Origin of the sequence: Noviherbaspirillum album, assembly GCF_035916955.1 — a bacterium.
Taxonomy (GTDB): domain Bacteria; phylum Pseudomonadota; class Gammaproteobacteria; order Burkholderiales; family Burkholderiaceae_D; genus Noviherbaspirillum; species Noviherbaspirillum album.
In genome coordinates, this window is the sequence record NZ_JAWIIV010000006.1 from 57,672 (window position 1) to 173,014 (window position 115,343).

General features: G+C 60.7%; 100 protein-coding genes (2 of these 100 cut by a window edge). 28 read left to right on the forward strand and 72 right to left on the reverse strand.

Translation table 11 applies throughout. From position 1 onward, the window contains the following. From RY831_RS09220 to RY831_RS09255, 8 genes are all read right to left on the reverse strand, one after another. Positions 1 to 420, reverse strand: the 5' end (the start) of a protein-coding gene (locus tag RY831_RS09220) for a M48 family metallopeptidase (protein WP_326506042.1). It extends 465 nt beyond the left edge of the window; the window shows 420 of its 885 coding nt (coding positions 1-420); the start codon lies at positions 418 to 420; its stop codon lies beyond the left edge, outside the window. Position 421: 1 nt separating this feature from the next. Continuing rightward, positions 422 to 955 (reverse strand): SH3 domain-containing protein, encoded by a 534-nt coding sequence (locus RY831_RS09225; protein ID WP_326506043.1) that lies wholly within the window; start codon positions 953 to 955, stop codon positions 422 to 424. Continuing rightward, a complete protein-coding gene (locus tag RY831_RS09230; protein ID WP_326506044.1) occupies positions 952 to 2,901 on the reverse strand; it encodes a CHASE2 domain-containing protein in 1,950 nt (649 codons plus the stop codon). The genes RY831_RS09225 and RY831_RS09230 overlap by 4 nt, the downstream gene beginning before the upstream one ends. Before the next feature lie 243 nt (positions 2,902 to 3,144). Further along, positions 3,145 to 4,017, reverse strand: a complete 873-nt coding sequence (locus RY831_RS09235; RefSeq protein ID WP_326506045.1) for a 2OG-Fe(II) oxygenase — start codon at positions 4,015 to 4,017, stop codon at positions 3,145 to 3,147. A 300-nt stretch (positions 4,018 to 4,317) separates the two neighbouring features. Continuing rightward, positions 4,318 to 5,301, reverse strand: coding sequence for an ROK family protein (locus RY831_RS09240; protein ID WP_326506046.1), 984 nt, complete (start codon positions 5,299 to 5,301; stop codon positions 4,318 to 4,320). Positions 5,302 to 5,313: 12 nt separating this feature from the next. Continuing rightward, positions 5,314 to 7,143, reverse strand: a complete 1,830-nt coding sequence (locus RY831_RS09245; protein WP_326506047.1) for a glycoside hydrolase family 15 protein — start codon at positions 7,141 to 7,143, stop codon at positions 5,314 to 5,316. Beyond that, positions 7,130 to 7,960 carry a trehalose-phosphatase gene (gene otsB / locus RY831_RS09250; RefSeq protein ID WP_326506048.1) on the reverse strand — a complete coding sequence of 277 codons (831 nt, stop codon included), beginning with the start codon at positions 7,958 to 7,960 and terminating at the stop codon, positions 7,130 to 7,132. Before otsB ends, RY831_RS09245 begins: the two co-directional genes overlap by 14 nt. Positions 7,961 to 7,962: 2 nt before the next feature. Further along, entirely contained in the window at positions 7,963 to 10,224 is a 2,262-nt protein-coding gene (locus RY831_RS09255; RefSeq protein WP_326506049.1) for an alpha,alpha-trehalose-phosphate synthase (UDP-forming), read from the reverse strand. Positions 10,225 to 10,790: 566 nt separating this feature from the next. On the opposite strand from RY831_RS09255, the gene RY831_RS09260 reads away from it, so the two are divergent. Continuing rightward, complete coding sequence (locus RY831_RS09260; RefSeq protein ID WP_326506050.1) at positions 10,791 to 11,609, forward strand: hypothetical protein; 819 nt, start codon at positions 10,791 to 10,793, stop codon at positions 11,607 to 11,609. A gap of 68 nt (positions 11,610 to 11,677) precedes the next feature. Here RY831_RS09260 and RY831_RS09265 read toward each other — a convergent pair whose 3' ends face one another. Then, positions 11,678 to 14,344: a sensor domain-containing phosphodiesterase gene (locus RY831_RS09265; RefSeq protein ID WP_326506051.1), complete on the reverse strand. Its 2,667-nt coding sequence runs from the start codon at positions 14,342 to 14,344 to the stop codon at positions 11,678 to 11,680. Positions 14,345 to 14,773: 429 nt separating this feature from the next. Here RY831_RS09265 and ppnN point away from each other — a divergent pair, with 429 nt between their 5' ends. Next, on the forward strand, positions 14,774 to 16,144 hold the full coding sequence (gene ppnN, locus RY831_RS09270) for a nucleotide 5'-monophosphate nucleosidase PpnN (RefSeq protein WP_326506052.1): 1,371 nt from the start codon (positions 14,774 to 14,776) through the stop codon (positions 16,142 to 16,144). A 107-nt stretch (positions 16,145 to 16,251) separates the two neighbouring features. On the opposite strand, the gene RY831_RS09275 is transcribed toward ppnN, so the two are convergent. Both RY831_RS09275 and RY831_RS09280 read right to left on the reverse strand, forming a co-directional pair. Next, positions 16,252 to 18,681, reverse strand: a complete 2,430-nt coding sequence (locus RY831_RS09275; protein ID WP_326506053.1) for a DUF1631 family protein — start codon at positions 18,679 to 18,681, stop codon at positions 16,252 to 16,254. Between the two features lie 127 nt (positions 18,682 to 18,808). Further along, positions 18,809 to 19,531 carry a pseudouridine synthase gene (locus RY831_RS09280; protein ID WP_326506054.1) on the reverse strand — a complete coding sequence of 241 codons (723 nt, stop codon included), beginning with the start codon at positions 19,529 to 19,531 and terminating at the stop codon, positions 18,809 to 18,811. 145 nt (positions 19,532 to 19,676) lie between these two features. Between RY831_RS09280 and RY831_RS09285 the strand changes: the two genes are divergently transcribed. From RY831_RS09285 to RY831_RS09305, 5 genes are all read left to right on the forward strand, one after another. After that, positions 19,677 to 20,171: a hypothetical protein gene (locus tag RY831_RS09285; protein ID WP_326506055.1), complete on the forward strand. Its 495-nt coding sequence runs from the start codon at positions 19,677 to 19,679 to the stop codon at positions 20,169 to 20,171. Then, the gene (locus tag RY831_RS09290; RefSeq protein WP_326506056.1) at positions 20,168 to 21,508 is read left to right on the forward strand and encodes a GAF domain-containing protein; all 1,341 of its coding nucleotides are present in this window, start codon (positions 20,168 to 20,170) and stop codon (positions 21,506 to 21,508) included. The genes RY831_RS09285 and RY831_RS09290 overlap by 4 nt, the downstream gene beginning before the upstream one ends. Positions 21,509 to 21,652: 144 nt before the next feature. Further along, positions 21,653 to 22,630, forward strand: a complete 978-nt coding sequence (locus tag RY831_RS09295) for a thiamine pyrophosphate-dependent dehydrogenase E1 component subunit alpha (protein ID WP_326506057.1) — start codon at positions 21,653 to 21,655, stop codon at positions 22,628 to 22,630. A 10-nt stretch (positions 22,631 to 22,640) separates the two neighbouring features. Beyond that, a complete protein-coding gene (locus RY831_RS09300) occupies positions 22,641 to 23,648 on the forward strand; it encodes an alpha-ketoacid dehydrogenase subunit beta (RefSeq protein ID WP_326506058.1) in 1,008 nt (335 codons plus the stop codon). 38 nt (positions 23,649 to 23,686) lie between these two features. Continuing rightward, on the forward strand, positions 23,687 to 24,163 hold the full coding sequence (locus RY831_RS09305; protein WP_326506059.1) for a hypothetical protein: 477 nt from the start codon (positions 23,687 to 23,689) through the stop codon (positions 24,161 to 24,163). Positions 24,164 to 24,288: 125 nt separating this feature from the next. Here RY831_RS09305 and RY831_RS09310 read toward each other — a convergent pair whose 3' ends face one another. Beyond that, positions 24,289 to 24,666 carry a hypothetical protein gene (locus tag RY831_RS09310; RefSeq protein WP_326506060.1) on the reverse strand — a complete coding sequence of 126 codons (378 nt, stop codon included), beginning with the start codon at positions 24,664 to 24,666 and terminating at the stop codon, positions 24,289 to 24,291. 460 nt (positions 24,667 to 25,126) lie between these two features. On the opposite strand from RY831_RS09310, the gene fnr reads away from it, so the two are divergent. Beyond that, positions 25,127 to 25,888 (forward strand): fumarate/nitrate reduction transcriptional regulator Fnr, encoded by a 762-nt coding sequence (gene fnr / locus RY831_RS09315; RefSeq protein WP_326506061.1) that lies wholly within the window; start codon positions 25,127 to 25,129, stop codon positions 25,886 to 25,888. A 27-nt stretch (positions 25,889 to 25,915) separates the two neighbouring features. Here fnr and RY831_RS09320 read toward each other — a convergent pair whose 3' ends face one another. From RY831_RS09320 to RY831_RS09375, 12 genes are all read right to left on the reverse strand, one after another. Then, positions 25,916 to 26,161: a hypothetical protein gene (locus RY831_RS09320; protein ID WP_326506062.1), complete on the reverse strand. Its 246-nt coding sequence runs from the start codon at positions 26,159 to 26,161 to the stop codon at positions 25,916 to 25,918. Positions 26,162 to 26,405: 244 nt separating this feature from the next. Continuing rightward, complete coding sequence (locus RY831_RS09325; RefSeq protein ID WP_326506063.1) at positions 26,406 to 26,942, reverse strand: FixH family protein; 537 nt, start codon at positions 26,940 to 26,942, stop codon at positions 26,406 to 26,408. A gap of 46 nt (positions 26,943 to 26,988) precedes the next feature. Beyond that, positions 26,989 to 28,383 carry a cytochrome c oxidase accessory protein CcoG gene (ccoG, locus tag RY831_RS09330; RefSeq protein ID WP_326506064.1) on the reverse strand — a complete coding sequence of 465 codons (1,395 nt, stop codon included), beginning with the start codon at positions 28,381 to 28,383 and terminating at the stop codon, positions 26,989 to 26,991. A 97-nt stretch (positions 28,384 to 28,480) separates the two neighbouring features. After that, complete coding sequence (gene ccoP / locus RY831_RS09335; RefSeq protein ID WP_326506065.1) at positions 28,481 to 29,413, reverse strand: cytochrome-c oxidase, cbb3-type subunit III; 933 nt, start codon at positions 29,411 to 29,413, stop codon at positions 28,481 to 28,483. After that, positions 29,406 to 29,588 (reverse strand): cbb3-type cytochrome oxidase subunit 3, encoded by a 183-nt coding sequence (locus tag RY831_RS09340; RefSeq protein WP_326506066.1) that lies wholly within the window; start codon positions 29,586 to 29,588, stop codon positions 29,406 to 29,408. The genes ccoP and RY831_RS09340 overlap by 8 nt, the downstream gene beginning before the upstream one ends. Positions 29,589 to 29,590: 2 nt before the next feature. Further along, positions 29,591 to 30,208: a cytochrome-c oxidase, cbb3-type subunit II gene (ccoO, locus tag RY831_RS09345; RefSeq protein WP_326506067.1), complete on the reverse strand. Its 618-nt coding sequence runs from the start codon at positions 30,206 to 30,208 to the stop codon at positions 29,591 to 29,593. A 54-nt stretch (positions 30,209 to 30,262) separates the two neighbouring features. Further along, positions 30,263 to 31,690 carry a cytochrome-c oxidase, cbb3-type subunit I gene (gene ccoN, locus RY831_RS09350; RefSeq protein WP_326506068.1) on the reverse strand — a complete coding sequence of 476 codons (1,428 nt, stop codon included), beginning with the start codon at positions 31,688 to 31,690 and terminating at the stop codon, positions 30,263 to 30,265. 212 nt (positions 31,691 to 31,902) lie between these two features. Beyond that, entirely contained in the window at positions 31,903 to 32,124 is a 222-nt protein-coding gene (gene ccoS / locus RY831_RS09355) for a cbb3-type cytochrome oxidase assembly protein CcoS (RefSeq protein ID WP_326506069.1), read from the reverse strand. Positions 32,125 to 32,141: 17 nt separating this feature from the next. Further along, positions 32,142 to 34,697 carry a heavy metal translocating P-type ATPase gene (locus RY831_RS09360; RefSeq protein ID WP_326506070.1) on the reverse strand — a complete coding sequence of 852 codons (2,556 nt, stop codon included), beginning with the start codon at positions 34,695 to 34,697 and terminating at the stop codon, positions 32,142 to 32,144. Beyond that, positions 34,694 to 35,500: a sulfite exporter TauE/SafE family protein gene (locus RY831_RS09365; RefSeq protein ID WP_326506071.1), complete on the reverse strand. Its 807-nt coding sequence runs from the start codon at positions 35,498 to 35,500 to the stop codon at positions 34,694 to 34,696. Before RY831_RS09365 ends, RY831_RS09360 begins: the two co-directional genes overlap by 4 nt. Positions 35,501 to 35,568: 68 nt before the next feature. Further along, complete coding sequence (hemN, locus tag RY831_RS09370; RefSeq protein WP_326506072.1) at positions 35,569 to 36,999, reverse strand: oxygen-independent coproporphyrinogen III oxidase; 1,431 nt, start codon at positions 36,997 to 36,999, stop codon at positions 35,569 to 35,571. Positions 37,000 to 37,303: 304 nt separating this feature from the next. Beyond that, positions 37,304 to 38,467 carry an NAD(P)H-dependent flavin oxidoreductase gene (locus RY831_RS09375; protein WP_437126241.1) on the reverse strand — a complete coding sequence of 388 codons (1,164 nt, stop codon included), beginning with the start codon at positions 38,465 to 38,467 and terminating at the stop codon, positions 37,304 to 37,306. A gap of 367 nt (positions 38,468 to 38,834) precedes the next feature. Here RY831_RS09375 and RY831_RS09380 point away from each other — a divergent pair, with 367 nt between their 5' ends. After that, on the forward strand, positions 38,835 to 40,163 hold the full coding sequence (locus RY831_RS09380; protein WP_326506073.1) for an NAD(P)/FAD-dependent oxidoreductase: 1,329 nt from the start codon (positions 38,835 to 38,837) through the stop codon (positions 40,161 to 40,163). A 121-nt stretch (positions 40,164 to 40,284) separates the two neighbouring features. Here the strand turns inward: RY831_RS09380 and RY831_RS09385 are convergent, their stop codons facing one another. Next, a complete protein-coding gene (locus RY831_RS09385) occupies positions 40,285 to 40,758 on the reverse strand; it encodes a Spy/CpxP family protein refolding chaperone (RefSeq protein WP_326506074.1) in 474 nt (157 codons plus the stop codon). 238 nt (positions 40,759 to 40,996) lie between these two features. On the opposite strand from RY831_RS09385, the gene RY831_RS09390 reads away from it, so the two are divergent. Next, entirely contained in the window at positions 40,997 to 41,716 is a 720-nt protein-coding gene (locus tag RY831_RS09390; protein WP_326506075.1) for a response regulator, read from the forward strand. Beyond that, complete coding sequence (locus tag RY831_RS09395) at positions 41,713 to 43,104, forward strand: ATP-binding protein (protein ID WP_326506076.1); 1,392 nt, start codon at positions 41,713 to 41,715, stop codon at positions 43,102 to 43,104. The genes RY831_RS09390 and RY831_RS09395 overlap by 4 nt, the downstream gene beginning before the upstream one ends. A gap of 7 nt (positions 43,105 to 43,111) precedes the next feature. Here the strand turns inward: RY831_RS09395 and RY831_RS09400 are convergent, their stop codons facing one another. After that, positions 43,112 to 44,041, reverse strand: a complete 930-nt coding sequence (locus tag RY831_RS09400) for a hypothetical protein (protein WP_326506077.1) — start codon at positions 44,039 to 44,041, stop codon at positions 43,112 to 43,114. A gap of 147 nt (positions 44,042 to 44,188) precedes the next feature. Here RY831_RS09400 and RY831_RS09405 point away from each other — a divergent pair, with 147 nt between their 5' ends. The 4 genes from RY831_RS09405 (at position 44,189) to RY831_RS09420 (ending at position 50,948) form a co-directional block, all read left to right on the forward strand. Then, positions 44,189 to 45,022, forward strand: a complete 834-nt coding sequence (locus tag RY831_RS09405) for a M15 family metallopeptidase (RefSeq protein ID WP_326506207.1) — start codon at positions 44,189 to 44,191, stop codon at positions 45,020 to 45,022. 231 nt (positions 45,023 to 45,253) lie between these two features. Beyond that, entirely contained in the window at positions 45,254 to 49,036 is a 3,783-nt protein-coding gene (gene tssM, locus RY831_RS09410) for a type VI secretion system membrane subunit TssM (RefSeq protein ID WP_326506078.1), read from the forward strand. Positions 49,037 to 49,068: 32 nt separating this feature from the next. After that, positions 49,069 to 50,049: a type VI secretion system-associated protein TagF gene (gene tagF / locus RY831_RS09415; protein ID WP_326506079.1), complete on the forward strand. Its 981-nt coding sequence runs from the start codon at positions 49,069 to 49,071 to the stop codon at positions 50,047 to 50,049. Positions 50,050 to 50,102: 53 nt separating this feature from the next. Continuing rightward, on the forward strand, positions 50,103 to 50,948 hold the full coding sequence (locus RY831_RS09420; protein WP_326506080.1) for an OmpA family protein: 846 nt from the start codon (positions 50,103 to 50,105) through the stop codon (positions 50,946 to 50,948). Positions 50,949 to 51,351: 403 nt separating this feature from the next. Here the strand turns inward: RY831_RS09420 and tssA are convergent, their stop codons facing one another. The 9 genes from tssA to RY831_RS09465 all read right to left on the reverse strand — a co-directional run bounded on the left by tssA (position 51,352) and on the right by RY831_RS09465 (position 62,859). Then, positions 51,352 to 52,482, reverse strand: coding sequence for a type VI secretion system protein TssA (tssA, locus tag RY831_RS09425; protein ID WP_326506081.1), 1,131 nt, complete (start codon positions 52,480 to 52,482; stop codon positions 51,352 to 51,354). An 11-nt stretch (positions 52,483 to 52,493) separates the two neighbouring features. Next, positions 52,494 to 55,304 (reverse strand): type VI secretion system ATPase TssH, encoded by a 2,811-nt coding sequence (gene tssH, locus RY831_RS09430; RefSeq protein ID WP_326506082.1) that lies wholly within the window; start codon positions 55,302 to 55,304, stop codon positions 52,494 to 52,496. Between the two features lie 55 nt (positions 55,305 to 55,359). Further along, positions 55,360 to 56,535, reverse strand: coding sequence for a type VI secretion system baseplate subunit TssG (gene tssG / locus RY831_RS09435; RefSeq protein ID WP_326506083.1), 1,176 nt, complete (start codon positions 56,533 to 56,535; stop codon positions 55,360 to 55,362). After that, positions 56,499 to 58,331, reverse strand: a complete 1,833-nt coding sequence (gene tssF / locus RY831_RS09440; protein ID WP_326506084.1) for a type VI secretion system baseplate subunit TssF — start codon at positions 58,329 to 58,331, stop codon at positions 56,499 to 56,501. The genes tssG and tssF overlap by 37 nt, the downstream gene beginning before the upstream one ends. A 3-nt stretch (positions 58,332 to 58,334) precedes the next feature. Beyond that, positions 58,335 to 58,853: a type VI secretion system baseplate subunit TssE gene (gene tssE, locus RY831_RS09445; RefSeq protein WP_326506085.1), complete on the reverse strand. Its 519-nt coding sequence runs from the start codon at positions 58,851 to 58,853 to the stop codon at positions 58,335 to 58,337. 217 nt (positions 58,854 to 59,070) lie between these two features. Continuing rightward, positions 59,071 to 59,577, reverse strand: coding sequence for an Hcp family type VI secretion system effector (locus RY831_RS09450; RefSeq protein ID WP_326506086.1), 507 nt, complete (start codon positions 59,575 to 59,577; stop codon positions 59,071 to 59,073). Positions 59,578 to 60,152: 575 nt separating this feature from the next. After that, positions 60,153 to 61,637, reverse strand: a complete 1,485-nt coding sequence (gene tssC / locus RY831_RS09455; RefSeq protein ID WP_326506087.1) for a type VI secretion system contractile sheath large subunit — start codon at positions 61,635 to 61,637, stop codon at positions 60,153 to 60,155. 1 nt (position 61,638) lies between these two features. Then, positions 61,639 to 62,148 (reverse strand): type VI secretion system contractile sheath small subunit, encoded by a 510-nt coding sequence (gene tssB, locus RY831_RS09460; RefSeq protein WP_326506088.1) that lies wholly within the window; start codon positions 62,146 to 62,148, stop codon positions 61,639 to 61,641. A 42-nt stretch (positions 62,149 to 62,190) separates the two neighbouring features. Continuing rightward, entirely contained in the window at positions 62,191 to 62,859 is a 669-nt protein-coding gene (locus RY831_RS09465) for an outer membrane protein assembly factor BamD (RefSeq protein WP_326506089.1), read from the reverse strand. Between the two features lie 248 nt (positions 62,860 to 63,107). Here RY831_RS09465 and tssJ point away from each other — a divergent pair, with 248 nt between their 5' ends. From tssJ to icmH, 3 genes are read left to right on the forward strand one after another with little or no spacing between them, the layout of a single operon-like run. Beyond that, the gene (tssJ, locus tag RY831_RS09470) at positions 63,108 to 63,845 is read left to right on the forward strand and encodes a type VI secretion system lipoprotein TssJ (RefSeq protein ID WP_326506090.1); all 738 of its coding nucleotides are present in this window, start codon (positions 63,108 to 63,110) and stop codon (positions 63,843 to 63,845) included. A 2-nt stretch (positions 63,846 to 63,847) separates the two neighbouring features. After that, complete coding sequence (tssK, locus tag RY831_RS09475) at positions 63,848 to 65,197, forward strand: type VI secretion system baseplate subunit TssK (protein WP_326506091.1); 1,350 nt, start codon at positions 63,848 to 63,850, stop codon at positions 65,195 to 65,197. Positions 65,198 to 65,214: 17 nt separating this feature from the next. After that, positions 65,215 to 65,988, forward strand: a complete 774-nt coding sequence (icmH, locus tag RY831_RS09480; protein ID WP_326506092.1) for a type IVB secretion system protein IcmH/DotU — start codon at positions 65,215 to 65,217, stop codon at positions 65,986 to 65,988. A gap of 143 nt (positions 65,989 to 66,131) precedes the next feature. Here the strand turns inward: icmH and RY831_RS09485 are convergent, their stop codons facing one another. The 7 genes from RY831_RS09485 to mltG all read right to left on the reverse strand — a co-directional run bounded on the left by RY831_RS09485 (position 66,132) and on the right by mltG (position 71,542). Continuing rightward, positions 66,132 to 66,821, reverse strand: coding sequence for an ankyrin repeat domain-containing protein (locus tag RY831_RS09485; RefSeq protein ID WP_326506093.1), 690 nt, complete (start codon positions 66,819 to 66,821; stop codon positions 66,132 to 66,134). A 34-nt stretch (positions 66,822 to 66,855) separates the two neighbouring features. Further along, a complete protein-coding gene (locus RY831_RS09490; RefSeq protein ID WP_326506094.1) occupies positions 66,856 to 67,635 on the reverse strand; it encodes a TatD family hydrolase in 780 nt (259 codons plus the stop codon). Positions 67,636 to 67,759: 124 nt separating this feature from the next. Next, on the reverse strand, positions 67,760 to 68,302 hold the full coding sequence (locus RY831_RS09495) for a GNAT family N-acetyltransferase (RefSeq protein WP_326506095.1): 543 nt from the start codon (positions 68,300 to 68,302) through the stop codon (positions 67,760 to 67,762). 26 nt (positions 68,303 to 68,328) lie between these two features. After that, a complete protein-coding gene (locus RY831_RS09500) occupies positions 68,329 to 68,706 on the reverse strand; it encodes a PilZ domain-containing protein (RefSeq protein WP_326506096.1) in 378 nt (125 codons plus the stop codon). A 144-nt stretch (positions 68,707 to 68,850) separates the two neighbouring features. After that, complete coding sequence (locus RY831_RS09505) at positions 68,851 to 69,903, reverse strand: DNA polymerase III subunit delta' (protein WP_326506097.1); 1,053 nt, start codon at positions 69,901 to 69,903, stop codon at positions 68,851 to 68,853. 19 nt (positions 69,904 to 69,922) lie between these two features. Beyond that, positions 69,923 to 70,531, reverse strand: a complete 609-nt coding sequence (gene tmk / locus RY831_RS09510; protein ID WP_326506098.1) for a dTMP kinase — start codon at positions 70,529 to 70,531, stop codon at positions 69,923 to 69,925. A 30-nt stretch (positions 70,532 to 70,561) separates the two neighbouring features. Beyond that, positions 70,562 to 71,542, reverse strand: coding sequence for an endolytic transglycosylase MltG (gene mltG / locus RY831_RS09515; RefSeq protein WP_326506208.1), 981 nt, complete (start codon positions 71,540 to 71,542; stop codon positions 70,562 to 70,564). A 182-nt stretch (positions 71,543 to 71,724) separates the two neighbouring features. On the opposite strand from mltG, the gene ygfZ reads away from it, so the two are divergent. The 3 genes from ygfZ to RY831_RS09530 are packed head-to-tail and all read left to right on the forward strand — an operon-like array spanning position 71,725 to position 73,781. After that, positions 71,725 to 72,759 carry a CAF17-like 4Fe-4S cluster assembly/insertion protein YgfZ gene (gene ygfZ / locus RY831_RS09520; RefSeq protein ID WP_326506099.1) on the forward strand — a complete coding sequence of 345 codons (1,035 nt, stop codon included), beginning with the start codon at positions 71,725 to 71,727 and terminating at the stop codon, positions 72,757 to 72,759. A gap of 9 nt (positions 72,760 to 72,768) precedes the next feature. After that, entirely contained in the window at positions 72,769 to 73,065 is a 297-nt protein-coding gene (locus tag RY831_RS09525; RefSeq protein WP_326506100.1) for a DUF4936 family protein, read from the forward strand. Then, on the forward strand, positions 73,056 to 73,781 hold the full coding sequence (locus RY831_RS09530; protein ID WP_326506101.1) for an NRDE family protein: 726 nt from the start codon (positions 73,056 to 73,058) through the stop codon (positions 73,779 to 73,781). Before RY831_RS09525 ends, RY831_RS09530 begins: the two co-directional genes overlap by 10 nt. A gap of 16 nt (positions 73,782 to 73,797) precedes the next feature. On the opposite strand, the gene RY831_RS09535 is transcribed toward RY831_RS09530, so the two are convergent. The 9 genes from RY831_RS09535 to RY831_RS09575 form a co-directional block, all read right to left on the reverse strand. Beyond that, complete coding sequence (locus tag RY831_RS09535) at positions 73,798 to 74,241, reverse strand: acyl-CoA thioesterase (RefSeq protein WP_326506102.1); 444 nt, start codon at positions 74,239 to 74,241, stop codon at positions 73,798 to 73,800. A 33-nt stretch (positions 74,242 to 74,274) separates the two neighbouring features. Continuing rightward, the gene (locus RY831_RS09540) at positions 74,275 to 75,171 is read right to left on the reverse strand and encodes an alpha/beta fold hydrolase (protein ID WP_326506103.1); all 897 of its coding nucleotides are present in this window, start codon (positions 75,169 to 75,171) and stop codon (positions 74,275 to 74,277) included. 81 nt (positions 75,172 to 75,252) lie between these two features. Further along, entirely contained in the window at positions 75,253 to 76,158 is a 906-nt protein-coding gene (locus RY831_RS09545) for an SDR family oxidoreductase (RefSeq protein WP_326506104.1), read from the reverse strand. An 88-nt stretch (positions 76,159 to 76,246) separates the two neighbouring features. Further along, positions 76,247 to 77,176, reverse strand: a complete 930-nt coding sequence (locus RY831_RS09550) for a glutathione S-transferase family protein (protein WP_326506105.1) — start codon at positions 77,174 to 77,176, stop codon at positions 76,247 to 76,249. Positions 77,177 to 77,266: 90 nt separating this feature from the next. Continuing rightward, positions 77,267 to 78,262: an NADP-dependent oxidoreductase gene (locus RY831_RS09555; protein WP_326506106.1), complete on the reverse strand. Its 996-nt coding sequence runs from the start codon at positions 78,260 to 78,262 to the stop codon at positions 77,267 to 77,269. Positions 78,263 to 78,324: 62 nt separating this feature from the next. Further along, positions 78,325 to 78,768 (reverse strand): PaaI family thioesterase, encoded by a 444-nt coding sequence (locus RY831_RS09560; RefSeq protein WP_326506107.1) that lies wholly within the window; start codon positions 78,766 to 78,768, stop codon positions 78,325 to 78,327. Then, positions 78,768 to 79,553 carry an SDR family oxidoreductase gene (locus RY831_RS09565; protein ID WP_326506108.1) on the reverse strand — a complete coding sequence of 262 codons (786 nt, stop codon included), beginning with the start codon at positions 79,551 to 79,553 and terminating at the stop codon, positions 78,768 to 78,770. The genes RY831_RS09560 and RY831_RS09565 overlap by 1 nt, the downstream gene beginning before the upstream one ends. Positions 79,554 to 79,607: 54 nt before the next feature. After that, a complete protein-coding gene (locus tag RY831_RS09570) occupies positions 79,608 to 81,431 on the reverse strand; it encodes an acyl-CoA dehydrogenase (RefSeq protein ID WP_326506109.1) in 1,824 nt (607 codons plus the stop codon). Between the two features lie 144 nt (positions 81,432 to 81,575). After that, positions 81,576 to 82,754, reverse strand: coding sequence for an acetyl-CoA C-acyltransferase (locus tag RY831_RS09575; RefSeq protein ID WP_326506110.1), 1,179 nt, complete (start codon positions 82,752 to 82,754; stop codon positions 81,576 to 81,578). 354 nt (positions 82,755 to 83,108) lie between these two features. Here RY831_RS09575 and RY831_RS09580 point away from each other — a divergent pair, with 354 nt between their 5' ends. Continuing rightward, the gene (locus RY831_RS09580) at positions 83,109 to 84,776 is read left to right on the forward strand and encodes an MFS transporter (RefSeq protein WP_326506111.1); all 1,668 of its coding nucleotides are present in this window, start codon (positions 83,109 to 83,111) and stop codon (positions 84,774 to 84,776) included. A gap of 230 nt (positions 84,777 to 85,006) precedes the next feature. Beyond that, positions 85,007 to 86,218, forward strand: a complete 1,212-nt coding sequence (gene purT, locus RY831_RS09585; RefSeq protein WP_326506112.1) for a formate-dependent phosphoribosylglycinamide formyltransferase — start codon at positions 85,007 to 85,009, stop codon at positions 86,216 to 86,218. 21 nt (positions 86,219 to 86,239) lie between these two features. Here the strand turns inward: purT and RY831_RS09590 are convergent, their stop codons facing one another. Then, entirely contained in the window at positions 86,240 to 88,687 is a 2,448-nt protein-coding gene (locus tag RY831_RS09590; protein ID WP_326506113.1) for a penicillin acylase family protein, read from the reverse strand. 130 nt (positions 88,688 to 88,817) lie between these two features. Between RY831_RS09590 and nadB the strand changes: the two genes are divergently transcribed. Further along, entirely contained in the window at positions 88,818 to 90,545 is a 1,728-nt protein-coding gene (gene nadB, locus RY831_RS09595) for an L-aspartate oxidase (RefSeq protein ID WP_326506209.1), read from the forward strand. A 108-nt stretch (positions 90,546 to 90,653) separates the two neighbouring features. Here nadB and nadC read toward each other — a convergent pair whose 3' ends face one another. Further along, the gene (gene nadC / locus RY831_RS09600; protein WP_326506114.1) at positions 90,654 to 91,520 is read right to left on the reverse strand and encodes a carboxylating nicotinate-nucleotide diphosphorylase; all 867 of its coding nucleotides are present in this window, start codon (positions 91,518 to 91,520) and stop codon (positions 90,654 to 90,656) included. Beyond that, a complete protein-coding gene (gene nadA / locus RY831_RS09605; protein WP_326506115.1) occupies positions 91,517 to 92,656 on the reverse strand; it encodes a quinolinate synthase NadA in 1,140 nt (379 codons plus the stop codon). Before nadA ends, nadC begins: the two co-directional genes overlap by 4 nt. A 407-nt stretch (positions 92,657 to 93,063) precedes the next feature. On the opposite strand from nadA, the gene RY831_RS09610 reads away from it, so the two are divergent. Beyond that, a complete protein-coding gene (locus RY831_RS09610; protein ID WP_326506116.1) occupies positions 93,064 to 93,708 on the forward strand; it encodes a hypothetical protein in 645 nt (214 codons plus the stop codon). An 18-nt stretch (positions 93,709 to 93,726) separates the two neighbouring features. Here the strand turns inward: RY831_RS09610 and RY831_RS09615 are convergent, their stop codons facing one another. The 4 genes from RY831_RS09615 to RY831_RS09630 form a co-directional block, all read right to left on the reverse strand. Beyond that, positions 93,727 to 95,328 carry an ABC-F family ATPase gene (locus RY831_RS09615; RefSeq protein ID WP_326506117.1) on the reverse strand — a complete coding sequence of 534 codons (1,602 nt, stop codon included), beginning with the start codon at positions 95,326 to 95,328 and terminating at the stop codon, positions 93,727 to 93,729. 98 nt (positions 95,329 to 95,426) lie between these two features. Further along, positions 95,427 to 96,059, reverse strand: coding sequence for a 2-dehydro-3-deoxy-6-phosphogalactonate aldolase (locus tag RY831_RS09620; RefSeq protein WP_326506118.1), 633 nt, complete (start codon positions 96,057 to 96,059; stop codon positions 95,427 to 95,429). Between the two features lie 2 nt (positions 96,060 to 96,061). Beyond that, positions 96,062 to 96,982: a 2-dehydro-3-deoxygalactonokinase gene (locus RY831_RS09625; protein WP_326506119.1), complete on the reverse strand. Its 921-nt coding sequence runs from the start codon at positions 96,980 to 96,982 to the stop codon at positions 96,062 to 96,064. A 55-nt stretch (positions 96,983 to 97,037) separates the two neighbouring features. Further along, positions 97,038 to 97,814, reverse strand: a complete 777-nt coding sequence (locus tag RY831_RS09630; protein ID WP_326506120.1) for an SDR family NAD(P)-dependent oxidoreductase — start codon at positions 97,812 to 97,814, stop codon at positions 97,038 to 97,040. A 191-nt stretch (positions 97,815 to 98,005) separates the two neighbouring features. Here RY831_RS09630 and araD point away from each other — a divergent pair, with 191 nt between their 5' ends. The 3 genes from araD to RY831_RS09645 are packed head-to-tail and all read left to right on the forward strand — an operon-like array spanning position 98,006 to position 101,561. Continuing rightward, complete coding sequence (gene araD / locus RY831_RS09635) at positions 98,006 to 99,727, forward strand: L-arabinonate dehydratase (RefSeq protein ID WP_326506121.1); 1,722 nt, start codon at positions 98,006 to 98,008, stop codon at positions 99,725 to 99,727. A gap of 50 nt (positions 99,728 to 99,777) precedes the next feature. Then, positions 99,778 to 100,650 (forward strand): SMP-30/gluconolactonase/LRE family protein, encoded by an 873-nt coding sequence (locus RY831_RS09640; RefSeq protein WP_326506122.1) that lies wholly within the window; start codon positions 99,778 to 99,780, stop codon positions 100,648 to 100,650. Between the two features lie 11 nt (positions 100,651 to 100,661). Further along, entirely contained in the window at positions 100,662 to 101,561 is a 900-nt protein-coding gene (locus tag RY831_RS09645; protein WP_326506123.1) for an aldose 1-epimerase, read from the forward strand. Positions 101,562 to 101,574: 13 nt separating this feature from the next. On the opposite strand, the gene ldcA is transcribed toward RY831_RS09645, so the two are convergent. From ldcA to RY831_RS09715, 14 genes are all read right to left on the reverse strand, one after another. After that, entirely contained in the window at positions 101,575 to 102,540 is a 966-nt protein-coding gene (gene ldcA, locus RY831_RS09650) for a muramoyltetrapeptide carboxypeptidase (protein WP_326506124.1), read from the reverse strand. A 73-nt stretch (positions 102,541 to 102,613) separates the two neighbouring features. Then, positions 102,614 to 103,525 (reverse strand): alpha/beta fold hydrolase, encoded by a 912-nt coding sequence (locus tag RY831_RS09655; RefSeq protein WP_326506125.1) that lies wholly within the window; start codon positions 103,523 to 103,525, stop codon positions 102,614 to 102,616. 385 nt (positions 103,526 to 103,910) lie between these two features. After that, complete coding sequence (tadA, locus tag RY831_RS09660; RefSeq protein WP_326506126.1) at positions 103,911 to 104,429, reverse strand: tRNA adenosine(34) deaminase TadA; 519 nt, start codon at positions 104,427 to 104,429, stop codon at positions 103,911 to 103,913. 7 nt (positions 104,430 to 104,436) lie between these two features. Next, entirely contained in the window at positions 104,437 to 104,883 is a 447-nt protein-coding gene (queD, locus tag RY831_RS09665) for a 6-carboxytetrahydropterin synthase QueD (protein ID WP_326506127.1), read from the reverse strand. Positions 104,884 to 104,891: 8 nt separating this feature from the next. After that, positions 104,892 to 105,524: a 7-carboxy-7-deazaguanine synthase gene (queE, locus tag RY831_RS09670; protein WP_326506128.1), complete on the reverse strand. Its 633-nt coding sequence runs from the start codon at positions 105,522 to 105,524 to the stop codon at positions 104,892 to 104,894. A gap of 419 nt (positions 105,525 to 105,943) precedes the next feature. Further along, positions 105,944 to 106,504, reverse strand: a complete 561-nt coding sequence (locus RY831_RS09675; RefSeq protein ID WP_326506129.1) for a sugar transferase — start codon at positions 106,502 to 106,504, stop codon at positions 105,944 to 105,946. A 75-nt stretch (positions 106,505 to 106,579) separates the two neighbouring features. Beyond that, positions 106,580 to 107,680 (reverse strand): DegT/DnrJ/EryC1/StrS family aminotransferase, encoded by a 1,101-nt coding sequence (locus tag RY831_RS09680; protein ID WP_326506210.1) that lies wholly within the window; start codon positions 107,678 to 107,680, stop codon positions 106,580 to 106,582. A 67-nt stretch (positions 107,681 to 107,747) separates the two neighbouring features. Next, a complete protein-coding gene (locus RY831_RS09685) occupies positions 107,748 to 108,332 on the reverse strand; it encodes an acyltransferase (protein ID WP_326506130.1) in 585 nt (194 codons plus the stop codon). A gap of 1 nt (position 108,333) precedes the next feature. Continuing rightward, positions 108,334 to 109,404 carry a Gfo/Idh/MocA family protein gene (locus tag RY831_RS09690; protein WP_326506131.1) on the reverse strand — a complete coding sequence of 357 codons (1,071 nt, stop codon included), beginning with the start codon at positions 109,402 to 109,404 and terminating at the stop codon, positions 108,334 to 108,336. A 10-nt stretch (positions 109,405 to 109,414) separates the two neighbouring features. After that, complete coding sequence (locus RY831_RS09695; RefSeq protein WP_326506132.1) at positions 109,415 to 110,824, reverse strand: nucleotide sugar dehydrogenase; 1,410 nt, start codon at positions 110,822 to 110,824, stop codon at positions 109,415 to 109,417. Beyond that, positions 110,821 to 112,836 carry a polysaccharide biosynthesis protein gene (locus tag RY831_RS09700; protein WP_326506133.1) on the reverse strand — a complete coding sequence of 672 codons (2,016 nt, stop codon included), beginning with the start codon at positions 112,834 to 112,836 and terminating at the stop codon, positions 110,821 to 110,823. Before RY831_RS09700 ends, RY831_RS09695 begins: the two co-directional genes overlap by 4 nt. 276 nt (positions 112,837 to 113,112) lie before the next feature. Beyond that, on the reverse strand, positions 113,113 to 114,066 hold the full coding sequence (locus RY831_RS09705; RefSeq protein ID WP_326506134.1) for an NAD-dependent epimerase/dehydratase family protein: 954 nt from the start codon (positions 114,064 to 114,066) through the stop codon (positions 113,113 to 113,115). A gap of 17 nt (positions 114,067 to 114,083) precedes the next feature. Beyond that, the gene (locus tag RY831_RS09710; RefSeq protein WP_326506135.1) at positions 114,084 to 115,307 is read right to left on the reverse strand and encodes a glycosyltransferase family 4 protein; all 1,224 of its coding nucleotides are present in this window, start codon (positions 115,305 to 115,307) and stop codon (positions 114,084 to 114,086) included. 10 nt (positions 115,308 to 115,317) lie between these two features. Then, positions 115,318 to 115,343 carry the 3' portion of a hypothetical protein gene (locus tag RY831_RS09715; RefSeq protein ID WP_326506136.1) on the reverse strand. Its footprint extends 1,648 nt past the window's final position, so the window shows 26 of its 1,674 coding nt (coding positions 1,649-1,674); the start codon falls outside the window, past its right edge — the gene reads right to left on this strand; its stop codon occupies positions 115,318 to 115,320.

Here is a 115,343-nt window from a genome sequence, read left to right on the forward strand (position 1 = left end):
CTCGCTGCGCATGCGCGCGACCAAGCCCCTGGTGACGAAGACGAAACCGCCCGGCGCGGCGAACGCATTGAAACCGGAATCGTCCAGCACACCGAAAGTCCATGGCAGGTCGGGCCTGTCGGTCTGCAGCACCAGCCAGCGGCCGAGGACATTGACATAGCGCTGCAGCGCAGGATCGGCCACGAGAGGCTTGGCGCCCAGCAGCGTCGCGGCAAATTCCTGGCCGATCCGGACTTCCTCGGCCTCGTCGGTTTCGCGCGCCGCCTTGGTCAGGTTGCCTACCGCGTTACCGAGGTTGATGTTGCCAAGCTTGTTGCTCAGCTTGTCGAGTCCCGGCAGCGAGAACGGCAACTGCGCCGACGCGCCGCAGCTTGCGCCGGCCAACAGCAGCGCGGCCACGGTCTGGTAGATTGTTTTCAATTCAGCCTCCCACTTGATTTTGTCCGACGGAACGCGCCGGGTCGTTCAGCTCATCGACATTGGTTGGCGTCAATTTGCTGCGCCGCGCAAAATCATGCGCGGCGGCGCGATCGGCGCGCAGGCGCTGCACCTTCTCCAGTTCCGTGAAATCGGCTTGTGCACGCTGCAAATCCTCCTCCGACAGGCCCCGCACTCCGGTGGTGACCGTCGCCGCATTCGTGCTGCGGCCTGCCGACAGCAGATTGTTGATGGCACCGAGCGGACTGCTTCCTTGCTGAGCGGTGCCGGTACCCTCCGGTTTAAGGTTGAGCATCCGCACCCAGCCGTTCTGGCCAGCCGCAGTCCGGACCTGGCTCCAGGCACCCTTGCGGGCGAGCACCTCGACCCGGGTATTTTCCGGCAGGCCGGCGACCACCGCCGAATCGGATTGGGCCTGCGCCTGCAAGTCCGTGGCCTTGTTAGTCAATGCCGGTTGCGCCTGCGCGGCGCCGGCCGCCAGCAGGAACAGAAGCGCAAATTGCGCGGCTCTTGTCATGTGGTTCTCCTTGGTTCGTATAACTCCACGCCTGCGGCCCGGCCCTTGACCTCGAAGGCACCGCGCGCTTCGAATCCGCAAGCCGCGCCCGCAGTCGAAGCGGCACCCGCGGCAGCGGCCTGCATCGTCTCTTTGGTAACAAGTATCCGCGCCACGCCCTTGGTCATTCCTTCCACGCGGCTGGCGAGGTTGACCGTATCGCCAATGGCGGTGTATTCGAGTTTCTTGCGCGCGCCGATGAACCCCACCACCGCAGGGCCGGTGTGGACGCCGATCCCGACATCGAAATCGCCGACGGCGGAGCCCTCATCGAGCAGCATCTGCCGGAACTCCAGCAGCACCTGTTCCATTTCCAGCGCAGCCGCTACGGCGCGCGCCGCATGCCGTCCGTCTTCGACCGGCGCTCCCCAGAAGGCCATGATGCAATCGCCGATGAACTTGTCCAGCGTACCGCCGTGACGGAATACGACATCCACCTGCCGTTCGAAGTAACGGTTCAGAAGCGATACTACTTCCTGCGGGGAGCGATTTTCCGACAAGGTGGTGAAACCGCGGATATCCGAAAACAGGACCGTGATTTCGCGCGTGCGGCCAGACAGGCTTTCAACGGTTTCCCCCTGCTCCACGATTTGCCGGACGACGTCCGGATTAAGGAAGCGGCGGAACAGCGCCACCGTTTGTTGCCGGCCGCGCCTTTCGCGCAGGTAGCCGGCAATTGCGGAGCAGGCAAACCATGCCCATGCAAACAGGAGCGGGGTCGCCAAGGGCAGCAGGACGTTCCGGCCAAGGAAATGATCCGCGGTCCCGAGCGCCGCGCCGGTGGCAGCCAGCAGCGCGAGCCCCGTTCCGAGCGGATGCGCGCCGCGCATGAACGCAGCCGCAAGCGCAACCAGCAGAACTGCGCCAAAAAGGAACGGGGCGACTGGGCCCGCGGTACGCACGCTCCGTCCGGTGAGCAGGTTGTCCAGGGCGACCGCCAGCACGTCGACGCCGGGATGCCCGGAACCGAGCGGCGTAAGATGGTGATCGAAGGAACCCGCCGCCGATGAACCGACGACAATAACCTTGTCGCGGAATAGCCGGTCCAGCGCATGCATTTCGTCCGGGCCCAAGAGCGGGCGCCGCTCCGTGAGAAGCCGGTACAGCTCTCCGTACGGCAGGCGCTGATGACCCTGCCGAGGCCAGCGCAGCAGGAAATCGCCGCCGGCGGGCACGGCCGCCGCAAGCGATGCGGCGACCCGTCCCGGCAGCGACGGCAGCCTGTTGCCGGCCACCTCCGAATAAAGCTGGTAACGGCGCAATACGCCATCGGCATCTTCCGCACTGTTGATCAACCCCAGCCGCCATGCGGCACGGTCGATGGCAAGCGGAAGCTGGATTGCGGCCCTGCTGCTTGCTTGATGTTTCGCTCCCGCCACTGCGCTGGAGTCCGGAATAAAGGACGGCAGAAACTCGGACACCGGCGTTCCTTTTGCGTCCTGCTCCGCGGACAGCCGCACGGCGGACAAATAAACATGCGGATTGCGGGCGACGCTGGAAGACAGGCGGGCATCGCTTTTCGGTCGTTGCAGGTCTTGCTCGGCAAATGCGATATCGAAAATGATGGCGCGCGGCGCGAATTCGGAAAGCGCATCGATCAGGTCCGCATGGATTTCACGCGGCCAGGCCCAGAGACCCGCGTATTCCTGCATGACCTGCATGCTGGCGTCATCGATATCGACGATGAGAATCGACGGGTCGGCGGTAAAAGCGGCCGCGTGGCGGCGCATGTAGGCGTCGCCGAGCCTGGCCTCGACCGTGGCAAGCAGGCGCAGGCTGAACAGTTCGAAGGCCAGGGCCAGCAGGAATACGGCACTCAGTGCAATGGAAACCCGCGCCGCCGACGTTTGCGGCGCTCGCCGTCCTGCAAATGACACCCTCGACAGCCGTGACAGGATACGGTGCATACGGCGGCACCTCCTGTGACGCGCACTTGCTTATGTTGATAATAAGCAATATTAGCTGCAAGCCGACCGGGGTTGCAAGCCTGTTGGTGGACAAGTCTTTGCCGCCACATCCGTACGCCGAGTGCTCCTGCCCTTGAATGCAAACGCCCCGGCGCAATACTGCACCGGGGCGTTTAGAGCGGATTGCCGGATCGTCAACCGATCAGGTCATGAATCGCTCGGGAATGGTATGAGGCCAGAGATTTATTTATATTCACTCTCGCGTAGCCATTTCGTTGCCACATATTTAATACCGCGCTCAACTGGCTCTCCTGCGTGCAGCGTATTGTGATCGACCTCGCCCGCCGCATTGGTATTGGCGAAATAGACGGCGCAACCCTTTTTCGGCTGAACCTGGAGTCCGATCTTCGGAAACGATGTGCCGCCCCCCTCTTCCACATCGCTCAGATACGTGATGATGGTAGCCACCCGCTGGCCCCCGCGCTCCAGGTGCTTGCGCGGCCCGGCGACGTTCGGATCGAACCAGTCGAAATGCGGCCGGTATTCATTGCTCTTCTCATAACTGAGCACCTGCAGGCCTTCGCCGTTTTCCACCGGCCAGTGAACCAGCGCCGCAAGGCGGTTTTCGATGCGGCTCACCAGCTCGGTCTCGCCACGCTGCAGCATCGCTCCGCGGCTGGTGCGGTGGGTATGGATCTGCGTTGCGCCGTCGCCGTCACCTACCACGCCGGAGCGCTCCAGCCGCTGCTGTGTGTAAGCAATCAGGGCGTCGCACTCTTCATCGCTGAGTACATTGCCAAAGAGGATAATTTCCGGTGCCCGCATGCGGAGCAGCACATTGACCGGACGGTCCGCCGCCTGAATCACATTGGAATTCATCTCGATCCGCGGATGAGGCCGCATCGCGGGCATGGCGACGGCTCCTGGCTGCTGTCCCGATGCTTCCGCAACGGCAAGCTGGGCAAGCTGGGAGGAAAAATGGCCATCGCGGACCATGATCGCCACCATCCCCCCCGGCTCACAGCCACGGGCGACATTTTCCTTGACCCAGGTCTGCCAATCAGGAGGGAGGCTTGCAAGTACCGAAAGCGTCGTGTGTGGCGTATTCATCATCATGCTGATTCCCGTACTGGTCTTGATGGTTCTGGTCAAAGAAGTTGTGGGCACAAAATTTCTACGCCACACATGTTTCTTTGTCGCAAGTCATCGAGAAAGGTTCCGTTACGGTACATATTCTCCAGTTAAAGCGGAAAATTGCCTATCAGACTTCAGATGAAAAAAGCATTGGCAAAGGCACTACCTCGCGTCAGACTATTCCTATAGTCAACACACACGATTTACCGTGAAGACCGGAAATGACGGATGGATGTACATTGGGACCGATCATCCAGTCGCGGGTCCGCCGGCAGCGCAGCATCAGTCGGGTATTGTCTCCCATGGCTTGCGGAGCCGCCAGGATGACGCCCAATCCTCCGGCAGCACCAGTGAAAAGGCACCCACGTCAGCGACGTGGCTTCCCAGGCCGGCATTCACGATCGTCACGCCTTCGGTCAGCGCCGGCATGCGGGAAACGATCTCCGCCTCGACGTGGGGTTTCAGCCAATCGCCATGGTGCTGCCATACGCTGCCGCCGATGACGAACGTCTTCATATCGAGGATCGCGGCGAGGTTGTACAGGCCGCGTCCGAAGAAGCTCGCCGCCTCCAGCACGGCAGCCTGCGCCCGGGTTTCGCCGGCCTGAGCGGCGTCGAACAGTTCCGCCGCGGGCACCTGCAGGCGATTGGCGATGTTGCGGCCGGATATCAAGCCTTCCAGGTCGCCCCGGTTGCCGCAGCCGCATACCGCGTCCTCGCGTTCGGCCATCAGCATATGACCCGCATGTCCTGCGTTTCCCTGTTTGCCGCGAAGCAGCCTGCCATCGACGCACAAGCCAAATCCGACGCCTGTGCTCCAGGTGACATAGGCGCAGTTCGCCTCGCCCTGGACCGCGCCGAACATGCGCTCGCCGGCCAGCGCTGCGACACAATCGTTTTCGATGGCGACGGTGGCGAAGCGTTCGCACAGTACCTTTTCAATCGGAATCAGAGTCCAGTCATTGGGCAGGTCCGACGCGCCGCTCCTGCCGCCGCAGATATTGGGCGCGGAGAGACACAGCATGCCTTCGCTATGCACGAAGGGGCCGCAGGATGCAACGCCGACGGTCTGTATCTCTTCCGCTGCAATGCCGGCTTCGGCACAAGCTTGCCCGATCATCGCGATGCCTTGTTCAGGGAGTGCGCGCGGGGTCCCGCTCTTGGGCGTGGGCGCCGTTACGCGGGAGAGGATGCGTTCCCGGTTCGCCACGGTGACGGCCATTTTCGTACCGCCGATGTCGAGCGCGGCAAGGAAGTCGGATTGCATGGCGTTTTCCTTTCAGTAGGCCTTGTCCCAGGAAATGCTGAGCCGCGATGCACACTGTATCAATCCGACCATGCTGTAGGTCTGCGGAAAATTGCCCCATAGCTCTCCGCTGACCGGCTCGACATCTTCCGCCAGCAGGCCAAGATGATTGCATTTGCTCAGCACGTTTTCAAACAATGCGCGCGCCCTGTCCTTCTGTCCCATCCTGGCCAGCGCCAGTATCCACCAGAAAGTACAGACCAGGAATGCGACTTCCGGCATGCCGAAGTCATCTTCCTCGTCGTAGCGAAGCAGGAAGTCGCCGCGGCGCAGGCGTTTTTCGATGGCTTCCACGGTGCCGACGAAGCGAGGGTCATCGGGCTGCAGGAACTGGAATTCCGCCATCAGCAGCAGACTGGCATCCAGGTGCCGGCCGCCGAACGTGGAAACGAAACACCCCAGCTCCTCGTTCCATGCGCGCGCGCAAATTTCCGCATTAATGGTCTGCGCATGGGCCGACCAGTAGCTCGCGCGGTCGGGCAGCCCGAGGTGTTCGGCGATTACCGCGAGCCGATGGCAGGCCGCCCAGCACATGATGCTGGAAAAGGTATGCACCCGCATCGAGCCGCGCAATTCCCACAGCCCGGCATCCGGTTCGTTATAGCAGCGGATCGCCTGCTCGCCGAGGCGTTCAAGATCGCCGAACATGTCCTTTCCCGCGGGCCGCTCCAGGCGGGTATCGAAGAAGGCTTGCGTGCTTGCCAAAATCGCTTCGCCGAACACATCGTTTTGCCGCTGCCGGTAGGCGAGATTGCCCACTCTCACCGGACCCATGCCGCGGAATCCGGCCAGTCCCGGAGCAATGTATTCATCGAGCACCTGCTCGCGTCGGATCCCGTAGACCGGTTGCAGCGGCGCCTCGCGCGTGTCGGCGATGATGTTGAGAATGTATTCCAGGTAATGCTCCATCGTGCCTGTCGCATCGAGGCTGTTGAGCGCATTGACGACGAAATAGGCATCGCGCAGCCAGCAGAACCGGTAATCCCAGTTGCGGCCGCTGTGAGGCGCCTCCGGAATGGAGGTGGTGACGGCGGCGACGATGGCACCGGTATCGTCGAAGGCATTGAGCTTGAGCGTGATGGCGGCGCGTATCACTATCTGCTGCCATTCGAAGGGAATGGAGAGATTGCGCACCCATCGATGCCAGTACGTCACCGTTTTTTCATAAAAGGCGCGCCCGACATCGTGCGGCGCGCCGTCGACGGTTTCATCCGGCCCCATCAGCAGGGTGACACTGTCGTGCAGAAAGAAATGGCGGCCGTCGAGCACGGAAGACAGCGAGGCGTCAGTGGTCAGGCGCATCGCCTGGTCGACGCCGACATAGGAAATATGATGCGCGCCGCAGCGGGTGACCGCAGGCGAGTTGCCGTAATCGATTGCCGGATTCACCTTGAGCGCGATGCGGGGCCGGCCAAGCTTGCGGCGTATGATCCTGACCAGCATGGTGGGAGCGAACATGCGGCCGTGCAAGTAGAAGCGCGGCGCGAAATCGATGATCTCGATCGCATTGCCCCCGGTGTCCTGCATGCGGGTCAGCAGGATGGCGGAGTTGCGCTGGTATTCCTGCTCGATCTGCACTTCTCCGTCGAACGCAATGCCGATCTCGCCGTAGGCGGCTTCGTTCGCTTCCGGTTTCAGCAGGGTGCAGCAGATCGGATCGCTGTCGAAGTTGGGATAGCACCACCAGACGATCGATGCCTGCCGGTCGATCAGGGCGCTGGTGCGCGAATTGCCGATCAATCCGAGATCGAGCGTCCGTTCGCGCGAAGGCATGACGTCGGCGCGCGAACTAGCTCCGCCCATTGTCATTCCCGCCGTCATTGCGATCGCCCTTTTCACGCAGCCAGTTGCTTGCCCTGGCAGCCTGCAAGCGCGCGATCAGTTCTTCCAGCAGGCGCAGGATATCGCGCGGATGCGGCAGGAAATAATCCGCCGCGCTGTCGGCCGACGGCTCGATGCGGATCGACAGAATGTCCGGCCGCCTCATGCGGAACACGTCTTCATCGGTGACGTCGTCGCCGACGTAGAGCGCGCTCTTCGCCCCGGACAGCTCCATCAGCCTGGAGAGCGCGCTTCCCTTGTGACAACGGTCCTGCATCAGCAGGTTGTAGACGTACTTGCCGCCGACCACCCTCGGTTGCGGCTCCAGCTTCGCAAACACGGATTCCAGAGCCCGGGTGCAGCGGGCGACGTCTTCAGCCTGCCGATAGTGCACGGAAAGCGAAAAACGCTTGTCTTCCAGTTGTATGCCCGGATCCCAGTCCGTTCCGCGCGCCGCCTGGTCGAGCTGCCTGCGCCAGCCGGCGCAGGCATGCTCATGCTCGGCGGCCAGGTCTTCCCAGCCCGGCACCCCTTCCAGCCCATGGTTGCCGACAACGTAATCCGGCTGGAATCCGAGCCGGCGGCTGATATCGTCCACCGAGCGTCCGGTGATGATGGCGATCGGCGCATGCTGCGCGATCTGTTCCAGGAGCATGCGGATATTGTCCGGCAGGCGCGCCTCGTCCGGGACGGCCACGATGGGCGCAAGGGTACCGTCGAAATCGAAGGCGCACAGCATGCGGCCGGACACGCTCTGGTCAAGGCGCTCCGCGCCTGCATTGGAGAACAGTAGCTTCATCTTTACACCACGCGCCGCAATGATTTCCGGCTATGCGAACGGATCTTGGTGACGACCCGCTCGCGCTGCCGCACGCGCGCCGCATCCAGCAGCATGCGCCCGGCCCAGCGGTAGATGTTGAAATCCTTCACCAGGGAACGCATGCTGCGCATGCGCTCGCACTGCTCGATTTCCGGCATGGTTACCGCACGGTACAGCGCGTCGGCGCTCTGCTCGATGTGGTATGGATTGACGACAAGCGCTTCGGGCAGTTCGCGTGCCGCGCCGGTGAACTGGCTCAGCACCAGCACGCCGCGATCGTCATAGCGGGATGCGATGAATTCCTTGGCCACCAGGTTCATGCCGTCGTGAAGGCTGGTGACCATGCAGACCTCGGCGGCTCGGTAATAGCGCGTTACCTGGTCGCTGCCGTGATGCTCGGCCTTGAGAATGATGGGCAGGTAATTGCCGTTGCCGAACCGGTTGTTGATGCGCTGGACCAATGCCCTCACGCGCGCCTCGAAATTCTGGTATTCGTCGAGCGACGAGCGCGTCGGTGCGGCAATCTGGATCATGCTGAAGCGGCCTATGAGGTTCGGATGCAGCTCCAGCATCCGCTCCACGGCTTGAAAGCGCTCGATGATCCCCTTGGTGTAATCGAGCCTGTCCACGCCGACGGCGAGCAGATGATCATGTGACATGCCATGCTCGGCGCGCACGCTCGATCGGCATTCCGCGACGGTCGGCATGTTGGCATCCCCGTCCGGCCAGGCGATCGAGATCGGATATTGCTCGACTTGGGTCAGCTTGCCGCCGAAGGATATCGTGCCGGACTCGTGCTCGATGCGGGTTTCCAGGTAGCGGTCAACCGTTTCGAGGAAATTCTTGCAGTGGAACGGGGTATGGAAGCCGAGGATCGTACTGCCCAGCAGGCCGTCGAGCAATTCCTCCCGCCACGGGCAGATGCCGAAGGATTCGGAATTCGGCCAGGGTATGTGCCAGAAGGTGATGATGGTTGCCTTCGGCAGCTGTTCACGAACCATGCGTGGAAGCAAAGCGAAATGGTAGTCCTGAACCAGCACCACCGGGTCGTCGGTGCGTGCTTCCCTGACGACGGCATCGGCAAAGCGCTGGTTGACCGCCTCGTACTGCTCCCAGTCGGTCGAGCGAAACACCGGGCGCACGTGCGCGATATGGCACAACGGCCACAGGCCTTCATTGGCGAAGCCGTAATAGTAGCCCTGCTCCTCTTCCTTGGTCAGCCAGACCCGGCGCAAGGTGTAGCTCGGATTGGACGGCGGAACCGCCACCCGGTCGTTGCGATCGACGCTTTCCTTGTCGGCGGACCCGCTTCCATGCGCGATCCAGGTGCCGGAACAGGCACGCATCACCGGCTCGACCGCCGTGATCAAGCCGCTTGCGGGACGCTGCACCTCGATGCCGTTGCGCGTACGGGTATGCAGATAGGGTTCGCGGTTCGATACCACCAGGACTTCATCGCCGGACAGTTCCTCGTGCAGCAGCGTGCGCAGCTTTTCCGGCGTCCATAAATGCGTGGCATCGTCGCGCGTCTGGCGTTCCACGTTTAGTTCATGCAGCAGCGCCCTCAGGTCGCCTTCCAGCGGGCGGATTTCAGGAGGCGTTGTCGAACGCGGCGCCTTGCCGCCGGCCTCGTCTTTGCTACGCAATACTTTCTTGACCGAAGCGATCCAGTCGCGCCAGCTGAGATGGGCAACAAACACGGTAATCAATGAAATCACCAGTGCCAGCAATGCGAACAGCAGGATGCCGTATTTTCTGGTGTCGGCGCTGCGCCTTTCGATGAAGCTCATGTCGTGCACGAGAATGAGCTTGCCCAGGTTCTGGCCCTCCGACTCGAGACGGCTGTCCGACACGTGGAGCGGTCCTTGCGGAAAGTTGACCATGGCATCCTTGCCCGACGCTCCATCCAGGCCCAGGCGGCACCCAAGCGTTTGCGGATAGGTGGAAGTCTTGTACAGGATGGCGCCGGCCGGATCGCAGAAGGCGATGGCATAAAGGCGCTGGTCGCGCAGCGCCCTTTCGAAGAGCTGATTGATCCGCCTCTCGGCCTTCTCGGGTACATATTCCCGCATTGGCTCCTGCAAGGCATTGGCCAGGGATTGCGACTTGGTATCCAGGTCTCTGACAGACCAGCGCACGGTCAGGTTGTCGACGAGGGGTACTACCGCATAGGCAAACAACCCGAGTACCAGCGCAAGCGGCAATACGAAACGAAGTGAGAGGCGGAATAATCTTGTGGGCATAATCCCTTCCAAAAACGTCCGCATCGATAGCGTGACAACCGCATCCCGAGGCGTACTTGGCGGCGCTCTATTGTTATATTCCGCGCGGTGCCGCCGGATGCCGACAACCCTCCGGGACAAAATCGATGCAGCGGATACGGCGGACCTGCGCGTGCGGGCGCGAGGCCTGACCCCTGCACGATCGCGGATATTTGTCTACCGTCTTCCCGAGAGATCACCCTGCGCTGCAATAGTTCCAGGGTTTGCGCTGGCGCTAAGTCTGCGTCAAAAAGCAGCCTTTGTGGGGGACGCAGGTCGGAAAGCAGAACCTATGGAGGACCGAATGCGGCGTTGCCGCTCCGGTTGCGAATGATGAACACGGGAAAACATTCATCCATTCATTGGCTCTAACGTGCCATTGTTGTGCTGGAACTGTTTCGCCTTGGACTGCGCTCAGGAAGCGTCCGCGTTTCCGCTCCATAAAAAAAATCCGGCCGCACGGAAGCGGCCGGAACATCATGCGCAGGCTGCGAGAGGCAAGGCAGTCACGACCGCCTAGATGCAACCCGGTTCGACTTCAGCGGGAAGTGGAGCTTCCGCTGCCTGATGTGCCGCTGCTGCTCGGGGAAGTGCTGGAGCTGCCGGAGGAGCCGCTGCTGCTCGGGGAAGTGCTGGAGCTGCCGGAGGAACCGCTGCTGCTCGGAGTAGTCATCGAGCTGCCGGAGGAACCGCTGCTGCTCGGAGAAGTGCTGGAACTGCCGGAGGAACCCGAAGTGCCGGTGCCGGAGCTCATGCCGCTAGAACCCGACGATCCGCTGCCGGAACTCATGCCGCTTGAGCCAGACGAGCCGGTGCTGCCCGAACCCATGCTGCTTCCCGATCCCGAGGTGCCGCTGCTGCCGGAGCTCATGCCGCTGGAACCACTGCTTCCGGAACTGCCCGAAGAACCCGAGCCGCTGCTTCCCATGCTGCTGCCCGATCCCGAAGAGCCGCTGGAGCCGGAGCCGCTGGTATCGGAGCTGCTGCCCGAACCGGAGCTCATGCCGCTGGAACCCGAGGAACCGGATGTTCCGCTGGAACCCGAAGTACCCATGCCGCTGGAACCGGACGAACCCGAAGTGCCGCCTGAACTCATGCCGCTTGAACCCGATGCGCCGCTGGTACCGCTTGAGCCGCTGCTCATTCCCGAGCTTGGGCTTGACGATGTCCCGGAAGATGATCCGGTCTGGGCAACGGCGATGCCGGCGGCGCTCAACAGGGAAATGATCAGTGCGATGGACTGCTTCTTCATGCTGCCTCCTTACAATATCAGTGAATGGAATGCTTCGGATGAAATGCTTCAGCAAAGTGCAGAAGGTAAGCAATTAGACTGTCAACTTGTCATCGGTTCTCTGGTTTGCGCATAAAGATCATTGCGATTGCAAGCAGAAGAAACAAAGTCTCGCCTTATGTACGCTTGCGTACGAAATCGGTATTAATGCATCGCAAGAGTAGGATTGCTCCTCAGTAGGGAAATCAGTTCATCAACCGGCAATGGCATGCTGAACAGAAAGCCCTGCATCTCGTCACAGCCGTTTTCCCTCAGAAAAGCGAGCTGCTCATAATTGGATACGCCTTCGGCAATGACGCTCATGCCAAGGCTATGTCCAAGGGAAATGACGGCACGGGCGATGATGGCATCATTTGGATCGGCGCCGATATCCCGCACGAAAGACTGGTCGATCTTAAGCCGGTCGACAGGAAAACGCTGAAGATGACTGAGACTGGAATAGCCGGTGCCGAAGTCGTCGATCGCAAGGCGAAGTCCCATGTCTTTCAACTGCGCCAGGAGCCCGATTGCCTCTTCCGGATTTTGCATCACCAGACTTTCCGTCAATTCCAGTTCGAGCAGGCTCGAATCGAGACCCGTCGAGTCGAGAGCATCTTTCACCATGTGCACGAGCGTTTCGGTATTGAACTGCCGGGCTGAAATGTTGACGGCGACCTGCAGCGACTGCACGCCCGCCTGCAGCATTAGCCTGTTGTGCGCGCAAGCGGTGTACAGCACCCATTCGCCGATGGGCACGATCAGCCCGGTTTCTTCCGCGAGCGGGATGAACGTCGACGGCGGCACCATTTCTCCGTTCGAAGGCCGCCAACGCAGCAAGGCTTCCAGGCCGACGATGCGGCCGCTTTTCAGATCCACCTTTGGCTGGTAATGCAGCACGAATTCGTTTCTCAGCAGAGCCTGCCGCAGGCGCGACTCCAGCGTCAGCCGTTCGGTCACGCGCTGGTTCATTGCCGGCGTATAGAACTGGAAGTTGTTGCGCCCCTTTTCCTTCGCCCGGAACATGGCGGCATCGGCATTCTTGAGCAGTGTGTCGACGTCGCCGCCATCCTTGGGGAAAAAGCTGAGCCCGATGCTGCAGCTGACGAAGAGCTTGTGTCCTTCGACCAGGAATGGCAGTTCGACGGTACGCAGGATGCGGCTCATGAGCGTGACCGCGGTCTTCTCATCCTTTTCGCCGGAAATCACGAAGGCGAACTCGTCTCCCCCGTATCGCGCCACCGTGTCCTGCTCGCGCAGGCATGCCTGCAGACGTTTGGCGACCTGCTTGAGCAGTTCATCGCCAACGGTATGTCCGAGGCTATCGTTGATGAACTTGAAGTTGTCGAGATCCATGAATCCGACCGCGACCCACTCCCGGTGCCGCTCGGCGGTAGCGATGCTTTGCCGTATGCGATCCTTGAGCACGTTGCGGTTGGCCAGGGCCGTGAGCGCATCGACATTGGCATGCCGCTCCAGCTCGTATTCGTAATGCTTGATGGCGCTGATGTCATTGAGCACGCCGACGAAATGAGTCACTTCGTCATGCTGGTCGCGTACCGGGGCAATGTGCACGTCGTTCCAGAACATTTCCCCGTCCTTGCGGTAATTGCGCAGCAATGCCGAGCTTTCCTCCCGGTCGGCAATCGCTTGGCGTATCGCCGCAATGCCTGCCTGGTTGCGGTCGCCCGCTTGAAGGAAGCGGCAGTTCCGGCCGAGGGTCTCCCTGATCGAATAGCCGGTCATGCGTTCGAAGGCGGGATTGGCGTACTCGATGTTGCCTTCCAGATCAGTGATGATGATGGCATTGACGCTGGCCTGTATCGCCCGGTTCCGCAGCCGCAGGCTTTCCTCGGCCGAACGCCGTTCGGTGATATCGACACCCATGCCGGAGATGCACTGCTGTCCATTGAATTCGATCCGTATCCCGGTGAACAGATACGGAATGCGCTTTCCGCCCTTGGTCAGCAGATCGGCTTCGACGCTGGCGCTGCCGTGCGTGAAGGCGCGGCCGATACGCTGGTCGACAAGCTCCTTCTCCTGCTCGGTCGCGAAAAAATCGAGCGGCTGCAGTTGCCGAATTTCTTCCGCCGTGTAGCCGGTGATCATTTCGAAATTCCGGTTCCAGCGCAGGAAACGGCCCATGCGGTCATAAAGATAGAAGATGCCGGGGAGACTGTCGATGATTGCCTGGGAACTGCGGGCTTCGCTGCTATGCCGGTCGATCTCGCTGGCCAGCCTGGCGTTGAGTTCGATGAGTTCCGACGTTCGCTCCGACACCCTAAGCTCAAGCTCGCGGTGCGAAAGCCGCAGCAGTTCCTCGGAATGACTCAGGTCGCGCAGCACGTCGGCCAGACGTTGCACATGGCTGCGCAACTCGATCTGGGCAACCACCTGCCTGCTGAGAACCTCGAGAGCCTGCTGCTGTTCGGCACAGAGGGTGCGGGGTACGGTGTCAAGTACGGCCAGGGAGCCGATTGCCGTTCCGTCGCTCATCACGAGCGGTGCGCCGGCATAGAAGCGGATGTAGGGCGGACCTGTGACAAGGGGATTGCCGGCGAAGCGCGGATGCAGCCCGGCATCGCTGATTATCGTCAATGCCATCCGTTCAACGGTCAGGCCGCAGAAAGCGATGTCGCGCGGCGTGCCTTCGACGGCGACGCCCACGCGCGATTTGAACCACTGGCGCTGTTCGTCGAGCAATGAAATCACCGCCATCGGGGTGGCGCACAGGATGGCGGCAAGGGTCGTAATTTCATCGAACGCCGCCTCGGGCCCGGACTTGAAGAGCCCATTCCTGTCGAATGTTGGATCTGGCGTATGCACGTCCTTCATACCGGTTGATGTATGTTCATGGGCTCGTACGACTCAGTACCAAGCATTGGATAGCGCTCATCGCCACCGGACGGTACACAGTGAGCCCAAGCGCAGCACTCTACTCTACTTAACCATACACCAGTTCGCCCGGCCGACCCGGTTAGTTTTGCCGGGAGTCCGTTCAGATCAAGCGGTAGTGCACGGCGAGGTACTCCCGGTACAACAGGATGCCCGACGGCACGCAGCAGGCGCTACGCAGACTCACCAGCGGCACTGCAGCAGGCATTTGCAACGCCCCATGATTATTGCGTCTCGTCAACCCATCTGCTATCTGTTGACATCATGCGTCACGGCATGACTATCCGCCGGTATACTCAAGTTACGCCGCATGCGTGTAAGCTAGACGGACCGCCCCGCGGTCAATACAAGAGAAGAGAACCTCCATCTATGCAAAACTACGTCGTCGATACCCAGATTTCCCCGGAAGGCCGCCTTGAGATCCTGTCCAAGGCCGAGGTCGCCAGGCTGCTCGATACCAGCCAGGGCGGCCTGTACTCCATGTTCCGCAACTGTTCGCTGGCGGTACTTAACTGCGGCAGCCCGCTGGACGACGGCAAGGAACTGCTCGAACGCTACAAGTCCTTCGAGATCAGCATCATCCAGCGCGAACGCGGGATCAAGCTCGACATCAAGAGCGCGCCGGCCAATGCCTTCGTCGACGGCAAGATGATCAAGGGCATCCATGAACACCTGTTCGCGGTGCTGCGCGATGTGGTCTTCGTCAATGACGAGATCATGGACAACCCGAATGTCGATCTTTCCTCGTCCGAAGCCGTGACCGACGCGGTCTTCCACATACTGCGCAATGCCGGCGTGCTGAAGCCGATGACCAATCCAAACCTGGTCGTCTGCTGGGGCGGCCATTCGATATCGCGCGAGGAATACGACTATACGAAGAAGGTGGGTTACGAGCTCGGCCTGCGCGCGCTGGACATCTGCACCGGCTGCGGTCCCGGCGCGATGAAAGGCCCGATGAAGGGCGCAGCCATTGCCCATTCCAAGCAGCGCATCGCCAATGGCCGTTACCTCGGCCTGACCGAACCCGGCATCATCGCGGCGGAATCGCCGAATCCGATCGTCAATGATCTCGTCATCATGCCGGACATCGAAAAGCGGCTGGAAGCCTTCGTGCGCACCGGCCACGGCATCGTAGTCTTCCCCGGCGGCGCCGGCACCGCAGAAGAGATCCTGTATATCCTGGGCATCCTGCTGCACCCGGACAACGCCACGCTGCCCTTCCCCCTGATCTTTACCGGTCCGGAAAGCGCGCGCGAATACTTCACCCAGATCGACCAGTTCATTGGCCTGACCCTGGGGCCGCAGGCGCAGCAGCGCTACAAGATCATCATCGACGATCCGGCCCAGGTGGCGCAGGAAATGCTGGCCGGCATCAAGGAAGTACGGGAGTTCCGCAAGTCGCGCAGCGATGCCTATTATTTCAACTGGCTGCTGAAGATCGATCAGGAATTCCAGCGCCCGTTCCGGCCCACGCATGAAAACATGCGCAACCTGCGGCTGGACAAGAACCAGGAAACCCACCAGCTGGCGGCCAACCTGAGGCGCGCCTTCTCAGGCGTGGTGGCCGGCAATGTGAAGGACCAGGGCATACGCGCGATCGAGGAGCACGGTGTGTTCGAGATTCGCGGCGACCGCAGCATCATGGAACCGATGGATGCGCTGCTGGCATCCTTCGTTGCGCAGCACCGGATGAAATTGCCTGGCAAGCAATACAATCCCTGCTATCGGATCGTGAAGTAACCGGGCCGAATCAGCCAGGCCGGCGCAGACCGGCCGCAACGTCTGCTGGCTGATTGTCCGGATTGCACCCGGCGTGCGCCCGGATTGGAGGGCGGATCAGAAACCAGTTAGAGGCTGGTGAAAGGCTGGCTAACGGGGTGGACAGCGTTATGGTCCAGCGGCTGCATTGATGCCTGCGTCATCCTGCCCGCTCCAAACAGAAGGGATTCGACTGCCCGTTCAAATGCAGGGGCGGTTTCGACGGGCAGCACGGTTTCTTTCCGCAAGGCTTCCAGCAACGCCGCGAAACCGTAAAGGATCAGCGCCCCCTGGGCACCATCCTGCCTGAACAGATAAAGCGACCGATGCGTACTGACCCAGACCAGCTGCGCCGTGTCGCGCCCGGGTCCGGCAAACTGCACGCGCGTGCCGACCATGTACGCCTGCGCGAGGAAATCACGGTCTTCCTTTCCGCCGCCGGCACTGCGTTCGGTTCTCAGCTCCATCCTGATCCTGCGCTCCGCCAGCATCTCTTCGATGACGGCGTCGCTTACCCGCGGCGGTTCGGGCAGCGTCCATGATGCCTGCTCCCAGCTGACCGCGATTCGGGCAAAGCGCTGGCGCAGCTCGTCCAGCGGCAGCGGCTGCGTCCGCCGAGCTGGCCTTGGCGCCACCGTTCCGCGCAGGTTGCGAGTGTGCAATTCCACCAGTACATCCAGGATTTCCCCTCCCTCGTCTTCGGGCAGCTGAATCAGGGAGAAGGCTTGCCGCAAGCCCTTGACCAGTCCGGGCAGCATGCGCATCAATGCGCTTCTGTCTTCCGGCGTCTGCTTGTCCTGAATGCTCCAGATCAATTCGGGCAGCATGCCCCGATGGCGCTGGACGAGGCTGTCCGCAGCGCCTGCGGCCACACCCGCCTCGCCATCCTGGCGAGCTGCACGAACCAGGACATGCGGCCATTCGCGGAGAATGAAGTCCGAAACGCGCTCGTCCACATTCAGCGGCGGCAGCACCTCGCACAGCAGGTTCCTGGCATTCGACAGCAGGATGCTGCAGCGTTCCGCCGCTTCCACCGCTTCGATCGCCTGCGCGGTGGCGCGATCGTCCTCGCGAACGAACTCCAGCAGGAAGCGCTCGAGTGCGGCAAGGCTGTCTTCGAACACGACGGTGCTGCTGTTGAATTCGTTCAGGATGCGGCTTGCCAGCCGTTCGACTTCCGCCTCCAGACGCTGGGCGTCGATGCCGACGGAGTCGATGGAATCGCCGGAACCGGCGCTGGTCGCCGCCGAGCCGATCCGGTTGAGCAGCCGCCGCGCAGGATGGCCTTCGTCGTGCAGTAGTCCGGGTTCGATGATTGCCGCCTTGAGGACGGGAATCTGCAGTCGTGCGATCTGCTGCCTCACTTTCGGCGGGATTTTCGGATCCTCCACCATGATTTCGAACAGCAAGGCAAGCACGTCAACGATCATGCGTTCGAGCACCGATGCCTTTTGCAGGTCAAGCCGTTCGCGCACCACTGCGAGCTGGCTGCGGCCTTGTGCCGTCTCTCCGTCCGGAAACTTGCCGCTCGCCGCCTGCCGCTGGAGTGCATCGAGCTGGACCAGCAAAGGATTCAAGGCCGGTGCCGCAGTCGCGATGACTTGCGCGCGGTCGTTTCCGGCCGCCAGGAACGACCGGGCCGGCGACAGCATCCTGCGCAGGAATTCCTGGACCGGCAGCGCCTGCATCTCGCCGTTCGGATTGCCGGCTGCACCGGGTACCGGGATCGAATGCCCGAACTCCCTTGCCTGGCTGCCGGCAAACGAATCGAACATGTTTTTCAAGCCAGGCAGCAGGCGGTTCTGGAGTTCCTCGGCAGCACGTCCATCGGCGATTGGTGCGCCGAAATATCGCTGGCCGGGCACGTGCCGGGATCTCTGCGCAATGAACTTGCCGTGCACGCCCGAGGTTTCGAATACGGATCGCAGCGACGCGTAAAAGGCCGGCAGATTTTCCACCATTGCGTCGGACAGGTGTTCGAACAGCAGCCTGACCCTGGTTTCATCACCGGCGCTGGTCTTCACGGCGTCGTGCAGCGCGCGCGCCAGCAGGTAGGGCCGGAACGGGTTTTCACGCTCACGAGCTTCGACCTGGCCATGCAACTGCGCGATGATCACGTTCAGGCGCCCAATGCTTTCCTCGGTTGCTTCGCGCATGCGCTGCGCCAGGCGCCCGACTTCGATCTGGTAATTGACGACTTCATCATCGATCAGCGACAGCTCGGCGGCAGCCATGTTGCGCAAGCCGGGACGCAGGTCGATGAACATGGTTTGCATCGCGCGTTCAAGGCCGGCCTTGTACAAGCCGTCGATGCGGCGCAGGAAGGCGCTGCTGTCCTGGCGGATGAACTGGAGAACCGCCTTCAATGCCGCCTGTTCGGTGCCGGCCCGGGATTGGAGCAGGCGCTCCCCGATGTTCCGCTCGGCACCGTGCAGCGCATGCTGAACCAGCGCCATGAAGCCGTCTTCCGCCCGGCTTTGGGCGGCAAGAATGAGACGCTTGTATTCGGTTTCAGCCATACCGACGCTTCCGGAAACGCAATGGCCTCTAGTTTATGCGGAAATGCCTCGCGGAAGCATCAGAAATACCGCATCCATTCCCGCTTTGTTCTCGCCATATCGCCAGGCGCGTCGTTCCGGCGCCGACTCAGCCGGCGGCGGAGGAAAGCAGGGCAAGCTGTTGAGCGTCGAGGTAACACCATTCCCCCTCTTCCAAATCGAGGCTGTCCAGCTCCAGCTGGCCGATCTTCGTACGCCGCAAGGCCTGGCAATGGTTGCCGGCTGCGGCCAGCATGCGCTTGACCTGGTGGTACTTGCCCTGCTCCAGAACGATTTCCAGCCTGCGTTCGTCCAGCCGTCGGCAGAACTGGGCCGCAAGCGGGGCCGGCTCGTCGTGCAGTTGCACTCCTGACAACAGTTTTTCGACAAGCTCGTCCGTAACCGGCGCATCGGTATCGGCCACATACAGTTTTGGCACGTGGCGCTTCGGCGACGATTGGGCATGAATGAAGGCGCCGTCGTCGGACATCAGCAGCAGGCCGGTGGTGTCGTGATCGAGGCGGCCGACCGGCTGCACCTCGCGCCAGGTGAATTGCTCCGGCAATAAGGTCAGCACGCCGGGATGGTGGCTCGGCTTGCGGGAACATTCATAGCCCGGCGGCTTGTTCAGGGCGAGATAGACGTTCTGCCGGTATTCCCAGGTCTCGTCGAAGATGGTGAACGACAGGCCTTCGGTATCGAAGGAGGCGCGATAATCGGTCACTTTTTCGCCGTTGACGGTCACTTCGCCGTCGGAAATCAGTTCGCGGCACCATTTGCGGGTGCCGAATCCCTGCGATTGCAGGATGCGGTCAAGGCTTTGTTTGCTCATGGCGGCACTGTACCAGAACCCGGCTTGGCCTGAACCCGGGCGCGGGCCGCAAGCTCCAGATGACTTGAAGACAGGCCATGGGTATCATCTCAAGCAAATAATGAGTTCGCTTTTCCATTCTCAGCATTCCAAGCGGAACCGGATCATGCCAGCCAGCGCCCCACTGATCGACCTCCAGCACGCCGACTTCCTGCAGAGCGGCATCTCGCTCTGCGTCGGCGCCTGCGACAATCGGCACATGCCTACCCTGTCCCGGGCCACCGGGTGCCGCATTTCCGCCGACCGCAGGCGGGTCACGATGTTCGTTTCCGCCACCCAAGCCGCGCCGGTGCTGCGCTGCATCCGGGAAAACGGCGCAATCACCGCCGTCTTCAGCCGGCCGTCGACGCACAAGACCGTGCAGCTCAAGGGCAAGGATGCGGTCGTGGGCTGCCTGGAAGCCGGCGACATGGAACGCGTGGAACGCTACCGCGCCAGCTTCGCACGCGAACTCGAACCGATGGGTTTCGACGAAATACTGATACGCACCCTGCTTTCCGCGCCGCCGGCGGACCTGGTCACCGTCACCTTCACACCCGTCGAAGCCTATTCCCAAACGCCGGGACCGAACGCTGGCGAGCCGCTGAGGGCGCAGGCATGAACATTCAGCTCGATGCCATACGGGGCTGCCTGGAAGGCGTCATTCCCGGCACCATGGCCACCGCCTCGGCCGATGGCATGCCCAACGTCGCCTACCTGTCGCAGGTGCAATTCGTCGACAGCCGGCATGTCGCCATGTCCTACCAGTTCTTTAACAAGACGCGCCGCAACATCATGGTCAATCCGCGCGCCACGCTGGTGGTGACCCATCCCGCGACCGCGATGCAATACCGGCTGTCTATCGAATACCTGCGCACCGAGACATCCGGTCCTTTGTTCGAAAGCATGAAGGCCAAGCTGGCCGGCATCGCTTCGCAGACCGGCATGAGCGGCGTGTTCCGCCTGCTCGGCGCGGACGTCTTCCGCGTCGACGACATCCAGCAAGTGCCCGGCGAATCCATGCCCATGCCGCCGCCGCAGCGCAACCTGCTGTCCGCCCTGCGCAATGCCAGCGAACGCCTGTCGGCCTGTGTCGACCTGGACAGGCTTCTGTCCGCGACGCTGGCCTGCCTGCAGGATCAGTTCGGCATCGGCCATACGATGATCCTCATGCTCGACCAGGCCGGCGAGCGGCTTTATACGGTGGCCAGCCACGGTTACGAGATTTCGGGAATCGGCTCGGAAATACCGATGGGGCAAGGCGTGATCGGCGTCGCCGCGCGCGAGGGCGTGCCGATCCGCATCAGCCACATGACTTCCGAATACGCCTACAGCCGCGCGATCCGGGAGTGCGCGGAAGACAGCGGGATGGCGGCGGCGCTGGAAACCGAAATACCGCTGCCCGGCCTGAAATCGCCGCGCAGCCAGCTGGCCGTGCCGATTGTCGCCGGGCAGCGCACGCTTGGCGTGGTCTACGTGGAGAGTCCGCAAGACTTGCGCTTTACCTATGACGACGAGGATGCGCTGGTCAGCCTGGCACGGCAGTTGGGCATGTCCATCCTGCATCTGCAGAGCGCCGCGGAATGCGGCGACGAAACTGCGGCACCCGCCGCCGCCGCACCGCCGGGCCCGCAAGGCACGCCGCTTCCGGTACGGCATTTCGCCGGCAACGATTCGGTGTTCCTGGGCGACGATTATCTGATCAAGGGCGTGGCAGGCTCCATTTTCTGGAACCTGTTGCGCGATTATGCGGAGAAGGGTCGCACCGAATTCAGCAACCGCGAACTGCGGCTTGATTCGCGGATTCGGCTGCCGGATGTCAGCGACAATCTTGAAGCCCGCCTGCTGCTGCTGGGCAAGCGCCTGGTCGAACGCAATGCAGCCATGCGCATCGAAAAGACCGGGCGCGGGCGCTTCCGGCTGCGCGTGGATCGCCCGATTTCATTGCTGCAGGAATAGACTTCCTTACTCTTCCGCCAGCCGATTCTTAAAACTTCATTCAAACAATCTTAAAAAAACCTTAAGCCCATGCGGACGGCGGTTTCCACCCGTCGTGCTGCAGTAGACTTCGTCCCCATTCCGATCAACCCGGGAAGGACGAACATGACTCAGATTTCAGCCAGCAGCAGCACAGGCGGTCGCAGCCCGGCATCCATGCTCGAATGCATGATGCTGATCCGCGCCTATGAAGAAAAGACCGCAGAGATTCAGGCATCGGGCGCCGCCGCCGGCACCTGCACCTCCGTCGGCCAGGAAGCTTCCGCGGTCGGCGTGGTCGCCGCGCTTGACGGCGACGACTGCATCCTGACCAACCACCGCAGCGCCGGCCATCTGCTCGCCCGCGGCGCGGACGCCGGCCGCCTGCTGGCCGAAGTCATGGGCCGCAGCACCGGCTACTGCAAGGGCAAGAGCGGCTCCCTGCATATCTCGGCGAAGGAACTCGGCGTGCTGCTGACATCCACCATCGTCGGCGGCGAACTCTCGCTGGCCACCGGCGTCGCGCTCTCGAAAACCATGCTGGACGAACCCGGCATCGTTGCCTGCTTCTTCGGCGACGGCGCCGCCTGCGAAGGCATCTTCCATGAATCGCTCAACCTGGCATCGGTGTGGAAGCTGCCCATCCTCTACGTCTGCGAAAACAACCAGTGGCAAGCCTATGTGCACCGCAAGGAAACCATGAGCGGCGACCATGTGAGCGACTGGGCGAAAAGCTACGACATGCAAAGCCGCACCGTTGACGGCAACGATGTCGAAGCCGTGCACGCGGCGGCCGTCGAAGCGGTTGCTTGCATCCGCGAAACCGGCCGGCCTTATCTGCTGGAAACCTATACCTATCGCCTGCGCGGCCACTTCGAACCGGACGACCAGGCCTATGTCGACCAGGATGAACTCGCGCGCTGGCGCGCGAAGGACCCGGTCGCGCTGATGCGGCAGCGCCTGGCCGCGCGCGGCGAGCTGAGCACCGCCGATATCGCGGTGATCGAGGAGCGCGTGCGCGAGCGGATCGAGCAGGCCGCGCGCTTCGCCGCGGAGTCGCCCTTCCCCGCCATCTCCGAACTCGCCACCGATGTCTACGCCTGAGGAGTCCAGCATGAACAAGATGACCGTCAATGAAGCGATCGGCCAGGCGCTGGCCGAGGAAATGCGGCGCGATCCGCGCGTGCTGATGTTCGGCGAAGGCGTCGCCACCAAGCGGCCTGAGCTGGTGAATGAATTCGGTGCAAAACGGGTGCGCAATACGCCGCTGGCCGAAGGCATTATTGCCGGCACCGCGGCAGGCGCGGCCGCCACCGGCCTGCGCCCCGTGGTCGACCTGCTGTTCGCGCCCTTCCTCTGCTTTGCGATGGATGAAATCGTCAACAGCGCCGGCAAGCTGCGCTACCTCTCCGGCGGCCAGTTCGAATTCCCGATGGTGGTGATGGCCATGACCGGCGCCGGCTGGACCGTCGGCGCGCAGCATAACCACAACCTCGAAGCCTGGTTCGTTCACAGCCCGGGCCTGAAAGTGGTGATGCCGTCCAATGCCGCCGATTTCAAGGGACTGCTCAAGGCGGCGATCCGTGACGACAATCCGGTATTGTTCTTCATCGACCTCGCGCTCGGCTACGTGCCGGGCGATGTGCCGGAGAACGAGCATGTCATCCCCCTGGGCAAGGCCGCCGTCGCGCGCGTAGGCAGCGATGTCACCATCGTGTCCTATGCCAAGATGGTCGGCAGCTGCCTCCAGGCAGCAGAGGCACTGGCGGCAGAGGGCATCTCGGCGGAAGTGATCGACCTGCGCAGCCTCAAGCCGCTGGACGAGGAAGCCATCCTGCGTTCGGTGCGCAGGACGGGCCGCCTGCTGGTCGTGCATGAAGCCAGCCGCATGTGCGGCGTCGGCGCCGAAATCAGCGCCATCGTCTCGGAACAGGCCTTCGATGCGCTCAAGGCGCCGATCGTGCGCCTGACCGGTCCGGATGCTCCGGCAGCGTCGAGCTATCCGCTGGAACAGGCTTTCCTGCCGCAGCCGGGAGCCATTGCGGATGCCGCGCGCAGGCTGGCCGGGCGCGACCGCCTCGGCCCCCTGCATCTGACCGATTCGGCAGCACTCACAGTCTGAATATCTCCACCATTCCCAATACCCCGGAAGGAAACATCATGAACACCACAGCGTCCCTTACTGTCTCCAATGACCGCATCGATTCCGCCAGGCGCGGCGACGATGGTAACGGCGGCGATCGCGCCAGCGCGCCGCCCTTCTCGGCGGTCGGCATCATCTGGCTCAAGCTGGCTGTCGTATACCTGATCATCGGCGTCGGCATGGGCATCATGATGGGCGCCAGCCGCGACTTCACGATGCGGCCCGTCCATGCGCACGTCAACCTGCTCGGCTGGGCGACCATGGCCCTGGCCGGGCTGATCTACAGCGTGTTCCCGGCCGCAGGCCAGAGCAAGCTGGCGCGACTGCATTTCTGGCTCGCCAATCTCTCGCTGCCTGTCATGGCGGTTGCCCTAGGCATGGTCGTCACCGGGACGGCGGCCCTGGTGCCGGTGCTGGCCGCATCGGAGATCGTGGCTGCGCTCGGCATCCTGGTTTTCGCAGCGAACCTTTTCCTCAATCTGAAGGCTCGCTGATCAGCTGACACGCCTGGCGTTCGGCATTGGCTACTCTTCGCGGAAAGTCATGCGCGCACATGACTGCCAATGGCCTGCAACCAAGACCCGAAAAACGGCCTGTAACGACAGGCCGGCGAGCGGGCCTACGAAACCATGTTGTAAAGGAAATTGCCCGCCGAGAACAGCTCGTTGGCGGGAATACCTGAAAAATTGCCCTGTTTGAATAGTTTGGAAAAGGCGCTGAACGCCTCGTCCTCCATTCCCATGCCGTTTTTCAGAATATTAAGAAGCGCATCCGTCTTACCCTGTCCCAAGTCCTTCATCAGGTCTTTGAAACCATTGACCAAACCCTTATCCCCGTTTTTCCCGGTGAGGTTGTCCTTGTTGTGATCTTTCTTGAAGAAGTTGGCCGTAAGGTCCGCAATTTCTCCGCCATTCTTTTTCACGAAGGCGCTTGCCTGTGGAGCGGCGGCCAATCCCGCGCGTGTAATCCCTGCGAGTCCGAGCACTGGTAAAGCCATTTCTTTTCTCCTTGATTAATTCGGATTGATCAACGTCTGCTGCTAATAGGTGTTATGCCGAACCACCTTGTCAGTTCGGTTCATCCAGGATTTGGAACCCGATCCGGAGCCAGCATCCCGTCTGCGAATAACAAGGTGTTCATGCGCGCCACACTAGTAAGTGTTTTGCCGATCGTTCCAGTTCGGATTTATTTTACGGAGCAGCGAAAGAAGCATCCGGGCTCGCACAGATCATTCCCGCAACCGGGAATACATGAGGAGTTGGCCAGGCGACTGCCGGAAGCGCCAAGGATAGGCAAACGCCGGCAAACGCTGGCAAACCCTCCTGCGGCGCGAGGAATGCTTTAATATTTTTCAGTTGACGCGAGCGTTGGCACACCCCTTGCTACATGACTGCAAAACCGACCGGCAGCCGCGATGAAAATCCGATGCCGCTGCCAGACTCCAAGGAAACGCCGTCATGACACAAGCACAAGCCCTCGTCCGCCAGCCCGCCACATCCCGTTCGCGTGAAATCAGCGCACGCTGCTCCGCTTGCAGCATGCATCAGATCTGCCTGCCGATGGGCCTCGAGGAAAAGGATATGGACCGTCTCGACCAGATCATAGGCCGCCGCCGCAAGATCGCCCGTGACAGCCACCTGTACCGCGTCGGCGATCCGTTCACCAATCTGTATGCGATCCGTCTCGGTCACTTCAAGACGCACCAGGTCAACCCAAGCGGCGACCAGCAGGTGACCGGCTTCCAGATGGCTGGCGAACTGCTCGGCATGGATGCGATCAGCACGGAACGTCATCACTGCGACGCGATCGCGCTGGAAGACAGCGAGGTTTGCGAAATCCCGTTTTCGCGGCTGGAAGGCCTGTTCGGGGAAATGCCGCAGCTGCTGCACCACTTCCACCGGATGATGAGCCAGGAAATCACGCGCGAGCAAAGTGTCATGCTCCTGCTTGGCAACATGCGCGCCGAACAGCGCTTCGCCGCTTTCCTGACCAACCTGTCGTCTCGCTATTCGATCCGGGGCTACTCCTCGACCAGCTTCCAGCTGCGCATGACGCGTGAGGAAATTGGCAACTACCTGGGGCTGACGATTGAAAGCATCAGCCGCCTGCTCTCGAAATTCAAGAAGCGCGGCTGGATCAAGGTCAGCAACCGCGACCTCGAATTGCTCGAACCGGTAACGCTCAAGGCGGTCGCCGCAGGCACCCAGACCTGCGCCTGAAACGCGCCGCCGGCTCCTTCCGGACGGTTACAGCGGAACGCGCCGCCCTTTATCGTCGGGCACGTTGAGCAGATAGCAAGTCAGCATGCTTGCCAGGCTGCAGAATCCCCAGAAACAGAAGAATCCCAGGCTGTAGACGCCGAGCGGATTCAATTCGACATGCGCGCCGCCGATCGCGATGTCGCGGGGGTCGAATAGTGAAAAGAAAAAACCTTCGGCCACAATAGCGACCAGAAACGACGGCCACAGGACTGCCATGATCAGTCTTGCCATTGTCACCTCCTCATCTTGCCTGTCCATGAACGACGGACAGGCATTGTTTTCCATTAAAGCGGATTCGCTCTGGCAGCCTTGCGTGATACGTGAATTCCCGAATACGGGAATTCACGTGAAAACCGCTCGCAAAATCGGGAATGGCCCCATGCCTGCCTTCCAGCACTCCTTGCCCCTCCCGGCACCGCCAGCTATGCCAGCTATGCGAGGTGGCGCCAGATTTCGCCCCGCTACTTCCGAATGATCAATCCGTCCGGTCGGCGCTCAGCTCGACCGAGCGCTGCACCGGCCAGTCCCAGACGTCGTGCAGTCGCCAGTTGCGGCCCGCACCTTCCATCGATACCTGCCAGCGTGCGCGGTCAAGCATCGGCAGCGCAACGGCGAAGCTGCCTTCCGCATCCGGCTGCACCTGCAGCACAACGTCTTTCTGGGGCTGGGTCGAATGCACCAGCTTGATGGTCAGCGAGCTTCCGACGGGCTGGCCGAGGCTGCGCACGTTTCCGAGCAGCCGGCCCGAGGAAGCGTCATAGCGGATCGAGGCCCGCAGCTTCATGCTGGCGGCGACCCGGTCCCGGCTCAAGTCCTGGTTGATGGCCTTGCCTTGCTTGTAATAGTCGTCCACCACCAGCGCATCCTGCCGGGTGAATGCAATCCAGGTGGTATGGATGCCGGCGATCACCACGATGATCGGGCCGAGCATCAGCAGCCACGGCCAGCGATGGGCGTACCAAGGTGCCGAGGACACCTTGGATGCGGCGCGGCGAGAATTTGTCGATTGCATGATGCACTCCTTCATTGATTCGTTGATTGCGTTGGCCGGTTCGTATTTAACGGGGCACGATGAAAACCGCTTGTTCCTCGACCCGCAGCCGTTCATCGTCTTCCGCCTTCAGTTCGAACCAGATCTTGTTCGATCCCTTTTCACCCTTGCCGTGGGCGATGCGCACCCGGACCGGCACGGCGCGGGAAGCGGTAGGCTCGAGCAAGACTTCGTCTTCCGTCGCCAGCGCGATGCTGTCGATGCCCTTGACCGAAATCCGGTAACGGTGCGGCCGTTCGTCGGTATTCATGATCTGCAGGCGGTAGACGTTTTCGATCATGCCGTCCTCCACTTCGCGGCCCATCGAGCCGCGGTCGCGAATCACGTCCAGCTTGACCAGGTCGCGCCCGATCAGCGATGCGAACGACATCCCGACGATCAGCATCAGGATCGCACTGTAGATCAGCACGCGCGGGCGCAGGACTCGCTTGCGGATGTCCGCGCTGCCCAGGCCCTTCTCCATCGCGTTCTCGGTCGCATAGCGGATCAGTCCGCGCGGCGCGCCGGTTTTGTCCATCACCATGTTGCAGGCGTCGACGCAGGCGGCGCAGCCGATGCAATCCGACTGCAGGCCATTGCGGATATCGATGCCGGTCGGACAAACCTGCACGCACATCGAGCAGTCGATGCAGTCGCCGAGCGCCGCCTTGTTCACATGCCGCCCGCGCGCGCCGCGCGGTTCGCCGCGCTTCTGGTCATAGGTGACGATCAGCGTGTCGCGATCGAACATCGAGCTCTGGAAGCGAGCATACGGGCACATGTACTTGCAGACCTGTTCGCGCATCCAGCCGGCGTTGCCATAGGTGGCGAAACCGTAGAACAGGATCCAGAAGCTTTCCCAGGGGCCCAGCGTCATCGTCAGGACTTCGCTGCCCAAGGTGTGCGCCGGGGTGAAATAGCTGACGAAGGTGAAGCCGGTCCACAGCGCAACCAACCCCCAGGCAAGGTGCTTGGCCGATTTGCGCGCGACTTTTTCAGCGCTCCAGGGCTGCTTGTCGAGGCGCATGCGCGCACTGCGGCTGCCTTCGATCTTGCGCTCTATCCACATGAAGATCTCGGTGTAGACCGTCTGCGGGCAGGAGTAGCCGCACCACACCCGTCCGGCGACCGCCGTGAACAGGAATAGCGAGTAGGCGCAGACGATCAGCAGCAGCGCGAGGTAGATGAAGTCCTGCGGCCACAGCACGATGCCGAACAGGTAAAACTTGCGGGCGGCCAGATCGAACAGCACCGCCTGCCTGCCATTCCATGACATCCAGGGCAAGCCGTAGAACACCAGCTGGGTCAGGAAAACGCACAGCCAGCGCAAGTTGGCATACGTGCCCTTGATTTCGCGAGGATAGATCTCCTGGCGGGCTTCGTACATCCTGATTACCGAAACCTTCACTGCAGGTTCGCCCATGGTTTCAACTCTTTGACTTTTCAACGATTCAACGACTCAGCATTTCAACAACTTGAAAACTCCCGGTTAGGCCGGAGCCTGCGCTCCGGTCCCGGCTTCATTTCTTCGCGGTGACGATCGCGGTTTCGTTCGACAGACTCCATACGTAGGCTGCGAGCAGATGGACCTTGCCCTCGCCGAGGAAGTCATTGAACGCCGGCATGCTGTTGGCACGGCCCTTGCGAATGGTTTCCATGACCGTTTCAGCGCTGCCGCCGTACAGCCAGACCTTGTCGGCCAGGTTGGGCGCGCCGAGCGCCGGATTGCCGGTGCCGGCCGAGGTATGGCAGGCTGCGCAGGCGGCGAACTTGTCCTTGCCGAAGGCCACCTTGATCGGATCGGAAGTCGCACCCGACAGGCTGAGGACATAATGCGCGACGTTTTCCACATCCTTGTCCGAGCCGAGCGCGGCGCCCATCGGCGGCATGACGCCGTTGCGGCCTTGCATGATCGTGGCCTTGATCACGTCCGGCTCGCCGCCGTACAGCCAGTCCTTGTCGGCCAGGTTGGGGAAACCCTTGCTGCCGCGGGCATCCGAACCGTGGCACTGCGCGCAGTAGGTCAGGAAGAGGCGTTCGCCGATGGCATGCGCCTGCGGATCGGCGGCGACGGTCTTCAGGTCCTGCTGCTGGTACTTGGCGAAGATGGGGCCGTAGTCGGCATCCGCCTTCTGCAGTTCGGCCTGGTAGGCGCCGGCCGATTCCCAGCCCAGCTTGCCCTTGAAGGAGCCGAGGCCGGGATAGAGAACGAGATACGCCACGCCGAACACGATAGTCAGGTAGAACATCCACATCCACCAGCGCGGCATGGGGTTGTTCAACTCGGTCAGACCGTCGTCCCAGCTGTGGCCGGTGGTCTCGGCTTCCTCGCCCTCGCGGACGACGATCTTCACCTTGGCCTGCGACCACAGCAGAATGGCGCAGCCGGCAATGCCGAGGACGGTGAGCACCGTGATATAGATGCTCCAGAATTCGCTAGTAAAGTCAGCCATGTTGCTTCTCCGATGCGGCCATGTCGTTATCGTCCGCAAACGGCAGGTCTGCCGCCGCGTCAAAGTCGGCGCCGCGATGCGCGCCGTAAGTCCACCAGATGATGCCGATGAAGCTCAGGAAGCTGAGCACCGTAATCAGCGTACGTGCATCGAAAACAAGTTGTTCGAAATTCATGATTACCTCTTTGCCTTGATCTGGATGCCGAGGCCCTGCAGATAGGCAACCAGCGCATCCTGTTCGGTCTTGCCTTCCACTTCCTTGGCCGCATTGGCGATTTCCTCGTCGCTGTACGGATGGCCCAGCTTGCGAAGCGCCGCCATCTTCGGCGCCACCGACTGCGGATCCAGCTTGGTTGTGGCCAGCCACGGGTAGGAAGGCATGTTCGATTCCGGCACCACGTCGCGCGGATTCATCAGGTGCACGCGGTGCCATTCATCGCTGTAGCGGCCGCCTACGCGGGCCAGGTCGGGGCCGGTGCGCTTGGAACCCCACTGGAACGGGTGGTCGTAGACGAATTCGGAGGCGACCGAGTAATGGCCGTAGCGCTCGGTCTCGGCGCGGAAAGGACGGATCATCTGCGAATGGCAGTTGTAGCAGCCTTCGCGCACGTACACGTCGCGGCCGGCCAGGCGCAGCGCCGAATACGGCTTGAGTCCGGCGATCGGTTCGGTGGTGGATTTCTGGAAGAACAGCGGAACGATCTCGACCAGACCGCCGACGCTCACCACCAGAACCACCAGCGCGATCAGCAGCCAGGGGTTCTTTTCAATCCATTCATGAGAAAACTTTTTCATTTGTTGCTGCTCCTGTTGTTACTTCACCTGTTCAAGGCGGTGTTCAGGCCGGGTTCAAGCATGGGCCGCTGCGATGGACGGAATGCGCGCTGTCACTTCCTTGCTCTCGCGTACGGTCATGTAGGTGTTGTAGGCCATCATGATCATTCCGGCGAGATACAGCAGGCCGCCGCCGAAGCGAATCACGTAGTAGGGATAGGTTGCCTTGACCGATTCCGCGAAGGTGTAGGTCAGCGTGCCGTCGTCATTGACCGCGCGCCACATCAGGCCTTGCATCACGCCGGCGATCCACATCGCGGCGATGTACAGCACGATGCCGATGGTGGCGACCCAGAAATGCGCGTCGATCAGCTTGATGCTCCACATCTCGGTCTTGCCCGACAGGCGCGGCAGCAGGTAGTAGATCGAACCCATGGTAATGAAGCCAACCCAGCCGAGGGCGCCGGCGTGCACGTGTCCGACGGTCCAGTCGGTGTAGTGCGACAGCGCGTTGACGGTCTTGATGGACATCATCGGGCCTTCGAAGGTCGACATGCCGTAGAACGACAGCGACACGATCAGGAACTTCAGGATGGGGTCGGAGCGCAGCTTGTCCCATGCGCCGGACAGCGTCATCACGCCGTTGATCATGCCGCCCCAGCTCGGAGCCAGCAGGATCAGCGAGAACACCATGCCCAGCGACTGTGTCCAGTCGGGCAGCGCGGTGTAGTGCAGATGGTGCGGGCCGGCCCACATGTAGGTGAAGATCAGCGCCCAGAAGTGCACGATCGACAGGCGATACGAATACACCGGCTTGTCGGCCTGCTTCGGAATGAAGTAGTACATCATGCCCAGGAAGCCGGCGGTCAGGAAGAAGCCCACCGCATTGTGGCCGTACCACCACTGGATCATCGCATCCTGCACGCCGGCATAGGCGGAGTAGGACTTGGTCATGGTCACCGGCATCGCGGCGCTGTTGACCAGGTGCAGCAGCGCGACGGCCAGGATGAAGGCGCCGAAGAACCAGTTGGCGACGTAGATGTGCGGCACCTTGCGCTTGACCAGCGTACCGAAAAACACCACCGCATATGAAACCCAGACCAGCGTGATCAGGATGTCGATCGGCCATTCGAGTTCGGCGTACTCCTTGCCGGAGGTATAACCCAGCGGCAGCGAGATGGCGGCGGCGACGATGACGGCCTGCCAGCCCCAGAAGGTAAAGGCGGCCAGCGCGTCGGAGAACAGGCGGACTTGCGACGTGCGCTGCACGACGTAGTAGGACGTGGCGAACAGCGCGCAGCCGCCGAAGGCGAAGATGACTGCATTGGTATGCAGCGGACGCAGGCGGCCGTAGCTCAGCCATGCGGTGTCGAAATTGAGAGCGGGCCAGGCGAGCTGCGCGGCGATGAAAACGCCGACCAGCATGCCGACCACTCCCCACACTACGGTCGCGATCGCGAATTGCTTCACGACCTTGTAGTTGTAGTTTTGTGATGTGTCCACGTACGATCTCCAGAGTTGCTTACACGATGGACGCAGAGTACGGGTTCGAACCCCCAAAAACCTTGACCTGAGTCAAATTGGTCCGGATGGCTGAAAATAGTTGGAAGGCGTTGCGCGGATACAGCGTTGAAGTCGTTTTCGCCCTTCAGATAAAGGCGAAAACGATAATTCTGGAGGAATGCGGAGGCTGCTGCGGGGGATGATTCTGCTTATTATTTGGGCAATGCGACACCGACATGTTCAGCCGCGGGCGCTGCCTTCTCCGGCCGGCCGGGGGTGTCGTCGGCGTCGATGCGGTCATCGTCCTGCAGGATGCGCATGCCGGGGCCAACCAGGTCATCGAACTGGCCGCCGTCGGATGCATTGAAGAACAGCCATATGGTGAAGAACACCACCGCGACGCTCATGGGAACGAGCAGGTATAGGGCTTCCATGATGTTTCTCCTTCCATCTATTGCATGGTGCGCAAGGGATCGGCCAGCCATGCGGCGCCTGCCGCGGCCACGGTCTTGGCTTCACGCGCAATGCGCCGGCGCGGAACACGCCGCAGGCGCAATGCATTGATAATCACCGCCGCCGAACTGAGCGACATGCCGATGCCCGACAGCCAAGGGTTGAGCATCCCGACGGCCGCCGCCGGGATGGCCAGCGCGTTGTAGAGGCTGGCCCACGCCAGGTTCTGGCGGACCACCGACATCGTTTGCGAGGCCGCGCGCATGGCATCTCCCACGGCGCCGAGCTGGGCAGACAGCAGCACCGCGTCCGCATGCGTCTGCGCCAGCGCCGCGCCGCCGCCCATGGCGAAGGACACATCCGCCGCGCGCAGGACCGCCGCATCGTTGATGCCATCGCCCACCATCGCAACCACCGCGCCCTGTTTCTGCAAAGCCTGCACAAAGGCCAATTTATGTTCCGGCAACTGTTCGCCGAGCGCCTGATCGATGCCGAGTTTTCCGGCGACCGCCTCGGCGGCGTCCTGCCGGTCCCCGCTGAGCAGGATCACCTGCTTGCCCTGCGCCTGGAACTGCCGCACCACCTGCGCCGCGTCTTCGCGTAATGCGTCGGTGAGATCGAACCGCGCCAGCCATTTGCCGGATGCGCCCAGGTAGACCGGCGTCGCCTGGGGAGCGGGCGCCGCTGCCATGGATGTCTGTGCCTGACCGACCAATTCTTCGACAAAGGCGATTGTGCCGAGGCGATATCGCACCCCGTCCACGCTGGCTTCGATCCCCTTGCCGGCAACATCGCACACTGACGTCGCGGTGTACGCCGGCGTGCCCGCGCCTTCTTTCGCTGCTTCGGCGATCGCCTGGGCCAGCGGATGGGCACTGCCGGATTCGAGTGCGGCCGCCAACTGCAGGCACTGCGCGGCACCCCGCTCGCCCAGCAACCGTGTTCCTGTCAGCACCGGCTTGCCTTTGGTCAGCGTGCCGGTCTTGTCGAATACCACATGCGTGGTTCGATGCAGGGTTTCCAGCACATGCGGCTGCAGAATCAGCACGCCTTGCGCAACGAGTCTATCGGTGGCCGCGGCAAGCGCGCTCGGCGTCGCCAGCGACAATGCGCATGGGCACGAGACCACCAGCACAGCGATGGCAATCGGCCAGGATCGAGCCGGGTCAACGACCTGCCAGGCGATGAAAACGACCACGGCCAGCAGCAGCAGCGCCGCGACGAACCATGCCGCCACCTTGTCTGCCCACAGCGACAGCTGCGGCTTCGCCTGCCCTGCCCTGTCCACCAGCTTGACCAGGCGCGATAGCGTGCTTTCGCGCGCGGCCCGTGCGATCTTCACCACCACCGGCTGGCTGGCATTGACGGCACCGCCGGGCAGTTCGTCTCCGGCCTGCCTGGGAAGCGGCTGGCTTTCGCCGCTGAGCAGCGAGAGGTCGATCGAGGTTGCACCTTCGACAAGAACCGCATCCGCTGGAAAGGCTTCGCCCGGCTTGACCAGCACGAACTCGCCTTCCGCCAGGCGTGCCGCAGGCACCACCTCCACTGTCCGGTCCTGCGGGTAGGACGACATCCGCGCGGCCGACGCCGGCAATGCCGCCTGCAGTCTTTCCAGTCCGGACGCCGCCTTGCGCCGGGCAATGAATTCCAGGTAGCGGCTGCACAGGAGCAGGAAGATGAACATCGTCACCGAATCGAAATACACGTCGCCGCCGCCATCCAGCGTCGCTGCCACGCTGCCGGCGAAAGCCGCGGCGATGCCAAGCGCCACCGGCACATCCATTCCCAGCATGCGGCTCTTCAGATTGCTCCAGGCGCCCTGGAAGAACGGAAGCGCGGAATAGCAGACCGCCGGAATGGTCAGCAGCAGGCTGGCCCAGCGCATCAGCGCTTCCATATCGGCATCGAGGGTGCCGTCGGTGGCGAGATAGACCGGCACCGCATACATCATGACCTGCATCATCGACAGGCCGGCAATGAACAATTGCCGGAACAGGGTCTTGCCGGCGCGCTGCATCTGCTGTTCATGGCGGCTGGCATCGAAGGGATAGGCCAGGTAGCCGACCTCCCGCACCGCGAGCAGGATGTCGCTCGGCTTGCATGTCTCGGGATTCCAGCGCACATGCAGTTTCGCGGTAGCCACGTTCAAACTGAATGCCGTCACGCCCGGCAGGCGCGCAAGCCGGCGTTCGATCAGCCAGACGCAGGCGGCGCAGCGTATGCCCTCGACCGAGAATACGGCTTCGCATGCCGCCGCTCCATCGCTGCCGTCTCCTGCCGCGAATTGTCCAGCCATCTCCGGCGCGTCGTAGAGGCGCAGTTCTTCCGGCACCAGCGAAGCATCGGCCGCGTTCGGCGAGTATCCTTCGCGGTTCAGATAGTAATCCGACAAGCCACTGTCGACGATGGTGCGCGCGACGGCTTCGCAGCCGGGACAGCACATTGCGCGGTCGACGTCTGCAATGCGTACCGACCAGTGCGCGCCGGCTCCGATGTCCTGACCGCAGTGAAAGCAGGCTAAAGCCTCGGTGAATGCATGCCGGGCGGCTGTCATTTCCACGCTCCGGGAAGCACGCCATGAAACGCGCCGGGAGCGGGTTCGATGCAGACGGCGGCCAGCCACTCAGGCATCATGCCGCCGGCGGCGCGGGCCATTCCGAGCAGACCGAAGGCGAGCACCAGCAGGCCGACCGCCGTGCGAACCCTGGACGAGCGGGCCAGGTACTGAAGACGCGCCCCGGCCATTCCCAGGCCGAGCAGCATCGGCAGCGTTCCCGCGCCGAACGCGAGCATGATCGCCGCGCCATTGCCGGCCGATCCGCTCAGCATGGCACTGAGCAGCACGCTGTACACCATGCCGCACGGTACCCAGCCCCATAGTCCACCGAGCGCGAAAGCTTTTCCGGCAGTATCGATGGGCAGCAGCCTTCTGGTGAGCGGCTGTACCCTGCGCCATACCAATTGCCCGGCCGACTCCAAATGCGCGAGGCCGCGCCAGGCTCCCATCAGGTACAGGCCGAGCGCGACCAGCATCAGGTTGGCCAGCCAGTAGAGGATAATCTGTAAAGATGACATGAAGGCAAGCGCGCGCGCGCCCTGCGCAATGCCGCCGGCGATGGCCCCCGCCGCTGCATATGACGCCAGGCGGCCGGCATTGTAAGCCAGTACGCGCAGGCCTTCGTCGAGCATGGCGGGACGGGCAAGCACCGCGCCCTGCGTGATGCCGCTTGCGATCGGAATCACCCTGCGCGCGGAACCTGCGGAAAAGGCGCTGACGACGCCACCGCACATGCCTATGCAGTGGACGCTGCCCAACAGGCCGACGATAAAGAAGGAAAGGATTGAAAGTTCGTTCACTGTTTCACTGATTCATTGATTCGCTGATTCGCTGATTCGCTGATTCGCTGCATTCCACTCTGGATGCATCAGATGGTCTTTGAATAACGCAGGCGCTCCGGCTTCACTTCCTGCTTCTTGTTCAAATGGGCGTCGAACACCATGCAGATATTGCGGATCAGCAGCCGCCCCTTCGGGCTTACCGTAAGCCAGTCGTTATCGATGCTCAGCAGGCCGTCGGCTTCCATCGCGCGCAACTGCTCCAGTTCCTTCACAAAGTAGACGGCGAAGCTGATCGGATACGCAAGCTCGAGCGAGCGGATCGACAACTCGAAATTGCACATCAGCATCTGAATGATGACCCTGCGCAGCAGGTCGTCGACATTAAGCTTGGTGCCGCGTGCAATAGGCAGTTCACCCTGCTCGATGCGCTCGTAATAGGCGTCGAGAGTCTTTTCATTCTGGCTGTAGGTAGAGCCCACCGCGCTGATGGCCGAGACGCCGACGGAGACCATCTCGGCGTCGGCATGCGTGGAATACCCCTGAAAGTTCCGGTGCAGCCGGCCCTGACGCTGGGCGACCGCAAGATCGTCATCCGGCTTGGCGAAATGATCCATGCCGATATAAACATAGCCCGCCGCTGTCAGCCGGCGGATGCACAGCGACAGCATGTCCAGCTTGGTTTCGGCATTCGGCAGCTCGTCTTCGCTGATGCGGCGCTGCGGTTTGAACAGCACGGGCATGTGGGCATAGTTGTACACCGAGATGCGGTCGGGATTGGCTGCAATCACTTTGGCAAGCGTCTGCTCCATGGTCATCACGGTCTGCCTGGGCAAGCCGTAGATCAGGTCGATGCTGATGGAACGGAAGCCCGCTGCGCGCGCCGCGTCCATCACGGCCAGCGTGACTTCCTCCGGCTGGATGCGGTTGACTGCCTTCTGCACGTCGGCGTCGAAATCCTGCACGCCGAAGCTGATGCGGTTGAAACCCTGGTTGCGCAGGGTATGTACGCGCTCGGGAGATACCGTGCGCGGATCGATCTCGATGGAGAACTCGCCGTCGTCGTCATTGGCAAACCGGAAACGGCTGCGCAGGTGCGCCAGCAGGTCGCCCATCTGCTCATCCGACAGGTAGGTCGGCGTGCCGCCGCCGAAATGCAGCTGGGTGACGATGTTCATGTCGCCCATCAGCTTTCCCTGCATGTCGATTTCCCGCTTCAGGTAGGTGAGATAAACCTCGGCCTTGCTGCGGTTCTTGGTGATGACCTTGTTGCAGGCGCAGTAGTAGCAAAGCTTGTCGCAGAACGGGATATGCACATAGAGCGACAAGGGATTGCGGGCGCCGAGCGCGCGCACCTGGTTGACCGCCTGCAGATAATCGCCCATTCCGAAGTTTTCGGCGAAACGGTCGGCCGTCGGATAGGAGGTATAGCGCGGCCCTTGCTTGCTCAGCTTGCGGATCAGCGCCGCGTCGAACTGGACCGTGGGAACGTGGGAACTTGCTGCTGCGGGAACTGCCATGTCGGACTCCTGCTGTCGTGCGCGCCAACGATTGCACGCATTGGAATGGCTCGCAGTGTACGAGGCAAGGGTCAGCCGCAACCTTGATCCAGGTCAAAACGCTCCGGATTGCCGCAATGCGCCCCTTACCGCCAATAGCCGTCCGGCGTTGCGAGTCGGACAAGGGCCGATCGCAAGACGCCATGACGGAAGAACAATAAAGGCGGGAATGAAGAATGACATGCGTCGCGATGCCCTGCGACGTATGCTGATGCGCGGATCACGAATAAAGACTTGCGACCCGCACCATGACCATGTTTCCCAGTTACGCCGCGGCGCGTTCCCAGGCACCGGCTGGCGAGACCTCTCCGGTCAGCAGGAATTCGATTAGTTCGCGCACCGGCCGAATCTCGCTGCCGAACGGCAGGCGTTCGGAACCGCGAAAGAACAGGCCGCGCTTGACGTCTCCCTCCAGCGCGAATGCCAGGCGGGTGTCAATGCAGAACTGCCCGGCCTTGGCGATGCCGTCTCGCAGCCCGCATTGGTGCAGGCAATCGAAGCCGACCGTGCATTCCTTCGGTCCGGCCTTGCGCTGCAGCTTCTCTTCCTTGTCGAGGTAGTTGGCCAGCCAGGGCGTGCGCACGCCCCGTGCCGGCAGCCCGGCCACGCTCATGAAGGTGACGATGTCCTCCGGCTTGGCTTCGGCCAGCACCTTCTTGAAGTTGGAATGCGCATCGCCTTCCTCCGTGATGGCAAACGCGGTGCCGAGCTGCACCGCGCTGGCGCCCAGGTCGAGCAATCCCCGCACCTGTTCATGGCTGTTGACGCCGCCGGCGGCGATCAGGGGAATTTTTTCACGCTCCAGGCCTAGCTCATGCAGCACTTGCAATGTCGATTCGAGGACCACCGGGAAAGCGAAATGCGGCTGGTCGACATCCTCGATGCGGGCAGCGCCGAGATGACCTGCGGCATGCTTGGGATTCTCGATTACGATGGCGTCCGGCAGGCGGTTCTTGCGCATCCATTTCTTCAGCACCAGCGCGACGCCGCGCGCATCCGACAGGATGGGCATGAGCGCCACCCCGGGATGCTCGGCGGTGAGTTCCGGCAGATCGAGCGGCAGCCCGGCGCCGACCACCACAGCCTGGGCTCCGCTTTCGCAGGCCTGCCGCACATAGGCGGCATATTCGGCGACAGCCCGCATGATATTCACGCCGACCATGCCCTGCCCGCCGGCAAGCTGCAGCGCCGCCTTGACTTCCCGGTCCAGCGCCACAAGATTGGCATTGTCAATCAGGGATTTGTCGCGGCTCTTTCCGGTCTGTGCCATCAGGTCGGGATGATGTCTGCGCAGGTCGACGCTGGAAATGGTGCCGACAGCGCCAAGCGCGGCAACGCTGCCCGCAAGCCGATGCGCGGATACGCCGACTCCCATTCCTCCCTGAACGATGGGAAGCAGGCGCCTTCCCTTGATATGAAGCGGTTTCAATTCGGTTTGCAGCACGGCGATTTCCCAGTCAGATCGTTTCAAATGGAAGAGCAAAAAGCCGAGCGAATGTAGCAAACGGGAAATGCAAAGTATTTGATCTCAGTCAACTATTCCCGGGTGGCCAAACAGTACTGCCTGGCACGCCGCGAGAAATACGGGCCCGAATCAAAAGTCCCGACTGGCGATGCGAACTCCACCGCTGTATCAATGTCATTTTAATAAATGACAACATCCTTATCGCGATCATTAAGAGGATGCGTAACGCAACGCGGCGCAAGTCAGCTTGCAGGGACAGTGGAAGAGGCGCGGACGGGACGAGACAATCTTAAGGCGGGGTGCCGCCAATCGCTATTTCATGGAGGACAGCTTGAATCAGACAGCAAACGCAGCGCTTCACCGAATCACCATCGTCGGCGGCGGCGCCGGGGGCCTTGAGCTCGCGGTGCGCCTCGGCAAGAAGCTGGGCAGGAGGAAACGCGCGGAAATCACGCTGGTCGATGCTTCGCGCACGCACCTGTGGAAGCCGCTGCTTCACCAGGTGGCCGCCGGCACGCTCGATACCCATTCCGATGAACTGGAGTACCTTGCCCTGGCCCGCAATTACCATTTCAACTTCCGGCTCGGACGCATGGATGGCCTGGACCGGGCCGCCAAGCTCATACAGCTTGAGCCTATCTATGACGAGAACGGCGAAGAGATCCTTCCCCGCCAGTCCATTCCCTATGACACCCTCGTGCTTGCGCTGGGCAGCCAAACCAATGACTTCAACACGCCCGGCGTGCATGAACACAGCATCATGCTCGACTCTCCGGAAGCCGCGGAGCGCTTTCATACCCGGCTCATCAACTCCTGCATCCGCGCCCAGGCGAAACCGCGGACCGCGGGCCAGGATCGCTTCACCGTTACCATCATCGGCGGCGGCGCGACCGGGGTCGAACTGTCGGCCGAACTGCACATGACGGCAAAGATCATCACCAGCTACGGGCTGACCAATTTCGACCCGGAGAAGGATCTGAAGATCGTGATCGTGGATGCCGGCCCGCGCATACTGCAGGCGCTGCCAGAACGATTGTCATCGGCCGTTCGCGACGAACTGCAGGAACTGGACATCGAGGTGCACACCAACGAGCGCGTCACCGAGGTGACGCATGAAGGGGTGCGGATGGCAAGCGGCAAGTTCATACCGAGCAGCATCGTCGTATGGGCGGCCGGCATCAAGATCGCCGATTTCATGAAGGAACTCGGCGGCCTGGAAACCAACCGGATCAACCAGCTGGTCGTGCATCGGACCATGCAGACGACGCGCGACTCGTCCATCTTCGCCATCGGCGACTGCGCCGCCTGTCCCATGGAGGACGGCAAATCCACCGTGCCGCCGCGCGCGCAGTCGGCGCACCAGATGGCCAATACGCTCAGCAAGTCGCTCGTTCGCATGCTGCAGGGAAAATCGCTGCTCGAATTCCATTACCGCGACCACGGCTCGCTGGTTTCCCTGGGCAACTACAGCACGGTCGGCAGCCTGATGGGCGCGATCGCGAAGGGGTCGGTATTCATCGAAGGCAGCATTGCCAAGTGGATGTACTGGTGGCTCCACAAGAATCACCAGATCACGGTCAACGGCTGGTTCCGGACCTGGCTGCAGACATGGTCGGAAGCCATCAACTGGGTGCGCAATCCGCGCATCAAGCTGCATTGACAAGAAAGGCGGGAGAAGCTTCGCCTCTCCCGCCTTGAACGTAGCTTGATCGTGGTTTGACCGTTATCGTGCATTCACGCCGGATATGAAGGGCTCGGACGTTCCCGCCTTTCCGTGCGCTTCAGCGGGTACCGCCGTGATGGCGATGCCTGCCATGGCCCTTGAATTCGTCATTGAATATCTTTTGCTGCTCCGGCGACAACACCGCGTAGAAATCGCGCGTGGCCGCGAGCCGCTCGGTCATGCGCTGCTCGGCATGCTTCATGAAGGCCAGTCTTTTTTCCATGCGCTCGGGCACGCTCAACGTCTCCATCTCGGCACGACTCGGACGCTGCGGCATGTCCGCGGGACGCATCCGCGCGACATAGGCCTTCCAGGCGGTATCCTGGTTGGCGTTCAGATTGAGTTTTTCGCGGAGTTCGGCCTGGCGTTTTTCCATCCTCTCGCGCATCTTTTCGGGCGAGCGTTCGTGGTTGCCGGCAGCCGGCGCATTGCCAGCCGCAGGCTGTTGGGCATGCGCGGCCAGGGAAACGGAGCCGATGCCGACGCCAACTGCGAGCATGGCGGAAATAAGGGATTTGTGCGTGCGTTTCATCGTGATTCCTTCCTGAAGTGATCGGCGCCCCGGAGCGGAGTGCAGGCTGCATTCCGCTCCTGGTACGGCATCCATCGTGACGGCCGCTTGTATCGACGGCATGTCCGTGCGTTGCCTTGTTGTAGCGGCAAGTACGCAAGAAAAGCCGGTTTGTATCGCTGTGTATCAGGCATCGGAAGGGAAACAGCGCGATACAATTGCGGCACATCGACGCATTCGAACTTGCCATAATCCGCATATGGAAAATCCACAGAAAATCCTGATCGTCGACGACGATCGCGAGATCAGCACGCTGCTGGCGGAGTATCTCGAAAAGAACGGCTACCGCGCCGTGACGGCGGGCGACGGCAAGGCCATGCAGAAAGCCCTGCAGGACCACCGCATCGACCTGATCGTCCTCGATCTCAACCTGCCGGGAGAAGACGGACTGACCTTGTGCCGCAACCTGCGCAGCCATTCCGCGACGCCCGTCATCATGCTCACCGCACGCGGTGAACCGGTGGACCGCATCCTCGGCCTGGAAATGGGTGCGGACGATTATGTGCCCAAGCCCTTCGAGCCGCGCGAACTGTTCGCCCGCATTCGCAGCGTCCTCCGGCGCACCCAAGCCCTGCCGCCGAACATGCAGTCCAGCGAAACCCAGCAGATCAAGTTTGCCGGCTGGACCATGGATGTCACCGCGCGCCACCTGATCAATGCCTCCGGTGTCGTGGTCGCGCTGTCCGGAGCCGAATACCGGCTGCTGAAAATCTTCCTGGACCATGCAAACCGCGTGCTGAGCCGCGATCACCTGCTCAACCTGACGCAGGGACGCGATGCCGACCCATTCGACCGCTCGATCGATCTGCAGATCAGCCGCCTGCGGCAGAAGCTCGGTGATGATGCCCGTTCGCCGCAGATCATCAAGACGGTGCGCAACGAGGGCTATGTGCTGGCCACGCAGGTCGCCAAGGAATGAGAAACCTCCTGCAGTCAATGACGACGCGCGTGTTTCTGATGCTGTTCATCGGCGTCGTCGTCAGCACCCTGCTTTCCTTCGGGCTGGCCGCCAGGGAACGCCAGCGCATGATCGGCCAGTTTCGCGATTTTCATGCGGTGGAAAGAATTGCCCAGTTCGTGCTGTCGCTGGAGACCGTGCCCGCGCACCTGCGCGAACCGTTTTTCAACGCCGCCACCGGCGTCGGCATGCGAGCGGAAATCGCCAGCGGCGGCGAAACCGTCAAGGAACCGCGCTCCGCTCTCGCCGGCATGCTCGACAAGCGGCTGCCGGAAAACTACCGGATCGTTTCCACGCTGGCGGCGCCGAGCGATTGCGCACTGGTGGGCCGCGGCATGCGCCGCAATTCGGACCAGAGACTTAATTGCGAAGCCATCCTGGTCACCTTGAACGACGGTTCGCGGCTGCGGATTTCGGTGCTGCCGCCCAGGCCGCCGCCGATGGCACCCGGCATCGATCTGCAGACCTACGCCGCACTGCTGCTGGCAAGCATAGCGGTGGTTGCGGCCGTGGTCGCCCGTACCGCGATGCGTCCGCTCAAGCAACTGGCGGAAGCCGCGACCGAACTCGGCAACGACATAGAACGAGCGCCCTTGCCGGAACGCGGCGCCACAGAACTGCGGCAGGCAGCGGCGGCATTCAATGCCATGCAGTCGAGGATCCGAGGTCATATCCGGCAGCGCGCTCATATACTGGCCGCCATCACCCATGATCTGCAGACGCCCATGACGCGCCTGCGGCTGCGCCTTGAAAAGGTGGACGATGCCGAACTCCGCGACAAGCTGATCAGTGACCTGTCGGCGATGCAAGGCATGGTGCGCGAAGGGCTCGATCTCGCCCGCAGCATGGACTCCGCGGAGGCGATGCAGCGCCTCGATATCGACTCCCTGGTCGACAGCGTCTGCGCCGATGCGACCGACGCCGGCCAGGTCGTGACCGTGCATGGCACCGTCGGCGCATCGCTGATGGCCAGGCCGATCGCCTTGCGGCGCTGCTTGACCAACCTGCTGGACAACGCGGTGAAATATGGGGTCGAAGCGCAGGTCGACGTGGCGCGGCAGGATGGATACGCCGTCATACGCATCCGCGACAAGGGGCCGGGCATTCCTCCTGACCAGCTTGAAAAGGTGTTCGAGCCCTTCTATCGCCTGGAAAGCTCGCGTTCCCGCCATACCGGGGGAACAGGCATCGGACTCACCATCGCCAGGAATATCGCCGAACAGCATGGCGGCAGCATCACGCTGCGCAATCATGACGGCAACGGGCTTGAAGTGACACTGATGCTCCCGCTGGGCTTGGCCGCTTCGGTCCCAGCCACAAGCACGGCCCCGAGCCCGGCAAGAGCCTGATGCTGTTCTAATGGATGGTCGCCGTATTGCCGGTGCGGCATGCGGCATCCTTTTCCCAAAGTCCTGAGCAGATGCGCGTCCGGCACAGATGGCCTTCGATCAGGCCTAGCGTCCCGCATCGCCTTATCAGGGATTCAGTGGTGTCGGCCGGCGTGCGGATAACGATGTCGGTATTCGAGGCCGGGCCGCGGAGGCTGGCATGCAACTCCGGCAATCCCGCCGCGTTTCCTGCAACCGCTGGAGGCGCCGTGTCGCTTACTTTCGCACGGCTCGATTTTTGAGGCGCTCTCGTGAGAAGCGCGGCGATCAGATCGACATCGGCATCCTTGCGCTTGCTCTTTTCGGTGGCACGCGCTTTGCGGTTTGCATGCGTACGGTTCGACTCGCGGCGCACCCGACGTGAGGTGGCATCACCTTCCCGCGCCCGTGCTCGAGGTACGGTCTCGGTCGTGGCGGCATTGCGTGCGGTCACGCGCAATGCACGCGGCGCTACTTCCTGCGGCGGTTTCCGCGTCTGCACAAGCGGGGCAACCGGGACAACCGGGACACGCGGAACAACCGGGTCGACGTAAGCATTTCCTGCTGCCGAGGCAATTGCCGGAAGCTCGTCGAATTTGTCCGCCGCCGCGAAGGCATCGGGCCATGCGTTGCGCTCCCTGCCGGGCTCGGCCTGTGCGGGACTCCTTTCCATTACATGCCCAGCCAACACCTGCTGGATCGACGGTGCCGATGGCTGCCGTATCAGATCCGTATATCGGCTGACCAGCAAGCCAATCGCAAAGAGAAATAATGCTCCGGCGAGAATCATCATGCCGCCTCGCAGCAGCAGTTGCCGGCCGGGAGGTGGCTCGAGCGCATCAAGCACATTGAAAACCGCGTTCGTATCTCGCCGGCTGGTGTCGATCCCGCGGAAGGTATTGCCCTTCTTCGGATCCACCGATTTCGATCCGGCCGGATATGGTTGTGACGTGTCATTCATCGGAGCAGACATAACGATCAAATATAGTGACGAAAAGGCAATATTACCAATACAATATTGTCTTGTTTGCAATTTTTGACGCATTGTGTGAATACTGCCACGCCTATCTTCCTTCTTGTCCTTACCTACGCCGTCGTTGTTGTCGCTGCGGGATGGCACGTCATTGACCGAACACGCCGCACCTCGATTCAAAAGCGAATCCGCAGCAGCGCATCATTCGGTGCTGAATGGACCGGCATTTGCATCAGAGCCGTCGTCGGCTCGCCACGTGAATTATGGCGTACGGCGATATCAGTATCTGCCCGCTTTGCCGAAAGAGTATGGCGACGGCGTCGGACCGTGGCGGTCGCCATGCTTCTGTTCGCCGCACCGGTTAGCGTGCTGATCGCTTTCGGTAGCCTCTCCGGCTCTCATCAGTCTTTCGACGACTTGGCCATGCAGCAGAACCCTGTGGTAGCTGCGGTTCTTGATGGCGAGCAGCTCGTCCCTCCCGCCGCGCTTCCGCCGGAAGTCTTTGTCACGCGCGAAGCCAGTGTCGATCGCATGGAATTGGCAACAGCCAGCAGGGAGTGGCTGAAACTTGATCCGGAGTTCAAGCGGCGACTGCTGCTGGTCTTCCGCGCGATGGAGAACCATGGCTACCGAATGGCACTGCTCGAAGGCTATCGCAGCCCGGAACGGCAGCGGATGCTGGCGCAACTCGGTCCGCATGTCACGAATGCCGGGGCGTTCCAAAGCTATCACCAGTTCGGGCTTGCCGCAGACAGCGCCTTCTATCGGGACGGGCGGCTTGTCATCAGCGAAAAGGATCCCTGGGCAATGGAGGGTTACCGCCTTTATGGCGCCTACGCGGAGTCTTTTGGACTTACTTGGGGCGGGCACTGGCAGATGCGCGATTTCGGTCACGTAGAACTGCGCCGCAAGCATGCCGTTCCATGAACCTGTTGTTACCAGCATGCAACGCCATGTTGCAATCCTGCCATCATTTGCGTTACCATAATTGCAATTATTTTTTGGCAACGCCTGCGAGCCGCTCACCTGCCATGTGCAGGATGCATTCGTTGAACACCAGCGACACCTTGCCTTCATTGACCCTTATCTATCCTTTTCACCACACGCGTTGCACGTACCGCGCCCGATTGCATTCTTGGCTGTAATGGAATTCCCGTCATGTCTAAGCTGTACACCCTCCTGACCAGCTTTCTTTCCCTGTCCATCATTGGCACTGGTTTGGCCGCTGCGGCCATCGTGATCTTCGCAGCCTACTTTCAACTCCCCCTGCTCTGGACCTCGCTCCTGCTCGCCATCATTCCGATCTCGTGGTGCATCTATGCTCTCGTCCGGAAGATTCGACAGCATGGTGCCGGCAACAAGATCGACGGTCTGTTCGCGCAAGCGGCTGAAATGGCGTCAAGGAATGCTGCGCCCGACCGGCGAGACGATATCGACATGCTGAACAAGCGACTGCTGGAAGCGGTTCGCACCATCAAGGAATCGAAGCTGGGCCATACTTCGGGGAAGGCCGCGCTTTATGAACTGCCTTGGTATATCGTGATCGGCAATCCCGCCGCCGGAAAAAGCACGGCGATTGTCCATTCGGGACTGAACTTCCCATTCTCGGACAAGGCCGGACGCGCGGTACAAGGCATCGGCGGCACCCGCAATTGCGATTGGTTCTTCACCACCGAAGGCATCCTGCTCGATACGGCGGGACGCTATGCAATCGAGGACGAAGACCGCAGCGAGTGGTTCGGCTTCCTGAGGCTGTTGAAGAAATACCGCCCGAAGGCCCCGGTCAACGGTATCGTCATCGTAGCCAGCATCGCGGAACTGGTGTCATCCAAACCGGATGTCACCATTGCCCTTGCAAAGCAGTTGCGCCAGCGCGTACAGGAGTTGACGGAACGGCTCGAACTCTTCGTTCCGGTCTATGTCGTTTTCACGAAAATGGATCTGGTCGCCGGCTTCGTCGATTTTTTCGAGGATGCGAATGACGACGAGCGCAGCCGCGTCTGGGGCGCCACCCTCCCCTATAGCGCCGACGGCAGCGCCAACGCCGTTAGCAGTTTCGACCTGCATTTCGATCATCTGTCCGATGGACTTCGCGAACTGGGAACGACGCGCATGTCGGCCCACCGCGGACAATCGGTCAGTCCCGGCGTCCTCAGCTTTCCGCTGGAGTTTGCAGGATTGCGCCATCACCTGCGAAGCTTCATTGCCACCTTGTTCGAAGACAATCCGTACCAGTTCAAGCCGATTTTTCGGGGCTTCTATTTCACCAGCGCCATACAGGAAGGCAATGCGGCTCATTCCGCCGCAACTCGCATTGCCCGTCAATTCAATCTGTCTGAAGGACGTCCGCTTTCTGCCAGCATCGAATCGCGCACAGGCTTCTTTCTTAAACACCTGTTTTCATCGGTCATATTTACGGACAAGCAGCTAGTGCGACAGTATGCAAGCCGAAAGAAGCTGTGGCTGCGCCAGGCCGTCTTCTTCGGCGGCGCCCTTGGGCTCGGCCTGTTGATCGCATCATGGACATGGTCTTATCACGCTAACCGGCAGCTTCTCAGCAACATCCAGGCCGATCTGGACAAGTCAGTCAAGGTGCAGGCAATGCAGACTGATCTAGCTTCACGACTGGAAGCGCTCGAAATACTGCAGGATCGACTGGAACAGCTTCAGCGTTACCGCCACGACAAGCCGCTTTCCCTTGGATTCGGCCTTTATCAGGGAGAGCGCCTCGAACACAAGCTGCGCACTGAGTACTTCGCCGGATTGAGGCAGATCATGCTTGCACCGGTGACCGAAAACCTCGAGACGTTCCTGGCCGCAGCGGCACGCCATGCCGCCTCGAGTGCCCCGGCCGACCCCGCGGGCCATGCATCGGACAGGCAGCCTGCCGACAAAGACGCCCCGCCGGAAAGTGCAGGCCAAAGAGCAAGCGCGCCATCAACACCGTACGCGGAGCCCTCTACCGGCAACGCCGACGCGGTCTACAATGCGCTCAAGACCTACCTGATGCTTGCCAATCGCGACAGGATCGATACCAGCCATCTCGGAGACCAGTTGACCCGTTTCTGGAGGGACTGGCTGGAAGCGAATCGAGGAAACACGTCGCGCGAGCAGATCATTCGCACCGCGGAAAAATTGATTCGGTTTTACCTTGCGCAGGCCGGCGAACCGGATTTTCCCATCGTCGAGAACAAGCTCGCACTGGTCGAGCAAGTCAGGGAAAACCTGCGTGTGACGATGAAGGGCATGCCTGCGAGGCAGCGCGTTTACAACGAAATCAAGATGCGTGCCTCGACGCGCTATCCGACACGGACGGTCGCCTCCATCGTCGGTGACGAAAATCGGCGATGGGTTGCGGGAAGCCATACCGTGTCGGGCGCCTTCACCCGGGAAGCATGGGAGAAGTTTGTCTCCGGAGCGATCCGGGATGCCAGCAATGCGACTTTGCAGACTGCCGACTGGGTCCTCAAGACCGCGGCAAACAACGATCTCACGCTCGAAGGAAGTCCCGAACAGATCGAGCGCGATCTCACCCGTATGTACAAGTCGGAATATATCGGAGAATGGAAAAAATTCATCCGGGGTGCCACTGTTACCGAATTCGGAAATCTTGACGAGGCGATCGCTGCATTGAACAGGCTTGGCGATACGTCTTCCTCGCCGATCTCGACTCTGCTGCAGACCGTGCATGCCGAGACTTCCTGGGATAATCCGTCGCTTGCACAGCAAGGATTGCAGAACGCGGGCAACGGCGTGATGAACTGGTTTCGCACCATCATTCTCAGAAAGACTCCCTCCGAATTGCACAACGCGGTCCCGGCAAGTCCGGACAAAGCCCCGAAGATTCAGGAGGGGATGATCGGCAAGGAGTTTTCATCGATTGCGAAACTGACTGTCTTGCGCGACAACAATCAGAATGCCACGCTGGTAAGCACCTATCTCGGCCACCTTTCCAAAGTGCGGTCACGTTTCAATCAAATCCGGAATTCCGGCGATATCGGGCCGCCCAGCAGGCAGCTGATGCAAGCCACGCTAGATGGAAGTGGTTCCGAGCTTTCCGACACACTCAGGTATGTCGAGGAAAGCATGCTGATCGGTATGGCGGACAGCGAACGTGCTGCCGTACGCCCATTGTTGGTCAGGCCATTGATGCAAGCGTTTGCCGTCATCGTGGCGCCCACCGAGGTGGAAGTGAACTCGACATGGAAGGCGCAGGTTCTCGATCCATTCCAGCGCGGCCTAGCGGGAAAATACCCGTTTTCCCCTCAAGCGAAGGTCGAAGCCACGCCGGACGAAATTTCACGGATCTTCGGTCCCGACGGCGCGATTGCAAAATACCTGCAGTCGCCGCTGGGCCCCCTTGTCACTCGCCGCGGAGATCTCATAAGCGCACGCACCTGGGCCGACATCGGCATCCGGTTGAATCCCGTCTTTACCGCGAACGTGGGCCGTTATGTCGGCAATCCTGCCGCTTCCGGCATGGGAGCCGAAAACAATGCAACACCGGTTACCCAGTTCCGGATGCGTCCGTCGCCAGCCACGGGCCTGTCCGAATACACCATTGAAATCGATGGCCAGATCCTGCGCTATCGAAATGGACAACAGGACTGGGTCAATTTTGTATGGCCCTCCCCAAGCAACCAGCCGGGTGCGCGAATATCCGGACTGGCAACCGATGGACAGCCCGTAGAAATCAGGGACTTCCCCGGCAAGTTCGGCCTGGAAAAACTCATCGACGCCGCGCGCAGGCAAAAGTTGGACAACGGCGCCTTCGAGCTCACCTGGACCGCAGGCCAGCATAGCGTCTCCGTGACATTCAGTCTCATCAGCGACACGCGCGGCCAGGGTCCGTCCGCGGGGAGCAACCATCAGAACGGGCTGCGGGGATTGCAGCTTCCCGCGACAGTGGCCGCAGCGCAGGCTAATTCGCAAGAACGATAAAGACCGCAACGATGCGAACCTCAGGCAAGTTCATGATGACTAATTCAAGCAGTTTTTACTTCGGAAAAATTCCGTCGCGCAGCGACTTCGTGAAGAGTGCTTCGGGCACAAAGGTGATCGGCCTGATGGATCAATGGATTGCACATGGCATGGAACTGCTGATGGCAATGCCGGACTGGAAAGCATCTTTCGATAGTGCCGGTCCATTCGACTTCCTGTTTCTGGGAATGAAACGCAAGCATGCAATTCATGGAACGATGGCACCAAGCCGGGATGCCTCGTCTAGACGGTTTCCATTGGTTGCCGCGACCTCATTCGAGCTTGCCGATCCGCTGCAGTTTCTTCGCCTTGGTTCGCTGGCGCTGGACGGGATATGCCAGAGCCGACGCCACGTGATGCACCATGCCATCCAAGCGCTGGACATTCCAAATTTAATTGAATTGCTGAACAACCGCATGGCGCATTCGGCGGATTCCGATTTTCAGATACAGAGCGCAGAATCGCGGTGCACGACTTATCTTGCGGCACAATCCGTCGCCAGCATGAGCGCGATGCTGGCCCCGGACATGGATGCCGTCACGTTGCCACGCATGATCTTGACACTGGGCAAGCTGCTTCACCCCTTGCGCACACTGTCAGGCACTCAACCGCAAAAAGCGATTGCCATGCCGCTTCCTTCCGCGGAAGCCGAACGCATGGATGCCATGGCTTTCTGGCTGCAACTGGTGTCGATTTCGCTAACGGGGAGCGCTGTAGAGCTCAGCCTGTTTTCGGGCATGCATCTTGGAAAACCGCGCCTTATTATTGCCTTCAATGGCGTGACACCATTGATGTTCCAATCCCTGTTCGACGAGCAGGCAGCGAACGACTCCTTGATCGACCTCGCGCGATTGCCTTGGAACGAACGCACCGATCCAGCCGATCCATCCTGTGCCGCGCTGGTCAGCCATCTTGAGCATCAGGAGCTTTCGGCTCTGCAGCTTGTCACCAGCTTTCGAAATGCATTTGGATAGCGACCCCAAGATGCATTCCATTTGCACCGGCCTTTCCATCTTCGGCACTGACTTTGTTACCTGACAACCACACCTTAATTGCTTCCATACTTATGCCTCTGCTCCGTCTTTCAATGCGATGCATTGCCTCTGTCGTAGCAACTCTCGCTGCGGCACTGCCAACAGCCGTCGCGGCCGGGACCGACGTGATTCAATCCTCACAAGTACCTGCGCGCATTGTCGTATCCGGCATGGTCCCGGATGAAGCGACCAGGCTGAAGGTCATTGCCGGTGTACGTGGCATCTATGGCGAACAACCGATTATCGACCAGATCCTCGTCGGTGGAGTGCAGGCGCCGCCAAACTGGACGAGCAACGTCGAAGCCTTGATTGGCCCGCAGCTCAAGTCCATCTCCAAGGGCACGCTTGCCATCGAGGGGACGACGGTGTCCATCCGCGGCGAGGTGAGCGACGCGTCGACACGTCAGGCGATCGAAAGACAGATGACAGCCACACTGCAGCATGGCTATGCATTCAAGAACGGACTGCGGGTTTCCGCCACCAGCCAAGCTTTGCTGGATCGTACGCTTGACAGCAGGGTCATAGAATTCGAGCACGGAAGCGCCATGCTTACTCCGGCTGGAATGAGGATCATTGATGAAATGGCCGATGCGATGAGAAGGATGTCTCCCGCCAGAGTGGAAGTGATTGGGCATACCGACAGCGTCGGGAATCCGGCGTCCAACCTCGCGTTGTCACGTGCACGCGCGGACTCGGTGAAGACTTACCTTGTCAAAAAGGGGATCGCGACGGAGTTGATCAGCACGAGCGGCATGGGAGCAGACCACCCTATCGCGAACAATGCGACTGAAGACGGACGGAAACGGAACCGCAGGATAGAATTTCGTGCAGCGCAGTAGCGGAGGCATTTAGAGCGGTGCTTAGCGGCGACATATTTCGACGACATTCACCGCTGACCTGGAGCAAATTCCAGTTCAGACCTGAATGCTTCCATTGGCCGCTCCGGATGCATGCGCCACGCATTCCGGAAAATATCTCAATCATGACCTGATTGGTTGAATGCCGGACGAACGCGATCAGGCCGGCCATTCAAAGTCTTCCTTCACGCGCCGCCGGCATCTTGACTGCCGGATCTTTCGCAAGGGCGGGCGCCTGCTTGTCTGCCCCTTGCTCCAATCCACTTCGTTCTGCTTCGATCCGAGCTGGCAGGCTCCCATTTCGGAAAACATGGTGCCCCGAATGCTAGCAGGGCCTGGCGGACCCTGGCCAGAAAGGAAGGCTGCAACGGTTTTTGACCGCAACTCAATCGCCCGGTGCAGGCTTGCGGTCTTCCGCACCCAGCATTTCTTCCAGGTGAGCTAGCACACCCGGGTCCTTAACTACATTCCGCAGCCACAAATGCAGAGGCATTTCCGACCATTGCAAGGCTTTGTCTGCCAGATAGGCAACCGGAGAATGCGGCTCGGCCCTCCGGAAGTAGGCCGACACCTGCCTGAGTGCCTCCACCGCTTCAGTCCGGCTGCCAATGCCATGTGAGGATTGCATGGCCGGGGGTGATTTCCCCGTCACCATCGGAGCAATATCGACCAAGCCCGCCGGGGGAACTGTACTCGGCGGACCGTCATGCTGCGGCATGTCGTCCGTTGTGTCGTCCGTTGCGTCGTCCGTGGTTTTCAGGCCCAGGCTCTTGCAAATCGCACGTAAGCGTTCCTGGATCGCTTCCAGGCTGTCGGTCAGGGGAGTAATTGACGGCGATCCATCGCCTAGTATATTTTCAAGCTGACTGGCCAGATTCTTCACCAAGTGGATGCACTGCTCGACAATGTCGAGCTGGGCGGGAAAATGCGCATGCTCGGTTGCGGCAACGGCGCGGGAAAACTTTTCCAGTGTCACTTTGGTTTCAATGTCCGGAACCGAATCGGGATGACGCTGCAATTGCAACTGCAGACTCACCGCGCTTTCATAATTCATCAGGCTGAATCTGCCGACTACACTCTCCGTCAAGGGCACGCAACGGATCAGATATGCTGCACGCTGGACAAACCAGGATATCGTCCCGGTACGCCGCTCGTCGTCTCCGTCGTCAATGCGAGGATGAATATCCGCGCTGAACCGCGTGAGCAATCCGACATGCGCTTCAAGCCCCGTGCGCAGCCCGGCAAATCCTGATGTCTTGACAAGGCCTTCCGTCAGCCAGGCAGCGACGCGCAGGTCCTTGGTTTTTTGCATGAGCAAGGCTTCGCACTCTCTGACAACTGCATTCCAGTCGGCCTGCTTTAGCTGCGTAGCCCATTCGCCGTAGTCCAGGCTTGGGTCATCTTCGCGACGAGCCTCATGAATACGGTCAAATTCAGCCGAAAATGAGAAATCTTCGCCGCAAGGATTATCTTCGGAGATCGGCACTACCAGCTGCTCCGTCGTTACGTCACTCATACCTTCTTCCTTCACGCGCGCTTGTAGGTGAAATTTCCGGATTTCGCAACACCTACACGTATCGCTCGCACTGCCGCTCCTTCCGATATTGCCTTCAGCAGCAAGCCGGCAATGTCAGGCAGTATCGATCCATTGAGGATATTGTCGATATTGCGCGCACCGGAATCTATCTCGACACACCGCGCAACAATGGCATCCACCACTTCCTTTCCGAATGAAAGCGTGAGCCTGTGATTCGTTTGCAGGCGCTCGCCGATCCGCTTCAGCTTCAACCTGACGATGTCCGACAATATGTCGTCAGGCAGCGGATAGAACGGAACGATCCGCATCCTTCCGAGGAATGCGGCCTTGAAACTCTTGTACAGAACCGGACGCAATTGTTCTTCAAGCTCATCCTGCGAAGGCAGCTTGTCCGCCGGCTTGTTAATGCATGCCTGCATGATTGCGGGACTGCCGACATTCGAAGTCAGGATGATGATCGTATTCTTGAAATCAATCTTGCGTCCCTCGGCATCTTCCATGATGCCCTTGTCGAATACCTGGAAGAAGAGCTCCAGCACGTCCGGATGCGCTTTTTCGATCTCGTCGAGCAAAACCACGCTATAGGGCTTGCGCCGCACCGCTTCGGTCAGAATGCCGCCTTCGCCATAGCCGACATAACCCGGCGGCGATCCCTTCAGGCCTGCTACCGTATGTGCCTCCTGGTACTCGGACATATTGATGGTGATGAGGTTGCGATCGCCGCCATAGAAGATGTCGGCCAGCGCATGCGCCGTTTCGGTTTTGCCCACACCCGATGGACCGACGAACAGGAAAACGCCCTTCGGTTTGCAAGGGTCTTCGATATTGGCACGCGCAGTCCTGATGCGACGCGCCACCTGTTCCAGTGCATGCGTTTGTCCGATCACCCTGGATTCGAGCATTTCTCGAATGTTCAGTACGGTATTGATTTCATCCTTGAGAATTTTTCCTACGGGGATTCCGGTCCAGGCGGAAACTACGTCGGCGACCATTTGCGCGTCGACGCAAAACGGCACTAGCGGTGATTCGCCCTGCATCGCCTTCAGCTCCGCAAGCACACGGGAGTATTCGGGGAGCACGTCCCCATTCGCTCCGCTTGCATTCCCTTTTAGTCCGGCATCGTCTGCCTGGGCCGTCCTTCCCGGAGCGGTGCCGGCATCGAGCAGAATAACGTTTGACGGCGGCTGCACATCCCCGACACCGGCTTGACTGACTGAGCCGATATCGGAATTTGCGACGCGCTTTTGTCCCGTAACTGCCAGCGGCGCCTCGAGCTTCGCACGAAGTTCGTCTAGCCTGCCGACCAGCGCCTTTTCATCGGCCCAGCGCTGTTCCAGGCGGGCCAGCTGTTCCATCGCGCTTTGCCGTTGTGCGAGCAGTTGTTCAAGGCGTCCCGGTTCGAGGGATTCAGTCACCGCTTCACGCTCCAGCATGACGATTTCAGTCGCCATTGCCTGGATCGCGGACCGCGTTTCCGTCAGCAGTGCCGGCGTAGCATCTCGTCCCAGCGCCACTTTGGCACATGCGGTGTCAAGCACGCTGATGCTCTTGTCCGGCAATTGGCGTCCCGTGAGATATCTTGATGAGAGACATACCGCCTGCGTAATCGCCTCGTCGAGAATGCGGACCTTGAAATGGCTTTCCATTCGCATTGCCAGCCCTCTCAGCATCGTGCAGGCAAGCGCTTCCGTCGGCTCTTCAACCTTGACTACCTGAAAACGTCTAGCCAGGGCGGCGTCCTTCTCGAAATATTTCTTGTACTCGCTCCATGTCGTCGCCGCTATCGTGCGAAGCTCGCCGCGCGCAAGAGCAGGCTTCAACAGATTGGCGGCGTCACTCTGGCCGGCCGGGCCACCCGCGCCAATCATGGTGTGGGCTTCATCTATGAATAGGATGATTGGATGCGGGGCCGACTTGACTTCATCGATGACGCCTCGCAACCGGTTTTCGAACTCTCCCTTCACGCTGGCGCCGGCCTGCAGCAGGCCCAGATCGAGCACGTGCAGCTCCACCCCTTGCAATACCTCGGGAACGGTGCCTTCGACCAGACGCAGCGCCAATCCTTCGACGACCGCGGTCTTGCCGACTCCTGCTTCACCGGTCAGAATCGGGTTATTCTGGCGCCGGCGCATCAGTATGTCGATCACCAGCCCAATTTCACTGTCGCGTCCTATCACCGGATCGATCTTGCCATCGCGCGCCCGCTGGGTCAGGTTGTCGGTAAACTTGTCCAGTGCCGGTGTCGCCGGCCTCGCCGAGCGCACGTCCTCCGATTCGGATTCCACCGAAGCTTCAGGGTGTTCGCTGCGCAGATCGGCAGAGTTGGTTTCCGGAAGCTTGAGAATAATGTCATCCAGCCTGTGCTTGAGTTCGTCGACTGGAAAGTCGGCGAATCGCCGGCTGCAGCGAACTGCATATTGCGCCAGGGAAGGCTCGGTCAGCAGTGCCAGCAGCAGGTGGGCACTGCGAATGGCAGAACCGCTGTCGCCGAGCGATGCAAGAAGCCAGGCGTGCTCAAGCAGCGCCGATATGCGGATGGAAAACACTGGGGTACGCCCATTTCCGGAACGGAAACCTTCGATTTCATGCTCCAGATCCGCTTCGAGCGCGGAAGCTTGGATGCGGTACTGCCTGAGCAGATAGTGGAAATCGCTCTTCTTCTCGCCCAGCAAGGCAAGAAGGAGATGTTCGAGGTCCACTTCGTATTGTCCGCGTGCGACGCACAGGTTTGCGGCTTCGGCGGCGGCGCGCTTGCATACGGGATTCAGTTTTCCGATCAGGACTTTCAGATTGGCTGTCATTGTTTGTCTGGTTCAGGTTGATGTCTGTGTTGCATATTGGTCGTGCATCGCTTGCTCAATCAGAGCGGTCGTCCGGACCAAGGAGATAGGCTGCATCGTCGGCATCCGACGTCGCGGTTGGCGTTTGCAGCCAGCTGACCCATCCGAGCCGGACCCCGTCGTCATGCGTTTGGAGCCGGGCGCCGGAGACGTCGCACCGGTCGAGTATCAAGCGAACCTCGCAGTCATAGGCCAGTCCCTGCATCAGGCGGAAAAGCCGTGCAAGATTGCGATGGCCCGGCGCGCCGGGCAGCATTTCCAACAATCGGGTTTTTCGCATCGGCCCCAAGGTGAGGCGGATTCTCGACTGTCGGTCCCAGACTTGACCGCCGCAGAGTGCGCTTCTTCCGAGCACCGCGTGCTGAAGGCCCAGCCTCGTCCGTTCCTCCGGCGGGACACTCATCCACTGTCCGACAAACTCGGTTGTCCTGGCCGGCACCTTGAAATAGTCCTCGACTACCCTGGCGAACCACTGCGCCGATCTGGGTCGACCTCGTATCGCTGCGACGTAGTAAGCCAGCGATTCATCCGCTATGCCTTTCCCGCCGTCCGCCAGCCTGTCGCGCGTGCTGCCAGAGCCCAAGCCACCGAGGCTAAGGACCAGCGGGACAAACCGATTTCGACGATCCGATTCGTATTGCAAGTGAAGGCGATATTTCGTCCAGCTTTGATAAAACAGCGAAACAGCCCGGCTGGTGAAAATATCGAGAAACGCCCGCATGGTCGTGTCGCGGTGGTAAAGCATCCTGTCGGATACCTGCTGCGTGTAGTGACGCGGCAAGACGCCGGACGGCCCGATCAGCCCCATAAAAGCAGGTGTGAGGATTGCTTTTTGAAACCGGTCCGTCGACTTTGGACGACTTCCCCCTTCCCTCGGGCCGACAGAGGGCTGCCGAACCTCGGGATTCATTGAAGTAGACTCGCCTTCCGGCACCGTCGATAGCTGATCCTTGGGCTTGTCCGCTCTGCTCCATTGCAGTTCGAGCGATTCAATTTCGCTGGGAGGAAACCCAAGGGATACCGAATTGCGGAAGCGGATGGACTGCTCCAGAATTGCGCTGTCGGTCTGCCCTGAATACTGTCGTTGATGTGCAATCAGTAAGCGAAGTGCCTGAAAGAATTCGAACCGATATGGCTCGCATTCCAACTGCTCGATCAAACTGGTGCCAGATTGCCGCATCTTGGAAGGCATTTAATGAGTTCCTGTCCGGTTTGCCGGGAGACGACCGTCAACCTGGTAAAGCTGTTCGTATGCACATACAGTCCAAAAAATCGGTCGAGAATCTGCGCGAACATGAACAAACCTATCCCCGCATAATGTGTTTCATCCACAGTCAGGCGAATGTCAACGCCGCGCACCATGACTGGATAGGGATTTCCAGTGATCCGCGTGACGGTGCTGGTATAGTCTATGGCTAGCAAACCCTCTATCTGGTGGCGATTCGTGCCCGAACCGGTAATGTCATACAGCGCGAGAATTTCCTTGAGCGCATCCAGTCCCTTGCTGTCCAGGGAAAAGTGATTCAGGCTCAATTGCGATATGAATCTCCATTGTGCTCCGCGGCCGTTTGGAAACCGGTAGCTCGGTGTTGGACGACGCAGCAGTCTTACTGCGCTCACCGGGAGATCGCCATCGGCGAACAGATCGCCATCAATCAGTCCAAAGGGCAATTGCGATGGCAGATTCCGATTGGTGCAGGATATATCGATGCTCAGCGTACTGGGGCCGACACGATCGGGTTGCAGCGCCGAATCAACCAGCACAAGCTCCATAAAACCGTCTCGACTTTCGGGATGGCTTGCATGCCAGTACCTTGCCGGACGATCATGTGCGTCCCCGTGGCGAAGTGAGTAAAAAGGCTTGAACTCCTCGATCTTGCTGTCCCCACTCTCGCCGTGTACGCGGAATACCCGGCGCAACATGAATATTTCGTAGGCCTTGGGGTGGCGGTGATCGATGACGACCGGATAGGAACTCGTCGTTTCGGTGACGCGGATAGGCTCGGCGTTGCGCGGAAAAAGATTGACTACCGGCGTGCAGGAAAGCAGAAAGTTTTCCTTACTGATGCGATCGAGAAGATGGGCTTGCGCATTCCGCCCCGACTCTTTTGAGAGACCGATCCTGATGTCGATTTGTCGCTGCCCCGCGAGAAGGCGGCCAGCCAGGCCAGTTAAATCGACATCGATGAAATTGAATTTTTCCGGAAAGGCAAAATATTCGAGCAATAACTGATAGGCGCGATGAAAGCGCACGTCGTCGTCAAGCAATGCATCCTGCTCCCCGAATCCGACCGGCTGGAGAATGTCCTTCGGAAGCTGTGTTTTCACGCTGCTCTCCGGACTGGACATCCATATTCCGGATAGTTGAGTAAACAATGCCTGGCGAATGGCGGCCACAACGCCTGGCTCGCCGTTCAGGAACAGTCTTAACGGCCGGCGGAGCAGACAGTCGAGTCCGGCGCTGTCGGGGTGCGCGGAAACCCTCAACCTGACGGCTGCAAACGTAGATGCAGCGACGTTTGGACTTAGGCCAGCCGAATCGACAACCTGTTCGAATTCAGCGGACATGATCCGGATCGGGAGAAGGTCGACGTCATATGCCGTGCGAAAGCGGCAAGAGACTCCATTCACCGGCCGCGTGTTCAGTTGCGTGTGGCGCGGAACCGTCATCATTCCAGCAGATTGATCGTGCTCCGCGCCGATATCAAAATGAGCAATGGATACCGAAGGAAAGGGGCGCAGGAATTGCGGAAAAACGACTTGCAGCAATGCTTCCGTAAATTCCGGATATTCATCATCGAGCTTGCGATGTATCCGCCCCGCCAACAGGGCAAAGGATTCGATCAATCTTTCAATATGCGGATCGTCGCATGTCTCCCCGGAGAGGAGAAGCCGCCCTGCAACCTTGGGATAACGCTCGGCAAATTCATGAGACAAACGCCGGAGAAAAGTCAACTCGCGTTCGTAATAAGGCAGCAATTCTTCCATGGCTTAAGTGACTGACTGGATTGAAGGGCGCGCTGATCTGCTGACAGCGTAATTCAATGTCGCCGGATGAAGCAAAGCGTCGAAATGCACGGGTTCCATCGCCGGATGCGCGATCAGTAATGCATGGATGGTGAACCTGAGTCGATTCGTCGTCCGACTGTCCGGCTCAAGTGCAATATTCACCTGTTTGAGTCTGGGCTCATGGATTGCGATGGTGCGTTCAAGAGACCTGCAGATATGGTTGCGATCGGAAGGATTCGCCAAACTTCGACCAACGAAGTCGCCCATCCCGTAACTGCATATCGACTTCAGGGACTCCGGATATCTCTTGAACACTTGCTCGCTCATTGCGCACCGGCTGTTAAGCAGTGCCTCGAGATCGCTTGCCACGGAGTCTTTCATCGCATCCGCGGTTATCCGTCGCAAGGCATCGGTCTCGTTCGAACACCGCGGATCATGGTCAGCCAGACGCTCCAGCAAGCTTGGGCGATATTTTGCCTTGGCGAAAATTGATTCGTTCATACAATCTCGTTTAACTCGTCTGAAGCGAAATAGCTTGCGCGTACGAAGGCAACCCGCTTCCTTTGCTTGCCCTGATCCTGTGCCGACGGCCTGCAACAGGAAAAACAGCAGGCCATGATCGTGAGAGCAGTGCTGCCGGCCGACGATGCTTGGCTGCGGATGCCCGACAGTCTGCTTGTTCGGCCGGCGTGCCGACTTTGGAACTAAGTTGCGGCAACTAGACAGCTTCTGTTGCCTTGTTCTTTGCCAGGCTCCACATTTGAGGATTGCTGCCGCCCTTCTTGCCGTCGATTCCCTGGACTGTGTAGATCCATTTGACGGAGGCATATTTCAACGCCAGCGTTTCCGTAGGCAAGCCTTCTTCCTGTACGGTCGGTGTCACCGACGCAACAATCACGTGGTTGAGGACGATCTCCAGGTACTTGACCTTTTCCTTGCCGTTGGCACGCATGAATTCAATCGTAACCTTGCTGAAGGTATCGCCCTGGCTGCAAGCCAGCCACAACGATGGGCTAGTCGAGTCGATGTCCTTTACAAACGTCATGTCACCGTGTTCGCAACGCTCAGCAGTATGGCCGCCGGACGTGCTTGAAGTAGCAGACTTCGGCTGGCGAATCAGATGGCTCCATGAATGCGCTTCCAGCCATTTCGCATGCCCTTCATCACGCGATTCACCCTCGATTTTTGTGTCGCCGCCTTCAAATTTCAGATAAATGTCTTTCATGCCTTGTTACTCCTTGATAAATGCGCACGAATGCGCGTGAAAAATCAATACGATGATTCGCCATGCAGCGTTAATTTGAGCGCGGCACGAGTCTTCATTCTGCTTGCGCTCGGACGAGCGGACACCGCCTTCACGCAGTCGACTGCGGATGGAGTGAAGTACCTATTGCGATATAAAACTTTGTTGAAACTAAGATTTAAGCCGATTCGATCTGCGACGCTCCTGCGGCGGGAAGTGATTCAAGCCAGCCATGCATACGCACATTACGGGTACGGTGTTGCCCGTACTTGTTGCCCGTACTTGTTGCCGGTCTCGGAGGGCAGGCATGTAATGTCTGCCTGCATCGCCCCTGCAAGTGCTACGTATTAGAAACTTGCTGGTCGAATGTGGACTAGCATCGCATCTGATACTGCGTCAATAATGTTCGCAGAATATTTGCAAGCGCGCGGCCTTGCCGAGCTCTTCTTATATCAATACGATTTCACCACATTTTTCTTCAGCAAATTTTTAATCCTTCCACCAGTCACGAACGTCACGAATAAAACTATCCAACTCCTTACCCCACGGTGCTGACGCTAAGACTTGGCTGATTGCGGCAGGTCCGCAACCAACCTCAAGGACACGCTCAATTCATCCAGCTGGAAATGGGGTCGCAGGTACGTCACGGCGCGATAGACTCCCGGTCGTCCCGGCACCTCGTCCACCTTCACCGAGGCTTCTCTCAAGGGATACTGCGCTTTGACTTCCTGCGATGCAGAGTCGTCCATGACGACATATTTCGCAAGCCAATCGTTCAAAAAGTGCTCGACATTGGATGCCGCGGCGAAGCTGCCGATCTTGTCGCGCATCATGGACTTCAGATAGTGCGCGATTCGGCATGACGCGAAAATGTATTGCATCTGTGCGGACAAGATTGCATTGGCGTTGGCCGCATCTGTGTTGTACTTCCTGGCCTTCTGTACTGATTGCGCGCCGAAGAAGGCAGCGTAGTCCGTATTCTTGCAGTGGACCAGAGGAATGAATCCCAGGTCGCTCAGTTCCTTTTCACGACGATCGGTGATCGCGATTTCTGTCGGACACTTGAGAGCGATTTCACCATCGTCAGTCTTGAAAGTGTGAGTGGGCAGATCCTCGACCAGTCCACCGCCCTCGACTCCTCGGATAGCCGCGCACCAGCCGAAGTTTTCGAAGGCATTGGTCAGGCGAGCCGCAAAGGCGTAGGCAGTATTGACCCACAAGTATTTTGAATGGTCGCTTCCGTCGACATCTTCCACGAAATTGAAACCTTCAACGACCGAGCCTTCTTTTGGATGATAAGGCATGCGGCCGAGGAAGCGCGGTACGGTAAGCCCGACATAACGGGAATCCTCGGATTCGCGGAATGATTTCCACTTCGTGTATTCGAGCGTGTCGAAAATCTTTGCCATGTCGCGCGGCTTGCCGAGATCCGCAAATGATTCCAGGCCCAGCAATTCCGGCGATGCCGCCGATATGAATGGCGCATGTGCGGCAGCCGCAACATGGGACATCTGCTCGACGAGATAAACATCCTCAGGCTGACGGGTGATTTCATAGTCACCGATCAATGCACCGAACGGTGCACCGCCGAACGTGCCGAATTCTTCTTCGTAGACTTTCTTGAACAACGCGCTTTGATCGAAATCGATCGCGTTGCTGAAGTCGCGGATCAGATCCCGCTTGGTTGCGTTGAGCATCTTGATCTTCAGCGTCTCGCCGGTCGCCGTATGCTTGCACAGGTAATGCAAGCCGCGCCAGGTACTCTCCATTTTCTGGAATTCCGGGGCATGAAGGATTTCGCTGAGTTGGTCGGAAATAAGCTTGTCAAGCTGGGCGACGCGCGCGTCGATGGTCGCCGACAAATTGCTGGAGATGACAACCGTTCCCTCGAGGACCTGGTTCACAAGTTCACCAATCAGGTCTTTGGCACGGGCGCGCTCGTTGTCGGAGCGTGCGACCTTGCTTTCGTTGACAACCCTGTCGAGCAAACTTTCTTCTGTGGCTATCCCTGACACAGCGGGTAGAGGAGCTTGCAATTCCATGTCATTTGTCCTTGTTCCGGGTTTCCTGTCCAAGACGCTGCAGACTTTCCGTATTCGCCAGCACTTCCCCAAGCACGTCTTCGAGCTTGTCGTTTCCGGCAAGCTTGTTTCTCAGATCGGAAAGCTTGCTGCGCGCTTCGAGCAACTTGCGCAGCGGGTCGACCTGCTGGACAACGGCTTCCGGCCGAAAGTCTTCGATGGAACGGAACTTGAGTTCGACGCCGAACCGCCCTCCCTGCTCGCCTAAGGTGTTCTTGACTTGGAAAACCGCTCTCGGCTCCATTCCTTTCATGACGTCATCGAAATTATCGACATCAATATTGACGAATTTGCGATCCTTTAATTTCGACGTCGGATTCTCGGCGTTTCCTGAAAAGTCGCCCATGACGCCGACGACAAAGGGAATTTCCTTATGTTCGCTCGCATCTCCGATATCCACTTCATACGTGAGATGAACACGTGGCGGACGAACGCGCTGCAGCTTTTTCTGCACGCTCTCTTTCTTGGACATAAGCGCTTCCTTGTAACCAGTTTCGTTTAAGAGCAAACCATCTTATTTAAGTGATTTGAACGGATCGTTCGATGCACCTGCCGCGCCTCGGAAAGTTGTAATGGCATTGACATTGGCGTTGCTTCCGGTGACTTCCTTGGGCTTGACCATTGGACGGACAGGCCTGGACCTTGACCTTTTGGATACCGGAGCAGCCCGCGTTTCGCTGGGCGGCGCGGGAACGAGCGTGCTTTCACCGATAGCGGCTCGAAGGGAGTTGGTCAGGGTTTCGGCTTCGCTGCGAACATTGGTGCCGACTCTAGGCGTCGGCCGCAAGCCGGCGACCGCGCCGGCTGCAACCCGGAGACCGCCCACCACAAGCAGGCTTTTCGCTTCCTGGCTCGCCGCATCGCGTTGCAATGCCTCGTTCGCGGCCAAAATCGCGGAAGGATAGTTAGCGGCGTCAAACCAGATATTGGCAATTTTGAGCCATGGGATGGCACTGGTTGGGTAGCTGTGCGCGCCCTGCGTCAGCAGTGCAACCGCCTGTTCCTTGTTGCCTTTGGCAAGCTCCGCATCTGCATCCCGGGCAAAGACGTCAAGGCTGGGCGTGGCCCGCGGGCTCTCGACGGAATGGGTGGCGCAGCCGCCCAGGAGCGTAGATGCGATCAATAAACTGGCAAGCCGCGATCGGACTCCGCTGCGGGTTGCCACATAGTGCAGTTGGTACATTTCTAACCTCCATAGAGACCGGCTATGCATTCCCTTGCTCCCGATATGGAACTGGAAGATATCGGCAGCCTGGTTCGAAACCGACTAGCTTCGGAAGCATGTTTCAAGACACGCTGCAAGAAGCTGTTGCAATAAAACAATGTTGCAAATTTCGTTAGCACATTGATAACGACAGGGATATACTAACTGAAACATTGATTTAATGACAATGAGATTTTTATCTTATTTGCAACTATCCAACGATATTCATGGCAACAAACGTGGTGGGAATACGAATGGCCGTCTGCGCCCGCCGGAATCCCGGTGGCAGCGATCCGAGCTGCCGCAGACAAATGCGCCGTAGCGCGTTGCGTCGCTTTCAGGCGTGCATGCTCGGTCTTTACCTTTGCATGGCGCTATCGGGATGCGAGACCATTGCCAGTCCTGCGACTGACGCCGCCCTAGAGGCGTTGACGTCAGGCTTCATCGGAAGACCTGACGGGAAACGACATTCCGGACACCCGCCCGCCGTCGCGATTCAACTCGATGCTGCGCCGGACGTGAATTCGGACGAGAACGGCAACGGCCTTGCCATCGTAGTCCGTGTGTACCAACTGCAGGATTCAGCCGCATTCCTGTCTTCGCCACACACCGCATTTTTCGATCCAGAACACGAGCGCCGCATGCTTGGCAATGCATTGCTGGGAGTGAGAGACCTCACCCTGTTGCCGGGACAGACCCTTCATTTCACGGAGGTCATGATGGAGGGCGCACGTTATCTCGGCATCGTCGCCTTTTTTCGAAAACGATCCGGCGAGCGCTGGAGATTGGCCTTTGCGTCCGCCGATGCGGCGCGCAACGCGATCATGGTGGGCGTGCATGCCTGCGCCATGACCGCAACCTGGGCAACGCCATTGGGAACGAGCGCACAAAATGCGCTTCTTCTGAGCGCGGCACCATGCAAACGATTCGCCTTGTCCACAATTCAAACTCAAACACGACCATAACGATGAGCAGTTCAGCCAAGATCCTTTGGGGCGAAGGCCTCTTTCTCCGACCGCAGCATTTCCAATGCCAGGATCTCTATCACGAGGAACGGCTTGCTGAGCTCGGACGTGCCGTTCACCCGTATCTGTGGGGACTTCAGGAAATAGGCATCGATACCGATGCGCTGACACTGGGAATTCTTCGCCTGACCAGACTCAAGGCGCGTCTTCCCGACGGCGAGTTTGTCGATGCACCCGGCATGGAGGAACTGCCGGCAGATATCGATCTCAGACAGTTCGACGAGCCCGGCGGCGGCGTGGTATTTCATCTCGGCTTGCCGCGCCTGCGCGAACAAGGTCCCAACTTCACGTCCGCAGCAGACGCTGAAGGACAAGCGCTCAGGTTTCACCAGCAGGACCGCGTCGCGGCAGACCTTTTTACAAGCGCGATCGAAGCCGATGTCACGATCCTGAAAAAGTCGCTGCGCTTGCTAAGCGACCGCGACAACCGGGAGCGCTATGTCTGCCTGCCGCTGCTCCGCGTACGTGCGCGGGCGCTGGGCGGTTTTGAACTTGATGAGTCATTCCTGCCGCCGTCACTGTCAGTCGGGTCGTCCATGCCACTGTGCCGGATACTGCGCAGGCTTCTCGACATGCTTCACGCAAAAGCGCAGGCGCTGTATGGATATCATCGCGAACCGTCGCACAATGTGGTCGAGTTTCGCTCCGGCGACATTGCCTCATTCTGGCTGCTCCATACCGTCAATTCCGCGGGCGCCTCGCTTCAGCACCTGCTTCATCATGCCGGCCTGCATCCGGAGCGACTGTTTCAGGAATTGCTGGGGCTTGCAGGCCAGCTGATGACATTTTCCAAAGCCTATGGCCTGCCGGACTTGCCAAGCTACCGGCATGATGCACCCGGCCCCGCCTTCCACCGGGTAGACCATATCATTCGCGAACTGCTTGAGACGGTCATTTCCTCCCGCTATTTCCTGGTTCCGCTGGCGGAGGTGAAGCCCTCCTTCCATCTGGGCCGCGTGGATTCGGAAAAGATCACCAGCAATGCAGCCTACTACTTGTCGGTCTCGGCCGACATGCCGCCTGCGGAGCTTGTCGAGTCCGTCCCCCAGCGCGTCAAGCTGGGAGCGCCTGACGATGTTGAGAAAATGGTGTCGTCGGCGATGCCGGGCATCCGGCTGATGGCCGCGCCCCAGGTTCCCGCGCCGATCCCGGTGCGTCCAGGCTGCTACTACTTCTCGATAGATCCCCACGGAGCATTGTATGAACGGATGGTCGCTTCCAACAACATCATGATTTACGTGCCCTCCGGCTTCCGGGCTCTCAAGCTGGAGCTGTTTGCAGTTACCCAATAACGTTCAAGGTCAACACCATGCCAAAGGATGTCGCAATTCCTTCCCTGTACGGGAACACCGTCACCGAATACCGCGAGCCTTCCGCTCATCCGCGAACGCTTGTCGATTTGCTGCATGACGGCTTCTATCTGCTTCTGCTGCTGAAGAACAGGTATTTTCCCGCCGAGGCGGCGACTTTTTCGGCGGACGTGATGCAATTGCTCGATCGCTTCGAGCTGGATGCCCGTCAGCTCAATGTCCCCGCTGATGACGTCTATGCTGCGAAGTATGCATTTTGCGCTGCGATCGATGAAGCCGTGCTAGGTGCCGATATGGCGATACGTGATGAATGGGAGCGTTCGCCCCTGCAACTGAGGCTGTTCGGCGATCAACTGGCCGGCGAGCAGTTTTTCAAGGAACTCGATGAGGTGCGCCGGCGGGGGGCTGTGAGCGTCCAGACGCTCGAGGTGTTTTACATGTGCCTGCTCACCGGGTACCAGGGCAAATACACGCTGGAAAGCAAGGAAAAGCTGGATTACCTGATTGCCACGCTGGATAAGGAGATCGCCCATCTGAAGGGCCGGCGCGCGGCATTCGCGCCGTTCTGGAGAGCGCCTGACAGCGTGGCCCACCTGATCCGGGCGGAAATGCCGATGTGGGTCATCGCCGCCGGATTCGGCTGCATGGGCATGCTTGGATATGCAGGATTGAACTGGGCGCTAGCGGCGCAGGTCAACAGCACCCTGGGCCGCTACTACGACCTTATCAAGCTGGCTCCCAAGCTGGCGCATATCGTGATCAGCCTGCCGTAGCTCGGTCTCGACGCGAGGGCCGTGTCAACGCCGCCGGGCGTATCCGGTGGCACTGCATGGCAGGGTTGGGAACTGCGCGGGGCCTTGCCCGACCCCATGTCCCTGCCTATGCCGTCGCCTCTTCCTCCGTGCCAAGAATCGCCCTACTGCAGCTTGCCGGCCTTTCTTAACCGATGGGTAAGGCCTTCGGCAATATCCTTGAACTCGTACTTGTGGGCGAAATCGATGGCGGTCATGCCGAGGTCGTTCTTGAGCGTGGCATCCGCGCCCTCGTCAAGCAGCAACTTGACGGTGTAGATATGGCCTGCCCGCGCGGCCATCATAATCGGGGTCGTCTTGTTGGGCGACTCGGCATCGATATAGGCGGAGTGGTCGAGCAGCAGCTTGACGATGTCGTTCTTGCCGACGAAGGCGGCGTAATGCAAAGGCGTCCAGCCGGTCTTGTTGATTTCCGCGCCCCGCTCGATCAGTGCCTCGACCGCACGCAGGTTTCCTTTGAACGCGGCAATCATCAAAGCGTTGTCGCCGTTGAATGCCTTGATTTCAAGATCGATCTGTTTCGATTGCAGCAGGACGTCGAAGACCTTCATCGAGTCTTCGCGCAGCGCAATGATCAATCCCGTTTCGCCGCGTTCGGGCTCGATCAGATTGGGATCAAGGCCGCGTGCGAGCAGGGAGGCGACGGTTTTTTCATTGTTCATCTTGACTGCGCGAAAGAAGTCGTCATAGGCACCGCCGTTGGCCTGACCTGCAAGGCCAGCGCCGAGCACTGCCATTCCGATCGCAAGGACGACGCTGCGCCTTGGAGCTGATACACCGTCTTTGTTCTTCATTGTTCTTTCCTGTATTCGCGAGTGTTCTTCAACCTCAGCGTGCGATGTTGAAGAGCTCGAAAAAATTGTCCGTGGTCTGCTTGGCCACACGCTCCAGCGGCTCTTCCTTCAGGCGCGCAAGGAATTCCGCGACATGACGGACCAGGCCCGGCTCGTTTGTTTTTCCGCGATGCGGCACCGGGGCGAGATAGGGCGAATCGGTTTCGATCAGCATCCGCTCAAGAGGAACCGCTAGCGCAACCGCTTGTAGTTCCTTCGCGCTCTTGAAAGTAACGATGCCGGAAAATGAAATATAGAATCCCATCTCCATTGCCGCCTGCGCGACATCGAGGGACTCGGTGAAGCAGTGCATTACGCCGCCGGCGCCGCCGGCATCGGGTCCGGCGCCCTCTTCCCGCATGATGCGTATCGTGTCTTCGGCCGCGGCCCGGGTATGGATGATCAGGGGCTTGCCGGTGGCGCGGGAGGCGCGGATATGGGTGCGAAAGCGCTCGCGCTGCCATTCCAGGTCACCCTGCAGCCGATAGTAATCCAGCCCGGTTTCTCCGATGGCAACGATCCTGGGATGATCGGAAAGGCGTACGAGATCATCGACGCTGGGCTCGGGGGTTTCCTCGTAATCAGGATGCACGCCGACCGAGGCGAACACATTCGGGTGTCGCTCCGCGAGCGCCAGCACCTGGGGGAAGTCCGGAAGATCGACAGACACGCACAGCGCATGCGTGACCTGGTTGTCGGCCATCTTGCCGAAAATATCGGGCAAGCGGGCAGCGAGCTCAGGAAAGTTGATATGGCAATGGGAATCGATATACATGACCCATATTTTACGCTGTCATGCGCCGCTGCACGCAGCGCCGGCCACGGGTGTTGCCCATGGCGGCGCAAGCAACCCGCCATCATGCGCATGCTTGCCTCGCAGCATTCATGCAAGGCAATGCCTAGGCGATGCGCTTGCCCATGATGACCAGGTCGCGCTCGATGCCATCCAGTGTCGCGACTCGCGGCATGTTGGCCCAGCGCTCGAAGCCGAAGACTTCGAACAGTTTCAGGCTCGGCAGGTTATGACCGAATATGAAGCCGAGAAGCGTATGCACGCCGATGGAGGGCGCATGAAGGATGGCCTGGTCGAGGAAATAACGCCCCAGCCCCTGGCCGCGCGCGTTCTCGTGTATGTAAATCGACAATTCTGCCGTCCCGGAATAGGCGGGCCGGCCATAGAAATTCGAATAAGACATCCACCCGAGTATCGCGCCCTCGTGTTCCACAACCCACAGCGGACGGCGCTCAGGCGCATGGTCGGCGAACCATTGATGTCGCGATTCGACGCTGACAGGTTCGGTATCCGCGGTCACTTCACGCGAAGCCACGGTACTGTTGTAGATATCCACGATGGCCGGAAGATCATCGAAGCGGGCAAGCCTGTGCGTATAGGCAGGCCGGGAGGTACTGGAAGACCGGGAAGCTTGGGGCGGTAGAGACATGAAGCGAAAGAATGTTGTTGGAGTTGTTATAAGGTGTGCGTGGCGCGGGACGAACGCAATGCCGCCCCGAGCAATTCTTCAATGCGGGCCCTGACGCGCTGCCCGCTTTCATCCGCGGAGAAATGCACGCCGATGCCCTGGGCCTTGTTGTTGGCGGCACCGGCCGGTGTGATCCAGGCCACCTTGCCGGCGATCGGATACTTGGTCGGGTCATCCATCAAGGTGAGGATCAGATAGATTTCGTCGCCGATGCGATACGGCTTGGAGGTCGGGACGAAGATGCCGCCGTTGTTCAGGAACGGCATGTAGGCGGCATACAGTGCGGCCTTCTCCTTGATCGGCAATGACAGTACCGAGGGACGCGATACGGCGGAAGCTGTGGAAACACCAGACGCGCCAGACACACTTGACGCACTTGACGCACTTGACGCACTTGACGCACTTGATGCATTAGGCGCTGCGGATGCTGTGGCCTGGGGTGCCGCAGAAGTATCAGCCATGGCGAACCTTCATCGGGAATGAACGGAATCTTGAAAATTCAGCGTGAATCATCGGGCAGCTTCAAAAAGAGAGGCATAGTCGAGCAGCATGTCTTCAATGAACAACTTTGCCGAAAGCGGATGGCCGGCGACGGCGCGCCGCTCCTTCACGGTTTTCAACACGCGCAGCAGCTCGTTCATATCTACCCGTTCGGCCAGCCTTACTATTTCCTTCTGGTAACGAGGATAATACCGGATTCTTTCAGCAAGTTTTAGCGAAAACATGTCGTAGAGCCAGCGCTGCAACCATGCAACAAGGTCGTTGAGCGGCACTTTCTGCATCCGGTCGGCGGTTTTCAACGACGTTTCCACGCCGGGATGCGCCAGCGTACGGAGAAACTCGTCCATCACGTCGCGCACCTCGCTTTGCGCAAGCGCATAGGCGGCCAGCGGCGCGCCTCCCTGCTCCGCAAGCCAGACATCGGCATCGTCCACGCCCTGTTGTTTCAGCCAGGCGAGCGCCTGTTCCGGAGACGGCATGGACAGCGCGAATTTCCGGCAACGGGAAAGTATGGTCGGCAGCAGGCGATCGATGCTGTTCGACACCAGCAGGAACATCGTTGCCGGCGGCGGCTCCTCCAGGGTTTTCAGGAGAGCGTTCGCGGCCGCGGTGTTCAAGGCTTCGGCGGGATAAAGCAGGATGACACGCATGCCCTGCCGGTGCGTGGAAATATTCATGAAGTCGGCCAGCGCGCGGACCTGGTCGATCTTGATTTCTTTCGAAGGCGCCTTGGTGCTCTTGGCTTTCTTGGTGTCGGCGGCATCGGCAGCATCACCGTTTTCCCCTTCGCCTGCCTCGCTCTCATCCAGCAACTCTGGCCGGACCCGACGGTAGTCGGGATGGCTGTATTGCGAAAACCAGCCGCATGAATCGCAGCGGCCGCAGGGATGACCACCGTCCGCAGGAGACTGGCAGAGCAGAGACTGCGCGAAGCGTTCGGCAAATAGCGTCTTTCCTATGCCTTCCGCGCCGTGAAATAGAATCGCATGCGGCAAACGCTCGCGCAGCTGCTGCAGTTGCTGCCAGGCACCGTCTTGCCAGGGGAAAAGTGATGAACTCATACGCGACTGCGCCTATGGATCACAGGGTTGCCGCGATATCGCGCAGCTCCTGCCGAATGGTCTCGATGGGCCGGGTAGAATCAATGACCCGGAAGCGATGCGGGAACTGCTCGACCCGGCGCAGGTAGCCTTCCCGCGTAGCGGCAAAAAAATCCGCCTTTTCCTGTTCGAACTTGTCGAGCTCGCGGGTCGCATCGAGCCGGGAGCGCGCCACGTCGAGCGGAACATCAAACAGCAGGGTGAGATGCGGTTGCAGGTGCGGATGCACCCATTGCTCGAGAGCCACCAGCTTTTGCTCGGCGAGCTTTCGGCCGCCGCCCTGATAGGCGAAGCTGGCATCGGTGAACCTGTCGGAAATCACCCAGTCGCCGCGCGCAAGCGCCGGTTCGATCACCTGCGCCAGGTGTTCGCGGCGGGCGGCGAACATCAGCAGCGCTTCGGTCTCGATATGCATTTTTTCGTGCAGCAGCAAATCGCGCAGTTTTTCACCAAGAGGCGTGCCGCCCGGCTCCCGGGTCACGATTACCCGTTGCCCGCGCGCTTTCACCAGGTCGGCGAAGTAGGCAAGATGGGTCGATTTGCCGGCGCCGTCGATGCCTTCGAAAGTAATCAATTTGCCAAGTATCATGGTGCAGCCACTCAAATGTTCTACCCGGCATTATCGCTGGTATTTGTTGACGGCGCGGTTATGGTCGGCAAGATTGTTGGAAAATTCACTGGTGCCATTGCCTCTGGCGACGAAATACAGGACGTCGGCCTTGGCCGGATTCAATGCCGCCTCTATCGACTCGCTGCCAGGCAGCGCAATCGGCGTCGGTGGCAGTCCGGCCCGGGTGTAGGTGTTGTAGGGCGTGTCGGTTTCCAGGTCGCGCTTGCGGATGTTCCCCTGGAACTTGTCGCCCATGCCATAGATGACGGTAGGGTCGGTCTGCAGCAGCATCCCGCGCCGCAGGCGGTTCACGAACACAGCGGCAATCAGGTTGCGTTCCGATCTCTGGCCTGTTTCCTTCTCGATGATGGATGCCATGATCAGCGCTTCGTACGGCGACTTGTAGGGAACGGACGGGTCGCGCCGGGCCCAGGCTTCGTTCAGGCGCTTCTGCAGCAGGCCGTACGCTTGCTTGTAGATCTGCAGGTCGCTGGAACCCTTGGCGAAACGATAGGTATCCGGGAAAAACAGTCCCTCGGGCGCCGTATGATCCGTGGTGATCTTTGCCAGCAACTCCTTGTCCGACAGTGCCGCCGTATCATGCTTGAGCGCGGGATGCGCGGCGATCGCCTGGCGCATCTGCCGGAACGACCAGCCCTCGATGACGGCAAGCGCCTCCTGCGCGAATTCGCCGCGCACCAGCTGATCGATGAGGGCAAGCGGTGTGGTGCCCGGCTTGACTTCATAGTGTCCAGCCTTGAGGCGCGGCGCCTTGCCGGTGGCCCGGGCGAGCACCTCGAACACGAGCGGGTTGAGCGGGAGTCCCGCATCGGCGATCTGGCCGGCGGTGCTGCGAACGCTGCTGCCCGGCTTGATGGTAAATTCAAGCGGCTGCTCTCCGGTGCCGATGATCGGCCGATAGGCAATGAAGGAAACCCCCGCCACGGCAAGCGCGGTCAGCAAGACAATAAAGAGGAGAAATTTTTTTATCAAAGCCGCGCTTCCATTCAAATCCAGTCAAATCGATATCGTCCCGGTTCCATGCTTTCGGCTCACGCGCTCAACGCTGCCGGCAAGGAAGCCGGCGCAGCCTTCGAACAGGATTTTCGGGACATCACTATAATCAACCCGAAATGATAATGGTTATTTAATCAATCTCTAAGACTCGATCCATGAATACTTGGTTGCAATTCCTCGCTGTGAACGGCGCCCGCGTCGATGAACATGATTCATCGGTCCATTTCGACAGCACTCCACCGGCGCCCGAATTGCCGCGCATCTACGTCGCGCCGCTGACCGATCAGGGGTTGATCGCGCTGGAAGGCGACGATGCCGCGAGCTTCCTGCATAACCAGATCACTAACGATGTCGAGCATCTGCCGGCAACCGAAGCCCGCCTTGCCGCCTATTGCTCTCCCAAAGGGCGCATGCTGGCATCGTTCCTGATGTGGAAAACCGAGCGGGAAATCCTGCTGCAGCTGCCGCGTCAGATACAGCCCCCCATCCAGAAGCGCCTGCAGATGTTCGTGCTGCGCGCCAAGGTAAAACTGCAGGATGCCGGCGACCGGCATGCGTTGATGGGCATCGGCGGCACCGGCTGCAGCGAATTGCTTGCCGCCTGGTTTCCGGTGCTGCCGGCGCAGCCGTTCGCGAAGATCGATTCCGACAACGGCAGCCTGATACGGCTACCGGATGCGTTCGGCGCGGCGCGCTATCAGTGGATCCTGCCGGCCGAAGCCGCCCAATCCCTATGGCCGGAAATCACCAGAAGCGCGACACCAATCTCGACAGAGGCATGGCGCCTTACCGAAATCCATTCCGGCATCCCGCAGATCACGCAGCCGACGCAGGAGCAATTCGTGCCGCAGATGGTCAACTTCGAATTGATCGGAGGCGTCAATTTCAAGAAAGGCTGCTATCCGGGTCAGGAAATCGTCGCCCGCAGCCAGTACCTGGGCAAGCTCAAGCGCCGCATGCTGCTGGCGTCGGCGTCGGCTGAGGCCAGCGCCGGCATGGAAGTGTATTCAAGCGCCGACCCCGATCAGCCATGCGGCATGGTGGTGAACGCGGCGCGCAATCTGCAAGGCGGTACTGACATGCTGGTGGAGATCAAGGTCGCCGCGGCGGAATCCGGCACGGTTCATCTCGGCTCGGCCCAGGGGCCCGCGCTGAGCTTCGCCAGCCTGCCCTATGCCCTTCCCGCCTGAGGCCCGGCCATGGCGTCACTCGACCTTTATGTCTATTACCGCGTCCGTGACGACGATGCGTCCGCCCTGCTGGCGCGTGTAACGGCACTGCAGCAATCGCTGGCGCGGGAATGTGGTATCGTCACCGGACTCAAGCGACGCCCCGAGAGTCGTGAGGGCCGGCAGACATGGATGGAAGTCTATTTGTCGGTGCCTCCCGACTTCGAGGCGAAGCTTGAGCAAGCCTTGTCGAGCCAGAGGCTGTCGAGCCTGATCGATGGCGCGCGCCATACCGAACATTTTGTGGATATACCACCATGTGCCTGATTGTTTTTGCCTGGCAGGTAATACCCGGCGTACCGCTGGTCGCAGCAGGTAACCGTGATGAATTCTTGAGCCGGCCCACCGCATCCGCGGCATGGTGGACCGATCGTCCGCAAATCTTTGCGGGCCGGGACCTGCAGGATGGCGGTACGTGGATGGGCGTGACGCGCGAAGGGCGCTTCGCGGCCGTCACCAATTTCCGCGATCCGTCAGTCAAGCGGCCCGAGGCGCCATCGCGCGGCGCGCTGGTGGCCGACTTTCTCGCGGCTTCCTCGACGCCCGAGGAATTTATCGCCGCACTGGAGACGCATGCGTCCGAATACAACGGATTCAATCTTCTGGTCGGCGACAGGAATACCCTCGTCTGGTTTTCGAATGCGGCACCGCAGGATGAACGCAACGGCAAGCCGCTGGCGGCGGGGATCTACGGCTTGTCGAACGGGTCGCTCGATTCTCCATGGCCGAAGGTGGTGCGCACCAAGGCGCAGTTCGCGAGCCTGATATGCCAGGGCGCGCCGGAGGACGCCTATTTCGAAATGCTGACCGACACCACGCGCGCGCCTGACTGCAGGTTGCCGAAGACCGGCGTGAGCCTGGAGTGGGAACGCGTTCTGTCCGCGGTCTGCATCCAGTCGCCAGAATACGGTACCCGCACCTCCACGGTTGTCAGGCTGTTCGGGGACGGCAGCGCGGCGCTCGACGAACGCCCGCTGCCCTGATCGGTCTCTCCGTGACTCAGGCCGGCGCCATCTCCGGCCTCAATTTTTCCAGGCGCTGGATGGTGTCCTTCCACGCCTCGGGCCAGGCGACGCCCTTGCGCAATGTCGTATCCGCGTACACGTAGATCAGTTCGCCCGAAATCAGGTGCTGCTCGCCGAGATGGATTTCAACTACAAAGCGCGCCGATGTGCGTCCGAAGCCCGCGGACCTGACACCGATATCCAGCACGTCGTCAAACCGCGCCGGCGCCTGATACTCGATGGTCGCCTTGCGCGCGAACATCTCGCGGCCCTCTTCTGCCTGCTGCATGACCGTCGGCAGTCCGGTGGCGCGCCAATATTCGGTGAACGCCACATCGAAGTAGGTCAGATAGTGTCCATTGAAGACGATGCCCTGCATGTCGACTTCCGCCCAGCGCACCCTCAGGGAATGGAAAAAGGAAAAATCTTCACGTGCCATGTTGCTCCTTCATTCAGGCTTTCAATCGGTCTTTCACTCACTCAGGAAATCACGGATCAGGCGATTGATGCGCTGCGGCTGTTCATGGATGACCCAATGCGATCCCTCTGGAATCCGTTCCACCTTCAGATCATCGACCATGCCTTCGAGCCCGTCCAGCAGGGACTTCGGCAACGCCGTATCCTGCTCGCCCCAGATGACGCGTGTCGGAACCTTGATGCGGAAGTTTTCAGGATCCAGTTCCAGCTTGAGCGGACCAGGATGGTCGTCCGTCGGCGGATGCAGGGGCGAAGCCCGGTAATAATTGACACCGCCGGTCAATCCGCGTGACCAGCAGGCATGGTATTGCGCGCGCACTTCGTCGGTGAACCATGGCGTCGGCGATTGTCCCAGGCTGGTGAGCAGGCTTTCCACCAGCTTGAATTCATTCTTGGCCAGCGCCGCTTCGGAGCCTTCGGCGCGCAGCCAGTTCATGTAGGCGCTGGACTTGCGCTGCGATGGATCCTGCGCCAGAGCCCGCATGAACAGGTAGGGATGAGGCGCATTCACGATGATCAGCTTTTGCAGCAACTGGGGCAAGGCAATCGCGAAATTCCAGGCGATCGCTCCGCCCCAGTCGTGCGCAACCATGACGAACTTCTCGTATCCCAGGCTGCTTGCCAGCAGCCGCAAATCCTCGACGATGTGCTTGGCCTTGTAAGCTGACAGGTCGGCCGGCATGGATGAAAGATTGAAGCCGCGCAGATCGGGTGCGACGGCGTAGTAGTCACCACCGAACTCCCGAAGCTGTGCTTCCCACTCGTACCAGAACTCGGGAAAGCCGTGAACGAACAGCAAGAGCGGCTTGCCCTTCTCGCCGGCGCTTGCATAGTGCAGTCGCATTCCGTTCGTCAGTTCCGCGTACTGGCCCGCCTTGATTTCTGCTGTCATGTTATCTCCTCGCTGTGGCCGTCCCGCTGGCTACGCGGCCGGAACGGCGTGTTCCTGCATTCTTGCCGCACGAATGCCGAGTTATTGCTGCCTCAGCTTGGCCTGCAGCATTTCGCGGATCTGCGGCGCGGCGGCGAAAGGATCGCTGGGATTGCGCTGGGTAATGATGTCTTCCATCCGCGTCTGGACATTGCCGAGCGCCTGGGGATGGGAGTAAATATAGAACTGGCCGTCGCGGATCGCATTGAAGGTGCGTTCCGCGACTTCGGCGGCGGTCACCTTGCCGGAAGAGACAGCCTTGTCGGAAACGGCTTGGGCGACTGTCTGACTCAGCGTCGGGCCGCCCTCCTCCTTCACGTCATCGGGCCGATTACGCTCCGACTTGCTGATGCCGGTCGGCACGAAGTACGGGCACAGCACGGAGGCGCCGATCGGAGCGCCGATCAGTTGGAGATCCTGGTACAGCGTTTCCGACAGCGACACCACCGCATGCTTGGAGACGTTGTAAATACCCATGTTCGGCGCATTGAGCAAGCCCGCCATTGATGCCGTGTTGACGATATGTCCCTGGTAACCTTCTTCCTTCTTCGCGCATTCCAGCATCAGCGGCGTGAAGGTGCGCACGCCATGCACCACGCCCCAGAGATTGACACCCAGCACCCACTCCCAGTCTGCAATCGAGTTTTCCCACACAAGGCCGCCGGAACCGACACCGGCATTATTGAAGACCAGATGCACGCTGCCGAATCGCTGCATGGTGGCGTCGGCCAGGGCCTGCACCTGCTCGGCCTTGCGCACATCGCATCGCATCGCCAGCACCTCGGCGCCTTGCGCTTCGAGTTCGGCATGGGTGGCGTCGAGCGCATCCTGCTGCACGTCCGCCAATACCAGCTTCATGCCCAGACGCGCGCCGATCTGCGCGAATTCCTTGCCGAAACCACTTGCGCCGCCAGTGATGACGGCGACCTTGCCCTTGAAGTCGTTCATGTGTTCTCCTGCCTCTCGCTACTCTCGTTATTGAGATGGAATTGATTGAATATAAAGGGATCCGCTTCCTTCGGACGCATCCGGTACATCAGACTTTCTTGAGCTGAAAACCGATGCGCGGGAAATGAACCACGACCTCTCCGGCGCGCGGATCCTCGCGGCGGACCGCGAATTCCGACAGGGTGGACAGCACCAGGTCGCCTTCGACCGGGTCGAGCGCATAGTCGGTCGGCGTGATCGTCACGCGCTGGCCGGGCGATACGCCGTGTGTATCGTGGAAAGCCTTATCCTGCCCTGCCGCCGGCGAGGAAGCGCGCGCAATCGCGACCGCCTCCTCCGATGCCAGCGCTTCCGACTGATGATGACCGAAGGCCGCCATGCGTGACATCCATTCACCGACACCGGGTGCGATGTCCAGTATGTCGGCCAGGGGCTCGGCTCTCTGCACGAACCACAGGCAGTGATACACCGAGAAGTCGGCAATCGTCGCCTGCCGGCCCAGCAGGAAGGGTTTTCCGTCGGCCAGCATGCTCCCCAGGCGATGCAGATACTCGGTCAGCGCGCCGGTGGCTTCGGCGACCGACATGCGCGGCGCATTGCCGCGCATTGACGCACGGTCGATGGAAAACGCCTTTGCCTGTTCGGGCGTGACATTACCTAGCAGGTAGGGAATCGCGGACGGCTGGAACACATAGGCGACCGCGGTCCAGAACAGCGTGGCGTCCGCCCACTGGGCCAGCATGCGCGCCAGCCCCGCGTTTTCCTGCGGATACAGGCTGGGCTCCGGCGCAAGTCGTTCCAGCACATCGGCAATCAGCGCGCTATCGCAATAAATGTCCGCTCTGATCTGCATGAACGGCGTCCGGCGGTAGCCGCCGGTCAGCGCAGTCACGTCCGGCTTGGGCATGATGGTCGGAATGATGACCGACTTCCATGCCAGTTTCTTGTAGCCGAGGATGAGGCGGACCTTTTCCGAAAACGGCGAGATCGGGTAGTGATGCAGGATGATGTCGTGCATGCTGTCTCCTCCTTATTATTTGCCGCGGACTTGCCGTGGCAATGCCGGTGCGCGCCTGCGCAGGCACCGGGATGCCGGCTCAGACTAGGTTCAGACCAGCTTGACCAACTGCTTGCCGAAGTTCTTGCCCTTGAGCATGCCGATGAATGCTTCCGGCGCGGACTCCAGCCCCTGCGCGACCGATTCGCGGAACTTGAGCTTGCCGGTCGCGACCAGCGTGCCGAGTTCCTTGAGCCCTTGCGGCCATAGGTCCATATGTTCGGACACGATGAAGCCGCGCATGGTCAGGCGCATGGTCAGGATGTTGCGTACGTTGTTGAGCGCCATCGGTTCGCCGTCGTAACCCGCGATCAGCCCGCAGAGCGCGATACGGCCGAATGGATTCATGCGGGCGACGCATTCGTCGAAGATCGTTCCGCCGACGTTTTCAAAAACGGCATCGATGCCATTGGGCGTGGCGCGTGCCAGGTCGTCGACGAGATTGCCCGCCTTGTAATCGACGCAGGCATCGAAGCCGAGCTCGTTGACCACGTAGTCGCATTTTTCCTTGCCGCCTGCAATGCCTACCGCACGGCATCCGCGCAGCTTCGCAAGCTGTCCGACCACGCTGCCGACCGCGCCGCTGGCCGCGGATACGACGATGGTCTCGCCTTCCTTCGGCTGCATGATCTGCGTCAGCCCGTACCATGCGGTCATGCCGGGCATGCCGACCGACCCGAGATAGGCCGACAGCGGCACATGCGTGGTGTCGAGCTTGCGCAGCATGACGCCGTCGGACACGCCCATCTCCGACCAGCCCAGCATGCCTTGCACCTTGTCGCCGACGGCATACTTAGGATTTTTCGACTCCACCACTTCGCCGACCGTGCCGCCGATCATGGTTTCACCGATGGCCTGCGGCGCCGCGTAGCTCTTCACGTCCTCCATGCGCATGCGCATGTAGGGATCGAGCGACAGGTAATGATTGCGGATCAGCACTTCACCATCCTTCAGTGCCGGCGCCTGTACTTCTTCGAGGCGGAAATTTTGCGGCGAGACGACACCCTTCGGGCGTGAGGCCAGCACCATGCGCTTGTACGTTGTCATTCTTAACCTCGCATTCTGAGAAACACCGGCTGCAGCGCAGCCGGCGCCAATCGTGGTTGATCTTATTGGTTGAGCTTGTCGGCCACGTCCATCCGCTTCAGGTACTTGAAGGTGCCGGACGCCTTGGCCACCAGGGTGTCGCCGCTCCAGAGTTCGCCGTCGCAGAAGCACATGCTCGTCGAGCGATGCACCGCCTTGCCCTTGGCGACGAGCCGGGAGCCCGCCCTGCCGGAAGGCTGGAAGAAACTGGTCTTCATCTCGACGGTCACGCCGCCGCGCGCATTCGCATCGAGCGAGCGCCCGGCCATCGACATGACCACGTCCAGCAGCGTCATGACGACACCGCCGTGCGTGACATGCCAGCTGTTCATGTGGCGATCCTTCAGTTCCAGCGCCACCTGCGCCTCGCCGTTGCCCATGCCGAGAAATTCCACGCCCATGTCATGCAGGAAGGGAATCTCGACCGGGAAATCCTGCGCCTGCGCTTCGGTATTCAGCCGACTCATCAGTGAACCGCCGATACGCCGCCGTCGACCGCGAGGATCTGGCCGGTGATGTGCTTGCCCGCATCCGACGCGAACAGCAGAGCCGCGCCCTTGAGGTCTTCATCGTCGCCGATGCGCTGCAGCGGCGCGCGCCGGGTCAGGTTGTCCACGCCCAGGTTTTCCAGCAGGCCCTTGGTCATCTTGGACGGGAAGAAACCCGGAGCCAGCGCATTGACGGTGATGCCGTGCTTGCCCCACTCGCCGGCGAGCGTGCGGGTGAAGTTGACCACCGCGCCCTTGGAGGTGTTGTAGGAAATGGTCTGCATCGACTCGGGACCGTTGCCCGACAGGCCGGCGATCGAGGCGACGTTGATGATGCGCCCGTACTTGCGAGGGATCATCGACTGCTTGCCGACTGCCTGCGACAGCAGGAAGATGCTGCGGATGTTCAGGTTCATCACCTTGTCCCAGGCCTCGACCGGATGGTCTTCGGCGGGCGCGCCCCAGGTTGCGCCGGCATTGTTGATCAGGATATCGATATGGCCAAGGCGCTTCATTGCTTCCGCGACCAGAGGCGCGACATTGGCTTCCTGCGACAGGTCGGCGGCGATCGCGCTGGCTTCGATGCCGCGCTCCTTCAGGTGGGCGACGGCTTCGTCGAGATCGGATTGCTTGCGCGAGGACAGCACGATCTTCGCACCCTGCTCGCCGAGCGCTTCGGCGATCTGCAAACCTAGGCCGCGCGAGCCGCCGGTGACGAGCGCGGTCTTGCCGTTGAGGTCGAAAAGTTGTTGGATGGTACGCATGGGCATCTCCTTCATTGGTTCTGTTTTTTCATTATCCCGCACTTGCAGCCGCCGTCAGAACCAGGCGTCCTGCATGTCGAGCGTGGTGGTGTCGATACTTTCCAGCAGATCGAGCTGCGGCTGGATCTTTGGCAATTCCCATTTGAAGAAATAGGCGCAGGCCTGCAGCTTGCCCTGGTAGAAATCGGCGTCGTGGCCGGCCTTGCCTGCCGCGGCCGTTGCGACGAGGGCTTGCTGCAGCCACATCCATGCCACCACCGCATGCCCGAAGGCTTCCAGGTAGACCGAGGCATTGGCCAGCGTCTTGTTCATGTCGCCGGCCGCATACAGGGATTGCGTCACCTTTTCGATGCGCTGCAGCGCCGCGCCAAGCGCATTGCCGTAGGCAGCGAGGTCCGGCATCTCGCCCGCCTTCGCGATGGTCTTCTGCACTTCGCCGCCGAAGGCCTTGAACGCGGCTCCGCCCTGCATCGAGACCTTGCGTCCGAGCAGGTCCAGTCCCTGGATGCCGTGCGTGCCTTCATGGATCGGATTGAGGCGGTTGTCGCGGTAGAACTGCTCGACGTTGTACTCGCGAGTGTAGCCGTAACCGCCATGCACCTGGATGGCCAGGCTGTTGGCTTCCAGGCACCATTGCGACGGCCAGGATTTTGCGATCGGCGTCAGGATGTCGAGCAGCAGGCTGGCGTGCCGCTTCGCATCTTCCGACTCCGCCGTCTTTTCCTCGTCCACCAGGCGGGCGCAATAGAGGTTGAGCGCGAGGCCGCCCTCCACGTAGGACTTCTGCGCCAGCAGCATGCGCTTGACATCGGTGTGCTGGACGATCGGGATTTGCGGCTGGGCCGGGTCCTTGGCCATCGGGTGGCGGCCCTGCGGACGTTCGCGAGCGTACTCGAGCGCGTGCAGGTAACCGGTATAGCCGAGCACCACCGCACCTAGGCCGACGCCGATGCGGGCTTCGTTCATCATGTGGAACATATTGGCTAGGCCCTTGTGCTTCTCGCCCACCAGGTAGCCCACCGCGCCGGCCTTGCCGCCCGGCTTGAACTTGCCTTCGCCGAAGTTGAGCAGGCAGTTGGTCGTGCCGCGGTAACCCATCTTGTGATTGAGCCCGGCGAGCACCACATCATTGCGTTCGCCGATCGAGCCGTCCGCATTGACCAGTTTCTTCGGCACGATGAAGAGGGAGATTCCCTTGACGCCGGGAATCAGCTTGCCGTTCTCGTCCGGCACCTTGGCCAGGACCAGGTGCACGATATTCTCCGACAATTCATGCTCGCCGGCGGAGATCCACATCTTGTTGCCCTTGAGCCGGTATGTGCCGTCTTCCTGCGGTTCGGCGCGCGTCACGATGTCCGACAGCGAGGAGCCCGCCTGCGGCTCCGACAGGCACATGGTGCCGAAGAAGCGCCCCTCCAGCATGGGCTTGACGAAGGTTTCGATCTGCTCGGGCGTGCCGCACTTGAGCAGCGTGTTGGCATTGCCGATGGTGAGGAAGGGATAGGACGAAGTGCCGACGTTGGCCGCCTTGAAGTAGGCGAAGCTTGCCTTTTCGATCAGCACCGGAAGCTGCATGCCGCCGTAGTCATAGTCCTGGCCGGCGGCCATCAGGCCGGCGTCGCAGAAGACTTTCAGCGCCGCCTTCACCTCGGGAATGATATGCACTGCCTCGCCGTCGAAGTGCGGTTCCTGCTGGTCGCTCTTCTTGTTGTGCGGCGCGAACAGGTCGGTGGCGATCTTCTCGCAGGTATCCATGGCCGCGGTGAAGGTTTCGCGGGAATGGTCGGCGTAGCGGGCGCGCTTGGTCAGGGATTCGGCATCGAGCCATTCGTAGAGCAGGAAGTCGATGTCGCGCCGGGAAAGGATTTTCGATTGCATGATGTGCCCCGCGCGCTGCCGGATCGAAGAATCGCCGGCGGCGCGTTTCAAAAGTTTCGGATGACTGTTGCCAGGAATTTGGACATCGCCATGTCCGGTCCGGAAATGCATGTGGGCGCCTCGGCGCCCACATGCTTGATTGCATCAGACCACTTCGAACAGGCCGGCGGCACCCTGGCCGCCGCCGATGCACATGGTGACCACCACGTACTTGGCGCCGCGGCGCTTGCCTTCGATCAGCGCATGGCCGGTCAGACGCGCGCCCGATACGCCGTAGGGATGGCCGACGGCGATCGCGCCGCCGTTGACGTTGAGGCGGTCTGCCGGGATGCCGAGCTTGTCGCGGCAGTACAGCACCTGCACCGCGAAGGCTTCATTCAATTCCCACAGGCCAATGTCCTCGACCTTCAGGCCCGCCTTCTTCAGCAGCTTGGGAATCGCGAACACCGGGCCGATACCCATTTCATCCGGCTCGCAGCCGGCGATGGCGAATCCGCGGTAGATGCCCAGCGGCTGCAGGCCTTTCTGCTCGGCCAGCGTGCTGCTCATGACGATCGCGACAGAGGCGCCGTCTGAGAACTGGCTGGCATTGCCCGCAGTGATCACGCCGCCGGGAATCGCGGTGCGGATCTTGGAAACGCCTTCCATCGTAGTGTCGGCGCGAATGCCTTCGTCGGCGGAGATGGTGACTTCGCGGGTCAGCAGCATGCCGCTTTCCTTGTCGGCCACGCCCATGATGGTGGTCATCGGAACGATTTCGTCGTTGAACTTGCCGGCGGCCTGAGCGGCGGCGGCGCGCTGCTGGCTCTGCACGCCGTACTCGTCCTGGCGCTCCTTGCTGATGTTATAGCGCTTGGCAACCGTCTCGGCGGTCTGCAGCATCGGCCAGTAGATTTCCGGCTTGTTCTGCTTGAGCCAGACTTCGGCCAGCATGTGGGAATTGGCTTCGTTCTGCACGCAGGAAATCGATTCCACGCCGCCGGCCGCGTAAATGTCGCCTTCGCCGGCGATGATGCGCTGCGCCGCAGTGGCGATGGTCTGCAGGCCGGACGAGCAGAAACGGTTGATGGTCATGCCCGCGGTCGTCACCGGGCAGCCCGCGCGCAGCGCGATCTGCCGCGCTATGTTGCTGCCGGTCGCACCTTCGGGCGTGGCGCAGCCCATGATCACGTCCTCGACTTCGCCCGCCTCGATCTTCGCACGCTCGATGGCGGCCTTGAGCACATGGCCGCCCAAGGTGGCGCCGTGGGTCATGTTGAAGGCACCTTTCCAGGATTTGGCCAGGCCGGTGCGGGCTGTGGATACGATGACGGCGTCAGTCATTTGAGGCTCCTTGAATTGAATTGTGGATGTTCGAATCAGTGCTCGAGCTTAGTAATCAGGCTTGGTAATCAGGCGAAAAACTGGCAAACATGAGGCGATGAGATTTTTCAAATTCGAGAATAGCATAGTTTTAGCACGATCGTTCGCAAAAGAGTAGATTTTCATGGACCTTCCCGAAAGGCGCGATATACCGCAGTCGGGCAGCCATTGCTTTGCTTTCAGACAAGCGCAGCTGTAAGTTTCTGTAAGTTTGAAGCAAGCGTCCCGTAAGGTTCGGGTCGCACACTCCAAACGTGCAATATGGGCAAGAAGCTTTGCACAGAATATTAATTATTTGAGTTTGAGGAGATAAGCATGGCGACAGTACAGACTACGACTGCACCTCGCGGCATGACGGCGGAGGAGCGGAAAGTCATTTTCGCATCCTCCCTCGGGACGGTATTCGAGTGGTATGACTTTTATTTGTATGGTTCACTGGCAGCGATTATCGCGAAGCAATTCTTTGCCGGTACCGACCCGAATACGGCGTTCATTTTCGCGTTGCTGGCATTTGCCGCGGGCTTCATCGTTCGCCCGTTCGGCGCACTGGTCTTCGGTCGCCTCGGCGACATGATCGGCCGCAAATACACCTTCCTGGTCACTATCCTGATCATGGGCATCTCGACGTTCATCGTCGGCCTGCTGCCCAACTACGCATCGATCGGCATCGCAGCGCCGATCATCCTGATCACGCTGCGTATCCTGCAGGGCCTCGCGCTCGGCGGCGAGTACGGCGGCGCAGCAACCTACGTGGCCGAGCATGCTCCGCACGGCCGCCGCGGCGCCTACACCGCCTGGATCCAGACCACCGCCACACTGGGTCTGTTCCTGTCGCTGATGGTGATTCTGGGCACACGTACCGCAGTGGGCGAAGCCGCATTCGCCGACTGGGGCTGGCGCGTTCCCTTCCTGCTGTCGGTATTCCTGCTGGCCATTTCCGTCTGGATTCGCCTGGCAATGAATGAATCGCCGGCGTTTGCCAAGATGAAAGCCGAAGGCAAGACCTCCAAGGCACCGCTGACCGAATCCTTCGGCCAGTGGAAGAACCTGAAGATCGTTATCCTCGCGCTGATCGGCCTGACCGCCGGCCAGGCAGTTGTCTGGTACACCGGCCAGTTCTATGCGCTGTTCTTCCTGACGCAGACACTGAAAGTCGATGGCGCCACGGCCAACCTGCTGATCGCCGCTTCGCTGGTGATCGGCACGCCGTTCTTCATCATTTTCGGCACGCTCTCCGACAAGATCGGCCGCAAGCCCATCATCCTCGGCGGCTGCCTGATCGCAGCAGTGACCTACTTCCCGATCTTCAACGCGCTGACCCACTACGCCAACCCGGCCCTGGAAAACGCGATCAAGAACGCACCTGTCGTGGTTACCGCCGATCCGGCCAACTGTCAGTTCCAGTTCAACCCGACGGGCACGAAGAAATTCACCTCCTCGTGCGATATCGTGAAGGCGAAACTGGCGGCTGCTTCGGTGAACTACTCCAATGAAGCGGCTCCGGCAGGCACGGTTGCAACGGTCAAGATCGGCGACAAGGTGATCCAGTCGTATGACGCCAACGGCCTGTCGAAAGACGAGGCTGCGGCCAAGGAAAAAGCCTTCTCCAAGGAACTCGCCGACGCCATCAAGGCAGCCGGTTACCCGACCAAGGCTGATCCTGCCCAGATGAACAAGGGCATGGTTCTGCTGCTGCTGGTCATCCTGGTGCTCTACGTGACCATGGTGTATGGCCCGATCGCGGCAATGCTGGTGGAAATGTTCCCGACCCGCATCCGCTACACCTCGATGTCCCTGCCCTACCATATCGGTAACGGCTGGTTCGGCGGCCTGCTGCCGACCACCGCATTCGCGCTGGTGGCCTACAAGGGCGACATCTACTACGGCTTGTGGTATCCGATCATCATTGCTCTCATCACCTTCGTGATCGGCATGCTGTTCGTCAAGGAAACCAAGGACGACGACATCTACGCCGCGGATTGATTTCCGCGATTCGCCCGGCATGCATGGCATGCCGGGATGCATCAAACCCGACCGCCTGCTCGTCAGGCGGTTTTCTTTTTCGGCATTCCAATGCCCCTCATACCGCTTCGCCGCAAGCGTTCGCTGCCAAGCGGGCGCAAGTTTGGTATCGTCGCGGTTTGTAAAGAGGCTGGCGCAGCCGTCCTTTCGTTCAGACACCTAATTCAGACACCTAACTTACCGACTCCATCATGTACAGACCTACCCGCCTCGGCACCCCGCTCTCTCCTTCCGCAGTCAAAGTCATGCTGCTCGGTTCCGGCGAACTCGGCAAGGAAGTCATCATCGCGCTGCAGCGGCTTGGCGTCGAGGTCATAGCGGTCGACCGCTATGCCGGTGCTCCCGGACACCAGGTCGCGCATCGCGCCCATGTGATCGACATGACGGATGCCGCCGCACTGACCGCACTCATCGAGCAGGAAGCGCCTCACCTGGTCGTTCCTGAAATCGAAGCGATCGCCACGCCGGCGCTGATCGAACTCGAAAAGGCGGGAAATGTGACCGTCATTCCGACCGCCCGCGCCGCATGGCTGACCATGAATAGGGAAGGCATCCGCCGGCTGGCCGCCGAAACTCTCGGCTTGCCGACATCGCCCTACCGCTTCGCCGACAGCCTGGACGAACTGAAAGCCGCCTGCGACGCCGTCGGCTTTCCCTGCGTTGTGAAGCCGGTGATGTCGTCGTCGGGCAAGGGGCAGTCCAAGGTCGACAATGCCGGCGAGGTCGAGGAAGCCTGGCGCTATGCGGCGTCCGGCAGCCGTGTCGATGCGGGCCGCGTGATCGTGGAAGGCTTCATCGATTTCGACTACGAGATCACGCAGCTGACCGTGCGTGCACTGGATGCCCGGGGTGAAACGGTGACCCATTTTTGCGAGCCGATCGGCCATGTGCAGGAAAAAGGCGATTACATAGAATCTTGGCAGCCGCATGCGATGCCCGCCCCTGCGATGGAAAAGGCCCGCGATATTGCAAAGAAAGTGACCGACGACCTCGGCGGGCTGGGACTATTCGGAGTGGAATTGTTCGTCAAGGGCGACATGGTGTGGTTCTCCGAAGTCAGTCCGCGCCCGCATGACACCGGCATGGTGACGATGGCAAGCCAGCGGCAAAGCGAATTCGAGCTGCATGCGAAAGCCATCCTCGGCTTGCCGGTGGATGTTTCACTGCAGTCGCCCGCGGCTTCCGCCGTAATCTATGGCCGGCATGAAGCCAAAGCCATTGCTTTCGAGGGGGTCGCGGAAGCGCTTGCCGTTCCCGGGACGGATATCCGCCTGTTCGGCAAGCCGGAGTCCTTCGCCCGCAGGCGCATGGGCGTGGCGCTGGCGACGGCGGCCGACACGGATACCGCGCGGCGGCTAGCGAAGGAAGCGGCCGCCAAGGTGCGTCCGGTCGTGCCGGAATAAGGCGGCAACGCCGCGGTCTATCTAACCCGGCGTCAGCTTCATGACGCCGAGGCTGCCCGCCTCCACTTCCGCGCGCCGGGTCTTCAGGGGAATGTATTTCACGTCCACCCAGCGCTGCGCCATGTTGCTATACAGCGGCGACATCACATTGCCGGATTGGCCGGTGGAGTGAATGAAGCGGGAATTCTCCAGGTCGGACAGGTCATACACCGCTCGCAGGCTGGCCGCATGGCGGTTGGCGAACGGATGCTTTTCATCTCGCAGGCTATACCTTCCGACATTGACGGTATGTGTATCCCCCGGCGACGGCACGCGGATGTCGAAGAACCGCGCGAGCATGTCGACCTTCGTGAACGGACGGTGCTCCGAGCGGGCGACATGGGCGTCTCCCCAGCGCCATTGAGCCATGTCTTCTCCGTACCGCCGCTCCAGCTCGGCGAGGCTCACTTCCAGCGCGGTCGAAAGCAGCTCCGCGCAGGTCTGCGGCTTTTCGCCGGCGGGCTTGCCCACGTCCGCGCACCATCTGCCCTGCCCCTGCCTGTCAAGCAGCACATTGACCGTCGACTGCTGCACGTTGCGGTGTTCGAAGTAATCATTCATCAGCGCTTCGCCAAGTTCGTCGCGGAAAATCTCGCTCGATATTTCCTTCATCCAGGCGTTGTAGATCAAGGCGGCGCTGCTGTCGATCCGCATTTCCCCGTTCCAGCCGGCGAGCAGCTGAAGCGCCGCCCGCGCACGCTCGGATCGCGGCACCGCCTTGCGAAGCAAGGGAAGCGCTTCCCGGGCGGCCAAGGAAACATCGTCTTTCTGGATGCGCGCGAAGCTGTCCATGTCGTGCCTCGGCGCACCGTCGAGCAGCGCTTGTATGCGGTCGGCCCGGTAGGGCATGCTCCACTCGCTGGTGAGGTAGTGCGGGTAGCCGGGTCCGACGATCTTGTGATTGGCGGTGACGATTTTTCCGGACGGCGGATTGAACTCCTGAGGCAGGTCCTTGAAGTCGAGGAAGCCCGCCCAGTCATAACGGGCATCCCATCCGGGCGAAGGCGCCAGTCCCTTCAGATCGTTGTCCGGTTTCCTAACGGGCACCCTGCCTGCCGCGACGAAGCCGATGTTGCCGTCGACATCCGCGTAGACCATGTTCTGGTGCGGCGAATTGAAATCGGCGGCACCGGCCAGGAATTGCTCCCAGTTGCCGGCATGGTTGATCTTCAAGCCGCCCTGCAGGGTCATGTCGTCGGGACGCAAGGCCGTCCAGGCAAACGACACGGCGTACTTCCCGGTATCGAGGGAGGTGCGGTCGACGATAGGCAGCGCGCCGCTGATCACGGGGCCGTGGCGCGTTTCCCGCACCGTGATCAGTTCGTCGGGCGCGCCCTTGACCTTGATGGTTTCGGTGCGGACAGCGAACTCCGCCCAGCCGTCAGGAGTCTGGTACTGCGCTGCGTTGTCCGGATTGATGCGTTCCACATACAAGTCCTGCACATCCGACGCGGTATTGGTGAACGCCCAGGCGATGCGGCTGTTGCGACCAAGCACGACGCTCGGTATGCCGGGCAGGGTCGCACCCACCACTTCGAATCCCGGCGCGGAAAGATGCGCGAAATACCACAGCGCCGGCGCCGACAATCCGAGATGCGGATCGTTGGCGAGCAGGGGTTTTCCGCTGGAAGACAGGGCGCCGGAGACGGCCCAGTTGTTCGAACCCATGCCCTCCACCAGCGAAGGCGGCGCGATGGCCGCGACTTTCGCGAGCGCGCCGGCGACGGTCGTCATGTCGCCATAGAGCTTGGTGTAATCCCGGGTTTCGGTCACCGGATCGCCGGGATAAGGCGGCAGAAATTCATTGATCCGGTCCAGCGGCAGGCGCTGCGACAGGCGCATGCGCAGGATTTCCTGCGACCAGTTGGCGCCGAGGTCCCAGGCCATCATGGTTTGCCAGCCGATGGAATCGACCGGATGCCAGGGTTCGGGGGCGGCAGCCCGGGTGAGAAGGAATTCCGGCGGCAGCGGCGACTTGCGGGTCGCAAGGTAGGCGTTCACGCCCTTGGCATACGCCTCCAGTCCGGCCCGCGTCTCGGCGGACAGGTTGGCCAGGATGCGCTCGGCATTGCGGCGGATGCCGAGCGTACGGAGGAAGCGGTCGGTATCGACTGCGTTCGGGCCGAGGATTTCGGCCATGCGCCCGGCCGCGATGCGCCGGTTCATTTCCATTTGCCACAGCCGATCCTGGGCATGCACGAAACCCAGCGCGAAATAGGCATCCTGTTCGGACTGTGCATAGATGTGCGGAACGCCTTCGGCATCGCGTACGATGTCCACCTCGGCCTGCACGCCGCCGAGCCGGATCGTGCCGTCGATTGCCGGCTGGCTGGCCGATCGATACCAGAGCGCCGCTGCAATCACCGCAATAATCAGGATGACTGCCAGCATGGCAGCCGCCCGGGCAACTTTCCGCAGTGTTGTTGTCATACCTTCATGTCCTTTTGCCATCCAGAGTCATTCCTCGTCCGGTTATCCGAACACCGCAAATCCGCATGTATTGTCCAATGGTAAGATGCGGAGTCGTGTCATGAAAATGCAACAAAACAGTTCCCATCTTATGAAATTTGACGTTGCCATCGTCGGAAGCGGCCTCGCCGGCCTTTCCGTTGCCCTGCATCTTGCCAAAACCCGCAAGGTCGTCGTGATCTCCAAGCGCACGCTGCTCGACGGCGCCAGCAACTGGGCCCAGGGCGGCATCGCCGCCGTCCTCGATTCCGGGGACAGCCATGAGCAGCATATCGCAGATACCCTGGTCGCCGGCGCAGGCCTGTGCGACGAAACCGCAACGCGCGACATCGTCGAACACAGCCGAGCCGCAATCGAATGGCTGATCGAACAGGGCGTGCCGTTCACCAGGGACCCCACCGCGGAACTCGGCTATCACCTGACGCGGGAAGGCGGACACAGCCAGCGGCGCATCATTCACGCGGCCGACGCGACCGGCCATGCGGTCCAGGTCACGCTGGAGCAGAAAGCGCGTAGCCATCCGAACATCACGATACTCGAGCACCACTATGCCATCGACGTAATCAAGTCCGACAAGCTGGATACTTACGCCGGCGGCGTGCCGACCTGCGTCGGCCTGTATGTGCAGGATGTGAACTCCGGCAAGGTCATGACGCTCGCCGCCGACCAGACGGTGCTGGCTACCGGGGGCGCCGGCAAGGTCTATCTGTACACGACCAACCCCGACACCGCCACCGGCGACGGCATCGCGATGGCANTCATGACGCTCGCCGCCGACCAGACGGTGCTGGCTACCGGGGGCGCCGGCAAGGTCTATCTGTACACGACCAACCCCGACACCGCCACCGGCGACGGCATCGCGATGGCATGGCGCGCCGGCTGCCGCGTCGCCAACATGGAATTCATCCAGTTCCACCCAACCTGTCTCTATCATCCCTACGCGAAATCCTTCCTGATCAGCGAAGCGGTGCGCGGCGAAGGCGGCTTGCTGAAACTCCCGGCGGCCGCTGGCGCGGCGGCCGGCCAGCGCTTCATGGAATCGCACGACGAGCGCGCCGAACTGGCGCCGCGCGACGTGGTGGCCCGGGCCATCGACTTCGAGATCAAGAAGCGCGGACTGGATCATGTCGATCTCGACATCAGCCACCAGCCGCCGGAATTCCTGAAGGAGCATTTTCCGACGATCTATGCCCGCTGCCTGGAATTCGGCATCGACATCACGAAGCAGCCGATCCCGGTCGTACCGGCCGCGCACTACACCTGCGGCGGCGTGGTGACCGACGCCATGGGCCGCACCGACCTTCCCGGCCTGTATGCGGTCGGGGAAACCGCGTACACCGGCCTTCACGGCGCCAATCGCCTGGCGAGCAATTCGCTGCTGGAATGCCTGGTGCTCGGCCGCGCGGCGGCCCAGCATATCGAGCAGCAGCCGAAGCCGCAGTTCATGCCGCTGCCGGCATGGGATGAAAGCAGGGTTACCGACGCCGACGAGGAAGTGGTCATCGCGCACAACTGGGACGAGCTGCGGCGCTTCATGTGGAATTACGTCGGCATCGTACGTACCACGAAGCGGCTGGAGCGTGCGCAGCACCGCATCGGCCTGCTGCGCGAGGAAATCTACGAGTACTACTCGAATTTCCGCATCACCCGCGATTTGCTGGAACTGCGCAACCTGGTCGACGTCGCCTCGATGATCGTGGAAAGCGCCCTGTCGCGCCGCGAGAGCCGCGGCCTTCACTTCAGCCAGGATTACCCCGACACCCTGCCCAAAGCCTTGCCGACGGTGCTGTCGCCATCGACGCGGCAGGTGCCTCGCTGAGAACACGGAACGCGATCAATGAAAAATGGCCGGTCATTCTGACCGGCCATTTTTTAGCCCCGCTTTGTATTCGCTGCGGCGGCGTACTGCAGCAGTCCGATCACCCGATCACCCGATCACCCGCAGCGAGTAATCGGTGGCACGCACGTCCTTGGTCAGGCTGCCGATGGAAATGCGATCGACGCCGGTTTCAGCGATGGCACGCACGGTCGACATGTTGATGCCGCCGGAAGCTTCCAGCACCGCGCGATCGGCCGTGAGCTTCACCGCCTCGCGCATCATGTCCAGAGAAAAATTATCGAGCAGGATCGACTTGGCGCCGGCATTCAATGCCTCGTCCAGTTCATTCAGGTCCTCGACTTCGATCTGGATGGAGACCCCCGCGTTGAGTGCCTGAGCAGCGCGCATCGCCGCGGTGATGCCGCCCGCGGCCGCAATATGGTTTTCCTTGATCAGGATGCCGTCGTACAGTGCCAGCCGCTGGTTCTTGCCGCCGCCGACGCGCACCGCGTATTTCTGGGCCAGCCGCAAGCCCGGCAGGGTCTTGCGGGTATCCAGAACCGAGGCGCGCGTACCGGCGACGACTTCCGCATACTGCCGGGTCGCCGTGGCGACGCCCGACAGCAGCTGCAGGAAGTTGAGCGCCGAGCGCTCCGCCGTCAGCAGGGCGCGCGCCGGCGCCTCGATCAGGCACACCTGGGAATCCGCGGTCATTTTCGTGCCTTCGGCGAAGTGCCACTGTATCTTGATGCGCGGGTCGACCTGCGACATCACGCCCTCGAACCAGGGCGCCCCGCACAGCACCGACTCTTCCCGCACCAGCACGCGGGCCTGCACCGTTTCATGCTCGGGAACCAGCAACCCGGTAACGTCGCCGGTGCCGATATCCTCGGCCAGCGCGGTACGGATATTGGCTTCGAATGCCGCTGCCAGCGCCGCATCGAAAGGCGCGAATGGATTCTTCAATGTGCTCATGCCGGACCGATTCCTGCAAACAGTTTCTGTTCCTTCGCCAGGTCGGCGCTCGGACGGACATTGGCTTTCTGCGCAGCGGCGAACGCCAGCATGCGATCGATGCAAAGGTAGGCCTGGCGCCCGACCTCGGGATCGACATGGATCTCGTTGCGCCCGTTTTCCAGCACATCGGCCAGATTCTGCAGGCCGTTCATCGCCATCCACGGGCAGTGCGCGCAGCTCTTGCAAGTAGCGCTGTTGCCGGCCGTCGGCGCGTCGATGAAGACTTTGCCGGGTGCCGCCATGCGCATCTTGTGCAGGATGCCGTTATCCGTTGCCACGATGAACTCCTTCGCATCCAGCGTTTGCGCGGCCGCGATCAGTTGCGAGGTCGAACCGACCACGTCCGCCTGCGCCACCACCGCCTCCGGCGATTCCGGGTGCACCAGGATCCTGGCGCCGGGATGTTCCTTCTTCAGCAATTCGAGTTCGATGCCCTTGAACTCGTCATGCACCAGGCAGGAGCCCTGCCACAGCAGCATGTCTGCCCCGGTCTTTTTCTGGATGTAGCCGCCGAGATGCTTGTCGGGCGCCCACAGGATTTTCTTGCCCTGAGCATGCAGATGCTCGACGATCTGCAGGCCGATCGAGGAGGTCACCATCCAGTCCGCCCTGGCCTTCACGGCGGCGCTGGTATTGGCATAGACGACCACGGTGCGGTCGGGATGCGCATCGCAGAAGGCGGCGAACTCGTCCGCCGGGCAGCCCAGGTCGAGCGAACAGGTGGCATCGAGGTCCGGCATCAAAATAGTCTTCTGCGGGCTCAGGATCTTCGCTGTTTCACCCATGAACTTGACGCCGGCCACGACCAGGGTCTTGGCGGGATGATCGCGTCCGAATCGCGCCATTTCCAGCGAATCCGAGACGCAGCCGCCGGTTTCCTCGGCCAGGTCCTGCAGGTCAGCGTCCACGTAATAGTGGGCCACCAGCACGGCCTGCTTTTCCTTGAGGAGTTTGCGGATGCGCTCTTTTAACGCGGACTTTTCCGCGGGAGAAGGCGCCGCGGGCACGCGTGCCCAGGCATTCGCCGTACAACTGGTGCCGGCATTCATCTGCGGGCGTTCGAATTCAATGGTTTTGATGGGTTGAATCTGCATGATGTCGAATTTGAAACAACTGCCGTGGCGAGAAAGCGAAAGTATGCCCGATACTTTAGATGTAAGTGCAGCACGGACTTATTCAAGAACGATTTCCCTGCCGTTCAGATGATTTCTTCATTGCAATAAACTTAGGTCAAGACAAGCCCAAGAAATGTAGAGGCTTGGGTTTTATGCGACATTTATTTCCACGCTGCAATTTTTCGTTTACGCGCAAGCCGATCAGGACGATACTTGGCTGATAAATCTCAATACCAAAGAGAAACATCAGCGATAAAAAGACAAGGCGACGTTTCCAAAAAGAATGAATCTAGAGCCAGGGTGCTTCGGTACCTTATATTCAATAAAAAACGGCTCTCGGCATAAAGCAGCGCGCCAGTGCGCAGCGGAGCGTGAGGAAGACAACCATGACGAAGGTGTTTGACAAGACCGAAAAGGGACGGGAAGAAATCGCGACCCGGAAATACCATCTTTCGCCACGGGCTCGCAGCCTGCTGGTCATGATCGATGGCAAGCAGACTGCGGATGATCTGCTGAAAAAAGTCGCCGGCCTCGGCCTCACGGAACAGTGCATGGCGGACCTGCTGAAGGACGGATATATTCGGGAAGCATCCCCCGCTTCCACCGTGGCTGCCGTATCCACCGTATCTGCGGCATCTTCTACTGCGGCACCCGCGCCGTCCGCCCCGCTCCACGACATTCCAGCGTTGCCGGACACCCAGTCCGGAAACCGTGCCATCGCTCTCGCACCCTCGGGTACGCCATCGGACGCCCTGCTGCCCGACGGGCAGACGCAGTACGAAGCGATCTACCGCTTCTACAACGAAACCATCAAGAGCACGATCGGCTTGCGCGGATACGCGCTTCAGCTCAAGGTGGAGAGAGCCGCAACGATCGAGGATTTCCGCCAGCTGAAGAAGCCCTATCTTGAAGCGGTGGTCAAGGCCCAGGGCCAGGAGATGGCGCGCAGCCTGCGCGACAGGCTGGACAAGCTGCTGTACCTCGGAGAACCGATTCCGGAATCCGCGACAATCGCCGGCTTGCACAACTGAGCAAACCGGCAAGCCGCATCACTCGATACCCTGGCTCTGCAGATAATCCTCGTAGTTGCCCTGGAAGTCGATGATCTCGCCGTCCTTGACTTCGAGGATGCGGGTGGCCAGCGAGGATACGAATTCGCGGTCATGCGAAACAAACACGAGCGTGCCCGCATACTTGTCCAGTGCAATGTTGAGGGATTCGATCGACTCCATGTCCATGTGGTTGGTCGGCTCGTCCATCAGCAGAACATTGTGACGGCCCAGCATCAGCTTGCCGTACATCATCCGGCCCTTCTCTCCGCCTGACAGCACCTTGACCGACTTTTTCACATCGTCGCCGCCGAACAGCAGGCGGCCGAGAATCGAACGCACGGCCTGGTCGTCGTCGCCTTCCTTGGTCCACTGGCCCATCCAGTCGGTCAGGTTCTTGTCCGTCGCGAATTCCTCGGTCGGATCCTGCGGCATGTAGCCAACATTGGCGTTTTCCGCCCATTTGGCCATGCCGTGGTCGGGTCCGAGGCCGCAGATCTCGGTGCCGCCGATGCAGCGCAGCAGCGTGGTCTTGCCGGCGCCGTTGGCGCCGATGATGGCGATCTTTTCGCCGGCTTCGATCAGGAGATTGAAGTTGTTGAAGAGCGTCCGGTCATAGGACTTGGACAGCCCCTGGATCTCGACCGCGAGGCGGTGCAGCTTCTTCTCGCCCTCAAACCGCACGAAGGGATTCTGGCGGCTGGACGGCTTGATGTCCTCGACCTTGATCTTGTCGATCTGCTTGGCGCGGGATGTCGCCTGGCGCGCCTTGGACTTGTTGGCCGAGAAGCGGCGCACGAAATCCTGAAGCTCCGCCACGCGTTCCTTGGCCTTGGCATTGGCGGCCATCTGCTGCGCCCGGGCCTGCGACGATGCCAGCATGTAGTCGTCGTAATTGCCCGGATAGACCTTCAGCGTGCCGTAATCCATGTCGGCCATGTGGGTGCAGACCTGGTTCAGGAAATGGCGGTCGTGGGAAATGATGATCATGGTGGAATTGCGCTCGTTGAGCACGTTTTCCAGCCAGCGGATGGTATTGATGTCGAGGTTGTTGGTCGGTTCGTCGAGCAGCAGGATGTCCGGGTTCGAGAACAGGGCCTGCGCCAGCAGCACCCGCAGCTTCCAGCCGGGGGCGACATTGCTCATCGGCCCCTGGTGCTGTTCGATCGGCACGCCGACGCCAAGCAGCAGTTCGCCCGCGCGTGCCTCGGCGGTATAGCCGTCATATTCCGCGAACTTCGCCTCGAGGTCGGCGGCTTTCATGTAGTCGTCGTCGGTGGCATCGGGGTTGGCGTAGATGGCGTCGCGCTCGTTCATCGCCGCCCACATTTCCGTATGGCCCATCATCACGACGTCCAGCACGCGCATCTCTTCAAAGGCGAACTGGTCCTGGCGCAGCTTGCCGAGACGCTCGTTCGGGTCCAGCATGACATTGCCGGCGCTCGGCTCGAGGTCGCCGCCGAGGATCTTCATGAAGGTGGACTTGCCGCAGCCGTTGGCGCCGATCAGGCCATAGCGGTTGCCGTCGCCGAATTTGACGGAGATGTTTTCAAACAGCGGCTTGGGGCCGAACTGCATCGTGATGTTTGCGGTTGAAAGCACGGAGAAGCCTTTTCTTGCGAAGTGAATACGAAACCGGCCATTTTAGCACTCCGCACCAAGCATTCACCGCGCAGCCGCGCAAAAGTGCCGCTGCCGTGTTATGCGCCTTGCAACAGTTTCTCCCGTGCGGCAACGAAGGCCTGGGCCGAGCGCGTCAATGCCGTTTCCTCTACCCCCGGCTGGTACAGCTGCCCGCCGATGCCAAATCCCGTGGCGCCGGCCGCGACATAGCCGGCCATGTTCTGCGGATTGATGCCGCCGACGGGAAACAGCGGCGTGCCTGCCGGCAGGATGGACAGGATGGCCTTGACCGCGGCCGGCGGGATCATTTCCGCCGGAAACAGCTTGAGTCCATGCGCGCCGGCCTGCAGAGCCCGGAACGCTTCGGTCGGCGTGGCCACGCCCGGCAGGGCGATCATGCCGTTGGTCGCCGCATGCGAGATGACATCCTCTGCGCAGTGTGGCGAGACGATGAGCCTGCCGCCGGCATCCTTGACCGCATTGACGTCGGACACCTTCAGCACGGTGCCGGCGCCGACCAGCGCATCGTCCGGCGCCATGTCGACCAGGCGGCGCATCGCCTCGATGGCGCCCGGCCGGTTCAGCGGCACTTCAAGCATGCGGAAGCCGGCGTTGAACAGAACGCGCCCGACCATGGGCGCTTCCTCGGGAGTGAGGCCGCGCAGGATGGCAACCATGGGAAATGGTGCGGGATGAAACGGATTGGACATGATTACCTCGGTAGATTGAATAGCGCCTTGAGTGCGGCAAGATAGACCGTGTCAGGCTGCCACGCGCGGGATGGAACGCCGAGCAGTTCCAGCGCACTGAGATAGCGTGCGCAAAGACCCGGGCTGCCGATGACCTGGACTGGCGCGCCGGACGCACTCGTCGTGCGCTGAAGGATGTCGTGTATCTCGGTGCCGATCAGCAGACCCGACAAATAAGACGCGGTGTGCTCGGCCGGCATCATGTCGGTGACCACCAGCGCGCGGCAACCGAATGCGGTATGGGGAAAACTGCCGTGTTTCGCCGCGCGCACGCCGGCGGCAAAGGCCTCGGGGAATGACTCGTCCGTGTTGCCGATGACCTTCGACAGCGTGCCATGCCGGGAAAAGAGGGAAAAGAATTCGCCGGTCATGAAAGTCAGGAATTCCATGATGCGTCCCTGCTCCACCCTCGCCCACTTGCTGTGCGTACCGGGAAGCAGGAACCAGCCGCCGCTTGCATCGCTGCCGCTCAGAGCCAGCGTGCCCAGTATCTGGGCTTCTTCGCCTCGCATCACGTCCGGGACGCCATTGGGATCGATGTACTTGTAACCCGGCGCGACGCGGCAGCGCACGCCCGGGATGCCAGTGTCGACCGGCATCAGGTTATCGTGCAGCGCCGTCAGAGGCCGGTCGGTGGTCAGGTAAGGCGCTTCCTGCCAGCCGTTGCGGCTGCCCACCATGCCGGACATCACGATATCCGCCCGCTCCAGGCCGAGGGTCTGCAGCAGCGCGCGCAGCGACCCGGAAAAATCGCCGTTGACATTCAGGATGCCGGCATCGTCATCGTGCTGCCGCACCAGTTCGCCGCGCGCATCGAGGATATAGCTCCTGCGGTTGCTGGTGCCCCAGTCGATGCCGAGCAAGGTCGTGTTGTGTTCTGTCATGGGTGGAGGTTTCTCAGGCTAAGCGTCAATCTTGTCACGGACGGAAGGCAGCGCTTCATGCCCAGCCGCCATCGACGATGTACTCCTGCGCGGTGCACATCGCCGCATCATCGGAAGCGAGAAAGAGTACCATCCTCGCGACATGCCAGGGCGCGACCCTGCCCTTGAGGCATTGATTCTGGTCGATCAGCTTTTCTCCCTCCTCGTCGACCCACATGGTCAGCTGGCGCTCGGTCATCACCCAGCCGGGAGTGACGGTATTGACCCGGATGTTGTAGGGACCGAGATCGCGGGCGAGGCCGCGCGTGAGTCCGCTGACCGCGGCCTTGGTCGTGGTGTAGACCGGATAACCGCCGTTGGCGATATGCCAGCTGGTGGAACCGAGATTGATGATGGCGCCGCCGCCGCGCCGCTTCATGCCTTCTATTACTGCCTGGCAGGTGAAGAACATCGGCCGCTGGTTGATGGCGATGCGATCGTTCCAGTATTCAAGCGTCACTTCCTCCGGGTTGTGGCGCTGGTCATTGCCGGCATTGTTGACCAGCACGTCAAAGTCGCCGATATCCGCAGCCACGGTACGCATGATTTCCTGCAGTGCGGGAATGTCCCGGATATCGCATTCGCGGAACACCGGCTTTTCATAACCTGCCATTGCCAGCTTCTCGCACAGGGCCAGGCTGGCATCAACCGCGATATCGATGAACGCGACCTTTGCGCCCTGCTCCGCAAAGCCGGTGACGATGCTTTCGCCGATACCGGAACCGCCCCCGGTAATGAAAACCCGCTTGCTCTTGAGACTGCCGAAACGCGCCAGCTCCGCTTGTGCTGCCATGATTTTCTCCTGAACTTTCGATTCGATGACTAATCAATATTGATGCTAAGTCGAAACCCTTCCCACGCAGTTCACAGGTTACCGGTTCACTATTTCACTATTCACTGATTCAAGATTTCTCTCGCTTTCTCTTTCTTTGTCTTGATCTTTTTCTTTTTTCATTTTCACTCAATGTCCTCAACGAGAGCTCTATGACCATGGAGAAACCCAAACGTCGCAGCCGTGCCTGGTTTGAAAAGCAGGATCGCGATGGATTCGTGCATCGAAGCTGGACATCGAAAGCCGGCCATCCCGCGGATGAATTCGATGGCCGTCCGGTTATCGGCATCTGCAACACCTGGTCGGAATTGACGCCTTGCAACAGCCACTTCCGCGAACTCGCCGAATTCGTCAAGCGGGGTGTTCTTGAGGCAGGAGGATTCCCGCTGGAGTTCCCCGTGATGTCACTCGGCGAGACGCAACTGCGCCCGACGGCGATGCTGTTCCGCAACCTCGCAAGCATGGATGTCGAGGAATCCATCCGCGGCAACCCGATCGATGGCGTGGTACTGCTGATGGGCTGCGATAAGACCACCCCGGCACTGATGATGGGCGCCGCGAGCTGCGGTCTGCCGACAATAGGCATCTCCGGCGGCCCCATGCTGAACGGGAAATTCCGCGGCAAGGACATCGGCTCCGGGACCGGTGTCTGGATGATGTCGGAAATGGTGCGCGGCGGCCAGATGACGCAGGAAGAATTCACCGAGGCCGAAGGCTGCATGAACCGCTCGTCCGGCACCTGCATGACCATGGGAACCGCATCCACCATGGCGAGCATGGTCGAAGCCCTTGGCATGTCGCTGCCCGGCAATGCTGCGATACCGGCACCGGACACAAGGCGCAACCGGCTGGCGCAATTGAGCGGACGGCGCATCGTGCAGATGGTCGAGGAAGACCTGACCATGGACAAGATCATGACGCGCGAGGCCTTCGAAAATGCAATCCGCGTCAATGCAGCCATCGGCGGCTCCACCAACGCGGTAATCCATATGCTTGCCATGGCGGGCCGCATGGGCATCGAGCTAACCCTGGAAGACTGGGACCGGATCGGCAGCCAGATGCCGTGCCTGGTCAACCTGCAGCCGTCCGGCCATTACCTGATGGAAGACTTCTACTATGCGGGCGGCGTGCCGGCGGTGATGCGGGAAATACAGCACCTGCTCCACCTGGATGCGCTCACCGTCAACGGCCGGCCCCTCGGCGACAACATCAAGGATGCGCCCTGCTACAACCGCGACGTCATCAAACCCTTCGCCGAGCCGTACAAGGAAGCCGCCGGCATCGCGGTCCTGAAGGGAAACCTCGCGCCCGACGGCGCGGTCATCAAACCCTCGGCGGCATCGCCGCAGCTTTTGAAGCACCGCGGCCGCGCGGTGGTGTTCGAATCGATCGAAGATCTGCATGAACGGCTCGACGACCCGAACCTCGACATCGACGAGACCTGCGTGATGGTGCTGAAGAATTGCGGTCCCTGCGGCTATCCCGGAATGGCCGAGGTCGGCAACATGCCCTTGCCCAGCAAGGTGCTGATGAAGGGCATCAGCGACATGGTGCGCATCTCGGATGCGCGCATGAGCGGCACCGCCTACGGCACCGTGGTGCTGCATACCTCGCCCGAGGCGGCCGTCGGCGGACCGCTGGCGCTGGTGCGCAACGGCGACATGATCGCGCTCGACGTCGGCGAGCGCAGCCTGCACCTGGAGGTCAGCGAGGAAGAACTTGCGCGCCGCCGCGCCGAGTGGGCGGCGCCGGAGCGACCCGTGCGCGGCTACGCGAAATTGTATGTCGACCATGTGCAGCAGGCCCATCTCGGAGCCGATCTCGATTTCCTGGTAGGCCGCAGCGGCGCGCCGGTGCCGCGCGAATCGCATTAACAACGAACATTAACAACGAGCATTAACGACGAAAAGGACAGGAGGCGCATATGAAGACGCCCGAATGCATCTGGGAGGCCCGGGCATTGCTCGGCGAAGGACCGCTATGGTCGGTCAGGGAGCAGGCCCTGTACTGGGTGGACATCCTCAATCATCGCCTGCATCGCTATTCGGCCGGGGAAGGAACACGCACCTGGCAGTTCGATGAGGAAATTTCGGCGATCGCCGAGCGTGCCAATGCCGCCGGCCTCGTAATCACGCGCCGGCACGGCTTCGCCACCTTCGACCCCGCCACCGAGACGCTGGTGCCGGTCGCCAGCGTCGAGGCGGACCTGCCCGGCAACCGATTCAACGACGGCAAATGCGACCGCATGGGCCGTTTCTGGGCTGGCACCATGGATTTCGACGCCGACAAGCCGACCGGTTCGCTCTACCGCCTCGCGCCGGACGGCGGATGCACGCGCATGGATACCGGCTACCTGGTCACCAACGGCCCGGCATGGTCCTCCGACTACAAGACGCTTTATCACAACGACAGCGCGCAGGGCCGCGTCTATGCATTCGACTTTGACATCGAACGCGGCGAGATTTCGAACAAGCGCCTGTTTCTCCAGTTCAGCAAGGAAGACGGGTCGCCGGACGGCATGGCCACCGATGCCGAAGGCGGTCTATGGATCGCCCACTGGGGCGCAAGCAAGCTAACCCGCCATGACGCGCAGGGCAAGGTACTGCAGACCGTAGACCTGCCCTGCAGCCAGATCACCAGCTGCGCATTCGGCGGGCCGTCGCTGCGCACGATGTTCATTACCACCGCCCGCGTCGGCCTGTCGCCGCAGCAACTGGAACAAGAGCCGCTGGCCGGCGGTCTATTCGCGCTCGATCTCGGTATTGCCGGGGTTCCCGCCAATCCATTTCAAGGATGAAGCCCGCTGCCATGAATACTGACACCCTGACGCTCGAATCCGACCAACAACGCCTGCGCCTCGTGCCGGAATACGGCGGCGGCGTGATCGGCTGGGACTGGAAACTCGACGGTCAATGGTCGCCGCTGTTCCGCCCCTGGAATGGCGAATCCGAAGACCGCTATACGTTGTCCTGCTTTCCCCTGGTGCCATGGTCGAACCGCATCACCGGCGGCGGCTTCGAGCATGAAGGCGTATTCCATGCGCTGCGCCTGAACCGGACCGGTGAAAGCTATCCGATCCACGGCGACGGCTGGCTGCAGTCATGGCAGGTGAGCGAGCGCGCGAGTGACAGGATCAAGCTCGCCCTCGAGTCCGACAAGTTCGACGGCAATCCCTATCACTACCGCAGCACCCAGACCTTCCTGCTGCTGCCGGACGGCCTGCAGATCGACCTGACGGTGACTCACCTCGGACCGGGCAGCCTGCCCTACGGCCTGGGTCTGCATCCCTATTTCATGCGCAATGCCCAGACCCGTTTCATGGCCAGGGCCGAGGGCGTCTGGCTGTCGGGCGATGATCCGATTCCGGTCGAGCATGTGACGAATTTCCCGGAGTCCTTCGATTACAACACGCCGGCGCCGCTGGAGGGACCGATGATCGATCACTGCTTCAGTGGCTGGAACGGCAAGGCCGTGATCGAATATCCGGATCGTGCGCTGACATTGACCATGGTCATGCCGGACTGCAATGGCTACAGCCTGATGTACCGGCCGCCCGGCTACGACTTCTTCTGCTTCGAGCCGATCACGCACCCGATCGATGCCTTCCACATGCCGGAACAGCCCGGTCTCGCCATACTGGGGCACGGCGACAGCCTTGCGCTGCGGGCCAAGTTTCTGGTCAGCGGCGCAAACCTAAGCCAGAGCTAGCGCCTGGAACGGCTCATGCTGCGCGCGCATGCAGCGCCGGATAGCCGCTCATCGTGAGCATGGCATGGCGACCGTCGGAATGAAGCCGTGCATGACTGCCGATGGCGAGCGTGGCCTTGTCGCGTATGTGACCGAACGGCAGGCCGGTGAGAATGGGCAACGGCAAGGTCTGGCGCAAATAGGACAGCATTGCGTCAAAATCGTAGCCGTTGTCGTATTCATATAAGCGGTACGCGGAAAAATCCCCGAGCACGATGGCTTTCTGATCCAGCAGGCCGGCATGCGCGAGCTGAAGCAGCATGCGCTCGACGCGATAGGGATGCTCGTTCACGTCTTCAATGAAAAGAATGCCGCCACTGATATGCGGGAGGTACGGCGTACCGACCAGGTGCGTCAGCATGGTGAGATTGCCGCCCCACAGGATGCCGGACACATCCACTGCGGGTTGTTCGGCCGGCGCCAGCGCGACGGAATGCGAGGCACCGCTCACGCACCGCCAGAAGTTGTCGAGGGTGTAGTCGCTGGGGTCTTCACGCGAGAAATCGTCGCAGATCATCGGGCCGGCGTAGCTGATGGTGCCGTCATGGGCAAGCAATGCCATCTGCAGCGCAGTGAAATCGCTGTGGCCGACAAACAGCTTGCCGCTGGCCGACAAGGCGCCGAGATCGAGTCTCGGGAGCAGGCGCGACATGCCGTAACCGCCGCGCAGTGCAAGCACGATGTCGACCTCCGGATCGGCCGCGGCTTGATGCAACTGCGCGATCCGCGCCTCGTCGGTGCCGCCGAAACGCAGGTACTTCGCGTCCGCATCATAGAAATTCCTGACCCTGCAGCCCAGCTTTTCCAGCCGTTCCGTGGCGCGGCCGACGGCCAGAGGATCGGCCGCATAACCGCTGGCCGCCACGATGGCAACCGTAGCGAAGTTTTCGGCGGCGGCCGTTGCGCAGTCTTGGCCGGCCGGCTGTGCTTGTTTCCCCATGCTTCCCTGTTATGAATTTACTTCGGGTCTTTTTCGCTTGCCGCGCCTGGCTGCATTGCCATCATCGCGCGGATCATGCACTGCTGGCCGCCGTAGTCAGTTCGCGCCTGCAGTGCGATGCGATCAGGTTCGCTATCGGCACTTCGAGCTGCGGCGGAATATCGTGGCCCATGCCTTCGATCTCGTGCAGGATCGCATTCGGAATCCAGCGCGCGCTGTCGCGGCCGCAGGCAACCGGCACCAGCGGATCGTCGGTGCCGTGTATGATCAGCGCCGGCGCGCGGATCGTGCGCAGTTGCGCCACCAGGTCGCCGGTCGAGGCCACTGCCATCATCTGGCGCGAGGTGCCGCTGATGCTGGGATTACGGCGTACGCTCTGCATGATGCGCTGGCGCAGGACGGCTTCCGGCGTCGGATAGGCCGGACTGCCCAGTATCTGGAACAGATGCACGTAATATTCAACAACGCTGGCGAAGTCGCGCGGATTGGACGGCGTGGACAGCATCGCGGTGCTCGCCGCCATGCTCGGCCCCGGCAGTCCTGGGCGGCCGCTGGTCGACATGATGGAAGTCAACGTCAGCATGCGTTCCGGATAGCGCGCCGCAATGATCTGCGCAATCATCCCGCCCATCGACGCGCCGACGATATGCGCCTTCTCGATGCCAAGCGCATTCATCAGGCCTATCGTGTCGCGCGCCATGTCATACAGCGTATAGCTGCTGAACATCGGCATGCCGAACAAGGGCTTGAACATGGCCAGGTGCGGATGCGCCTTGCCGAAATGATTCATCTTGGAGGACAGGCCGCTGTCGCGGTTATCGAATCGCACTACGCGGAAGCCCTGCTTCACCAGCGCCTGACAAAATTTTTCAGGCCAGGAGATCAGCTGCAGCCCGAGGCCCGCGATCAGGACTATGGTTTCTCCTTCCGGGTTGCCCTGCACGTCATAGGCCAGCTGAATGCCGTTGGTTTCAATTACAGGCAATGGGACCTCCCTTTTTTACCTTTTGCACCCTTATACCCTGTTCGGGGTCGGCGGTGGCTTGATTGTTGATCCATGTTGACGTTCAGCGTCTTGATCCACCTGCGGCATCGGCATGTACGAAATGCAAACCCGCTCTCCAAGATGCTTGAAGTTAACAGTCATTGCGTACTCAGCAAGCAACGTGCCTGAACAAAATCCCGACGCCATCGTCATGCCCGGGGACGCGGATGTAATTCCGTCTCCACTCGATGGCAAAAACTTCCTGCCGCCTGAAGCAATAAGACAATTTATTGATTTCAAGAAATCTGGCCGGCGCTCGGCCCGATTGTGCTTCCGTTCCATAGCATACACATGCGCCCGTGGCTGCGCAGACCGGCACTCGATCTCAATCGAGCGGCGCATCGCTGCCCGACAATTCGGGCGGCATCGGACTGACTGCGAGCTTGCGCTGCAGCGCCCGCCGGCGCTCGGCGAAGAAGGCGCGCAGCAGGTTTCCGCATTCTTCGGCAAGTACGCCGCCGACAACCTCGGCATGATGGTTCAGGCGTTCCTGTGCAAACAGATCGACGATGGAGCCGCAGGCCCCCGTCTTGGGATCGGGAGCCCCGTACACCACCCGCGCCAGCCGCGCATGCATCATCGCTCCCGAGCACATGGCACACGGCTCCAGCGTGACAAACAGCTCACAGCCGGGCAAACGGTAATTGCCCAGGATGCTGGCTGCCGCGCGCAGGGCCATGATTTCCGCGTGCGCCGTCGGGTCGTGCGTACCAATGGGCTGATTGAATCCGGTAGCGATCACCGCGCCATCCTTGACCACCACGGCGCCGACCGGCACTTCGCCCAGCGCCCAGGCATTGTGCGCCTGGGAGATGGCCTGCTGCATGAAGACCGCATCATCCATCGCTGCCTCAATCCGCCGTGATTTCAGCCCAGCAGTTGGGCGTTTCGTGCAATACCAGCTTCTGCAGGCGCAGCCCGGTGCCGTAATGGTCATGGAATGCGCTCTTGAGAATATCGAAGGCAGTGCGCGCGAGGTTTTCCACCGTGGGAATGCGGTCAATCACCACCGTCTTGTGTCCTGGCAGGCTGGCCAGGAATTCGAGCACGGCGGTATCCTTTTCGTAGGCGAGGAAGGCATGGTCCCAGACATCGACCAGGTGCTGCTTCGCCAGCGTCTTCACGTCGGAAAAGTCCATGATCATGCCGTTGTCGGAACTGCCCTCTTCCTCGATGACCGCACCGACCAGAGTGATTTCCAGCGTATAGCGATGGCCATGCAGGTTGCGGCACTGGCTCTTGTGATCGGGAATACGGTGGCCCGCATCGAATTCGAGTTTTCTTGTAATCGTCAGCATTGGGTTGTTCAGGGTATTTGCAGTAACTTGTGCGTCTGGATGCTCAGCTTCCAGCGCGGATTTCGCTTGCAGGTGTCGATGGCCAGCTGCGTGTTGCGGGCGGCATCGGGCCCGTCCATCGGCTGCAGGTAAAAATGCTCGAAGTCGAGCGATGCATATTCGTCAAGCGGCTGGCCGTTCTGGGGTATGACGACCTTGAGTTCGTTGCCCTTGGTGACCTTCAGCTGCGAACCGAGTTTCGGGCTCACGCAGATCCAGTCCACGCCCGAGGGCACCGGCAGCGTGCCATTGGTTTCGATCGCAATTTCAAAGCCGCGCGCATGCATGGCGTCGAGCAGCGGCGTGTCGAGCTGAAGCAGCGGTTCGCCGCCGGTGAACACGACGAATTTGCTCGCCGCGTAGCTGGACGGCCAGAGCGAGTCTATCGTCCCCGCAAGCGCATCGGAATCATACTTGCCGCCGCGCTCCCCGTTGGTGCCGACGAAGTCGGTATCGCAGAACTTGCACACCGCCTCGGCACGGTCCGCTTCACGACCGGACCAAAGGTTGCAGCCGGAAAAACGGCAGAATACGGCCGGGCGGCCCGCATGGGTGCCTTCGCCCTGCAGCGTATAAAAAATTTCTTTCACACTGTACGTCAAAATGCGTTCCTAGAGAAAATCGATGGGACGTGCCGCACCGCCCCGATATACCGCTGCGCCGCTAGGCTGCCCGGCCGCTCTAACGCAAGACCACGGTGACAAGGTGTCATGATCTCATGGCGAAATAGCGTAACGGAGACGTGACGGCGGCTGACGCTCGTCGAGTCCGGCAGGCGGAATGGCAAAAAGGGAAATTGTCCGTGAATTTCGGGTCAGACCGCTATTTTCGCATGAACGGAGAAATCGCCCGGCATTGTGCGCATATAACAGGAATATGCGGCGATCCGAGCAATGGGCGGCAGGCATGCGCTGGGAGAGCGTCCGCTAAGGTGCCAACGGCTGACGTTTGCAACCTTGCAACGACGGTGAAAGGAAGGGCCGGCAAGTATCTAGCCCTGAAATACGACGTGCATGCGTGGTCAGTGTGATACGCCCTCTCGCCGAACGACCTTCAGTGCGGTGAGCACCAGTATCTTCAGGTCGAAGGCAGGCGAATGCCGCTGCAGGTATTCCACGTCCAGCCTGACCTTTTCGGCAATGCTCAGCTCGTCCCTTCCGTTCACCTGCGCCCAGCCGGTGAGGCCGGGCTTCAGTTCGTGCACCCCATGCCGGGTGCGCAGCGCGATCAGGTCGGTCTGGTTGTACAGCGCAGGACGCGGTCCGACAAAGCTCATATCTCCCTTGAGGATGCTCCACAACTGGGGCAATTCATCCAGGCTGCTGCGGCGCAGGAAACCGCCGAGCGGCGTCAGGTAGAGCGCGGGATCGTTCAGCAGATGGGTGGCCAGCACCGGGGTATCGGCCCGCATGGTGCGAAACTTAGGCATGCGGAACACGTGATTGCCGGAGCCGATGCGGTCGGACCAGTAGAACACCGGTCCGCCAGAAGACAGCCACACCATGACGGCGAGCACGAGAAATGGAATCAGCAACGCCAGCATTAGCAACAATGCAAGGGAGAAGTCGACAAGTCGTTTCATGTGCAAATCATCGCTAGGTTCATCGTTGAGGGCCAATCACGGATCTCGGCGAGGGTGATAGGCATGGCATGGGTATTAATGCCGCGCCTGTTCGACCGCCTTGACGACGGCTTCGACCACGCGGTCCTGGTCCCGGTCCGACAGGTAGGGTCCCATCGGCAGGCTAAGTACCCGTTCGGACATCGCTTCGGCGACCGGGAATCGCGGACTGGTATTGAAGCTGGCATAGGCAACCTGCATCGGTATCGGCACCGGGTAATGAATCGCAGTGGGAACACCGGCCTGCTTCAGCACCTCCTGGACCACCGGGCGGTTGTCCACAGCGATGGTGTACTGGCCAAAGACACCGGTGCGATCCTGGCGCTGGGCGATCGCTTGCACCTTGTCCTTGAGCAGGGTGTTGTAGCGGGCGCCGATGCGGATGCGCTGCTCGATTTCCCAGTCGAAGTAATCGAACTTGGCAAGCACGATCGCGCACTGCAGCGTGTCCATGCGGCCGCCGACCCCGACACGGGTGTGCACGTAGCGCTGCGACTGTCCGTGAATGCGTATTTCCCGCATCGCCTTGGCGAGGTCGGGATCGCTCGTAAAGACGGCGCCGCCGTCGCCGTAGCATCCCAGTGGCTTGCTCGGAAAAAAGCTGGTGCAGCCGATGGTGGAGAGGTTGCAGCTGCGGCGGCCCTTGTAGGTCGCGCCGAGGCTTTGCGCGGCATCCTCGATCACGACCAGTCCATGGCGCCGGGCGATGGCATTGATCTCGTCCATGTCGGCGGCCTGGCCGTAAAGCGATACCGGAATGATGGCGCGGGTTCTCGGGGTGATGCAGTCTTCGATCCGAGCCGCACTGATCAGGCAGGTATCGGGCTCGATGTCGGCGAAGACCGGGATTGCGCCCAGCATCACGATCACCTCCGCCGTCGCCACGAAGGAGAACGGCGTGGTGATGATTTCATCGCCCGGCCGGACGCCGATCGCCATCAGCGCGATCAGCAGGGCTTCGGTGCCCGACGAGACGGAGATGCAGTGTCTCGCGCCGGTAAAGGCGGCAAGCCTCTGCTCAAGCTCCTCGACTTCCGGCCCCATGATGTAATGGCCATGGTCCAGCACCGTCTGGATACGGGCAGCGATATCGCTGCGCATTTCCCGGTACTGGGCCTTCAGATCGGTAAACTCCAGTACCGCCGGGGAAGAGCCTGCGGCAGCCATGGCGGCGAAGTTGGGTGCAAGTGATGTGGATGGAGACTCAGCGTGGCTCGGATAGGACACAGACATCCTCCTTCAAAATATAAAGGTCCCCGGTATGGGGACAGGTGGTTTCGCCGCTGCCCTTGAGCGGCAGGTCGAGTCGTTCGCCATGCCGGCTCATCCAGCCGATATGGCGGGCGGGCACGCCCGCGACCAGCGCGAAATCGGGCACGTCGCGATTGACCACCGCGCCGGCGGCGACGAACGCATAGGCGCCGATGGTGCTGCCGCAGACGACGGTAGTGTTGGCGCCGAGCGTCGCGCCGCGCCGGATCAGCGTGCGCCGGTATTCGTGCTTGCGGCTGACGGCGGAACGCGGATTGTAGACATTGGTAAAGACCATGCTGGGACCGCAGAACACGTCGTCCTCTATCCTTACCGCGTCATAAACCGACACATTGTTCTGGATCTTGACGTTGTCGCCGATTTCGACATCGCCGGCGACGAACACGTTTTGTCCCAGCGAACAGTCTCGCCCGATGCGAGCCCCGGCGCAGACATGACTGAAATGCCAGACGCGCGTGCCTTCCCCCAGCACGGCGCCGTTATCGACAATCGCGCTGCCATGTATCGCGGCCGCCATGTCAGTACTCCAGCGGCAAGGCGACACGCCTGCCGTCGCGCGCCGACAGGTAGGTCGCGATCAGCACTTCCAGCGTTTTCAATCCTTCGCGGCCGTCGGTCTGGGCTTCTTCCTCGCCGCGCAAGGTGCCGATCACGTTATCGTAATACTGGGCGTGTCCGAATCCGTAGACGGAACCGGTCTGGTAACTGGCGGCCTTGACCTCCTCGTCCGCTTCGGCTCGATCCGAAAATTCCCAGTGCAGCACTTCGTTGAGCGCGACGCCGCCGATGCGTACCGTCCCCTTGTCGCCCAGCACCGTGATGCTGCCCTCCATGTTCTTCGGATAGGTCAGCATCGTGACATTCACCGAACCGAGCGCGCCGTTACGCCAGCGCAGGCACATGACCCCACTGTCCTCGACTTCGATGTTGCGCGCCTGGGTGGCGGTGTAGGCGTGCAGGCTTTCCACCGGCCCGACCAGCCATTCCAGAAGGTCGACGTAGTGGCTGGCCTGGTTCATGAAAGCGCCGCCGTCGTATTCCCAGGTACCGCGCCACCTGGCGCTATCGTAGTATTCCTGCGGCCGGGACCAGAAGACATTCACGTTAACCATGTGCACCCGGCCGAAGCGTCCCTCGTTCAAGGCCTTCTTCAACAGCTGCAGTGTTGCATTGCGTCGATTCTGCTTGACGACGAAGAGCTTCACGCGAGCGTCATCGCAAGCGGCGACCATGCGTTTTCCATCCTCCCAGCGGGTTGCCATCGGCTTTTCCGTGATGACATGGCGGCCGGCGGCCGCCACCGCAATCGCCTGGCTGGAATGCAGGCCGGACGGCGTGGTGAGGATCACCGCATCGGCGGCGCAGTCGGACAACAGGCCCGACAGGCTGCGATACGGCTTGGCCCGGGTCAGTTCCACCGCGTCTTCCAGCGCCCGGCCGTCGGTATCGCAGACACCGACCAGTTCGCACCTGTCGGCATGCTGCTGCAAGGCGCTGAAATGGTTTCTGGCAATGCGCCCGCAACCCACCAGCGCGAAGCGCAGCTTGTCCCTGCCGCGAAGGGTTGCGGTTGATGAAAAATTGTCCATAGGCCCCTCCTTACGATTTGACGACGTTGCCACGAGCGCCGGAATACACGCCGCGGGTATCGACGATGACCTTCGCATGCTTGCCGATGAATTCGTAATCGAAGGCATCATGATTGGTGGCGAGCAGCAGCAGGTCCTGCCGAGCAATGCTGTCCGCCGTCAGCGGCGTGCTTTGCAGGTCGAAGCGATGTTCCCGCATCTTGGGAAAGACCGGCACATGCGGATCGGAATAAGACACCTCCACGCCCTTCTCGCGCAGCATTTCCATCAGCCGCACCGAGGGCGATTCGCGCATGTCGTCCACATTCTTCTTGTAGGTGATGCCGAGCACCATGATCCGGCTTCCCTTGAGCGCGAGGCCCCTCTCGTTGAGCGTATCGACGACCTTCCCGATCACCCAGCCCGGCATGTCGTCGTTGATCTCGCCGGCCAGCTCGATGAACCGCGTATGCAAGCCGTACTGGCGAGCCTTCCACGTCAGGTAGAACGGATCGATGGGGATGCAGTGGCCGCCCAGCCCGGGTCCTGGAAAGTACGGCGTGAAGCCGAATGGCTTGGTGGCGGCGGCGTGGATGACTTCATAGATATCGATCCCCATGCGGTCGGCGATGATCTTCATCTCGTTGACAAGTCCGATATTGACTGCGCGATGTATGTTTTCCAGCAGCTTGGTCAGTTCGGCGGCGCGGGTCGAGCTGACCGGGACCACGCGGTCGACGGCCGCACCGTAGAGCGCCAGGCCCGCTTCGCGGCAGGCCGGCGTCGAACCGCCCACTATCTTCGGAATCGAACGGGTCTTGAACTGGGCATTGCCCGGATCTTCCCGTTCCGGGGAAAACACCAGGAAGACATCCCTTCCGACTTCGAAACCGCGCTCTTCCAGCCGCGGCCTGAGTTCCTCCTCCGTCGTGCCGGGATAGGTCGTGCTTTCGAGCGATAGTACCTGCCCGGGACGCATGGCCGGCACCAGCGCATCGGCAGTGCCGAGAATGAAGCTCAGGTCCGGCTCGCGATAGCCATTGAGCGGCGTCGGCACGCAGATGATCAAGGCATCCGCTTCGGCAGCGCGGGAGAAATTGCTGGTGGCCTGGAAGCCACGAGCGACGGCCTCACCGACGGACTGCGCCTCGATATGCTCGATATAGCTTTCACCGCGATTCAGCTTGGCGACCTTGTCGGCATCGATATCGAAGCCGATCACCTTGAAGCCCGCATAGGTATAGCGCAGCATCAGCGGCAGGCCGACATAGCCGAGCCCGACGATGCCGATCACGGCGGTGCGGCTCTCCACCTTGCGCAGCAGTCGCTGCAAGGCGCCGGTTTCCGGCAGTGTGGCAAGATTAAGCGTGGCGCGAAGTCCGGCGCTCTCGGCGACTTCTCCGGGCAATGTGGATTCGAGCTGCAGCGTTTCGTCTTTCATTTGATGGCCTTTCTCGGGTGGTATATGGCGGCTTGGCGGTTTGCCAGCGCCAGTGGAATCGCGGACAGGTCGGAAGTAACGCCATTGGCAACTTCCGCGTCCGCTGTTTTATCTCGGGCTTGGGTAGTCATGCTGTGCGGCGTATAACCGCGCACCAGCTTCTGGACCAGGAACAGAATCATGTTGCGGTCGTTGCTGCTGCAGGCCAGGAGCAGATACGCCAGTTGCTGGCGCAGCTGCTCGGGTTCGACCGTGTATTCGGAGGTAGTCATGATGCGCGGATGACGGCTCGGCACCGCATCGTTTCCCGCGAACAGTTCTTCGTAAAGCTTTTCGCCGGGACGAAGTCCGACGAAGCGGATCTCGATATCCCCATCCGGGTTCGACGGGCTCTTTTCGCTCAGGCCGCACATGGCGATCAAGGTGCGCGCGAGGTCCGCGATTCTGACCTGCTCGCCCATGTCCATGACGAACACGTCGCCGCCGGTGGCCATCGCGCCGGCCTGCATCACCAGCTGCGCGGCTTCGGGAATCGACATGAAGTAACGAACCACATCCGGATGCGTGATCGTGATCGGTCCACCTTGGGCGATCTGCTTCTTGAACAGCGGGATCACCGAACCGGAAGAGCCCAGCACGTTGCCGAAGCGGACCATGCAGTAGGTGGTGCGACTGCCGGACCGCATTGCGGCCGCCTGGAAAATCAGTTCGGCGATGCGCTTGCTTGCACCCATGATGCTGGTGGGGCGTACCGCCTTGTCGGTCGAGATCAGCACGCAGGTCTTTACATGGAACCTGGATGCGGCATCGGCAACCACCTGGGCGCCAAGCACATTGGCGCGCACGCCCTCGGCCACATTGCTCTCCACCAGCGGCACATGCTTGTAGGCGGCGGCATGGTAGATGGTGTCGATCGCGTTGTCGCGCAGGATGCGCTCGACGACATCGCTGTCACAGACCGTGCCCAGGTGGCAGCGGATCAGTTTTCCCGGATAGCGCCCCGCGAGTTCCTGCTCGATCGCATACAGCGCATACTCGCTATGGTCGAGCATGTGCAGCTCGCTCGGGCCGACGCTCATGATCTGGCGGCACAGTTCGCTGCCGATCGAGCCGCCGGCGCCGGTCACCAGCACGTTTTGCCCGCGCACGCATTTCGCGAACAGATCGGGTTGAGGACGGATGGGCGGACGGCCCAGCAGATCCTCGATCTTGACATCGCGGATCGAGTGGGTCGTGATTCCGACATCGGCCAGTTCCAGCATGCTGTAGAGAGTCTTGACCGGCACGTTGCACTGGCGCGTACGGTACAAGATGTCGCGCCGCTGATCCGATGTGGCGGAGGGAATCGCGATCACCACCATGTCGATGCCGCGCCGATCGACGACCTCGGCAATTCTGCTGGAATGGAACACGGTCAATCCCGCGACGTTGCGACGATCCAATCCTGCCATGTCATCGAAAAAGCATAGCGGCCGGTACTTGCCGCTGCGGCGCATCGCCAATGCCAGCTTGACGCCGGCAGTACCCGCACCGTAAATCGCGACGGTGCAGCTAGAATCTTTTGGCTGCAGCGCGCCTCCCTCGCACAGCAGCAGGCGTGCGCTCATGCGCGACAGCGCCACATAGGACAAGGCGATGAACCAGTAAATGACGAGCGCGGTGTGCGGAATTCCATGATAGGAGAAATAAGCGGCCGCGGCATAGAACGCGAGGATGACAGCGCCGAGACCCATCCCGGCGCCGACCAGCAGGCGGAAATCGATGAAGCGGATGACGGCGTCATACAGGCCTGCGATGCGAAAGGCGAGCATGGAGGCCAAGGCGATCACTGTGGATGTGGTCCAGCCACCGAGCAGAAAGTCCGTCGGTCCGACACGCAGCAGCATCGCCAGCTGAAAGCAGCAAGGCAGCGCGAGGATATCAGCCCCCAGCATCGTAATAACCTTGGCGGTGCGGCGAAGGGAAAGCAGTTCTCTGCGAAGAAGATGCGTCGACGGCAGCTTGTAATTCATAGGCTCTCCATATCGTTGAGCATGCAGCGGGTGTAATGACTTGATTAAATGCTGCAGCTTGTCGCAGCTCGACCGGCCTAGAGCAGTCTAGACGTTAAAGTTAAATTAAAAAATTACCGATTTTCGATCTGTATGCATGTTTAACATGCGCTTGCCTTAAGACTTTCGATGTACAGTTCTTAATGTGGAAGCGGGTAACCGCGCATATGATTTAATCGCGCGATATGCAATCTGTGACATTCGCTCGGTATTGCGCATTAAGGTCGAGCCACGTAATTAACGCAGCATGCCGTGCTGCTTCATTTCATGGACCAGCTCGCCTATCCCCTGCTCGAAATTTCGAGGCACATACTTGAACTCGTCGACAAAGGGAAGCAGATCGACATCCTTGTTCTCCTGGAAGCGCAGCACCTGCTCCTGCGAGATCGGGCTCAGGCGCAGGCGCCCCAGCAAGCGCACGGCCAGGCTGATCAAGCGTGCCGGCACGGGAAGGAATAGCGTTTTCTTTCCGATGCTGTCGGCCGCGCACCGGATCAACTCGCGATTGGAATAGGCCCGGCCGCCCGCTACGTCATAGATCCTGTTGTAGCAGCGCTCATTGAGCAGCGCGATCTCGTAGGCCTTCACCAGGTCGTGGATGAAGACTGGCTGTATCAGGCTGTCTCCATCGCCGATCAGTGGAAACACGCGCAGCCGGTCGACCGCACGCACCAGCCGCGAGATATTGCGGTCATCCTTGTGCCCGTAGATCATGGTCGGGCGAATGATGGTCCAGTGGCTATGGAAATGCTGTCGTATGTAGTCTTCCGCCAGCCGCTTGCGCTGCGCGCTTTCAGACGGAAGGCGCGTATAGATGCCAGTCGAGCCGGTGAAGACAATGTGACGCGGCGGTGCCTTGCATTGCGCCATCGCCTCATTGATCGCCTGCGCAAACCAGATATAGCCGGCATTGATCACTGCATCGCAGCCATCGAGCGCAGCGCAGAGCGCATTCGTATTGCCGATATCCCGGACTACCCGTACCTCGATCTTGTGCGGCTCTTCCTTAGGCGTATCTTCCTTAGGCGGATCTGCCGTGTGCGTCTCGTTCTTGTCTCGACCAACGCAGGCAGCGAAGTCACGCTTGTCCGCGCGGCGCACGATGGCCACGATGGAATGCCGGCTGCACAATCGTTGAACCAGCCTGTAGCCGAGCTCTCCCGATGCTCCGATGATGGCGATGCGCGACATGCCCTGCCCTCCCCGACTCATGCGCATGCCTGCAGCAAGCGCTGCGCCAGCATTGGATAACTGTGATTGCGCAGTACGAACTCCCGGCCGCGCTGCCCCATCACCCTGCGCTCCCCCTCGCTCAAAGCAAGCAGTCGCTGCAGGCCGGCGGCGACCGCGTCCGCATCGGCCGGCGTGACGGTAAGCCCGCATCCCGCCTCGGCGACGGCATCATTGCCGGCTTCGACGGCATGCAGAACCGGCGTGCCGGCCATCATGTAATCCATCAGCTTGTTGGGTGCGATGCCGAAACGGTACAAGGGTTGCTTCTGCCAGCCGATGTAGGCAACATCGAACCATTGCAGCAGGGCTGGAATCTGGTCCTTTGGAATGGGATCGAAAAAATGCACATGGTGCAAGCCCTCCGCCGCGACGCGCTGCTGTAGCGTCTTTTTATGAGCCCCGTTGCCGACCACCACGAAAGCGATCTCGCGTTTCCGCATGCGCCTTGCCGCGCTCAGCAGCGTATCCATTTCATTAGGAATACCGAGCGCGCCCGCGTAGCCGACAATCTGGAACCCGCGCAGGCGCAACCCTCCCAGGAATCGGTGCATTGCCTCGGGCAGCGCCGCCCAAGGCTCCTTCCAATCTCCCGGCACCACTCCATTGGGAATGACCATCCAGCGCTCTTCGCCGACGCCGCGCGCGCGCATGTACTCATGCACGCAAGGCAGCAGCGAAACCACCTTGTGCGCGCGCCGGCAGCCAAAGGATTCGGCATGGTCCAGCAGGCGGATCAGCGGATGCCTTTGCGGAATGGCGCCGAGTTCGATCAGGCTCAGGGGCCAGAGGTCGCGGATCTCGAAGACGAAGCGTGCATTCGCCAGCCTGGCGATACGCGAAGCGCCGTAGACGCCGAGCGGGTGCGGCGACGATGCCAGGACGACATCGGGCCGCTGCTCGCGGGCGATCGCTGCCGCATTGCGCCACAAGTCGCCGGCAAAGCCGAACATGTTCAGCAGACGCCGGACGCCATTGCCGGGATAGGCGCAGCCCGCGAGCCACAGGTGCGGTACGCCGCAGTGCTCGCTCCAGGCCGGGCCGGGACGCTCGGGCTGGCTGGTGCGCAGGTGCGAAAAGCGGGAGGCAACGATCAATACCTCGTGTCCGAGCGCCTGCAGTTCCCTCGCCATGTAGAAGTGGCGATAACCCATGCCCAGCACCGAAGATCCGGAATAGTGATTGACGATCAGAATACGCATGCCTGTCTCCTCATTCTCCAGCAACGCCGACGAGCG

Excerpts from the sequence above, each read along its gene's own strand:
- RY831_RS09225 (WP_326506043.1), bottom strand. The coding sequence starts at position 955 with ATGACAAGAGCCGCGCAATTTGCGCTTCTGTTCCTGCTGGCGGCCGGC.
- RY831_RS09230 (WP_326506044.1), bottom strand. The coding sequence starts at position 2,901 with ATGCACCGTATCCTGTCACGGCTGTCGAGGGTGTCATTTGCAGGACGG.
- RY831_RS09235 (WP_326506045.1), bottom strand. The coding sequence starts at position 4,017 with ATGATGATGAATACGCCACACACGACGCTTTCGGTACTTGCAAGCCTC.
- RY831_RS09240 (WP_326506046.1), bottom strand. The coding sequence starts at position 5,301 with ATGCAATCCGACTTCCTTGCCGCGCTCGACATCGGCGGTACGAAAATG.
- RY831_RS09245 (WP_326506047.1), bottom strand. The coding sequence starts at position 7,143 with ATGGGCGGAGCTAGTTCGCGCGCCGACGTCATGCCTTCGCGCGAACGG.
- otsB (WP_326506048.1), bottom strand. The coding sequence starts at position 7,960 with ATGAAGCTACTGTTCTCCAATGCAGGCGCGGAGCGCCTTGACCAGAGC.
- RY831_RS09255 (WP_326506049.1), bottom strand. The coding sequence starts at position 10,224 with ATGCCCACAAGATTATTCCGCCTCTCACTTCGTTTCGTATTGCCGCTT.
- RY831_RS09265 (WP_326506051.1), bottom strand. The coding sequence starts at position 14,344 with ATGAAGGACGTGCATACGCCAGATCCAACATTCGACAGGAATGGGCTC.
- ppnN (WP_326506052.1), top strand. The coding sequence starts at position 14,774 with ATGCAAAACTACGTCGTCGATACCCAGATTTCCCCGGAAGGCCGCCTT.
- RY831_RS09275 (WP_326506053.1), bottom strand. The coding sequence starts at position 18,681 with ATGGCTGAAACCGAATACAAGCGTCTCATTCTTGCCGCCCAAAGCCGG.
- RY831_RS09280 (WP_326506054.1), bottom strand. The coding sequence starts at position 19,531 with ATGAGCAAACAAAGCCTTGACCGCATCCTGCAATCGCAGGGATTCGGC.
- RY831_RS09285 (WP_326506055.1), top strand. The coding sequence starts at position 19,677 with ATGCCAGCCAGCGCCCCACTGATCGACCTCCAGCACGCCGACTTCCTG.
- RY831_RS09290 (WP_326506056.1), top strand. The coding sequence starts at position 20,168 with ATGAACATTCAGCTCGATGCCATACGGGGCTGCCTGGAAGGCGTCATT.
- RY831_RS09295 (WP_326506057.1), top strand. The coding sequence starts at position 21,653 with ATGACTCAGATTTCAGCCAGCAGCAGCACAGGCGGTCGCAGCCCGGCA.
- RY831_RS09300 (WP_326506058.1), top strand. The coding sequence starts at position 22,641 with ATGAACAAGATGACCGTCAATGAAGCGATCGGCCAGGCGCTGGCCGAG.
- RY831_RS09305 (WP_326506059.1), top strand. The coding sequence starts at position 23,687 with ATGAACACCACAGCGTCCCTTACTGTCTCCAATGACCGCATCGATTCC.
- RY831_RS09310 (WP_326506060.1), bottom strand. The coding sequence starts at position 24,666 with ATGGCTTTACCAGTGCTCGGACTCGCAGGGATTACACGCGCGGGATTG.
- fnr (WP_326506061.1), top strand. The coding sequence starts at position 25,127 with ATGACACAAGCACAAGCCCTCGTCCGCCAGCCCGCCACATCCCGTTCG.
- RY831_RS09320 (WP_326506062.1), bottom strand. The coding sequence starts at position 26,161 with ATGGCAAGACTGATCATGGCAGTCCTGTGGCCGTCGTTTCTGGTCGCT.
- RY831_RS09325 (WP_326506063.1), bottom strand. The coding sequence starts at position 26,942 with ATGCAATCGACAAATTCTCGCCGCGCCGCATCCAAGGTGTCCTCGGCA.
- ccoG (WP_326506064.1), bottom strand. The coding sequence starts at position 28,383 with ATGGGCGAACCTGCAGTGAAGGTTTCGGTAATCAGGATGTACGAAGCC.
- ccoP (WP_326506065.1), bottom strand. The coding sequence starts at position 29,413 with ATGGCTGACTTTACTAGCGAATTCTGGAGCATCTATATCACGGTGCTC.
- RY831_RS09340 (WP_326506066.1), bottom strand. The coding sequence starts at position 29,588 with ATGAATTTCGAACAACTTGTTTTCGATGCACGTACGCTGATTACGGTG.
- ccoO (WP_326506067.1), bottom strand. The coding sequence starts at position 30,208 with ATGAAAAAGTTTTCTCATGAATGGATTGAAAAGAACCCCTGGCTGCTG.
- ccoS (WP_326506069.1), bottom strand. The coding sequence starts at position 32,124 with ATGGAAGCCCTATACCTGCTCGTTCCCATGAGCGTCGCGGTGGTGTTC.
- RY831_RS09360 (WP_326506070.1), bottom strand. The coding sequence starts at position 34,697 with ATGACAGCCGCCCGGCATGCATTCACCGAGGCTTTAGCCTGCTTTCAC.
- hemN (WP_326506072.1), bottom strand. The coding sequence starts at position 36,999 with ATGGCAGTTCCCGCAGCAGCAAGTTCCCACGTTCCCACGGTCCAGTTC.
- RY831_RS09385 (WP_326506074.1), bottom strand. The coding sequence starts at position 40,758 with ATGAAACGCACGCACAAATCCCTTATTTCCGCCATGCTCGCAGTTGGC.
- RY831_RS09390 (WP_326506075.1), top strand. The coding sequence starts at position 40,997 with ATGGAAAATCCACAGAAAATCCTGATCGTCGACGACGATCGCGAGATC.
- RY831_RS09395 (WP_326506076.1), top strand. The coding sequence starts at position 41,713 with ATGAGAAACCTCCTGCAGTCAATGACGACGCGCGTGTTTCTGATGCTG.
- tssM (WP_326506078.1), top strand. The coding sequence starts at position 45,254 with ATGTCTAAGCTGTACACCCTCCTGACCAGCTTTCTTTCCCTGTCCATC.
- tagF (WP_326506079.1), top strand. The coding sequence starts at position 49,069 with ATGATGACTAATTCAAGCAGTTTTTACTTCGGAAAAATTCCGTCGCGC.
- tssA (WP_326506081.1), bottom strand. The coding sequence starts at position 52,482 with ATGAGTGACGTAACGACGGAGCAGCTGGTAGTGCCGATCTCCGAAGAT.
- tssH (WP_326506082.1), bottom strand. The coding sequence starts at position 55,304 with ATGACAGCCAATCTGAAAGTCCTGATCGGAAAACTGAATCCCGTATGC.
- tssG (WP_326506083.1), bottom strand. The coding sequence starts at position 56,535 with ATGCCTTCCAAGATGCGGCAATCTGGCACCAGTTTGATCGAGCAGTTG.
- tssF (WP_326506084.1), bottom strand. The coding sequence starts at position 58,331 with ATGGAAGAATTGCTGCCTTATTACGAACGCGAGTTGACTTTTCTCCGG.
- tssE (WP_326506085.1), bottom strand. The coding sequence starts at position 58,853 with ATGAACGAATCAATTTTCGCCAAGGCAAAATATCGCCCAAGCTTGCTG.
- RY831_RS09450 (WP_326506086.1), bottom strand. The coding sequence starts at position 59,577 with ATGAAAGACATTTATCTGAAATTTGAAGGCGGCGACACAAAAATCGAG.
- tssC (WP_326506087.1), bottom strand. The coding sequence starts at position 61,637 with ATGGAATTGCAAGCTCCTCTACCCGCTGTGTCAGGGATAGCCACAGAA.
- tssB (WP_326506088.1), bottom strand. The coding sequence starts at position 62,148 with ATGTCCAAGAAAGAGAGCGTGCAGAAAAAGCTGCAGCGCGTTCGTCCG.
- RY831_RS09465 (WP_326506089.1), bottom strand. The coding sequence starts at position 62,859 with ATGTACCAACTGCACTATGTGGCAACCCGCAGCGGAGTCCGATCGCGG.
- tssJ (WP_326506090.1), top strand. The coding sequence starts at position 63,108 with ATGGCAACAAACGTGGTGGGAATACGAATGGCCGTCTGCGCCCGCCGG.
- tssK (WP_326506091.1), top strand. The coding sequence starts at position 63,848 with ATGAGCAGTTCAGCCAAGATCCTTTGGGGCGAAGGCCTCTTTCTCCGA.
- icmH (WP_326506092.1), top strand. The coding sequence starts at position 65,215 with ATGCCAAAGGATGTCGCAATTCCTTCCCTGTACGGGAACACCGTCACC.
- RY831_RS09485 (WP_326506093.1), bottom strand. The coding sequence starts at position 66,821 with ATGAAGAACAAAGACGGTGTATCAGCTCCAAGGCGCAGCGTCGTCCTT.
- RY831_RS09490 (WP_326506094.1), bottom strand. The coding sequence starts at position 67,635 with ATGTATATCGATTCCCATTGCCATATCAACTTTCCTGAGCTCGCTGCC.
- RY831_RS09495 (WP_326506095.1), bottom strand. The coding sequence starts at position 68,302 with ATGTCTCTACCGCCCCAAGCTTCCCGGTCTTCCAGTACCTCCCGGCCT.
- RY831_RS09505 (WP_326506097.1), bottom strand. The coding sequence starts at position 69,903 with ATGAGTTCATCACTTTTCCCCTGGCAAGACGGTGCCTGGCAGCAACTG.
- tmk (WP_326506098.1), bottom strand. The coding sequence starts at position 70,531 with ATGATACTTGGCAAATTGATTACTTTCGAAGGCATCGACGGCGCCGGC.
- ygfZ (WP_326506099.1), top strand. The coding sequence starts at position 71,725 with ATGAATACTTGGTTGCAATTCCTCGCTGTGAACGGCGCCCGCGTCGAT.
- RY831_RS09525 (WP_326506100.1), top strand. The coding sequence starts at position 72,769 with ATGGCGTCACTCGACCTTTATGTCTATTACCGCGTCCGTGACGACGAT.
- RY831_RS09530 (WP_326506101.1), top strand. The coding sequence starts at position 73,056 with ATGTGCCTGATTGTTTTTGCCTGGCAGGTAATACCCGGCGTACCGCTG.
- RY831_RS09535 (WP_326506102.1), bottom strand. The coding sequence starts at position 74,241 with ATGGCACGTGAAGATTTTTCCTTTTTCCATTCCCTGAGGGTGCGCTGG.
- RY831_RS09540 (WP_326506103.1), bottom strand. The coding sequence starts at position 75,171 with ATGACAGCAGAAATCAAGGCGGGCCAGTACGCGGAACTGACGAACGGA.
- RY831_RS09545 (WP_326506104.1), bottom strand. The coding sequence starts at position 76,158 with ATGAACGACTTCAAGGGCAAGGTCGCCGTCATCACTGGCGGCGCAAGT.
- RY831_RS09550 (WP_326506105.1), bottom strand. The coding sequence starts at position 77,176 with ATGCACGACATCATCCTGCATCACTACCCGATCTCGCCGTTTTCGGAA.
- RY831_RS09555 (WP_326506106.1), bottom strand. The coding sequence starts at position 78,262 with ATGACAACGTACAAGCGCATGGTGCTGGCCTCACGCCCGAAGGGTGTC.
- RY831_RS09560 (WP_326506107.1), bottom strand. The coding sequence starts at position 78,768 with ATGAGTCGGCTGAATACCGAAGCGCAGGCGCAGGATTTCCCGGTCGAG.
- RY831_RS09565 (WP_326506108.1), bottom strand. The coding sequence starts at position 79,553 with ATGCGTACCATCCAACAACTTTTCGACCTCAACGGCAAGACCGCGCTC.
- RY831_RS09570 (WP_326506109.1), bottom strand. The coding sequence starts at position 81,431 with ATGCAATCGAAAATCCTTTCCCGGCGCGACATCGACTTCCTGCTCTAC.
- RY831_RS09575 (WP_326506110.1), bottom strand. The coding sequence starts at position 82,754 with ATGACTGACGCCGTCATCGTATCCACAGCCCGCACCGGCCTGGCCAAA.
- RY831_RS09580 (WP_326506111.1), top strand. The coding sequence starts at position 83,109 with ATGGCGACAGTACAGACTACGACTGCACCTCGCGGCATGACGGCGGAG.
- purT (WP_326506112.1), top strand. The coding sequence starts at position 85,007 with ATGTACAGACCTACCCGCCTCGGCACCCCGCTCTCTCCTTCCGCAGTC.
- RY831_RS09590 (WP_326506113.1), bottom strand. The coding sequence starts at position 88,687 with ATGACAACAACACTGCGGAAAGTTGCCCGGGCGGCTGCCATGCTGGCA.
- nadC (WP_326506114.1), bottom strand. The coding sequence starts at position 91,520 with ATGAGCACATTGAAGAATCCATTCGCGCCTTTCGATGCGGCGCTGGCA.
- nadA (WP_326506115.1), bottom strand. The coding sequence starts at position 92,656 with ATGCAGATTCAACCCATCAAAACCATTGAATTCGAACGCCCGCAGATG.
- RY831_RS09610 (WP_326506116.1), top strand. The coding sequence starts at position 93,064 with ATGACGAAGGTGTTTGACAAGACCGAAAAGGGACGGGAAGAAATCGCG.
- RY831_RS09620 (WP_326506118.1), bottom strand. The coding sequence starts at position 96,059 with ATGTCCAATCCGTTTCATCCCGCACCATTTCCCATGGTTGCCATCCTG.
- RY831_RS09625 (WP_326506119.1), bottom strand. The coding sequence starts at position 96,982 with ATGACAGAACACAACACGACCTTGCTCGGCATCGACTGGGGCACCAGC.
- RY831_RS09630 (WP_326506120.1), bottom strand. The coding sequence starts at position 97,814 with ATGGCAGCACAAGCGGAGCTGGCGCGTTTCGGCAGTCTCAAGAGCAAG.
- araD (WP_326506121.1), top strand. The coding sequence starts at position 98,006 with ATGACCATGGAGAAACCCAAACGTCGCAGCCGTGCCTGGTTTGAAAAG.
- RY831_RS09640 (WP_326506122.1), top strand. The coding sequence starts at position 99,778 with ATGAAGACGCCCGAATGCATCTGGGAGGCCCGGGCATTGCTCGGCGAA.
- RY831_RS09645 (WP_326506123.1), top strand. The coding sequence starts at position 100,662 with ATGAATACTGACACCCTGACGCTCGAATCCGACCAACAACGCCTGCGC.
- ldcA (WP_326506124.1), bottom strand. The coding sequence starts at position 102,540 with ATGGGGAAACAAGCACAGCCGGCCGGCCAAGACTGCGCAACGGCCGCC.
- tadA (WP_326506126.1), bottom strand. The coding sequence starts at position 104,429 with ATGGATGATGCGGTCTTCATGCAGCAGGCCATCTCCCAGGCGCACAAT.
- queD (WP_326506127.1), bottom strand. The coding sequence starts at position 104,883 with ATGCTGACGATTACAAGAAAACTCGAATTCGATGCGGGCCACCGTATT.
- RY831_RS09675 (WP_326506129.1), bottom strand. The coding sequence starts at position 106,504 with ATGAAACGACTTGTCGACTTCTCCCTTGCATTGTTGCTAATGCTGGCG.
- RY831_RS09685 (WP_326506130.1), bottom strand. The coding sequence starts at position 108,332 with ATGGCGGCCGCGATACATGGCAGCGCGATTGTCGATAACGGCGCCGTG.
- RY831_RS09690 (WP_326506131.1), bottom strand. The coding sequence starts at position 109,404 with ATGGACAATTTTTCATCAACCGCAACCCTTCGCGGCAGGGACAAGCTG.
- RY831_RS09695 (WP_326506132.1), bottom strand. The coding sequence starts at position 110,824 with ATGAAAGACGAAACGCTGCAGCTCGAATCCACATTGCCCGGAGAAGTC.
- RY831_RS09700 (WP_326506133.1), bottom strand. The coding sequence starts at position 112,836 with ATGAATTACAAGCTGCCGTCGACGCATCTTCTTCGCAGAGAACTGCTT.
- RY831_RS09705 (WP_326506134.1), bottom strand. The coding sequence starts at position 114,066 with ATGTCGCGCATCGCCATCATCGGAGCATCGGGAGAGCTCGGCTACAGG.
- RY831_RS09710 (WP_326506135.1), bottom strand. The coding sequence starts at position 115,307 with ATGCGTATTCTGATCGTCAATCACTATTCCGGATCTTCGGTGCTGGGC.